At 38.8% G+C, this 115343-nt stretch carries 105 protein-coding genes, 1 other RNA gene, 2 pseudogenes and 1 other annotated feature (2 of these 109 only partly in view); of the genes and pseudogenes, 63 read left to right on the plus strand and 45 right to left on the minus strand.

What is annotated here, in order from left to right:
- The 6 genes in view from I6F43_RS06360 to bcsR are tightly spaced (at most 20 nt apart) and all read right to left on the minus strand, a layout consistent with a single transcriptional unit that may run on beyond the window.
- Positions 1-2089 carry the 5' portion of a cellulose synthase subunit BcsC-related outer membrane protein gene (locus I6F43_RS06360; RefSeq protein WP_197101496.1) on the minus strand. Its footprint begins 1730 nt before the window's first position, so the window shows 2089 of its 3819 coding nt (coding positions 1-2089); the start codon lies at positions 2087-2089; its stop codon lies off the left edge, out of view.
- Positions 2080-3210: a cellulose synthase complex periplasmic endoglucanase BcsZ gene (bcsZ, locus tag I6F43_RS06365; protein WP_197101498.1), complete on the minus strand. Its 1131-nt coding sequence runs from the start codon at positions 3208-3210 to the stop codon at positions 2080-2082. The genes I6F43_RS06360 and bcsZ overlap by 10 nt, the downstream gene beginning before the upstream one ends.
- Positions 3210-5456: a cellulose biosynthesis cyclic di-GMP-binding regulatory protein BcsB gene (bcsB, locus tag I6F43_RS06370; RefSeq protein ID WP_197101500.1), complete on the minus strand. Its 2247-nt coding sequence runs from the start codon at positions 5454-5456 to the stop codon at positions 3210-3212. Before bcsB ends, bcsZ begins: the two co-directional genes overlap by 1 nt.
- Positions 5449-8118, minus strand: a complete 2670-nt coding sequence (bcsA, locus tag I6F43_RS06375; protein WP_007581342.1) for a UDP-forming cellulose synthase catalytic subunit — start codon at positions 8116-8118, stop codon at positions 5449-5451. Before bcsA ends, bcsB begins: the two co-directional genes overlap by 8 nt.
- Before the next feature lies 1 nt (position 8119).
- Complete coding sequence (gene bcsQ, locus I6F43_RS06380; RefSeq protein ID WP_197101504.1) at positions 8120-8836, minus strand: cellulose biosynthesis protein BcsQ; 717 nt, start codon at positions 8834-8836, stop codon at positions 8120-8122.
- 20 nt (positions 8837-8856) lie between these two features.
- On the minus strand, positions 8857-9045 hold the full coding sequence (gene bcsR, locus I6F43_RS06385) for a BcsR/BcsP family cellulose biosynthesis protein (RefSeq protein ID WP_007581346.1): 189 nt from the start codon (positions 9043-9045) through the stop codon (positions 8857-8859).
- A 114-nt stretch (positions 9046-9159) separates the two neighbouring features.
- Between bcsR and bcsE the strand changes: the two genes are divergently transcribed.
- The 3 genes from bcsE (at position 9160) to tyrR (ending at position 14282) form a co-directional block, all read left to right on the plus strand.
- The gene (gene bcsE, locus I6F43_RS06390; RefSeq protein WP_024593571.1) at positions 9160-10782 is read left to right on the plus strand and encodes a cellulose biosynthesis protein BcsE; all 1623 of its coding nucleotides are present in this window, start codon (positions 9160-9162) and stop codon (positions 10780-10782) included.
- Between the two features lie 169 nt (positions 10783-10951).
- Positions 10952-12532 (plus strand): cellulose biosynthesis protein BcsG, encoded by a 1581-nt coding sequence (gene bcsG, locus I6F43_RS06395; RefSeq protein WP_121954444.1) that lies wholly within the window; start codon positions 10952-10954, stop codon positions 12530-12532.
- A 193-nt stretch (positions 12533-12725) separates the two neighbouring features.
- Positions 12726-14282, plus strand: coding sequence for a transcriptional regulator TyrR (gene tyrR, locus I6F43_RS06400; protein ID WP_010555118.1), 1557 nt, complete (start codon positions 12726-12728; stop codon positions 14280-14282).
- A 28-nt stretch (positions 14283-14310) separates the two neighbouring features.
- Here tyrR and I6F43_RS06405 read toward each other — a convergent pair whose 3' ends face one another.
- Entirely contained in the window at positions 14311-14805 is a 495-nt protein-coding gene (locus I6F43_RS06405; RefSeq protein ID WP_007581357.1) for a hypothetical protein, read from the minus strand.
- A gap of 105 nt (positions 14806-14910) precedes the next feature.
- Between I6F43_RS06405 and I6F43_RS06410 the strand changes: the two genes are divergently transcribed.
- Positions 14911-15444 (plus strand): thioesterase family protein, encoded by a 534-nt coding sequence (locus tag I6F43_RS06410; protein ID WP_002958217.1) that lies wholly within the window; start codon positions 14911-14913, stop codon positions 15442-15444.
- An 80-nt stretch (positions 15445-15524) separates the two neighbouring features.
- Here I6F43_RS06410 and I6F43_RS06415 read toward each other — a convergent pair whose 3' ends face one another.
- A complete protein-coding gene (locus I6F43_RS06415; protein WP_002958218.1) occupies positions 15525-16178 on the minus strand; it encodes an OmpW/AlkL family protein in 654 nt (217 codons plus the stop codon).
- Between the two features lie 263 nt (positions 16179-16441).
- Here I6F43_RS06415 and dapE point away from each other — a divergent pair, with 263 nt between their 5' ends.
- Complete coding sequence (gene dapE / locus I6F43_RS06420) at positions 16442-17626, plus strand: succinyl-diaminopimelate desuccinylase (RefSeq protein WP_197101513.1); 1185 nt, start codon at positions 16442-16444, stop codon at positions 17624-17626.
- A 46-nt stretch (positions 17627-17672) separates the two neighbouring features.
- Here dapE and I6F43_RS06425 read toward each other — a convergent pair whose 3' ends face one another.
- Complete coding sequence (locus I6F43_RS06425) at positions 17673-19379, minus strand: GNAT family N-acyltransferase (protein ID WP_197101514.1); 1707 nt, start codon at positions 19377-19379, stop codon at positions 17673-17675.
- A gap of 129 nt (positions 19380-19508) precedes the next feature.
- On the opposite strand from I6F43_RS06425, the gene I6F43_RS06430 reads away from it, so the two are divergent.
- Positions 19509-20429 (plus strand): 2-hydroxyacid dehydrogenase, encoded by a 921-nt coding sequence (locus tag I6F43_RS06430; RefSeq protein ID WP_197101515.1) that lies wholly within the window; start codon positions 19509-19511, stop codon positions 20427-20429.
- Positions 20430-20525: 96 nt separating this feature from the next.
- A complete protein-coding gene (locus I6F43_RS06435) occupies positions 20526-20672 on the plus strand; it encodes a hypothetical protein (RefSeq protein WP_165744528.1) in 147 nt (48 codons plus the stop codon).
- A 203-nt stretch (positions 20673-20875) separates the two neighbouring features.
- On the opposite strand, the gene I6F43_RS06440 is transcribed toward I6F43_RS06435, so the two are convergent.
- Positions 20876-21121: a hypothetical protein gene (locus tag I6F43_RS06440; RefSeq protein ID WP_197101516.1), complete on the minus strand. Its 246-nt coding sequence runs from the start codon at positions 21119-21121 to the stop codon at positions 20876-20878.
- A gap of 106 nt (positions 21122-21227) precedes the next feature.
- Entirely contained in the window at positions 21228-21671 is a 444-nt protein-coding gene (locus I6F43_RS06445) for a hypothetical protein (protein WP_170072081.1), read from the minus strand.
- 113 nt (positions 21672-21784) lie between these two features.
- Between I6F43_RS06445 and I6F43_RS06450 the strand changes: the two genes are divergently transcribed.
- Complete coding sequence (locus I6F43_RS06450) at positions 21785-22168, plus strand: response regulator (RefSeq protein WP_002958224.1); 384 nt, start codon at positions 21785-21787, stop codon at positions 22166-22168.
- 75 nt (positions 22169-22243) lie between these two features.
- Here the strand turns inward: I6F43_RS06450 and rpsT are convergent, their stop codons facing one another.
- Positions 22244-22504: a 30S ribosomal protein S20 gene (rpsT, locus tag I6F43_RS06455; RefSeq protein ID WP_002958225.1), complete on the minus strand. Its 261-nt coding sequence runs from the start codon at positions 22502-22504 to the stop codon at positions 22244-22246.
- 295 nt (positions 22505-22799) lie between these two features.
- Between rpsT and murJ the strand changes: the two genes are divergently transcribed.
- The 13 genes from murJ to I6F43_RS06520 all read left to right on the plus strand — a co-directional run bounded on the left by murJ (position 22800) and on the right by I6F43_RS06520 (position 37700).
- Entirely contained in the window at positions 22800-24338 is a 1539-nt protein-coding gene (gene murJ, locus I6F43_RS06460) for a murein biosynthesis integral membrane protein MurJ (protein ID WP_033012718.1), read from the plus strand.
- Between the two features lie 84 nt (positions 24339-24422).
- Complete coding sequence (ribF, locus tag I6F43_RS06465; protein WP_197101517.1) at positions 24423-25373, plus strand: bifunctional riboflavin kinase/FAD synthetase; 951 nt, start codon at positions 24423-24425, stop codon at positions 25371-25373.
- Between the two features lie 5 nt (positions 25374-25378).
- Positions 25379-28207, plus strand: coding sequence for an isoleucine--tRNA ligase (gene ileS, locus I6F43_RS06470; protein ID WP_197101527.1), 2829 nt, complete (start codon positions 25379-25381; stop codon positions 28205-28207).
- A gap of 12 nt (positions 28208-28219) precedes the next feature.
- Positions 28220-28720: a signal peptidase II gene (gene lspA / locus I6F43_RS06475; protein ID WP_007376920.1), complete on the plus strand. Its 501-nt coding sequence runs from the start codon at positions 28220-28222 to the stop codon at positions 28718-28720.
- Entirely contained in the window at positions 28717-29157 is a 441-nt protein-coding gene (fkpB, locus tag I6F43_RS06480) for an FKBP-type peptidyl-prolyl cis-trans isomerase (protein ID WP_002958231.1), read from the plus strand. Before lspA ends, fkpB begins: the two co-directional genes overlap by 4 nt.
- A complete protein-coding gene (ispH, locus tag I6F43_RS06485; protein WP_007581370.1) occupies positions 29157-30086 on the plus strand; it encodes a 4-hydroxy-3-methylbut-2-enyl diphosphate reductase in 930 nt (309 codons plus the stop codon). The genes fkpB and ispH overlap by 1 nt, the downstream gene beginning before the upstream one ends.
- 39 nt (positions 30087-30125) lie before the next feature.
- Entirely contained in the window at positions 30126-31160 is a 1035-nt protein-coding gene (locus tag I6F43_RS06490) for a sensor histidine kinase (protein ID WP_010555108.1), read from the plus strand.
- Positions 31157-31858, plus strand: a complete 702-nt coding sequence (locus I6F43_RS06495) for a LytR/AlgR family response regulator transcription factor (RefSeq protein ID WP_197101529.1) — start codon at positions 31157-31159, stop codon at positions 31856-31858. Before I6F43_RS06490 ends, I6F43_RS06495 begins: the two co-directional genes overlap by 4 nt.
- 183 nt (positions 31859-32041) lie before the next feature.
- Complete coding sequence (pilV, locus tag I6F43_RS06500; protein ID WP_197101531.1) at positions 32042-32602, plus strand: type IV pilus modification protein PilV; 561 nt, start codon at positions 32042-32044, stop codon at positions 32600-32602.
- Between the two features lies 1 nt (position 32603).
- On the plus strand, positions 32604-33599 hold the full coding sequence (locus tag I6F43_RS06505; RefSeq protein WP_197101533.1) for a PilW family protein: 996 nt from the start codon (positions 32604-32606) through the stop codon (positions 33597-33599).
- On the plus strand, positions 33587-34090 hold the full coding sequence (locus I6F43_RS06510; RefSeq protein WP_024589418.1) for a hypothetical protein: 504 nt from the start codon (positions 33587-33589) through the stop codon (positions 34088-34090). The genes I6F43_RS06505 and I6F43_RS06510 overlap by 13 nt, the downstream gene beginning before the upstream one ends.
- 1 nt (position 34091) lies before the next feature.
- Positions 34092-37274, plus strand: coding sequence for a pilus assembly protein (locus I6F43_RS06515; protein WP_197101535.1), 3183 nt, complete (start codon positions 34092-34094; stop codon positions 37272-37274).
- Between the two features lie 9 nt (positions 37275-37283).
- The gene (locus I6F43_RS06520) at positions 37284-37700 is read left to right on the plus strand and encodes a type IV pilin protein (RefSeq protein ID WP_024607276.1); all 417 of its coding nucleotides are present in this window, start codon (positions 37284-37286) and stop codon (positions 37698-37700) included.
- A 6-nt stretch (positions 37701-37706) separates the two neighbouring features.
- On the opposite strand, the gene I6F43_RS06525 is transcribed toward I6F43_RS06520, so the two are convergent.
- On the minus strand, positions 37707-38237 hold the full coding sequence (locus I6F43_RS06525; RefSeq protein WP_024589415.1) for a GspH/FimT family pseudopilin: 531 nt from the start codon (positions 38235-38237) through the stop codon (positions 37707-37709).
- A gap of 79 nt (positions 38238-38316) precedes the next feature.
- Positions 38317-38868, minus strand: a complete 552-nt coding sequence (locus tag I6F43_RS06530; protein ID WP_121954429.1) for a GspH/FimT family pseudopilin — start codon at positions 38866-38868, stop codon at positions 38317-38319.
- Between the two features lie 160 nt (positions 38869-39028).
- Here I6F43_RS06530 and glnB point away from each other — a divergent pair, with 160 nt between their 5' ends.
- Positions 39029-39367, plus strand: coding sequence for a nitrogen regulatory protein P-II (gene glnB, locus I6F43_RS06535; RefSeq protein WP_002962211.1), 339 nt, complete (start codon positions 39029-39031; stop codon positions 39365-39367).
- Between the two features lie 47 nt (positions 39368-39414).
- Here glnB and I6F43_RS06540 read toward each other — a convergent pair whose 3' ends face one another.
- A complete protein-coding gene (locus tag I6F43_RS06540; protein ID WP_007581382.1) occupies positions 39415-40179 on the minus strand; it encodes an outer membrane protein assembly factor BamD in 765 nt (254 codons plus the stop codon).
- 141 nt (positions 40180-40320) lie between these two features.
- Here I6F43_RS06540 and rluD point away from each other — a divergent pair, with 141 nt between their 5' ends.
- The 3 genes from rluD (at position 40321) to clpB (ending at position 44702) form a co-directional block, all read left to right on the plus strand.
- Complete coding sequence (gene rluD, locus I6F43_RS06545; protein ID WP_007581384.1) at positions 40321-41298, plus strand: 23S rRNA pseudouridine(1911/1915/1917) synthase RluD; 978 nt, start codon at positions 40321-40323, stop codon at positions 41296-41298.
- The gene (pgeF, locus tag I6F43_RS06550) at positions 41298-42029 is read left to right on the plus strand and encodes a peptidoglycan editing factor PgeF (RefSeq protein ID WP_197101537.1); all 732 of its coding nucleotides are present in this window, start codon (positions 41298-41300) and stop codon (positions 42027-42029) included. The genes rluD and pgeF overlap by 1 nt, the downstream gene beginning before the upstream one ends.
- A gap of 96 nt (positions 42030-42125) precedes the next feature.
- Complete coding sequence (gene clpB, locus I6F43_RS06555; RefSeq protein ID WP_101164058.1) at positions 42126-44702, plus strand: ATP-dependent chaperone ClpB; 2577 nt, start codon at positions 42126-42128, stop codon at positions 44700-44702.
- A gap of 52 nt (positions 44703-44754) precedes the next feature.
- Here the strand turns inward: clpB and I6F43_RS06560 are convergent, their stop codons facing one another.
- On the minus strand, positions 44755-46302 hold the full coding sequence (locus tag I6F43_RS06560) for a methyl-accepting chemotaxis protein (protein WP_197101539.1): 1548 nt from the start codon (positions 46300-46302) through the stop codon (positions 44755-44757).
- Between the two features lie 587 nt (positions 46303-46889).
- Between I6F43_RS06560 and gshA the strand changes: the two genes are divergently transcribed.
- Positions 46890-48467: a glutamate--cysteine ligase gene (gene gshA / locus I6F43_RS06565; protein ID WP_010554628.1), complete on the plus strand. Its 1578-nt coding sequence runs from the start codon at positions 46890-46892 to the stop codon at positions 48465-48467.
- A gap of 145 nt (positions 48468-48612) precedes the next feature.
- Entirely contained in the window at positions 48613-49224 is a 612-nt protein-coding gene (locus I6F43_RS06570; RefSeq protein WP_010554629.1) for a transglycosylase SLT domain-containing protein, read from the plus strand.
- Between the two features lie 48 nt (positions 49225-49272).
- On the opposite strand, the gene I6F43_RS06575 is transcribed toward I6F43_RS06570, so the two are convergent.
- Together I6F43_RS06575 and I6F43_RS06580 are read right to left on the minus strand one after the other, a co-directional pair.
- Positions 49273-50541, minus strand: coding sequence for an HlyC/CorC family transporter (locus I6F43_RS06575; protein WP_007581396.1), 1269 nt, complete (start codon positions 50539-50541; stop codon positions 49273-49275).
- A 61-nt stretch (positions 50542-50602) separates the two neighbouring features.
- The gene (locus I6F43_RS06580; protein ID WP_007581398.1) at positions 50603-51409 is read right to left on the minus strand and encodes a cytochrome C assembly family protein; all 807 of its coding nucleotides are present in this window, start codon (positions 51407-51409) and stop codon (positions 50603-50605) included.
- Positions 51410-51662: 253 nt separating this feature from the next.
- Between I6F43_RS06580 and ffh the strand changes: the two genes are divergently transcribed.
- From ffh to tyrA, 6 genes are all read left to right on the plus strand, one after another.
- Complete coding sequence (gene ffh, locus I6F43_RS06585) at positions 51663-53042, plus strand: signal recognition particle protein (RefSeq protein WP_007581399.1); 1380 nt, start codon at positions 51663-51665, stop codon at positions 53040-53042.
- Positions 53043-53302: 260 nt separating this feature from the next.
- On the plus strand, positions 53303-53551 hold the full coding sequence (gene rpsP / locus I6F43_RS06590) for a 30S ribosomal protein S16 (protein WP_002962192.1): 249 nt from the start codon (positions 53303-53305) through the stop codon (positions 53549-53551).
- A gap of 17 nt (positions 53552-53568) precedes the next feature.
- A complete protein-coding gene (rimM, locus tag I6F43_RS06595) occupies positions 53569-54105 on the plus strand; it encodes a ribosome maturation factor RimM (protein ID WP_010554631.1) in 537 nt (178 codons plus the stop codon).
- On the plus strand, positions 54105-54872 hold the full coding sequence (gene trmD, locus I6F43_RS06600; protein WP_007581405.1) for a tRNA (guanosine(37)-N1)-methyltransferase TrmD: 768 nt from the start codon (positions 54105-54107) through the stop codon (positions 54870-54872). Before rimM ends, trmD begins: the two co-directional genes overlap by 1 nt.
- Positions 54873-54905: 33 nt before the next feature.
- The gene (gene rplS, locus I6F43_RS06605) at positions 54906-55265 is read left to right on the plus strand and encodes a 50S ribosomal protein L19 (protein WP_007581406.1); all 360 of its coding nucleotides are present in this window, start codon (positions 54906-54908) and stop codon (positions 55263-55265) included.
- Positions 55266-55528: 263 nt separating this feature from the next.
- Positions 55529-56662 carry a bifunctional chorismate mutase/prephenate dehydrogenase gene (gene tyrA, locus I6F43_RS06610; RefSeq protein ID WP_010554632.1) on the plus strand — a complete coding sequence of 378 codons (1134 nt, stop codon included), beginning with the start codon at positions 55529-55531 and terminating at the stop codon, positions 56660-56662.
- 128 nt (positions 56663-56790) lie between these two features.
- Here the strand turns inward: tyrA and I6F43_RS06615 are convergent, their stop codons facing one another.
- Complete coding sequence (locus I6F43_RS06615) at positions 56791-57948, minus strand: chorismate mutase (protein WP_007581410.1); 1158 nt, start codon at positions 57946-57948, stop codon at positions 56791-56793.
- Positions 57949-57992: 44 nt separating this feature from the next.
- Positions 57993-58110, minus strand: a sequence feature (Phe leader region).
- Between the two features lie 192 nt (positions 58111-58302).
- On the opposite strand from I6F43_RS06615, the gene I6F43_RS06620 reads away from it, so the two are divergent.
- Positions 58303-61317 (plus strand): bifunctional diguanylate cyclase/phosphodiesterase, encoded by a 3015-nt coding sequence (locus I6F43_RS06620; protein WP_197101541.1) that lies wholly within the window; start codon positions 58303-58305, stop codon positions 61315-61317.
- A gap of 12 nt (positions 61318-61329) precedes the next feature.
- On the opposite strand, the gene I6F43_RS06625 is transcribed toward I6F43_RS06620, so the two are convergent.
- The gene (locus tag I6F43_RS06625) at positions 61330-61659 is read right to left on the minus strand and encodes a translation initiation factor (protein ID WP_007581414.1); all 330 of its coding nucleotides are present in this window, start codon (positions 61657-61659) and stop codon (positions 61330-61332) included.
- Positions 61660-61794: 135 nt separating this feature from the next.
- Between I6F43_RS06625 and I6F43_RS06630 the strand changes: the two genes are divergently transcribed.
- From I6F43_RS06630 to I6F43_RS06645, 4 genes are all read left to right on the plus strand, one after another.
- Positions 61795-62100: an STAS domain-containing protein gene (locus I6F43_RS06630; RefSeq protein WP_002962948.1), complete on the plus strand. Its 306-nt coding sequence runs from the start codon at positions 61795-61797 to the stop codon at positions 62098-62100.
- Entirely contained in the window at positions 62100-63749 is a 1650-nt protein-coding gene (locus I6F43_RS06635) for a SpoIIE family protein phosphatase (RefSeq protein WP_197101543.1), read from the plus strand. The genes I6F43_RS06630 and I6F43_RS06635 overlap by 1 nt, the downstream gene beginning before the upstream one ends.
- Before the next feature lie 56 nt (positions 63750-63805).
- Positions 63806-64465, plus strand: a complete 660-nt coding sequence (locus tag I6F43_RS06640) for a GAF domain-containing protein (RefSeq protein WP_024593588.1) — start codon at positions 63806-63808, stop codon at positions 64463-64465.
- A gap of 80 nt (positions 64466-64545) precedes the next feature.
- Positions 64546-65736: an amino acid aminotransferase gene (locus I6F43_RS06645; protein WP_010554636.1), complete on the plus strand. Its 1191-nt coding sequence runs from the start codon at positions 64546-64548 to the stop codon at positions 65734-65736.
- An 84-nt stretch (positions 65737-65820) separates the two neighbouring features.
- Here the strand turns inward: I6F43_RS06645 and I6F43_RS06650 are convergent, their stop codons facing one another.
- On the minus strand, positions 65821-67023 hold the full coding sequence (locus tag I6F43_RS06650) for an aromatic amino acid transport family protein (RefSeq protein ID WP_010554637.1): 1203 nt from the start codon (positions 67021-67023) through the stop codon (positions 65821-65823).
- A 215-nt stretch (positions 67024-67238) separates the two neighbouring features.
- Here I6F43_RS06650 and I6F43_RS06655 point away from each other — a divergent pair, with 215 nt between their 5' ends.
- On the plus strand, positions 67239-68132 hold the full coding sequence (locus I6F43_RS06655) for a DMT family transporter (RefSeq protein WP_165721334.1): 894 nt from the start codon (positions 67239-67241) through the stop codon (positions 68130-68132).
- A 5-nt stretch (positions 68133-68137) separates the two neighbouring features.
- Here the strand turns inward: I6F43_RS06655 and I6F43_RS06660 are convergent, their stop codons facing one another.
- The gene (locus I6F43_RS06660) at positions 68138-69016 is read right to left on the minus strand and encodes a flagellar protein MotY (RefSeq protein WP_024589405.1); all 879 of its coding nucleotides are present in this window, start codon (positions 69014-69016) and stop codon (positions 68138-68140) included.
- Positions 69017-69218: 202 nt separating this feature from the next.
- On the opposite strand from I6F43_RS06660, the gene rnt reads away from it, so the two are divergent.
- Positions 69219-69911: a ribonuclease T gene (gene rnt, locus I6F43_RS06665; protein ID WP_024589404.1), complete on the plus strand. Its 693-nt coding sequence runs from the start codon at positions 69219-69221 to the stop codon at positions 69909-69911.
- Here rnt and I6F43_RS06670 read toward each other — a convergent pair.
- Entirely contained in the window at positions 69895-71520 is a 1626-nt protein-coding gene (locus I6F43_RS06670; protein WP_165734767.1) for a DUF342 domain-containing protein, read from the minus strand. The two genes, rnt and I6F43_RS06670, sit on opposite strands and share 17 nt — an antisense overlap.
- 263 nt (positions 71521-71783) lie before the next feature.
- On the opposite strand from I6F43_RS06670, the gene ssrA reads away from it, so the two are divergent.
- Positions 71784-72140, plus strand: a transfer-messenger RNA (tmRNA) gene (gene ssrA / locus I6F43_RS06675).
- 104 nt (positions 72141-72244) lie between these two features.
- Here the strand turns inward: ssrA and I6F43_RS06680 are convergent.
- From I6F43_RS06680 to I6F43_RS06690, 3 genes are all read right to left on the minus strand, one after another.
- Positions 72245-73339, minus strand: coding sequence for a hypothetical protein (locus I6F43_RS06680; protein ID WP_331460602.1), 1095 nt, complete (start codon positions 73337-73339; stop codon positions 72245-72247).
- Positions 73340-73495: 156 nt separating this feature from the next.
- Positions 73496-73792: a hypothetical protein gene (locus I6F43_RS06685; RefSeq protein ID WP_007581994.1), complete on the minus strand. Its 297-nt coding sequence runs from the start codon at positions 73790-73792 to the stop codon at positions 73496-73498.
- A 35-nt stretch (positions 73793-73827) separates the two neighbouring features.
- Positions 73828-74832 (minus strand): YHYH protein, encoded by a 1005-nt coding sequence (locus I6F43_RS06690; protein ID WP_197101547.1) that lies wholly within the window; start codon positions 74830-74832, stop codon positions 73828-73830.
- Between the two features lie 186 nt (positions 74833-75018).
- Between I6F43_RS06690 and I6F43_RS06695 the strand changes: the two genes are divergently transcribed.
- The gene (locus I6F43_RS06695; RefSeq protein WP_197101549.1) at positions 75019-75777 is read left to right on the plus strand and encodes a sulfite exporter TauE/SafE family protein; all 759 of its coding nucleotides are present in this window, start codon (positions 75019-75021) and stop codon (positions 75775-75777) included.
- Between the two features lie 179 nt (positions 75778-75956).
- Here the strand turns inward: I6F43_RS06695 and I6F43_RS06700 are convergent, their stop codons facing one another.
- From I6F43_RS06700 to mnmC, 3 genes are all read right to left on the minus strand, one after another.
- Positions 75957-76592 carry an NAD(P)-binding oxidoreductase gene (locus I6F43_RS06700; protein WP_007581997.1) on the minus strand — a complete coding sequence of 212 codons (636 nt, stop codon included), beginning with the start codon at positions 76590-76592 and terminating at the stop codon, positions 75957-75959.
- 182 nt (positions 76593-76774) lie between these two features.
- Positions 76775-77098 (minus strand): hypothetical protein, encoded by a 324-nt coding sequence (locus tag I6F43_RS06705; protein WP_165721355.1) that lies wholly within the window; start codon positions 77096-77098, stop codon positions 76775-76777.
- A 67-nt stretch (positions 77099-77165) separates the two neighbouring features.
- Entirely contained in the window at positions 77166-79175 is a 2010-nt protein-coding gene (mnmC, locus tag I6F43_RS06710; protein ID WP_197101551.1) for a bifunctional tRNA (5-methylaminomethyl-2-thiouridine)(34)-methyltransferase MnmD/FAD-dependent 5-carboxymethylaminomethyl-2-thiouridine(34) oxidoreductase MnmC, read from the minus strand.
- A 178-nt stretch (positions 79176-79353) separates the two neighbouring features.
- Between mnmC and fabB the strand changes: the two genes are divergently transcribed.
- Positions 79354-80565 carry a beta-ketoacyl-ACP synthase I gene (fabB, locus tag I6F43_RS06715; RefSeq protein ID WP_197101553.1) on the plus strand — a complete coding sequence of 404 codons (1212 nt, stop codon included), beginning with the start codon at positions 79354-79356 and terminating at the stop codon, positions 80563-80565.
- 103 nt (positions 80566-80668) lie between these two features.
- On the opposite strand, the gene I6F43_RS06720 is transcribed toward fabB, so the two are convergent.
- Entirely contained in the window at positions 80669-81034 is a 366-nt protein-coding gene (locus tag I6F43_RS06720) for a hypothetical protein (RefSeq protein WP_008169794.1), read from the minus strand.
- A gap of 51 nt (positions 81035-81085) precedes the next feature.
- On the opposite strand from I6F43_RS06720, the gene I6F43_RS06725 reads away from it, so the two are divergent.
- Together I6F43_RS06725 and ggt are read left to right on the plus strand one after the other, a co-directional pair.
- Positions 81086-81634, plus strand: a complete 549-nt coding sequence (locus I6F43_RS06725) for a GNAT family N-acetyltransferase (protein WP_197101555.1) — start codon at positions 81086-81088, stop codon at positions 81632-81634.
- A gap of 86 nt (positions 81635-81720) precedes the next feature.
- Complete coding sequence (ggt, locus tag I6F43_RS06730) at positions 81721-83394, plus strand: gamma-glutamyltransferase (protein ID WP_197101557.1); 1674 nt, start codon at positions 81721-81723, stop codon at positions 83392-83394.
- Between the two features lie 48 nt (positions 83395-83442).
- Here ggt and I6F43_RS06735 read toward each other — a convergent pair whose 3' ends face one another.
- The 9 genes from I6F43_RS06735 to I6F43_RS06775 all read right to left on the minus strand — a co-directional run bounded on the left by I6F43_RS06735 (position 83443) and on the right by I6F43_RS06775 (position 92750).
- The gene (locus tag I6F43_RS06735) at positions 83443-84303 is read right to left on the minus strand and encodes a Tim44 domain-containing protein (protein WP_197101559.1); all 861 of its coding nucleotides are present in this window, start codon (positions 84301-84303) and stop codon (positions 83443-83445) included.
- 163 nt (positions 84304-84466) lie between these two features.
- Positions 84467-85219: a DUF3379 family protein gene (locus I6F43_RS06740; RefSeq protein WP_007582005.1), complete on the minus strand. Its 753-nt coding sequence runs from the start codon at positions 85217-85219 to the stop codon at positions 84467-84469.
- A complete protein-coding gene (locus tag I6F43_RS06745; protein ID WP_032827217.1) occupies positions 85219-85776 on the minus strand; it encodes a sigma-70 family RNA polymerase sigma factor in 558 nt (185 codons plus the stop codon). Before I6F43_RS06745 ends, I6F43_RS06740 begins: the two co-directional genes overlap by 1 nt.
- Positions 85777-85837: 61 nt before the next feature.
- Positions 85838-87496 (minus strand): BatD family protein, encoded by a 1659-nt coding sequence (locus tag I6F43_RS06750; RefSeq protein ID WP_197101561.1) that lies wholly within the window; start codon positions 87494-87496, stop codon positions 85838-85840.
- Complete coding sequence (locus I6F43_RS06755; RefSeq protein ID WP_197101563.1) at positions 87490-89430, minus strand: VWA domain-containing protein; 1941 nt, start codon at positions 89428-89430, stop codon at positions 87490-87492. The genes I6F43_RS06750 and I6F43_RS06755 overlap by 7 nt, the downstream gene beginning before the upstream one ends.
- Positions 89430-90416 (minus strand): vWA domain-containing protein, encoded by a 987-nt coding sequence (locus I6F43_RS06760; protein WP_024604469.1) that lies wholly within the window; start codon positions 90414-90416, stop codon positions 89430-89432. Before I6F43_RS06760 ends, I6F43_RS06755 begins: the two co-directional genes overlap by 1 nt.
- Entirely contained in the window at positions 90409-90843 is a 435-nt protein-coding gene (locus tag I6F43_RS06765; protein ID WP_197101565.1) for a DUF4381 domain-containing protein, read from the minus strand. The genes I6F43_RS06760 and I6F43_RS06765 overlap by 8 nt, the downstream gene beginning before the upstream one ends.
- A 2-nt stretch (positions 90844-90845) precedes the next feature.
- The gene (locus tag I6F43_RS06770) at positions 90846-91790 is read right to left on the minus strand and encodes a DUF58 domain-containing protein (protein ID WP_165734788.1); all 945 of its coding nucleotides are present in this window, start codon (positions 91788-91790) and stop codon (positions 90846-90848) included.
- Between the two features lie 3 nt (positions 91791-91793).
- Positions 91794-92750, minus strand: coding sequence for an AAA family ATPase (locus I6F43_RS06775; RefSeq protein WP_197101567.1), 957 nt, complete (start codon positions 92748-92750; stop codon positions 91794-91796).
- Positions 92751-93056: 306 nt separating this feature from the next.
- On the opposite strand from I6F43_RS06775, the gene fadI reads away from it, so the two are divergent.
- The 3 genes from fadI to I6F43_RS06790 all read left to right on the plus strand — a co-directional run bounded on the left by fadI (position 93057) and on the right by I6F43_RS06790 (position 97148).
- Complete coding sequence (fadI, locus tag I6F43_RS06780) at positions 93057-94367, plus strand: acetyl-CoA C-acyltransferase FadI (protein WP_004335629.1); 1311 nt, start codon at positions 93057-93059, stop codon at positions 94365-94367.
- Positions 94367-96574: a fatty acid oxidation complex subunit alpha FadJ gene (gene fadJ / locus I6F43_RS06785; RefSeq protein WP_197101569.1), complete on the plus strand. Its 2208-nt coding sequence runs from the start codon at positions 94367-94369 to the stop codon at positions 96572-96574. The genes fadI and fadJ overlap by 1 nt, the downstream gene beginning before the upstream one ends.
- 64 nt (positions 96575-96638) lie before the next feature.
- The gene (locus tag I6F43_RS06790; RefSeq protein WP_197101571.1) at positions 96639-97148 is read left to right on the plus strand and encodes a GNAT family N-acetyltransferase; all 510 of its coding nucleotides are present in this window, start codon (positions 96639-96641) and stop codon (positions 97146-97148) included.
- A 36-nt stretch (positions 97149-97184) separates the two neighbouring features.
- Here I6F43_RS06790 and I6F43_RS06795 read toward each other — a convergent pair whose 3' ends face one another.
- Positions 97185-97571, minus strand: coding sequence for an MmcQ/YjbR family DNA-binding protein (locus I6F43_RS06795; protein WP_197101573.1), 387 nt, complete (start codon positions 97569-97571; stop codon positions 97185-97187).
- 194 nt (positions 97572-97765) lie between these two features.
- On the opposite strand from I6F43_RS06795, the gene efpL reads away from it, so the two are divergent.
- Together efpL and I6F43_RS06805 are read left to right on the plus strand one after the other, a co-directional pair.
- The gene (efpL, locus tag I6F43_RS06800; RefSeq protein WP_007580599.1) at positions 97766-98338 is read left to right on the plus strand and encodes an elongation factor P-like protein EfpL; all 573 of its coding nucleotides are present in this window, start codon (positions 97766-97768) and stop codon (positions 98336-98338) included.
- A 304-nt stretch (positions 98339-98642) separates the two neighbouring features.
- The gene (locus tag I6F43_RS06805) at positions 98643-98837 is read left to right on the plus strand and encodes a hypothetical protein (protein ID WP_197101653.1); all 195 of its coding nucleotides are present in this window, start codon (positions 98643-98645) and stop codon (positions 98835-98837) included.
- Here I6F43_RS06805 and I6F43_RS06810 read toward each other — a convergent pair.
- Both I6F43_RS06810 and I6F43_RS06815 read right to left on the minus strand, forming a co-directional pair.
- The gene (locus tag I6F43_RS06810; RefSeq protein WP_007580604.1) at positions 98834-101086 is read right to left on the minus strand and encodes a sensor domain-containing protein; all 2253 of its coding nucleotides are present in this window, start codon (positions 101084-101086) and stop codon (positions 98834-98836) included. The two genes, I6F43_RS06805 and I6F43_RS06810, sit on opposite strands and share 4 nt — an antisense overlap.
- A 54-nt stretch (positions 101087-101140) precedes the next feature.
- Positions 101141-103864: an insulinase family protein gene (locus tag I6F43_RS06815; protein ID WP_197101575.1), complete on the minus strand. Its 2724-nt coding sequence runs from the start codon at positions 103862-103864 to the stop codon at positions 101141-101143.
- Positions 103865-104056: 192 nt separating this feature from the next.
- On the opposite strand from I6F43_RS06815, the gene sixA reads away from it, so the two are divergent.
- From sixA to I6F43_RS06835, 4 genes and pseudogenes are all read left to right on the plus strand, one after another.
- A complete protein-coding gene (sixA, locus tag I6F43_RS06820; protein ID WP_024608902.1) occupies positions 104057-104527 on the plus strand; it encodes a phosphohistidine phosphatase SixA in 471 nt (156 codons plus the stop codon).
- 24 nt (positions 104528-104551) lie between these two features.
- Positions 104552-104905, plus strand: a complete 354-nt coding sequence (locus tag I6F43_RS06825) for a RidA family protein (RefSeq protein WP_197101576.1) — start codon at positions 104552-104554, stop codon at positions 104903-104905.
- An 8-nt stretch (positions 104906-104913) separates the two neighbouring features.
- Positions 104914-105243 carry an SDR family NAD(P)-dependent oxidoreductase gene (locus I6F43_RS06830; RefSeq protein ID WP_231614034.1) on the plus strand — a complete coding sequence of 110 codons (330 nt, stop codon included), beginning with the start codon at positions 104914-104916 and terminating at the stop codon, positions 105241-105243.
- Between the two features lie 193 nt (positions 105244-105436).
- Positions 105437-105913 (plus strand): annotated as a pseudogene (locus I6F43_RS06835) (SDR family oxidoreductase); the annotation flags it as partial.
- Position 105914: 1 nt separating this feature from the next.
- On the opposite strand, the gene I6F43_RS06840 reads toward I6F43_RS06835, so the two are convergent.
- Complete coding sequence (locus tag I6F43_RS06840; protein WP_024591640.1) at positions 105915-106844, minus strand: AEC family transporter; 930 nt, start codon at positions 106842-106844, stop codon at positions 105915-105917.
- A 27-nt stretch (positions 106845-106871) separates the two neighbouring features.
- Positions 106872-107429, minus strand: a complete 558-nt coding sequence (gene smrB, locus I6F43_RS06845; protein ID WP_007377742.1) for an endonuclease SmrB — start codon at positions 107427-107429, stop codon at positions 106872-106874.
- Positions 107430-107581: 152 nt separating this feature from the next.
- On the opposite strand from smrB, the gene prmB reads away from it, so the two are divergent.
- The 9 genes and pseudogenes from prmB (at position 107582) to I6F43_RS06890 (ending at position 115249) form a co-directional block, all read left to right on the plus strand.
- Positions 107582-108517 carry a 50S ribosomal protein L3 N(5)-glutamine methyltransferase gene (gene prmB, locus I6F43_RS06850; RefSeq protein ID WP_007580615.1) on the plus strand — a complete coding sequence of 312 codons (936 nt, stop codon included), beginning with the start codon at positions 107582-107584 and terminating at the stop codon, positions 108515-108517.
- A gap of 64 nt (positions 108518-108581) precedes the next feature.
- The gene (gene aroC, locus I6F43_RS06855) at positions 108582-109679 is read left to right on the plus strand and encodes a chorismate synthase (RefSeq protein ID WP_008138551.1); all 1098 of its coding nucleotides are present in this window, start codon (positions 108582-108584) and stop codon (positions 109677-109679) included.
- Between the two features lie 120 nt (positions 109680-109799).
- Positions 109800-110177, plus strand: a complete 378-nt coding sequence (locus I6F43_RS06860) for a DUF4112 domain-containing protein (protein ID WP_007583361.1) — start codon at positions 109800-109802, stop codon at positions 110175-110177.
- Positions 110178-110283: 106 nt separating this feature from the next.
- A complete protein-coding gene (locus I6F43_RS06865) occupies positions 110284-110931 on the plus strand; it encodes a glutathione S-transferase family protein (protein WP_197101578.1) in 648 nt (215 codons plus the stop codon).
- A 277-nt stretch (positions 110932-111208) separates the two neighbouring features.
- A pseudogene (locus tag I6F43_RS20270) lies at positions 111209-111271 on the plus strand (zinc-ribbon domain containing protein); the annotation flags it as partial.
- Between the two features lie 300 nt (positions 111272-111571).
- Positions 111572-112126, plus strand: a complete 555-nt coding sequence (locus I6F43_RS06875) for an elongation factor P hydroxylase (protein WP_010554670.1) — start codon at positions 111572-111574, stop codon at positions 112124-112126.
- The gene (locus tag I6F43_RS06880) at positions 112116-113279 is read left to right on the plus strand and encodes an ATP-NAD kinase family protein (RefSeq protein WP_197101580.1); all 1164 of its coding nucleotides are present in this window, start codon (positions 112116-112118) and stop codon (positions 113277-113279) included. The genes I6F43_RS06875 and I6F43_RS06880 overlap by 11 nt, the downstream gene beginning before the upstream one ends.
- Positions 113276-113551: a YfcL family protein gene (locus I6F43_RS06885; RefSeq protein ID WP_197101582.1), complete on the plus strand. Its 276-nt coding sequence runs from the start codon at positions 113276-113278 to the stop codon at positions 113549-113551. The genes I6F43_RS06880 and I6F43_RS06885 overlap by 4 nt, the downstream gene beginning before the upstream one ends.
- Before the next feature lie 144 nt (positions 113552-113695).
- Entirely contained in the window at positions 113696-115249 is a 1554-nt protein-coding gene (locus I6F43_RS06890) for an AbgT family transporter (protein WP_197101584.1), read from the plus strand.
- Between the two features lie 80 nt (positions 115250-115329).
- On the opposite strand, the gene I6F43_RS20095 is transcribed toward I6F43_RS06890, so the two are convergent.
- Positions 115330-115343: the 3' portion of a hypothetical protein gene (locus I6F43_RS20095; RefSeq protein ID WP_231614035.1), read on the minus strand. 301 nt of this gene lie beyond the right edge of the window; 14 of the gene's 315 nt are visible here — the last part of the coding sequence; the start codon falls outside the window, past its right edge — the gene reads right to left on this strand; it ends in the stop codon at positions 115330-115332.

Below are 115343 nucleotides of genomic sequence, written 5' to 3' on the forward strand. Positions count from 1 at the left end.
TATAGCTATTTTGTAGCTGTACATATTGAGTTGTTTCGTTTTCAGTTGCGCTCTCTGGTAATACGTACTTTTCAAACCATTGCTTCGTTTTATTTTCATCACCTTGCTCTAAAAGCCACTCACCATAAAGTGTATGCCAATAAGCAGAAAGAGAAGGCTCAGCTTCCAGTGCTTTGTTTATAAGTTTTATAGCGTGTTTTTTTTCATTAATTCGATACCAGCTTCGCGATAACTCTGCCTGCATAGCGGGTGTTAAATTTTGTGCCTCTAGGTTGCTTAAATGATAGATTGCAGTGGCTTTATCTTTAGCATCAAGGTGGCGCTCACTTTGTGTTAAAGACTCATTAAGTTGCAGCTGCTGTTCAAGCGCAATAATGTCTTTATCTCTGGATTTAAATGGAATGTACTGCAATGTTTTAATAGCACCTTGATAGTCATCAAGAGAGCGTAAAAAAAGCGCGTGGCTGTAACGAATCTGAGGGTTTAACGGAAATTGCCACAGCACATTATTAAATAAAGCGCGGGCCTCTTCTGTCAGCCCCTTTTGTTGGTATATAAAGGCTAAATCGTAGTATAACCAAGGCTGTTCTGGCGCTATTTCAATAGCGTCTTTTAGTACTTTTTCGGCTTGCTCTAAATCTCCCGACTGTGCAAACGTATTTGCCTTTGCGCGGTACTGACTACTTAAAGATACAGAATAAGATTCTTTAATTAGTTTCTTTTGATTAAACGATAAACTGTTGTAAAAAGAGGTTAGGGCTTTTTCATTCTGCTCTAATTCAGCTATTTCAAGTAGACCTATTAAAGCGCTGCTATTAAGTGGATCACTTCTTAAAACAATTTGATATGTAAGTGCAGCCTGTGAATATTGCCCTTGAGCAAATTGTAATAAACCTTTGTTATATATTACTGTATTAGTTTCTTGTTCTAAGGTGGCTGCTAAATCAAGCTTAAGCTTAGCCGTTTTAAATTCTTTATTATTAATGGCATTTTTAGCTTCGCGTATATAAAGCCAAAGCTTAGCTGTTTTTGCTAATTCTTGTAGTGTTTCACGTTCAGCGAACTCAGTTGTGTACTTTTGTGCACGAGTAAAATATTGATACGACTTTTGGTTTTCACCAAGGCGTAAATAGAGTGTGCCAAGGCTTCGCATTATAGCGCCGTCTTGCGGTCGGCCTCTTAAAGCTTTTAAAAGTAAAGGCTCTGCGGCAGCAAGTTTATTTTTCTCAAGTAATCTATCGCCCCTAACCCAAAGCTGATAGGCGGGGTCGGCAAGAAGTGTTTGACGTTTTTTATAATCTTTTAGAAAATCTTGGTATTGTAATTCACCTTTACTACTAAAGGGATAAAGAGTGAAATAGCGCTGATACTGCTTAACTGTATCATCCGTTAAGGGCATTTCTAGCAAAGCACTAAGCCAAATATATTCTACTTCATTAATAAAAGTAGGGCCTGCGCCATATTTACTTAAAATATCAATCGCTTTTTTATCTGTAAGATTACGCCTAAGTAGGTGACGGGCATAAGCAATTTCTATCTGCGCAATACTTGGGTAGCTTTGAGCTAATTTATTATAGCCTTTTTTAACACTTTCCCATTGGGAGCTATCTTGTCCATACCAGCTTAAATGCTCAAGCTCGTAATCTAATGTAGGGTAGACGTTTTTAAAAATATTATTATAGATTTCGCGAGCTTGTTCATAACGACCCGCGCGAGCCAATAATTTAGCTTGCTGAATTGAAGATTTGTCTTTTCCTTCAGTACGCGAAAGGACTTTTAGCTTTTCAACGCACGGAGCTTGTTTGGTAAGCCCATTATCTATTTTACTTAGTAATTGGTTGGCTTTCGCTGATTCGCCATTGGCAAAATCATAACGCGCTACTGCGCACTGCGTTTCTATTCGGGCAGGGGCAATAGCGACTAGCTTTCGTAAGCTATCTTCAACTAGTTTTTTATTTTGCTGTGCTTCACCAATACCTATTTGGCTTAGTAACCAATCAACAGATTGCGTATCAATATCGTTGACTGTGTTAGCGCTCAATCCAGAGCTAAGCGCTAATGTGCAAGCGAGGGCAAACCTTAACGGCATTCAGTGCTCCATACCGGTTGTAGCGTCCCATCTGCTGTAATTGAAAAACGCTTATTTAAAGCACTTGTACCAAATAAGTTAAGTACGCTGTCGTAATAACGAGTCTGGGTAAATGATTTATCAATCATTAGTTTTTGCTGAATAGCCATTACTGTAGAATTATCGTTATTAGTTGCTAGTAAAGGTAATAAAGCTGAGTTAAAGCCTAGAGGGCCTCTTTTTTCAGATTTTCCAGATTTAGCAAAAGTATTTAAAGGCACGTAACCACGTTTATTAATTGTTTCTATAAAAGGGTTGAATTGCGCTAATAGCTCTTTTTTATAAGGTGCGTTGTCTGCCATCATACTTGCCCATAAATATACTCTAATAGCGTTGTAACTGCCCAAATCGCTCGTTTTTTTATCGTAATAAAAGCCGTTATTTGCATCAAACATTACCCAGTCAGGGGTAACACCTTGCTTTGCTGTATCTAAAATCAACTTTGCTGAGCCTTCGTGCAGTTGATGCCAAGGCGAGTGTGGATAAAGCTTTTTAAACTGCTGATAAATAAATAACGGTGAGTAGCTTGGGTTTAACTTAAAACGCTCATTATCAAATTCAAAACCAGTAGGGGCGGGTAGTAATGATAAACCTAGGCCCGAAATATAGGCGGTTTCTTCACGCATTATTCGCTGTGCAAGTACGGCTGCTAATATGCTGTAGCGGCGGTCATCCCAAAGAATAGCAGCTTGCGATAAACTGTATGCTATCCATAAGTCAGAATCAGACGCTGGATTTGAATCTAAAATTCCGCCAACATTTTGATTGTTAACACCCCATTGCCATGCCGGTAAACGAGTGCTTAAATCACCTTCTGATAAATGTTCTTGCGTCCAATCCAGGACTAGGTCAAACATTGCTTTGTCATTTGCTACGACAGCAAAAAATAAGGCATAAGACTGGCCTTCAGAGGTTGTGACTTTTTGCTCACTCCCCAAATCAATAACGCGACCATCTTGGCTTATAAAGTTACTTTTAAACGTTTGCCATGCATCCCATGGTTGGCATTGCTCTATTTGTGCATTGGCATTAAAGGTAAATAATGCAATCACGGTAAAAAATACATTAATGAGTGACTTCATTACTTATCTCCTTCAGCTAAGCGCTTGTATGTTAATGCTTGTAGTAATCGCCATATAATAAATGAGATCAGCAGTAGTGTTAAAATAGACAAGAGTGCCAGTACAAATGGGTGATCCGATAAATGGAACCAAATTAGGGTATGCACAGGAATGTGACCAACAAAATATTGCTCATCAGTTTTAATTGTTTTAATGCCTTGAGAATTTATGACCGCAGCACTGCCTTTAATTTGCGCAAGAGCTTCTGAACTCATTAACGCATCATCTAGTAGAGTAAAGGCTTTTTGTGATGTTGCACTAAGCGATACAATTGAACGCTCTGAATCAAACGGTGATTGAAAGCCAGTAATAACGGCCATATCACCACTACTTTTTATACTTACTTGGACTTTATCTGTTGTCTGCTCATCGTAAGCACCATTGTATATGGCTTGTTTTATAGCGCGCTGATTATTATCAAGCAGGATATTAGTTTGCGCATCTTCATCTAAGTTATTAGCAATGCTATTAGGTTTTGCGATTACTAAGATGTCTTTATCATCTAAGTTGGCATCTTGATTTAAATGAGCAACACTTATTCTATGAGCTGGGTAGCCTGTAATAGCACCAAAGTGGCCTGTTAAATTAAACAATACAGATAGTGCTTTAGGTGATGGAACTTCATCTATCAATACTAAAGTTTGTTGTAAGTCTGCGTATTTTGTAAATGGGAATCCGCTGTTTGCAAATACATTTAAATCAGGTAAAGCCATGTAATGATCAAACCCACTTACATCAATGTTAGAGTTTCCATCAATTACCCCGTACTCGCCACCAGGTGGAGCAACGGCACATTCGCCTTTTTTAAGTACTGCAAATCTAAAGTCAAAATTTAACTCATTTCGGCTGGCAAGATTAATACCGTCTAATGAAAAGTCTTCAGCGCTTTGCGTTGTGTCTGTATTAGCAATTAAAGGCAGCAACGTTTTAGCGGTAGTTAACGATGAGTCTTTTTTATCAAGTAAAAAACCACTTATAAATTCTTGGTTTATTAACATGTTTAAACGTGAATTTAATGTTTCGCTCTCTGGCGTATTACGGTATTGCAAAGTAATAGGAATACCTTTTTCACGCCAAGTAAATAAATCTGGTGCAAAACGAACATTTAATTTTATAGGGCCGTTGTTAAGACCCTCAGCTTGTAACTGAGTTGGGTAGTCAATAAGCTCGTCAAAGTGCACGGGACGATCGTTTCTTAGCCATCTCGGCGCATCATAAGCTTTACGCAGTGGGAGTTTGTTAATAGCCTCGATGCTTGCACTTCGGCCAGTCATAATTTTATGACCAAATACAAGACCAGTGACCGCTGTTTTTAAGTCTTTTTCGTCACGCCCCAAAATTAACAGCATTTTATTGTATCTGTGAATAGGGCTTGAAATTAGCTCGACGGTTGGCTTTTCAACATCTGGATAATCTTTTAAAAAATCAGGTTTTGAGTCATTAGTAATAAACACCACACTGTGCTGCTCTGGTGCTTTATTTAAAACTACTGGAAAGTTAGCGCCACGCCAGTCAGCTTGTGCGCCAAACCAACTAGATAAAGTGGCTGCAGCTTCGATTGCTTGTGTATTAGGTGTGCTTGCAAATACAAAAGGTAAGTTTAATTTGTTGTAATCTTTAGCATCAAAAAATGGTTCTGGTAAATATTCAAGGCGGCTATCAATTGCTAACTGTTTTTGATCAAGCGTGATGTGGCTTGATTTGTTTATTTCAGTCCAAATTGAGCGGCTAAAGTAATCTTGGCATCGTAAGTCGTAGTAGCCAACTAGTTCAAAGCGAATTTGGTTGTAGTCTTGAATGTATTTAGCATTTAGGTCTAGGCTATGACTTACCGTATTTTTTACAATACTTAATTGCTCATTAATAGGTAAAACAGTAACTAAGTTATCGTTAAAATAAACTTTTAAATGCGATACATTAGCCAGCAATGAAGGTGAGTTGGTGTACGAAAAGTTAAGCTTTAGATTAGTGCTTAATTTATCAATTCTATTTGTGAAATCGACTCGAGAATTATTATTCACGCCGTCGAGTTTATAGTCGTTGAACCCTAACTTTTCAAAGCTAAGACGTAAACTAGAAACCTGAGCGCTCTCAGGGTAGCCATTTACAAACATAGTTTTGTCGTGCATAGGCTCGATAGCGAGCACTTGATATGCGCTACTAATAAGTAACAATGTTAGAAATGTATTAAGTAACTTTTTAATCATAATTATTATGCACTATCGGTTTTTTTGGAGTAAATGAATTTATGTAAATGACAGTATTAGTCATAAACTTAATTATTGGTTGTAACGCTCTTGGGGCATGAAATAATAAATTACTAAAGCCCCGTAAACTGGTTTTTTGCACTTCTTTGAAGCTATACGATGGACGGTCATGTCTAAAGTTATTTTGCCAATCTAGCCAAGCATCTGCTCTGGAGAAAGTACATTGTATAAAAGCTCTTTGCTTTTCGAGAGATAAATCTTTAAGTGTAAGGCCAATTTGTTTTTTACGGGTATTACATACATACGTTGTAAACGAAAATTGCTTGTTACCGCGACTCATTAATAATTCGATTTTATCGTTAACGCGGCATAAATGTGCGTGTTCAGTCTCTATACCTACACCGTTATCTGAATAATCCGTTATTTTTACTTTTAAAGTATGACCATTTGCTAAACGAACGCCGGCAGGAAAGTTTGCCTTTATACGATGCGAGTGCCTCACTTGGCGAGCCTCAGCAGCAACCGCAACCGCAGCACCCAAAATAATAATATTATAAAAAGCCCAACCCATACTTATTATAAGTACGCCAATCTGGCTTGAATCACCTAAAAACAGACGCAATACACCCACTATTATTCCAAGTAAGTTAATAAGTAAGAGAATTAAATACGGTTTAGAAATCCCCCAGTCGTAATGCTCTTCATCATTTAAACCGCCTTTTTCGGTTACGTTAAATTTACCTTTATTAGGATTAAATAAAGCAACGGTAGTTGGTTTTAGTATGTACCAAGCAAGTACTGACTCATACACTTCACCCCAGAAGGAGTAACGGTATTTACCTTGAATACGTGAGTTAGTCGCTTTTATTTGAATTAGTGTCGGTACCACATAGATAAAAATAGCAATAAAAGGAGCATAAATTATGTAGGCATTAAAATATATTAGCGCTAAAGGAGCTGTTAAAAATACAATACGAGGAATACCCGAAAGGAAATGCAACATTGCGTTTATATAGCATAATCGTTGAGGAATGCTTAAACCTTTACCCATCAATGGATTATCAAGCCTAAATATTTGCGCCATACCACGCGCCCAGCGAATACGTTGGCCTATATGCGCTGACAAGCTGTCGGTTGCAAGGCCTGCGGCTTGTGGGATGTTTATATATGCAGTTTTATAACCTGCGCGCTGCATACGAAGGGCCGTGTGAGCATCCTCAGTTACTGTTTCAAATGCAAAACCACCAATATTATCAAGCGCTTCTCGTTTTAATACGGCGCAAGAACCACAAAAGAAGGTTGCATCCCACATGTCGTTACCGTCTTGAATTAGTCCATAAAACAACATGTTTTCGTTAGGGATTTGACTGTGGTTATTAAGATTTCGCTCAAATGGATCGGCAGAAAAAAAGTGATGCGGTGTTTGGACTAAACACACTTTACTGTCTTTTAAAAACTGTCCCATTGTCATTTGTAAGAACGAGCGAGCAGGAACGTGGTCACAATCAAAAATTGCGATATATTCGCCATCGGTATAACGCATAGCGCTATTCATATTACCGGCTTTAGCATGATTGTTATCCGAACGCGCTAAATAACCCACTCCAATCTCGGCTGCAAAATCCTTAAACTCTGAGCGCTTACCATCATCTAATATATAAACATTTAGCTTGTCTGCAGGCCAATCGATACTTAAAGCAGCGAGAGTAGTGGGTCTTACAACGCTTAACGGCTCGTTATAAGTTGGAATATATACATCAACAGTTGGCCATAGGTCAGTGTCTTTAGGTAAAGGCACTGGTTTTCGCTCAAGCGGATTAACTGTTTGAAAAAAACCTAAAATCAGTACAAGCCATGCATATGTTTCAGCAAGTAGTAAGCCGCCACCTAGTGCAAGTGCAAGTGGATCATCCCAGTTTAAAGTCTCAGTGTAACGCCACCATAAGTAACGAGAAGAGGTAGTTACTGACAAGGTGATCATGACAATGGTTGCCATTTGGCCTTTTACTCGTTTAAGTGCATACGCAACTAATAAAATAAAGCTTATAAATACGGCTTGAGCTTCCAAGCTAAAAGGAATTGTAATGAATATTGCTAATAAAAATAAAATAAACGCGAGGATGACGTATTTAACTAATTTATTTTGCCATACACGTGCATCAGCCATGGCTTTAAATGCACTTTTTTTAGGGCCTTTTTTGTTTTTTGATAGTAGGCGTTTTAATAATTTACCTAACTTTAAATCAAACCAACGTAATTGCCTTAAAAGGTAGCTAACGCCATCATAGAAATAATTAACTGCATCTTCTTTTACTGAACTAGATTTAAGCTGGTTTTTGAAAAACACTAAAAAAACACTTTGAATAATAAAGCGTAATATATTTGAGTAAATATAGGTTCGGTAAGGCAACCTTAAATGAGGGTAGTAGTCATAAAGGGTAAACTCAAAGCTGATTTTATGCTGTTTAATGTTTATAAATAGCGAGCTTAAAAGCGTAATAAAAGGCATTAAGAAAGCTTCAATTACATTTACTTTATGTTGATTAAAGTAGCTATGAAACTTAAATAAAATGTACCGAACTAACTTATCAGTAAATAAAATGCTCAGCAGCAAGTATAAAGTGCTGTGAATAGGGCGCTGATAAAATAGTGTAATGCTCATTTTATAAGGCCGCTTTACTAACTAGCCAACCAGCTAGTGTTTCAAAGTCATCGTTTGCGACACTATATGGCGCGCAATTAAGTGCTACATTTCTGTATGCGGTTGACTCTTTAATAACTTCGTCACTATTAATAAAAAAGGGAGCCATAAGGGGAAGTGTTGATTGCCATAGGGAAAATAAGTCAAATTCTAGCGTTGATGCAGAGTTATAGCGGTTAACTAAAAAGTAATGTTTCCAATTGGTATCTGAATATTTAAGTTTTTGCAGGCGTCTGTAAATTAAGCTGTGACAAATAGCGTCGCAATTAACAAGTTCAATTACAATATCGTCTTTCTCTAATGGGTAGTGAGAAAGGTTAATATGTGAAGGGCAGTCAAAAAGTATCCAGGCTTCGTTGTTATAATTTAGGTTTTTGCATTTATTGACCATTTTAGTGATGTTATCGGTGCTAGTGTCGTCGTTATCACCAAATGGTAAAAATATAATGCCATCGTTATCTTGGTGAAAATGCGTAAGTGCATCTTCAAAGCGCACTTCATTACTCCAGCCTTTGGTGTATTTCCACGGTAAACCAAAATGTAAACCTAAGTCACTTTTTGCATCTAAATCGATAGCAACAACGTCAACGTCAGACTTTTTTAGCACGCATGCAAGATTGGCAACTACAGAAGTACTGCCTAAACCGCCTTTGATACCTTTAATGAAAACTCTTTGCAACGGGGTTACCTATCCTTAGTTTAACTAGTGTATGTGTTTAGTTCGTTGTTTATCTCTTTAAGCAATGCATATTTATTAATTGTATTATTATTTTGCTGCTTGTTTACGATTTCTATGTAGTCATCACTCTTTCCACCAAAACGCAGTGTAAGGTTTTCTATATCACTCGATGTTAACGTTTGTGAGTTTTTAGATGTTAAGTTGTTCATCTTTACCTTTACAGTTACTTTAATTATTTTGATTAAAAGTGGACAATATTTGGCTATTATATATAGAATAACGGTTAAAACTAGTAAAAAAGTATTTTTTATAGGGCATTTTAAGTGCATAACTTTAACATAACGGGATTAGAGCCTGCTGCAAAAGAGTTAAAATCGGCTTCAAGTTATGCTGTTTTAGCCCCTTTAGACAATTTTGCAATCGAATTAGCGTTACATTCAATTAACCAAAGTTTGGCTAATGATATATATATAGTTTCTCAAGAGGCTGAATCATTTTTTGATTCTTCTTTTTCTGCATCGTTAAATTATGCTTATGAACATAATCGAGTACATCCTTTTTCGTTGGCCCCAGAAACACAACACTATTCAATTGAGCGAATCAATTCAGGTATTATAAAAGAGATAAGTGCTTATAAACGTCTAAACGAAGCGCTCATTTTTGTTCATTTTAATACAACACAGTTAAACAGTGCTGGCGAAAAAAGCTTAAAACTGATGATGAATGAGTACAACGACTTTGTTCGTCGTACCGGAGCTACATTACTATTTTTAATATCTGGGCCTGATATTGCTAACTACCGTTTTTTAGTTAGGCGATTAAATAATGTATTTGATGGGCTGGTTTTTGTTGATAATGATTCTGCAATGCGAGTTCTTGAATATGATTATTGGCGCCATAGCACGGGTGTTATTGCTGGTGAACATTACCCGTTATTATTAAGTAATAATCAGTTTGTTGTTCAAAAGGGAATAATAAGCGAGAGCAAAGCACCTAAAAGTTCAGACTTTTCCGATGAAGACGATGTTTGGCTTGTGCAAAGTGCGGTGCCCGAAGGTACTAAATTACCAATGCACTATAACAGTGTAAAAGATAATAATGACTTATTTAATAAAGGACCAAAGGTAGAAGCAGCCACCTTAATTTTTGCAGTAACGCGCTACACTGATTTAGCGTTATTAGGTAAGCAGTGTTTTGAACTTAGAAAAAACTGTGGGCGCTGGTTAAAGCTTGTTATTCAAAATGTTGATGGTGTTATTCGCCATCAAGATGAATGTTTATTTTTAACATTGGGTGTAAACCTTATTCTATATAGTTTTTCAGAGCCTTCTCGGCTGCTCTCACAAATTCAATCTATTCAAGGTTTTCAGTTTTCTAGGCCTTTACCTCCCTCAGTTGAGGACGTATTGAAATACACCGAAAACACTTTTTCGAAAGGATATTTACCTTTTATTGAGTTTACAAAACAAGTAGAAATTCATAGTGACTCAGCCGTTAATTTAGGTGTGAGCGGTGTGCTAGTAAAGCTTGAATTACTGCCACGAATTGACCCAATACACCCTTTGCATTTATTTCATATTAAACGCGAAGGTGATGTATTTAGTATTGCAGATAATACAGTTTATTTATATTTGCATGCTTGTAGAGAGAATGACGTTGATAATGCGATTAAGCATTTGTTTAAATTAAAAACAAGCGATTTTTTTGTACAGCAAAATGTAATTTCTGATCACTTTTACATTCAACAAGAATGTAAACAATTAAGGCGTTTTTATAAAGGTAAGAGTGTTGTAGATTTCTCGCAAAAACTTGCCGAGAATGATAGCTATAAATTTGCACCTGATATAGCAAACAGCGTTACTGAAAATATTAACACACCTGAATTTTCTAGCAAAAGCCGCCCAGATGCTAAGCCTTTTATAATGAAATTAAGAGATAACTTATGAGTATGAATCAGCTTTTAATTACCGTGTTTCTTGCAATGGTACTTGGCGCGGTGCTTTGTATGCTAGGCAAATACATTTTATCTCAAATAACAAAATATTATTATAAGCTTACTTTTAAACATGAAGTACTAGAGCCTTATACACCAAATACAGTAAAAAAGGATAAGAAGTGAAATTATCAGGTTTAGGGGTTTGGAACCTTTATTTTTTAGTTAAGTTTGCTCTGTTTTATTATGGTGCAATTGATTTTAACGTATTAACTAATGCGGCTTTTGCTGCGTTGCTTGCGATTAAATTTAAACAGCCATTAATAGAGAAGGCAAAACATATAGTAGGTGCTGTGTTTGCTGTGGTATTACTTTACCAAGACTCATGGTTGCCACCAATAAACAGGTTGACTAAACAAGCGGGTAACGTTCAAGATTTTAGTTTTGGTTACTTTATTGAGTTATTAACCCGTGTTATTAACATTGATATGTTATTGGCTTTGTTCGTAATTAGTGTGTGTTTTTGGTATACATCGCAATGGATACGCTTTACAACAGTCACTATCGTTGGGCTGTTAGTTGTAGGATGGCAAGGGGGTAACTCTCAATCACAATTTGTTAACAATGTGGCTAACCCTGAGCCGGTTACACAGAGTCAAAGTAATCCTCAAACACAAGTGATCACTCAGGCAGCACAATCTCCTGATCAAAAATTAGCTGATTTTTATCAACAACAAAGCTTATTAATGAGTCACTTTCCAAGCCAAGTAAATGGTGAACTGTTTGATGTAATTATTTTGAACATATGCTCAATGGCTGTTGCTGATTTAAATGCTATTGGTGTAAGTGTTACTGATATGTATAAAGACTTTGATGTGGTGTTTTCAGACTTTAATTCGGCTACATCATACAGCGGACCAGCTGCGGTAAGGCTACTGCGCGCTAGTTGTGGCCAAACTAGTCAAACGGCATTATTTAAAGAGGCACCTGAACAATGTCACTTGTTTAAAAACCTAGAGAAACTAGGTTATCAAAATAATGTTGTGATGAATCACGACGGACATTTTGATGAGTTTAAAGGTTTAATAAATAAGTATGGTGGCCTAGATAGCACGCCATTTAATATCGATTCAATGCCAGTGGCGCTTCGAGGTTTTGATAATAGCCCTATTTACTCAGATGAAGCTGTGCTGGATGGTTGGTTAGAGCAAGCTGATGATTGTAAGCCGTGTGCGATGTACTACAACACCACAAGTTTACATGACGGTAATCAGCTAGAGAATCAACCAAGGGTGAATAGTAAAGAGACATACCCAATCAGACATAAAAACTTGTTTGCTGATATTAACCAATTTGTAAAAAAATTAGAAAAGCGTGGTCGCAACGTTATGTTAATGATAGTGCCTGAACACGGCGCTAACTTAAAAGGTGATAAAGTACAATTTGCAGGATTACGTGAAATCCCTAGTCCTGCAATTGTGTCTGTACCTGTAGCGATTAAATTTATAGGCCCAGACGTACAAAACTACTCGCAAATTGTGGTTGATGATTCAACAAGTTACTTTGCGCTTTCAGAGCTGGTAAGTAAGACGCTGCAAACTGATGTGTTTGGTGGGAATAATAGTGTTGCTAATTTACTTGAAAACCTACCTAAAGCACCTAAAGTTGCTGAAAATGAAGGCACAATAATGATGTATGTTAACCAAAGACCATTCATACAATTAGATGGTGGTGATTGGTCAGCTTACCCACAAGGTAAGTAGTCTCATAATAAGATTTAATAAACAGCACTGGTATAGTTAAATATAGATATCAGTGCTGTTTTTCTTCGTTTAATTACATCCCACCCTTTGGCTCTAAAAGCTATTTTGTCCAAAAATGTTTACAATAAACTACCTTCTCAAAGCGACTTAGCGTATTATTCGGCTAATATAGTTTTTCCTTCTTTGAGGATGTATGCGTCTAGATATTCACTGTGCTGATCGAATTGGTATTGCTCAAGAAATCCTTAATATATTAGTTAACTACAGCGTTGATTTGAAAGGAATTGAAGTCGATTCTGTAAATTGTCGTATGTACGTTAGTTTTCCCGAAATTGAATTTGAACAATTCCAAAAAATTATGCCATCGATACGTTTAATCGACGGCGTACATGATGTGCGTACCACTGCATTTTTACCATCTGAGCGTGAACACAACGAATTAAATACTTTACTACGTGCATTGCCTGATGGGGTTATCTCTATTGATGCTAAAGGCTGGGTGCGTTTATGTAACGATGCAGCATGTAAAGACTTACAGCTAATTGAAAAAGACGTGATTGGTGCAAATATTAATAACCTGCTTAAAGGCTTTAACTTTACACGCTGGTTAGAAGGTAAAGAAGTACTCGGACAAACTACTCGCGTTGAAGTTGCTGGTGAGGATTTTATTGCAGACATTTTGCCAATTGCAGTGCCTCAAGGTAGTGAAGGTGATGTGCTTGCTGGTGCGGTTATTAACATTAAATCGCAAAGTCGGTTAGGGCAGCAAGTCAGTGCATTTAGACGTTACGGGCAAGAAAGCTTTGCTACTATTCATAACTTTAGTACGGCAATGCGCCGAGTTGTGCGCGAAGCACGCAAAATGGCGCAACTAGAAGCCCCTATTTTGATTACTGGTGAAACAGGAACAGGTAAAGAGTTATTAGCTAGAGCGTGCCATTACGCATCTAATCGTTCTGTTAAACCTTTTATTGCACTGTCGTGTGCTTCACTTCCTGATGATGTTGCTGAGTCTGAGTTATTTGGTTATGCCGGGTACGAAGAAAATGCAGCGCCAAAGCGCGGTGTATTAGAGCAAGCCGATGGTGGAACTGTATTTTTAGATGAAGTTGGCGAAATGTCGACTCAACTACAAACTAAGTTACTGCGTTTTTTACAAGATGGTACGTTTAGAAAAGTAGGCGATGAGAACGAAGTTAAAGTAAATGTACGTATTGTTGCCGCTACTCAAAAAGACTTACCTGCAATGGTACAAGAAGGGGTTTTTAGAGAAGACTTATATTACCGTATAAACGTGCTTACTTTAGAAATAGCGCCACTAAGAGATAGAAAAGCAGATGTAGGACCACTTGCAGAGCATTTTATTCAAAAATATGCGCAACAAAATGGTCATGCAATTCCTGTTTTATCACAAGAGTGTTTGAGCTTTTTACAAGAGTATCCGTGGCCAGGAAATGTTCGTCAGCTGGAAAATGCAATTTACCGCGCAGTGTCGTTACTAGATGATAGCGAGCTTCGCGTAGAGCATTTGCAGTTACCAACTTTTACCCATGATTTAGGGTATTTAGAGTCTGATTTTGAGGGCTCACTAGATCAAGCTGTTAAGCGCTTTGAAGCGACTTTACTTCGCAAACTCTACCCAGCTTATCCAAGCTCACGTCAGTTAGCTAAGCGATTGGGTCTAAGTCACACCGCGGTAGCTAATAAGTTACGTGATTACGGTATTAACCGAAAAACAGTAAAAGTGTAATTGGCCTAAATAAATTAAAATATGGGGACTAATTTTTAGTGCCCATATTTTTTGTTACCCCGTCAATTGCAATCGTCTCGATACCTTCTTCATTAAAGTTCATTACAATGCTGGCGTTATTACGAGTGAAAAAATAGCTACGGTCATTAAGTTCAATAACATAATCGCCTTTTACGGGGTCGCTAAATTGCTGCTTTTTTAAAGTGATCTTATGTTCGCCAATTTGCCATTCAAACTCTTCAATAAATCCATTATTAAATTCTTGCACCCATATTTGGCTGTCATCTTTTGAAAGCGTTATAGCTACCGAGTAAGAGCTAGGGATCTGCTCCATATTGTAACTTTTAGAGCCAATAGTGAATTTTTCAGCTTTTTGCTGCCATTCAAAACCAAATTTAAATTCTTTAACTACACCAGTAGGGTAAGTAACAGAGCCTTTACCCGGTAATGAAAAATCGGCAAAAGCATTATAACTAGGCACTAATAGAGTTAGCGCAGTAATAATTTTTAGTTTTGACTTCATGAGTTATCTTTTTATTGTAATAGTGATTTAAGATTAAAGTAGAATATTCGTCTTCGCAAGGGGCTATGCTACACTCGAATAAATTTAACAGGTAAGACCTTTTTTGTGAACTTATATATTCGACTTTTATTATTGTTTTTTAAAATTAAACGTAACAAGCAATATCAAAATTTACTTGATACGGTAGATATTGATTACAAAGCTCTACCTACTGATTGTGACATTAATTTACATTTAACAAACTCACGTTACCTCGCGATGATGGATTTATCTCGAACTTGGATGACTGAGCGCGTTGGCTTGCTTAAACAAATAATGAAGCGTCGCTGGTTTCCGATTGTTAACGCAACTGCTATTACTTATATTCGTGATATTAAGCCTATGCAGCGATATACAATAAGTACTAAGTTAGTTGGATGGGATCATAAATACTTTTATATTGAGCAAAAGTTTCACTCAGAACGAGGTTTACATGCTATTGCTTATGTACGCGGTGTATTTAAAAGTAAAAAAGGTATTATAAGTATTGAAGAAATGCTTGAAGTGGCTGGTTTTGATGGCCAAACACCTATATTGCCAAGTGAAGTTATGCACTGGAAAGAAATGCTAGAGCAGAAAAAGTTAAGTAACCTGCCCTAATCTCTACAAATGAAAAAAAGGCCTTTCGGCCTTTTAACACACATTGTAATTGGGTAACTACGTACTACTTTATATATGCTTTAAAAGCTGTATCTAACACCGAACATAGCAACAACGGGGTCAAGCTCAACAGTTGATGTAAGTGCTTTTGCACCATTAGCATAAACAGTGGCATCGGTATCAATATCCATAATTGATACCATGGCGTGTAGACCCCAGTTTGCATCAATTTTATAGTTAGCACCTACCTGAGCCATAAAGCCAAACGAATCATCTAATTTTACTTCTACATCGTCTGTTCCTAGTGTTGCTTTAAGTGCTTGAGAAGGTTGCTCATCAAAAAATGCAGTGTAGTTTATGCCTACGCCTATAAAAGGTCTTAGCGCATAACTTGTGTCTAAAAAGTGGTATTGCGCAACTAAAGAAGGAGGAAGCTGTTTTATATCTGCAATTTTGTTGCCTGCTAAGCCGCCTGCGCCATTTACATCGTGTGAAAACGGTGTTGCTGCTATTAGTTCTAACACCCATTGATCGTTAAATGCATAATCTACGGTGATACCTAGTTGAGTATCTGAATCACCTTTAAGGCCCAGCGTAGGTGCTTCATTAATTGCTGAGCTACTGTTATCAGGGTTTACGTTAATAGCGCCAACATTTACGCTAAAGTTAGCGTGTGCAGCTGGAGAGAGTGCTAATAAAGAGGTTAATAATGCGATGCTAATTTGAGTTTTCATGTTGTTCTCCAAGAACTACTGTTTGATTGGCGCTATTATTACCGAGCAATAAAAATGAAAACCTGTTCTAGATCAAAGTTTAAAAAACATTTTAACCTTGTGGAATGCTTTATTGATTTAGATTAAATTTAGCGTCGTTCTGCTTTTGAAAAGATTGACATATTTATTTCATCAACAGTCATATGAATGTATTAAGGCTGACATCGCTTAGTCATAAACTCACGTTTTAATAAAGGCACATTAAATAATAAAGTGTGTTTAACATGTTTTTAGAAGCATTCGAAAAAAAATCAAAAACAACGGATATTCAAAAAGAAGTTGTAGAGCACTTACAAACACTAATTCGCTTTGAATCAGTAACCCCTAACCAAGCGGGTGCAATTGATTGGCTTGCAGTTAAATTGTTGGGTTTAGGTTTAAGTTGCGAGCAATTTACTATAAATGGTGTGACTAATTTAATTGCCTGCATAAAATTCAAAGAAGGCCCATGTGTTGCTTTCTCAGGGCACATTGATGTAGTACCAGCAACAAGTAGCGGTTGGTTAAGTCCTCCTTTTGAAGGGCGAGTGCGAAATGATGCAATATACGGTAGAGGGGCGGCCGATATGAAAGGGGGTGTTGCCGCCATGCTTAGCGCCACAAAAAAGTTAATTAATAGTAAATCCGCTAAAGTAGGGACTCTTTACTGGCTTATCACGTCAGATGAAGAGGGAGAGGCTGAATTTGGTTCTCAAGAAATAGTTAATAAGCTTGCCAAGCAAGGTGTTGTATTAGATGGCTGTATTGTCGGGGAGCCATCAAGTGTGGCACAAGTTGGCGATACGGTTAAGAATGGCCGTCGTGGTGCGCTTTCAGCTCGGATTTTAGTTACTGGTAAGGCAGGTCATGTAGCTTATCCTCAAAACGCACTCAATGCTGCTCATATTGCTGCAAAAATAGTAAATAGCTTGAGTGATCAGATCTGGTTACTCGATGTGGCTAGCTCAAAAACCACACTGCAAGTGACTGGAATTAACATAAATAATGTGGTCGATAATTTAGTGCCAAGTCATTGTGAGATTACATTTAATGTACGTTATAGCCACGGTTACAGTAGTGCAGCAGTTAAAACGCAATTAATGAAGACCCTAAACAAGTTTGCTGAGCATTTTACGATTGAGTGGGAACGCCCATGCGAGCCTTATTACACAAGCCATAATACGGGATGGAGTTTACTTACTCATATTGAGCAGGCTATTTATAAAAACACATCAAGTCACCCATTACTAAGTACAGATGGAGGGACATCAGATGGACGATTTTTTGCCAGCCCCCATACTCAAGTCATTGAATGTGGTGTACGAAACAATACGATTCATCAAGTTAACGAACATGTATCTATTAGTGATTTACTTAAAATTGAAGCTATTTATACAACTTTACTTGAGCAAGTATTTATTAATAATTAAATATAAATAGAGTACTTTATAGATATAAGGACTCACTTCTTATTGGTTATTCTAAATAACGTTTGGCTTTATTTTCTTTTACATTTTCAAGATCGACCAATACCAATCCATCAATACAATTATTGAAATCGGGATCAATACTAAAGCTTAAAAATTGCACTCCACCGGGTTTACAAAGTTCAGTGTATTGTTTAAATAAAGTAGGGACTTGAGCACCTATATTAGCTAGTACATGTTTTAGCTCTACAAAATCTTCTTTCACGTCATTGCCGCTAAAAAGAGTATTACACTGGGTTAGCTGTAGCTCGGTTAACTTAAACTCATTATTAGGCGTAGCTAATTCAATGCCACTTTTATAATAATGCTGATAATAATAAACGAGCATGGCCTTTGCTTGCTCGGGTAGAGCGTTTGATACACTTACAGCACCAAACAAGTATCTGTACTGTGGATAGTTTTTGATAAAAGCGCCAATGCCATACCATAAATAATCGAGGCTTTTACGTCCCCAATATTTAGGCTGCACAAAGCTGCGACCAAGCTCAATTCCTTGTTGTAGGTAAGGGGCCATATCGTCGGTGTAAGAAAATAAGCTATCAGTATATAAACCTTTGCGGCCGTGCTTTTGTATTATCTCTTGTGCGCAGGCTAATCGATAAGCACCTACCAGTTCTAGTTGCATGGGGTCCCACAGTACAAGGTGCTGGTAATCCATATCGTATTTATCTATATCACGACGTTTACCGCTACCTTCACCTACCGCTCTAAACGCGATTTCTCTCAGGCGCCCTAACTCTCTAAAAATAGGTGAGCTACCTACATACTGGTATAGGTGAATATGCATACCGTCTTGTGTTTTACCAAGTAGTTGGCATTGCTCAATTGCTTTTTTTAGCTCTTTTCTGCACTCGGGAACAGCGATAGGTGTTTGTGTTTTTAGCGGCAGTGCTTTTTTTGTTGTAAGCCTATAAAGCTGTTTACGGATGAGGTTTACAACTTCTTTATCTTTAAGATTTTCTATTAAGTAAGATTCAGGAGGGATAGAGGCGCCAATCTCAAACTCTAAAGATTTTTGGCGCTGCTTAAACATTTCGGCCACTAATAGTAAACTTGCCAAAGGTTTATAAATCATTGATGTGCCATAAAAAAGTGGACTGTTTTTGGCTTTAATATAAATAGGTAAAATAGGGCAGTTAGCTTTTTTTGCCATACGTAAAAAACCACTATTCCATTTGCAGTCTTTAATACCTGTTGGCCCTAATCGCGATACTTCTCCTGCCGGAAATATAAGTAATGCACCTTCGTCTTTTAAATGGTTTTGTATATTACTAAGCTCTTGTTTATTGCTCATGCCTGATAAGTTATCTACGGGGAGTAAAAGTGAGTGCATTGGGGTAACCGACATCAACATGCGGTTTGCCACTACTTTTAAATCTTGTCTTACAGTTGAAAGTACTTTAATAAGTGCTAGAGCATCTAATGAACCAATAGGGTGATTTGCAACGATAACAAGTTTACCCTCGTTAGGAATGTGCTCTATCTGCTTAGGTTTATAGCGGGTATCAAAATTGAGTTCATCAAGCACTTGTTCAACAAATTCTAATCCTTGTAGGTGAGGGTAGGCATCACCAAAAGCAACAAACTCCTGTTCATGCAATAAGTAGCCTAGACCTTTTTTTACTAAACCTTTTACTTTAGGAGAGTTCTCTAGTTGTGGTAAGTTTGCAGCAATTACTTTATCAACACTTATCATATTAACCTCATATTCCGTTTGGCCAATTCGCCATACATGTAAGATTAAAAAAAGGGTGTGACAGTTACTTTGCAGTAGTGTGACTTTTTAAAGTGCAAACTTATAAACAGTGTATTGTTAGGAGAATTTATGTCTGTATTAGTTGCTATTACTGGGCGTGACAACACAAAACTAATGACGAAGTTACAAGAGCGGTTACCAAATACGCTGATAGAGCAATGGCCTGATTGCAAAAACGCACATGATGTGGATTTTGTACTTGCGTGGAAAGCGCCAGAATCTATGTGGCCACAGCTACCTAACTTAAAGGCTGTGTCGTCATTTGGTGCTGGCGTAGACAGTATCGATTTAACATTACTCGACGAAAGTGTTGAAGTAGTCCGCATTGTTGACAATCAACTAGCTGAAGATATGGCGGAATATGTACTGACACATGTGTTAGCTCAAAAGTTACGTTTAAAAGAGTATTACATTAAACAAACACAGCAAACATGGAAGCCAAAGCGGGCACATAGTAATAAACATGTCGGCATACTTGGGATGGGTGAATTAGGTAAAGCATGCGCGCAAAAGCTTATAAATAATGGCTTTAAGGTAAGTGCCTGGGCGCAAAGTAATAAAAGCGCAACTAATGTCGAAATTTTTTATGGCGAGGAAGGCCTTAATTGTATGCTTCCTGAGGTTGACTACCTTGTATGTCTATTACCCCTTACGCAAGCAACGACAGGCATTATTAATCACTCAATGCTCGCAAAGCTACCTAAACATGCTGTTGTTATTAATGTGGCACGTGGTGCTCATGTTGTTGAACAAGACTTACTAAGTGCATTAAATAACGATAGCTTACGCGCAGCTACACTCGACGTATTTGATCAAGAACCTTTAGCGTCGAATCACCCTTACTGGGGGAGCCCCAAAATAACGCTTACACCACATTGCGCGGCGATTTCTGATTTAAATAGTGTTATAGACCAAATAGCCGATAATATTGAACGTTTGAATAAGGGCTTAGCACTCAATAATTCAGTAGATAGAACTAAAGGTTATTAGCTGATAGCTAATTAGTTTAAAAAACAGCTTGTTAACATTTGTAATTTTCATTAGTGTAAAAGGTATTCTCACTAATAAAAATATAAAGAGGGTGTTATGAAATCGAGTCAAAGTGGCGTTAAATTAAGCCTAGTTATTGTTTCAATTATTATACTAGGTGTTTCAGCTTGGTTTAATCAGGCTAACGCTGAAGATAGTCCATCTAAAATACAAACCAAAAGCGAGTTAACAGTAGCGGACTAACTTTACTTACTATGTATTCCTCAGTTTTAGTGTTTCTTCGCATCATTTTTTTTGCAGCCCACTAGCACTACTTTCACAGTAGTGTTGGCGTGTCGCTTGAAGTTCTAATTTTCACCTTGGTTCAAAGTGCTTTTTAATATTTTTGAATTCTTAATAAAAAAGCCCAGCAATGCTGGGCTATTAAATATTCTAGGGAAAAGTTGTTAACTTTGGGTTACATTAAATTGCCCAAATGTATAAACTTTAAACAAGTAAAAAGTATTGATCAACACTAAACTCATATTTGAAATAACACTCGACGACATAAGATCTAAGCTAAATGATAAGAATAATAAACCACACGCACTAATGGCGGCAACGCGCAGCAGTGTTATATGGTTAATAAAGAATGCACCTAAACCTAGTGCAAGTAGTGTAGTATTTAAAAGCCAATCTAGCTCGTTTAGCATGGTCGTTTCAATAGTTCAGTTGTTGAAAAAAGGAGCGCCATTATGTTGATCTTTTGCGCACCTTTCAACCAAGTAATTTTAAATTTTCAGATTAGTTTTTTTAATGCTAAAAGTAGCTGCCGATTGCTGAAAATAAACCATTATCAGCAATTACTTGATACTTTTGGCAGCTCTGCGGTTTCTGCAAGTCACTGCATAAATAAAGGGACTCACGGCTAGAATCATAGGTGGGGTGTAGGTTTGAATCAATTAAAGTAGCCCCCTTGCCAAAGAATCCGGGCCAGTAAACACTCTCACTTACCATCCCTAATTTTTTATAGGTGAGTAAGGTAGGTTTTGGAAAAGCTAAAATTATTACAGCAACGACAGCGAGTGATATAAACAGTCCTTTTTTTTGCGTTGTTTTTTGGCTTGTATCATTCTTTGCACTGGAATTTAACTCTGCCGGTGAAGGGCGCTGAGTAGAACGCTGTGGTTTTCTTTTTTGCGCTGTTTTTTTTCTAGCCGGTGCTTTACCTAGCAACGATTGTTTATTTGGGGTTTTAGACATAAAGCAAATCTGGCCTTTTTTCCGTAGGTCTCTATAATTAAATGAGTAAATTTATATACTAAGCTAATTATTATGATAACTTAAAGTTAGCTTATAGCCTACGAGGAATAAAGATGAATACGCAGCTATCAATTTTAATTGTAGATGACGTTAGCACAGTGCGTAGTTTTTTGAGCCAAACGCTCATGCACTTAGGGATAGATAACGTAAAGGAAGCATCTACTGCCTCACAATGCATTAGTGAGTGCCAAGCTGCAAATTATAATATCATTTTTTTAGACATTGAATTGCCAGACGGTGATGGTAAAGATTTGATTGCACAAATCAATGAATTAAGCCCAGAGACAAATGTGGTTATGGTGTCGGCACATTCAGGTATTGAGAATGTTAAGGATGCAATTGATAAAGGCGCTAAAGGGTTTGTAGTAAAGCCATTTACACCTAAAAAAATAGCGGCAATGCTTAAGAAGTTTTATCCAGATTTAGAAAATGTCTAATAAAGTAAGTACATTTAAAATTTAAACAAAAAAAAACCGGCAAAAGCCGGTTTTTTATATTCTATCAAAAACAAATTATAGAGCTTTAATCTTAGCTGCTATACGGCTCTTATGACGAGCTGCTTTGTTTTTGTGAATTAGACCCTTAGTTGCGTAACGGTCTAGGATAGGTGTAGCAACAGAAAAAGCTTGCTGTGCAGCTTCTTTATCGCCCGCTTCAATAGCAACAATTACTTTTTTGAAGTAAGTGCGCATCATTGAACGACGGCTTGCGTTGTGCTGACGGTTTTTTTCGCTTGTGATAGCGCGTTTTTTTGCAGACTTGATGTTAGCCAAGGTTTGCTCCTAACAATCTTAAAATAAAGCTTAAATTAAAGGCCGTGGAATATGCCTGTTTCTATCATGAATGTCAATTTAAATTTAACAATCCAAGAAAAACTGCACCATATAACGAGCATCAATTTGCCGCTTTAGCAGTTAATACCGACATTGTAACAAAGCACAGACCCCCAGCCTAGTGCTTTAAAGCGATTTATAAAAAAGACTGTGGCATAATCGCCTATCTTGAGGATTTTTGAGTAGGTTTAAGGTGTCAAAAGGTTTATTTCGCTCCGGTATGATTGTTAGTTGTATGACTATGATATCGCGTATTTTAGGGCTCGTTCGAGATGCAGTCGTTGCCAATTTATTAGGCGCAAGTGCGGCGGCTGATGTTTTTTTATTTGCTAACCGTATTCCTAATTTTTTACGTCGTTTATTTGCAGAAGGTGCCTTCGCACAAGCATTTGTACCCGTGCTGAGTGAAATTAAAGAACAGCAAGGCGACGACAAGGTCAGACTTTTTGTTGCACAAGCAGCAGGCACATTAGGAACCATTTTACTGATTGTCACTATTATAGGTGTTGTTGCTTCACCCGTTATTGCAGCATTGTTTGGCACCGGTTGGTTTATAGATTGGTGGCAGGGCGGACCCAATGCCGAAAAGTTTGAACTTGCAAGTTCATTACTTAAATTTACATTCCCTTATTTGTTTTTTGTAAGCTTAGTTGCGCTTAGTGGTGCGGTAATGAACGTGTATAACCGTTTTGCTGTTGCTGCATTTACACCTGTTTTACTCAATGTTTCTATTATTACGTGTGCAATTTTTTTACATGATAAATTTAGTGTCGGGGCTTATTCTCTCGCAATTGGCGTATTTATTGGTGGCGTTGTGCAGTTATTGTTTCAACTTCCATTTTTATACCGTGCAAAAATGTTGGCGCGTCCACGCTGGGCATGGCAAGACGAAAACGTAAAAAAAGTACGTAAACTTATGCTTCCTGCTTTGTTTGGCGTATCTATTAGCCAAATTAATTTGTTGCTTGATACCATGATTGCTTCATTACTGATGACAGGCTCGATTGCATGGCTTTATTATTCAGACCGTTTAATTGAATTTCCGCTGGGCTTATTTGGTATTGGTATTGCGACAGTTATTTTACCGGCGCTCTCTAGGTTACATAGCAGTAAAAAAAGTAGTGACTTTCAGCATACTCTCGACTGGGGGGTGCGTTTTGTTATATTTTTAGGCCTACCAGCAATGATAGGTCTAATGATCATCAGCCCGCTTATTATCACCGTATTGTTCGACCACGGTGCGTTTAAAGAAGACAGTGTTGATCATGTTAAAGCAGTAAGTTTAGGCGTAGTCGCATATTCAGTAGGGCTTGTAAGCTTTATGCTGATTAAAGTACTTGCTCCTGGCTTTTATGCTCGTCAAGACACAAAAACGCCGGTGCGTATTGGTATTATTACCTTAGTGTTGAATATGGTATTTAATATTATGCTGGCTCCTTTTATTGGTTATTTAGGATTAGCACTCGCTACTTCGCTATCGGCTAGTTGTAATGCATTTTTGCTGTATAGGCAGCTTAAAAAAGAAAATGTGTATCAGTTTTCATCAATGAGTATGCGCTTTACACTTAAATGTGTTGTTGCAAGTATGGTTATGGGAGCTGTTACATGGTTTGTGAGCAGTTACTATTACTGGGCTACATGGGCTTTTACACAGCAGGTAGTCTTATTAATAGCACTCGTGGCTTTGGCAGGTATTAGTTACTTTGCAATGCTATTTTTGATGGGCGTTAGACTAAATACGATAAAAAGTGTAGCAATTACTGAATCAAACTAAAAAAAAGATTATAATCGGCAACTCTGCGGCTTTAATTAATTTTTAGTCGTAATTAATAGCTCGCTAAACAAGGCATTAGGTGGCATGGAGTTAATTAGAGGTATACACAATATTCGCCCACACCACTTTGGTTGTGTGTTAACTATTGGTAATTTTGACGGTGTTCATTTAGGCCACGCAGAAGTACTAAAAGGCTTACTTACTGATGCTAAAGCGCATAGTTTGTCTAGCACTGTAATGCTATTTGAACCCCAGCCACAAGAATTTTTTGCTAAAAAAAATGCCCCAGCACGGCTAACGCGCTTACGAGATAAGCTACGTTTGCTTAGTGATTTAGGTATTGAGCGAGTTATTTGCATTAGCTTTAATCAGCAATTTGCAAACATGCATGCTGAGCAATTTGTTAATGATATTTTGATTAAAAAGTTAGGTGTTAAAGCTCTCACTGTTGGCGATGATTTTAAGTTTGGAAAGCAGCGCCAAGGTAACTTTGACTTACTTGCTAGCATGGGCAAGCAAGCGGGCATGGACGTAAAAAGCACCGCGAGTTTTCGTCAATTAAATGCTAGAGTAAGCAGCACTTTAATACGAGATGCTTTGGCATCTGGTGACTTAGCAAGTGCTAAAACAATGCTTGGTCACGATTATGCTATTTCTGGGCGTGTTATACACGGCTGGAAAAGAGGACGTGAACTCGGTTTTAGAACGGCAAATATTGCCCTAAAACGCCAAGTGTGTCCTGTCAACGGGGTGTTTGCAGTGCAAGCAACGATTGCAGGAAAACAGATTTTTGGAGTTGCAAATGTAGGCAATAAGCCGACATTTAATGGAACTCGTGCATTATTAGAAGTTCACCTTTTTGATTTTGCACAGGATATTTACGGACAATTTATGCATGTGGAGTTAATAAAAAAACTTCGCAACGAAAAAAAATTCGAGACATTAACACAATTAACGGCGCAAATAGCAACTGATGTTGCTGCCGCTAAGCAGTGTTTTGGTTTAAATCAGGTAGCCGATAGAGACGGAATGTAGGATAAATGAGCGACTATAAACATACTTTGAACTTACCGGAAACACCGTTTCCAATGCGTGGCAATTTGGCACAACGTGAACCAAAAATGCTTAAAGCATGGTATGAAGACGACCTGTACGGTCAAATTCGCAGCGCTAAGAAAGGTAAAAAGACCTTTATTTTGCATGACGGCCCTCCGTATGCAAATGGCGATATCCATTTAGGCCACTCAGTTAATAAAATATTAAAAGACATTATTGTTAAGTCTAAAACATTATCTGACTTTGATTCACCATTAGTCCCAGGTTGGGATTGTCATGGTTTACCAATCGAGTTAATGGTTGAGAAAAAAGTAGGCAAGCCGGGCGTAAAAGTAACCGCGAGCGAGTTTCGTGAAAAATGCCGTGCATACGCTAAAAAACAAGTTGAAGGTCAAAAAGTTGATTTTAAACGTTTAGGCGTATTTGCAGATTGGGATAAGCCTTACTTAACAATGAACTTTGACTTTGAAGCGAATGCAATTCGTGTACTTGGTCGTATTATTGAAAAAGGTCATTTGCATAAAGGTGCTAAGCCTGTGCATTGGTGTACAGATTGTGGTTCTGCATTAGCAGAAGCTGAAGTTGAGTACCAAGACAAGCAATCACCAGCGATTGATGTACGTTTTACATTTGTTGATCAAGATGCTGTTGTAAGTGCATTTGATTTGGCTGATGGTCATAAAGGTGAAGGCAGTGTTGGTACTGTTATTTGGACAACAACACCGTGGACGCTTCCAGCAAACCGCGCAGTAGCTGTGCATGCCGATTTAGAATATGCATTGGTGCAGGTTGAAGATGAAGGCGTACAACAACGTCTAATTTTAGGCTCTGAGCTTGTTAAAGATGCAATGGACCGCTTTGGTTTTAATCACTTCCACGTATTAGGTTATGTAAAAGGTGCTGCACTTGAAAACTTACAAGTAGCCCATCCTTTTTATGATTTTAATGTACCCGTGATTGTTGCAGAACACGTAACGACTGACTCAGGTACCGGTGTTGTACATACAGCACCAGGGCATGGTCAAGAAGATTTCGTGGCTGGTTTAAATTACAACCTTGAAGTAGCTAACCCTGTTGGCGCTAATGGCGTTTATTTACCAGATACTGAACTTTTTGCAGGTCAGCATGTATTTAAAGCAAATGCGAGCGTAATTGAAGTATTAAAAGAGCACGGTGCATTAATGCATCATCATGCTATAACTCATAGTTACCCACATTGTTGGCGCCATAAAACACCGATTATTTTCCGTGCTACACCACAATGGTTTGTAAGTATGGATCAGGCTAACTTGCGTGAAGATTCTTTAAAAGAAATTAAAAACACGCAGTGGTTGCCAGAGTGGGGCGAAAGCCGTATTTCGAACATGGTTGAAAGCCGCCCAGATTGGTGTATATCTCGCCAACGTACTTGGGGTGTGCCAATTGCATTGTTTGCTGATAAAGATACCGGTGCACTTCATCCAAATACTCAAGAACTCATTGAGCAAGCTGCACAGCTAGTTGAAAAATCTGGTATTCAGGCATGGTACGATTTAGAACCAGCTACATTACTTGGTGAAGAAGATGCCAAGCAATACATGAAAGTGCAAGATACGCTAGATGTATGGTTTGACTCAGGTGTTTCACACGCATGTGTTGTAGACGCACGTGAAGACTTGGTTGGTCCAGCTGATTTATACCTTGAAGGTTCTGATCAACACCGTGGTTGGTTTATGTCATCAATGATGACATCAGTGGCTATTAATGGTCATGCGCCATACCGCCAAGTATTGACTCATGGTTTTACTGTTGATGAAAACGGCCGAAAAATGTCTAAGTCACTAGGCAATGTTATTTCACCACAAAATGTGATGAATAAACTAGGTGCCGACATTCTACGTTTATGGGTTGCCTCTACCGATTACACGGCAGAAATGACTGTGTCGGATGAAATATTTAAGCGCTCTGCCGATCGCTACCGCCGTATTCGTAACACTAGCCGTTACTTACTAGCTAACCTAAATGGTTTTGAGCCAAAAACTGATCAAGTTGCTGTTGATGATATGGTTGAGCTTGATAAGTGGATTGTTGGTCGTGCTGCTCAGTTGCAAGACGAAATTTTAGCCGCATACGATAGCTACCAAATGCTATTAGTAACGCAAAAGCTAATGAACTTCTGTACGGGTGAGCTTGGTTCGTTCTATTTAGACGTTATTAAAGATCGTCAGTACACAGCTAAGAGTGACAGCCATGCACGTCGTTCTTGTCAAACAGCGCTTTATCATATTGCAGAAGCAATGACGCGTTGGATGGCACCTATTATGAGCTTTACCGCACAAGAAATTTGGGAAGCTTTACCGGGTGAGCGTAGTGACTACGTATTTACATCTGTTTGGTATGATGGCTTACAAGCGCCAACAAATAGCCAATTTAGTAACGATGACTGGTTAGAAATTCTAACAGTACGCGACGAAGTAAACCGCTTATTAGAAGCTGCACGTAAAGAAGAAGTCATTGGTGCAACGCTTCAAGCAACGGTTAATTTATTTACTGGTAAAGAGCTTGCCGCTAAATTAAATGCGCTTGGTGATGAACTGCGTTTTGTATTATTAACATCGGCCGTAAATGTTTCTGAAGTTGATAGTCAGCCAGCTGATACACAAACTACCGAAATTGAAGGTTTATTCATTAGTGTTGCTGCAACAGATGCTGCGAAATGTGAGCGTTGTTGGCATTACAGTGAAGATGTAGGTGTTAACCCTGCTCATCCTGAAATTTGTGGTCGTTGTGTAAGTAATGTTGACGGCGAAGGCGAAAAGCGTCAATTCGCTTAGGAGTTATTCTTAGTGAGCAAACTAGCCCAAAAAAGTGGTTTAGTGTGGCTTTGGTTGAGTCTATTACTACTAGTAATAGACTTTGCCAGTAAAACACTTGTTGTAGGGACTATGGCTTATCAAGAGTCGATAAACTTACTCCCTGTTTTTAGTATTACTTATGTGCATAACTATGGTGCTGCTTATAGCTTCTTAAGTGAAGCGGGTGGTTGGCAGCGTTGGTTTTTAAGTGCGATTGCCATTGCTATTAGTGCTTTGCTTGTGTGGTGGCTAAAACGCTTACCTGCAACAAACAAAGTACTATGCGGTGCTTATGCACTGGTACTTGCAGGCGCTATTGGTAATTTATACGATCGTATTGCGTATGGTTATGTAATCGACTTTATTCACGTATTTTATAAAGACTCACATTTTCCTGTATTTAATATTGCTGATTGCGCTATTTGTATTGGCGCAGCATTATTGTTATTTGATGCCTTTACCGGCGAGAGTCCGAAGGAGCATAAAGCATGAGCCAAGCTGTAATTGGTGAAAACTCGCAAGTTATTTTCCATTTTTCTATTAAATTAGAAGATGGCTCTGCCGCCGATTCTACCAAGGTGCACAACAAACCTGCTAAATTAACAATGGGCGATGGCAGTTTAACGGCAAACTTCGAAAAGTGTTTATTAGGTTTAACTGCAGGCGAAAGTAAAACGTTTGAATTAGAACCTGAAGATGCGTTTGGTCAGCCAAATCCAGATAATATTTACTACGTTGACCGTAGTAAATTTGGCCCAGAAACACCAGCTAAGGTAGGTGCAATTATTGCGTTTACTCAACCAGACGGTACTGAGCTTCCTGGATTAGTTCGCGAAGTGCAAGGTGAGTCGGTAACGATTGATTTTAATCACCCTTTATCTGGCCAACGTTTAACGTTTGAAGTTGATATTATTGAGGTGGAAGGTTAATGGAAATATTACTAGCTAATCCACGCGGCTTTTGCGCTGGTGTTGACCGTGCTATTAGTATTGTTGAGCGCGCCCTAGATATTTTTGAAAAGCCAATTTATGTGCGCCACGAAGTAGTACATAACCGCTATGTGGTTGATGGATTAAAAAGTCGTGGTGCGGTATTTGTTGAAGAGCTTGATCAAGTACCTGACGACAGCATTGTTATTTTTAGTGCACATGGTGTTTCGCAAGCTGTTCGCAGCGAAGCTAAACGTCGTGATTTAAAAGTATTTGATGCAACGTGTCCGCTTGTAACTAAAGTACATATGGAAGTTACACGTGCGAGTCGTAAAGGTATTGAGTGTATTTTAATTGGACACCATGGCCACCCTGAAGTAGAGGGAACAATGGGACAATATGATAACTCAGCCGGTGGCATTTATCTTGTTGAAACCGTTGATGATGTTGTTGCGCTTAATGTAAAAAATGCTGAAAATCTTTTTTATTGCAGCCAAACAACACTCTCAGTTGATGACACAGCAGATGTTATTGATGCACTACGCAATAAGTTTCCATCAATTGACGGACCTCGTAAAGATGACATTTGTTATGCAACGCAAAATCGTCAAGACGCTGTTCGTGACTTAGCTGATAAAGTTGATGTGCTATTAGTTGTTGGCGCTAAAAATAGCTCTAACTCTAATCGCTTACGTGAACTTGCAGATAAAATGGGCACAGTTGCTTATTTAATTGATGACGCAACTGATGTACAAGAGCAGTGGGTTTCAGGCTCTAAATCAGTTGGCGTAACTGCGGGAGCATCTGCGCCAGAAGTACTTGTACAACAAGTAATAAGCCGATTAAAAGAGCTTGGTGGCACACAGGTTGTTGAGAACCCAGGTGAAGTAGAAAATATAGTATTTGCTGTTCCTGTAGAGCTACGTTAATTTAAATATATTAAACATTTAGATTAAAGGAGAGTCGTTATGAGCAAGTCACTTCAAAATGATGGTTTGCTTTTTTCGGCTCTTTTTAATGAGCGAGGCGTATTAGCCACGCTTATTGTTTCTCAAGTTATTGCTATTGTTTTAGCTTTTGCACCTAATGTAGAAGGAGATATTTGGCTACGACTTGGGATCATTAGTTTGTTTATGCATTTAATTGTTTTAGTCGGTACCTCTTCTTTATACTTCTGTAGATTTTTCTTACAAAAACGTACTCAAACTTTTCAATTAAGTCTATTTTTTGCCTTTTTTTTATTATCTACCTGTATTTTTAGTATTTTATTTTCTCATTTTGCTTTTGATATAGATGATACAAATAACCTAATTTATTTCACACTTCGCAATTGCATTATAGTGGCTTTACTGGCGGCTTTATTCGTCCAGTTTTTATTAATTCATTTTGAAAAAGAGCAGCAAACTAAAGCGCTTTCTCGTGCTGAGCTTGATGCCCTACAAGCTAGAATACGTCCTCATTTTTTATATAATAGTTTAAACACTGCTGCAGAACTTACTCATCATGATGCCGATGCGGCAGAACAGGCTATTTTAGCATTAGCCGCCTTATCGCAGGCTGCAATGCACTCGGGGAAGAATGTATCTCTTGAAGATGAAATAACGCTGAGTAAGCAATATATCGCACTTGAAACGTGGCGTTTTGGTAATCGCTTAAGAGTTGATTGGCAAATACCTAATGAACTACCCGCATTGAGTATTCCTTGCTTAACCCTGCAGCCATTAATTGAAAATGCGGTATGCCACGGCGTTGAAACAAGTGAGCATGGTGCAGAAATAAAAGTAGAGCTACATATCACTACCGGCTATATAACCATGATTGTTTCTAACCCTATAACAATTTCTAATGCTCAAACTAGGCCTAATAACGGAATGGCGCTTGAAAATATTCGCCAGCGATTAAATATTTATTATAAAAATAAAGCGCAGCTAACAATTACTAATAAAAATGATGTGTTTAGGGTCAAGGTCGTTATCCCTAAGCTAATTGAGGGCAGTGTATGAATGTACTCATTGTTGATGATGAACCTCTTGCGAGATCTCGCTTAATCCGTTTGTTAACACATGATAAAAGTATAGTTGTACAAGGTGAGGCAAGTAATGGTAATGAAGCCCTAGTACTTGCTAAAAAGCAAACGCCGGATTTGATTTTTTTAGATGTTGATATGCCTGGTATGAATGGTTTACAAGTTGCTAATGAGCTCAATAGTTTAACTCTACCTCCTGCTATTGTTTTTATAACTGCTCACCCTGAGCATGCCTTCGATGCTTTACAATTAAGCGCTGCAGGTTATTTAGTTAAACCTATTTCAGAGCAATCATTGCAAAAGGTGCTTAAGCAAGTTGGGCGTTTAAATAAAGTACATATTCAAAAACAACAAAATGTAAAAATCTCTTATCAGCTAGCTGGTACTCTACGTAGTGTTGATATAAATGATGTTTTGTACTTTAGTGCCGAAGAAAAGTATACCAAAATGATATTCTCGGGTGGAGAGGCTTTACTGGAGCAAAGCCTAAAGCAATTAGAGCTGCAATATCCCGCATATGTTTTACGAATTCACCGCAATACTTTAGTGAATAAACAAAAAGTAATAGCCTTGCATTCAAAAGGGAATGGCAATCATATGATTGAGCTACAAGGGTGCAGTGAGTTATTGCCAGTGAGCCGCCGCGAGCTTAAATTAGTTAAAAATACGCTTTAGACTTATTTCGCAATTAAGTTGCCTCTGACTTAAATGCATTTACATTTAATTACTACTGTTTTGTTGAATGAGCCGATTTAATTAACCGTTTATCAACAAATATAACCGCTTGTCTTAGTCCTCATTGATTCCTCAAATAAATAGCATAAACTTATAATCAGATAATTTTTATTTGGTTCTACTATGCAGTCATCTCAAACAAAAGTGCAAAGAGGCTTCACTCTAATTGAAGTGTTAATTGCATTTATTATTCTTAGTTTTGGCCTTTTAGGCGCAGTTGCCCTGCAAGCAAAAGCAAAGCAAGCAAGCTTTGATTCTATGCAGCGCGCTGCTGCAGTTGCACTTGGTAATGATATTGTGCAGCGTATCCGTGCTAACGATACCCCTCAAATAGCCGGGCTGTACACACAAACATTTGATAGTGAAACTGCAACGACAACCTCGCAAACGTGCTTTACAAATACTTGTAGCGCAGCGCAAGTTGCGGCCTTAGATCTTGAGCAGTGGAAAAGAGCTATAAGAGCTCGAGAAAATACGGGGTCTTTAGATGGTGCTACCGTATGTATTGCACCTACAGTAGTTGCTGGCTCGGGTGGTAAGGCATTTAATTTAGAAGTAATTGTTTCGTGGCAAGGTCGACAAGAGTTTAATGCAAATGATGCTACTGGCGCAATAAAGTGTGGAACGGCTGACAAAAAGCGCCGCTTAGTTGTATTAACTAGTTACATTTACCTTAGGAGCTAACATGAAGCAAAAAGGTTTTACACTTGTAGAAATGATGATTTCATTATTTATTGGTGGATTAATACTAGGTGGCGTTATGTTCACCTATATAGGTATGAAAGTAACCACTAAAGATACGATGACTATTGGTGAACTTCAAGAATCAGGGCGCCTTGCAATTAACATAATGCAACGTGATATTGAACAAATTGGCTTTTGGGGAACTTATTATGACGATTCGTTCACTGCAGTAAATACAGATACACTAGCAAACCCTGGAACAGACTGCTTTGAAGGATTAAATAATGGGAGTTTTCCTGACTTTGCTACAGCTAGTAATTTTAGAACTATTTACGCAAAGGTTGCTGGAGAATCAAAAGAGCTTAACTGCCTAAATAATCCGATTAAAAGCACTGACATTATTCAATTAAAATTTTTACAAGGTAAGAGCTTAACAGTTAATACAGTAACTAATGAGACTCAGGCTGATGAAAACTACTTTGTAGCTGAGCAAGAAAAAGCTCAATTTTTCCGTGGAACGGTTAACGCTGCGACTCTTAATGTTAATGCAACCGTTTGGCCTTACAGCCATCATGTTTATTATCTATCAGAACAAACTTATAAAGTTAATAATAAGAATTTAACTGTACCTGCATTAATGAGAAAGCGCCTGGTTGGTGGAAATATCAACACAGAAACTATTATGGAAGGTGTTGAGAACATGCGGTTTGTTTTTGGTCTTGATACTAACAGTGATAATCGTGTAGATACCTACCGAAGTATTCAAGATATGAAGTATACAGATTGGGAAAATCGTAAAGGTATTTTAACTGTTCAGGTTTTTTTATTAATACGCGCATTACAGCCAGACCCAGGAGTTAAAATTAAAAACCAAACTTATACGTTAGGTGAGGATGAAGATAAGCGTGTATTAACATTTACCGATAATTTCAGACGTACTGTGTTCACTACTACTATTCGATTAAATAATGTTGGATCAAATTTATGGCGTATTTAAAACAATCACAAAAAAAACAGCAAGGTGTAGTTCTAATTACAGCTTTAATAATGGTTATTGCAGTGACCGGTATTGCTGTAACACTTATGAGCAGTAGTAGTATTGATATTAAAATTACCAATGCAGCACAAGAGCGCGAAGTGGCCGAAAATGAACTCATTGGTGAAGTGCAGCGCATGATCTCTGATGAGGCAAATCAAGGCGCTAATAATCAGTTCTTCCTGACTCCCGATGAAGTAACTGCAATCGCGGATGGTGATGACAAAGGTATGGTGATTGCAAATCATGCAGATATGCAAAGCAAAATGACTAACCTGAACAAGGGGGCGTTAGATTTAGAATGTCCTCGACGCTTTAATTTTACAGCAGGTATATCGTGCAATATGTTACAGGTCGCCACCACAATAGAATATGGATCTAAAAGTAAGCATGAACTAACTATTGTTACAGGTATAGCACAAGAAATGGCCAGCGTAAGCAAGGGGATTTAAGATGAAATTTAAATTAAACAAAGTGTTAGCCTCTTTGCTTGGCTTAACAATAAGTATGTCGGTATTCGCTGAGGATATTGAGCTTTATGTAAATCATGATGTAGAGACAGACGAAAATCCAAGAGTGTTAATGATATTTGATACCTCTGGGAGTATGGCCTGGGATGTTGTAGATGGAGGCCAGTGTTATCGTCGATATCAAAATGGACAGTTTTATACATCAGATTGTTTTAAAAGTCAGACTTACTTTAGTTACACACAGCAATGTTACAAGTCTGTAAACGGATATGCACAAGCTGTTTGTGAAGATAGCCGCTTATTAGTAGCAAAAAACGCTGTTAGCCAACTTATTACCGATAATGATGATATTGATTTTGGTTTAATGAGATTTAGAGAAAGTTCAGGTGGCTATGTACTAGCAAGGCTTGGTGCTAACAAAAACACTTTACTTAATGAAGTTGACGATTTGCCTGCAAGTGGTGCAACTCCTTTAACTGAAACATTATGGGAGGCGTATAGGTATATTACTGGGCAAAGCCTTTATTATGGGTATGGTATTAACAGCAGAGATAAAGCAGCCGATGCTAATGGAACTTATAAGTCACCATTTAAAAAGGAATCAGGAGATCCTCTCAGGTGCGATAACTCAATTAATATTATTTTGATGACTGATGGAGACCCTACTAACGATGATGGTCGTGATGATCAGATTAAAAGTGTACATAATAATTTATTTAATGATTCAATCCCTTTTGTGAGCGGTGATTATTCTAATAGCTATTTAGTTGCTCTATCAAAAATAATACATGGAACAAATAATACAAAAGTAGATTTATACTCTGATACAAGTGATGTGCTAGATACTGGTAGAGTTTTTACCATTGGCTTTGGCACAGGAATGAGCGAGGGCGGTATCGACTTACTAGAGAAAGCTGCATCAGTTGGTGGAGGCCAGTACTTAGAGGCGCGAACTTCAGAAGCTTTATCTGAAGCATTAAAAAATACTATTTCAAGAATTAGAGAAGTAAATGATAGTTTTTCATCGCCTTCAGTTGCGAGTAATAATGTAGATCAAACTCGTAGCCGGGATGCTGTTTATTTTGCCATGTTTTACCCTGAAACCGGTGCTCGTTGGCGTGGAAACTTAAAAAAACTGAAAGTATCAGGGAATCAAATTGTTGATTCAAAAGGATTGTCGGCACTTGATGAGAATGGCTTAATTGACGAAAATGCAGAAACATTTTGGTTGCCAAGTGGGGAGCCAGCGGATGGTAACTTAGTTGCACAAGGTGGTGTGAACCTTCATTTAACGACATTAGATTCAGATAGCCGTAATTTATACACTGACAATCAGGGAGCTATAGTAAATTTTAATACCTCAGTTGTGAGTGATATTCTCAATTTAGTCGATAACAATCCGCTAAGCTTATCGAGTAATGATATCAAATGGGCAATGGGTATAGACGTTGATGATGAAGATGGCGATGGGTCTAGCGTTGACCAGCGCAAAGATATTTTTGGTGACCCTCTGCATTCTAAACCTGTTGCAATCGATTATGGTAATGATGATATTCGAGTTTTGATAGGAACTAATGCTGGCTTTTTACATATGTTTAAGGATTCAGATGATAGTGTAAGTGAAAGTTGGGCATTTATACCGTCTGCTTTATACAACATTATTGAACCTCTACGTGAAAATCAAGCCGATACGAAAGTATATGGTGTGGACGGTCCTATTAGTATTTATTTTGATAATAAAAACTTAAATAGTGATGGTTTAAATGACGGTATTATTGATGCGAGTGGCGACGATAAAGTGTGGGCTTTTGCGGGGATGCGTCGCGGTGGTAAAAATTACTACGGACTTGATATAACAAATCCGAACATACCGAAAAAATTATGGGACGCTCCAATCGAAGGTGGTAAAGGTGATTTTAAAGAGCTTGCACAAACCTGGTCAAAGCCACAAATAGCCTACATTAAAGCATTTGGGGATAAACCCTTATTAGTTTTTGGTGCTGGTTATGATACTAATAAAGACGCAGCTATCCGTAGTGAAGATAGTACAGGGCGAGGTATCTATATTGTTGAAGCCGAAACAGGTAAAAGAGTATGGGCATTAACACCCGATATTAATGGCTTTAAAGGTAAGCATAGTATTGCTGCAGATATAACCACGCTTGACTCAGATTATGATGGATATATAGACCGAATTTATGCGGCAGATACAGGTGGAGATATTTGGCGTATAGATATGCCTGGTAGTAATACTAGCGAGTTTAGCCACTTTAAATTAGCTGAGCTTGGTAGTAATAAAGCAACTGAGGACCGACGCTTTTTCTATAAACCACTCGTAGCACGTACAATTTATAGTAAAGTAAGCGAGTCAACAGTTAATGGTAGCACCGTTATAACACGCTTAGATACACCGTATGATGCGATAGTTATCGGCAGTGGTAATCGCTCAAAACCAACCGGCACCAATGAAAAAGATCAATTGTTTATGATCAGAGATGAAAATACGGTTACTAAATCGTATAAAACGAATGCACCAGATACTATTCTGCCTGCTGATTTGATGCAAATGAATTCAGACCCATTTGGCAATGCTCTAGATGACGTTGATGATTTTGTTGACTTAGAAGTAGACTTGGCTAAATTTAATGGCTGGAGATATGAGTTAGGAACGGGTGAAAAGTCGCTAGCTGCTGCCACAGTTGTTGGAGGTGTTGCCTATTTTACAAGCTTCACACCTGCATCAGATACATCGACTGAAAATCAATGTTCGCTAAGTGGTGGTGGTGGTTCTTTATACGCTTTTCACTTACATTACGGTACTAAGGTGTATGACGACCTTAAATTTACAACCAGCTATGATGTACCAGACACACCTCAGTTATACTTTGGTGAAAGCCCTTCATGTGTAGATGGTAATGGCGATGGTAAATGTGATGACGACCCAACAGTTGACGTAATACAAGAAAGTCAGTTTTATTTAATTGGGCCTGGTATTAAAGGTGAAAATGCGGAAAATCCAATGAAACCTGTAGAAATAAAAGGTCCTGGTTTAACTGTTGTCGATGGTAAAGTTGTGTTGGTTAATGACAATACAGTAGGGTTTGGCTTTAAAACCCAACAAACATATATCTATAAACGTGAAGAAAATGACGAAGTTAATAATTAAGGAAATTAGATGAAAAAACAACACGGGTTTACCTTAATTGAGCTGATGATAGCCGTTGCTATCGTCGGCATACTCGCTTCAATTGCGCTGCCTAACTATACTGAATATGTAAAGCGTGCTTCGCGCGCTGAAGCTGCTGCAGCATTGTTAGATGCTGCAAACAAGGAAGAGCAATATTTTGTCGATAATAGGGAATATACAGAGACATTTACTGATTTAGGATTGCAAAGTAAAACCGAAAATGGCCATTTTGAGCTATCCATAAAGGTAGTCGATAGCAATACCTTCACTATTACAGCTAAACCTATAGACGGTGCTGTAAAAGGCGATAATGATTGTAAAGAGCTTACAATTACTGACACAGGCCTCAAAGGTGCAAAAGGGTCTAAAGGAGACTCAGATGTTGACTATTGCTGGGGTCGATAGCCTAGATTACTTCTTCTGACACTTATCAGTTGATTTGATGCGAATTCTACCCGTTTGACTTACAGATAAAGCCAATCCTTCGAGATTGGCTTTATCGCTATTGGGGCAATATATAAAAGTCCCATTTTGAAAACCATTTAAAGAACCATCTGGACGAAATGTAATGGCGTTGCGCGGATACTCTAAAGTATCAGCATCATGAACATCCTCGAAAGTGCTTAAGAGTAACTCATCATCATCTAGAGTCGTTGATTTATCTTTGTCGATAAATAGTGACATTTGACCATCCCACTCGTCCTTTGTGCATTGACTGCCTTTTAGTGCGCAAAGCGTGACGTAAGTACCATTTTCAATTGCGTAAAGACGGCCATAATTTATATTTCGGTGTAGTAGATTCACATGGTTATCTAATCGGTTTTTAGCCAAGAAGTCTGGATAAAACCACATCGATAATTGACTGATTACACTGACAACAGCAATTGAAACCATTAATTCAAGAAGTGTCACTCCCTTGTTTTTTGATATTGATAATCTCATCCTTGAAGACCTGAGTTAATAAATGATTAACTCAGTCTAGTAAATGATACAAATATGACAAGATTAATTTGTATGTTTTTTAACCGCAAGTCTGAGCTGTATCACCAGTATAAAAAGAAGTACCAGATTGAGATACTGTTAAAGCTTTGTTATTTTCATTATCACTATTAGGGCAATAGATAAAGTCTCCCGGATTTGTTGTAATACGACCACTGGTATTAAAACGAAGACTTGTCTCGTTACCACTATAACTAAGGCTATCAGTTGCAGGAATATCCTCTATAACTCTCAACAAGGCATCGTTAGCTACGTTATAACTTCCATTGTTATCAGCATCAACAAAAACAACAATGATTTTATTCGTGTCCCATTCTGGTTCACATTCAAACTCATCTTTAGCTTGTTTAATAGCGCCTTCTTGTGCGGGACATAAAATAACTATTTCATCCGTACTTGCCGCTTGAGAGCGTGCATAAGTAATGCTTCTTTTTAATTCCAACAAAAAATTCTCAGCTCTATTTTCTTCTAGCATATCGCTGCTATTCCAGATCGCAATGGATGCAATGATCCCAACGATAGCAACGGTTACCATGAGTTCTAAAAGAGTGAATCCGTTTTGTTTATTTTTCATATTAATCTCATTTACTGCTAGTCATTTAAGTATCGCTATTTTTATACAATAAATTATACCATGATCGGTTGTTTTATCACCGTAATTCAATCGCTTTGTTTGCTATGAGCATCATGATTGTCTAAAATCGAGGCAACTGGAGCTTTCAAAAGTAATTAATATGAAAAAAATAGAAGCAATTATCAAACCTTTTAAGTTAGACGATGTGCGTGAAGCATTGTCTGATGTAGGTATTACAGGTATGACGGTAAGCGAAGTTAAAGGCTTTGGACGTCAAAAAGGTCACACTGAGTTATATCGTGGCGCAGAGTATATGGTTGATTTTTTACCTAAAGTAAAACTTGATATTGTATTGACTGATGAAGATGTAGACCGTGCAATTGAAGTTATTGTAAAAACGGCACAAACAGGAAAAATCGGTGACGGTAAAATATTTGTCACTGATGTTGAGCGTGTAATACGTATTCGTACTGCTGAGGAAGATGAAGAGGCGATTTAAGATTTTCTTCTACGCAGTAAAAAGGCGCTTACTAAGCGCCTTTTTGTTTATTTAGTTCTTTTATTTAGTCTTCGTGTTTGCTTTGCGTGCTCACTAAGCTCAGTTAAACCTAATTGGTCGTAACTTTTTTCCATCATTTCAAGCGCGGGATCTAAGTAACTGCTTTGTGAGTAGTGTTCAACAACAAACTTACCTCTATTAGCAGCAGCTAAATAAGCTTCACGCTCATAATAGTAAGTGGCTACTTTTAATTCATAACGTGCCATACGGTTTAAAAGCCATACTAAACGACGCTTAGCTTCAGGCGCGTAATCACTTTTCGGAAAGCGTTTTACTAGTGTCGATAAATCGGTAAATGCAACACGTGTACGGTTAGCATCACGGTCGGCTCTATCTACACCAAAGTACTCTTGGAACGCATTTTTATCTGCTTTAATGTTTACTAAACCACGCATGTAATACATGTAATCTAGGTCTTTATGGTTTGGATTTAAGCGGATAAAGCGGTCAATGGTTGCAAGTGCTTGTTCAGTATTACCTGATTGGTAATGTGCATACACTAAGTCCATTTGTACTTGTTTAGAGAATGGGCCAAACGGGTAGCGAGAATCTATTGCACTCAAAAGTTCAATTGCGCGAGCATATAAACCAGAATCTAGTGTTTCTTTTGCATCTTCATATAAAGCGTGTGCAGATTTATTCGGTACACGTTGAATGTCTTCTTGGTCTGGAGCAGACGAACAAGCGCCTAAACTAAGTACAGAAACTGAAAAAACAATGGCAAATGCACGTTTCCCTATTTTATTTATCATTTTATTTGTTACCTTCGATGTCTTCGGCTAGGCCAAGTCGGTAAAACCGAGTAAACTATGCGTATTATATTATGCTTTTATTAAAAGCGATTCTAACCCAGTCGAGCAAAGCTTGCACTGGTAAATTGGGTAAAGTTACTAATGTCAGAGCAAATTTCTCTTCAAGCCGACGTTCCAACCGAATTAGGTGGTAAACGTCTAGACCAAGTATTAGCACAATTGTTCCCTGATTATTCACGTTCTCGTATAAAAACGTGGATATTGGATGATAAAATCACCGTAGACGGTGAAATTTTCAACACTCCACGCGAAAAGCTACTAGGTGGTGAAGTTGTAAGTGTTGAAACAACAATTGAAGCACCACGCGAATACGAAGCACAAGATATCAAATTAAACATTGTTTATGAAGACGATGATATTTTGGTAATTAATAAACCAATGGGCCTAGTGGTTCACCCTGGTGCGGGTAACCCTAATGGAACAGTGCTAAACGCATTACTACATTACTACCCTGAAATAATTAACGTACCACGCGCGGGTATTGTGCATCGTTTAGATAAAGACACGACCGGTTTAATGGTTGTAGCTAAAACGATTCCAGCACAAACGCATTTAGTAACAGCGCTACAAAAGCGTGAAAACTTCACGCGTGAATATGAAGCACTGTGTAATGGTACTATGACCGCAGGTGGTATGGTTGAAAAAGCGATTGGCCGCCATCCGACTCAGCGTACGCATATGGCAGTACATGAACTGGGTAAACCGGCAATTACACATTACCGTGTTGCTGAGAAATTCCGTGCTCATACTCGTTTACGTTTGCGCTTAGAAACAGGTCGTACTCACCAGATTCGTGTGCATATGGCACATTTAAATCACCCGCTAATTGGCGATCAATCTTATGGCGGCCGTCCGCGTCCACCTAAAGGCGCAACACCTGAGTTGTTTGAGTTACTTCGTAGCTTTAGACGCCAAGCACTACATGCTGTAAAATTGAGTATTGCGCACCCAATCACGGGTGAAATGATGACATGGCAAGCACCTATCCCAGATGATATGGTTGCTATGACACTCGCATTACGTGAAGATACCAAAGCTAATCCTGATATCGATAGATAATGCACTTATTGTCAGCGACATGGCAAAACCTTCATAAAGTGGGAACGTTAAGTACTACTTGTGGAGGTGGTGTTTCAAAAATCCCATTTAAAAGTTTTAATTTGGGATTCCATGTTGGTGATAATCAAAATCATGTATCAAAAAATCGCTCATTATTAACAAATCTCCTACCTAAACCTGCCGTGTGGCTAAATCAAGTTCATAGCTCTAATGTTGTTATTGTTGATGAACATTTTGATTTTGATGAGTTACACGATGCTGATGCGCTTTATACTCAGTTATTAAATCAGCCTTTGGCTATAATGACCGCCGATTGTTTACCTATTTTATTAGTCAGTGATGATGAAAAGGAAGTTGCAGCTATACATGGCGGCTGGCGAGGGCTTGAGCAGGGAATTATTAAAAATACTTTGGAATGTTTTAGCTCAAAGTGTGAAAATATAAATGCGTGGCTAGGGCCTGCAATTGGGCCAACTCGATTTGAGGTTGGGGCTGAAGTGTTTGAGTTATTTCAAAAAAGGTCCCCTTTATTTATTCACGCATTTACACTACAAACTAATGGTAAATATCTTGCTGATATCTATGGTATCGCGCGTACTTTACTTACCCAGCAAGGCGTTAAAAATATTACGGGTGGCGACTACTGCACAGTCTCTCAAAGTGACTTATTTTTTTCTTATCGACGAGATGGACAAACTGGACGTATGGCTAGTTTGATCTGGCGCAAGTAATTCACATCTTTAATCATTATATTTCCCCCTACACCTTGAACAAACACCTAAACATACCCATTAATTAAGCAATTAGATTATTTAATAGGTAACACCATGCGTTTAGATAGATTTACAAGTAAATTTCAATCTGCGCTTTCTGATGCGCAATCGCTAGCCCTTGGTCGCGATCATCAATTTATTGAACCCGTACATTTAATGTATTCATTGCTAAAGCAAAGTGGCTCTAGTGTACGTGCATTATTTGCACAAACGGGTGTCAGCGCTGACGAACTCAACACCAAGCTTTCACAAGAAATAGAAAAATTATTTAAAGTAGAAGGTGTAGGTGGCGACGTCCAGCTATCAAACAATATGGCATCACTTATTAATCTATGTGATAAGTACGCGCAAAAACGCAAAGACAAATATATTTCAAGTGAATTATTTGTACTGGCGGCATGCGATGATAAAGGTCCACTTGGCGATATATTTAGGTCGTTAAATATTACCGCAACTAAAATTGAAACTGCAATTAAAGCGATTCGCGGCGGTCAAAAAGTTGATGACCCAAATGCCGAAGAAACACGTCAAGCGCTTGAAAAATTCACGATTGATCTAACTGAGCGAGCAGAGCAAGGTAAGCTTGACCCCGTTATTGGTCGCGATGACGAAATTCGCCGCACGATTCAGGTACTACAACGTCGTACTAAAAATAATCCTGTATTAATCGGTGAACCAGGTGTTGGTAAAACAGCAATTGCCGAGGGGTTAGCACAGCGTATTATTAATGGTGAAGTACCTGAAGGATTAAAAAATAAACGCGTACTATCACTTGATTTAGGGGCGTTAGTTGCGGGTGCTAAATACCGTGGCGAATTTGAAGAACGTTTAAAATCAGTATTAAACGAATTGGCTAAAGAAGAAGGCCAAGTCATTTTATTTATTGATGAAATACATACTATTGTAGGTGCAGGAAAAAGTGACGGCGCCATGGATGCAGGTAATATGTTAAAGCCAGCATTAGCACGCGGTGAATTACACTGTGTTGGCGCAACCACGCTTGATGAATACCGTAAATATATAGAAAAAGACGCAGCTCTTGAGCGTCGATTCCAAAAGGTACTTATTGAAGAGCCATCTGTTGAAGATACCATTGCAATATTACGTGGCTTAAAAGAGCGATATGAGTTACATCATTCAGTAGAAATTACTGATCCCGCGATTGTTGCTGCGGCGCAGTTATCTCATCGTTACATTAGCGATCGTCAGTTACCCGATAAAGCGATTGATTTAATAGATGAAGCGGGTTCTTCAATTCGATTACAAATTGATTCAAAACCAGAGTCATTAGATAAACTCGAACGTCGTATTATTCAATTAAAACTTGAAGATAACGCACTAGCGAAAGAAAAAGACGAAGCCAGTCAAAAACGTCGAGCTGAAATGCAAGAATTGATCACCGACCTTGACGGCCAATACCGCGAGCTAGACGAGATATGGAATGCTGAAAAAGCATCACTTCAAGGCACGCAAGTAATTAAAGCCGAGCTTGAACAAGCAAGATTAGATTTAGATGTAGCGCGAAGAGCAAGTGATTTACAGCGTATGTCAGAGCTGCAATATGGGCGAATTCCAGAACTTGAACGAAAACTTGATTTAGCCTCACAAGCCGAAATGCAAGAAATGACTCTGCTTAAAAACCAAGTAGGTGAGGATGAAATTGCTGAAATACTGTCTCGCTGGACAGGAATTCCTGTTGCAAGAATGCTACAAGGTGAGCGTGAAAAGCTGCTGCAAATGGAAGATAAGTTACACAGTAAAGTAATAGGGCAAGATGAAGCGGTTGTTGCTGTTTCTAACGCAATACGACGCTCACGTGCCGGGCTTGCAGATCCTAATCGTCCTATTGGTTCTTTCTTATTTTTAGGTCCAACTGGTGTGGGTAAAACCGAGCTGACAAAAGCACTGGCTGGTTTTATGTTTGATACCGAAGATGCCATGGTGCGTATCGACATGTCTGAGTTTATGGAAAAACATTCAGTTGCACGTCTAGTAGGGGCTCCTCCAGGTTACGTGGGTTACGAAGAGGGCGGTTATTTAACAGAAGCTGTTCGTCGTAAACCTTACTCAGTGATATTGCTTGATGAAATAGAAAAGGCACATCCGGATGTGTTTAATATTTTACTGCAAGTATTAGATGATGGCCGATTAACTGACGGGCAGGGTAGAACCGTTGATTTTAAAAATACCGTTATTATCATGACCTCAAATCTAGGCTCAGATATTATCCAAGAGCAAGCGGGTAATAATGATTACACGACCCTTAAAGCTAAAGTAATGGAAGTATTAATTAATGAGTTTAGGCCTGAATTTATTAACCGTATAGACGAGACTGTCGTGTTCCACCCGTTAGCAAACGAGCATATAAAAGAAATAGCTGATATTCAGTTAATGAAATTACGTGAGCGTTTAACTGAGATGGGATATCTGCTTGAAATAAGCGATGCTGCTCTTGAGCGAATTGCAGAAAGTGGGTTTGATCCTGTGTACGGTGCACGTCCGCTTAAGCGTGCTATTCAACAAACGATTGAAAACCCGCTGGCACAAAAGTTACTCAATGGAGACTACTTACCAGGTTGCGTGATCGTTATTGATGCAAATGACGACTCTCTGGTATTTTCCAAGCGTTAATTGTAAATAATTAAACTCAAAAGCCGCTAAAATAGCGGCTTTTTTATGTTTGTTAAACTTTAAAAGTTAGTAATAAATCGTTCACCCTACGTGAACCTTCAACAAGTTCAGCTGCTCCTTTTGCCACATTAAAGCTTAAGCTTAAGTTGTTATCTCCAAAGTCTTTAATTTGCGAAACATTATTACTAATATCATTACTAACCATTTGTTGCTCTTCTGCAGCAGATGATATTTGTATTGCTAAATGAGATATTTCACTGATTTGGATAAAAATCCCCTCTAATTCAACTTGAGTTTTATCGGTTGTCAGCACACAATTATCGGCTTGTGCTTTAGTGCTTTGCATTACTTTAGACCAGCTAAATAAAGTATCTTGTATTTCTTTAATAGAACTGTGGATTTGTGTTGTAGCATTTTGAGTACGTGACGAAAGGGTCCTTACCTCGTCGGCTACTACAGCAAAGCCTCGACCATGCTCTCCCGCTCTAGCTGCTTCAATCGCTGCATTAAGGGCAAGTAAGTTAGTTTGATCGGCAATTCCCTCTATTTCACTCATTACTTTACCAATCTTATCTGCTTCAGAGGCTAAGCTGGTGGCTGTGGTTGCAGCCTTTTCTACTTGAAAAGCTAAATCAGATACCATTTTACTATTATCTGCAATATGGTCTTTTATTTCAGAGCAACTTTGATGGGTGTTATTCACTTTATCAGCTGTTTGAGCGGTATTTACTGATATTTCACCAATGGTAGAGCTCATTTGAGTCATCGCTGATGCAATTTGTTCTAAACGCTCACCTTGCGAAGAAATGCCTTTTTCAGTAAGCGTTGATTGTTTATCTAGATCAGTCGCGATCCCATTAAAGCTTAATGTGGAATCTTTCATACGGCCAAGAACCGTGCGCAATTTTGCGCTTAGCATTTGCTCTCTATAATCACTTACGCTATGCGGTGTGTGGCCGCTGTAAATATAGCGAGAGATTGAATCGGCTTTTGCTTTTTGTTCGCGTAATATTTTAGGGGTAACAAGCAGTTCGTCATAATTTAGCCCAATAACCAAAGCGCAAATAAATAGGCTAATTGCAGCTATAGAGATTGATCCCGTAACAGCAATAAAAATCAGCCAAAGTAATAGGCATACAAAAGTAATACTTTGTCTTATCCCAGTGTGCTCCCGCAGATTAAATAATGACTTATTGGTATTTATTTTGTCGTAAAGGTTTTGTGCGCGTTGTTTAAGTTGAGAGCTCGCTTTGGTTCTTACTGATTGATAACCAACAAGTCGGTTATGCTCAAAAATAGGAGTTACAAAGGCATCTACCCAATAATAACGGCCATCTTTACAGCGGTTTTTAACCATACCGCGCCACGAGTGTTCTTGTTTTAATGTTGCCCACATTTCTTTAAAGGCCGCTTTTGGCATATCAGGGTGACGAACAATATTATGATGCTGACCGATAAGCTCTTGTGCGCTATAACCTGCTACAGAGCAAAACTCTTGATTGACGTATGTTATTACACCTTTGAGGTCGGTAGTAGAAACAAGCTCTTGTGACTCATCAAAGTATACTTCTTCATTTTTTAAGCTTTTATCATTGTGCATTATGTTTATTATCATCCTTTATTGTTGCTGTCATTATATTGGTTACACACTACAAAGCAAAAAATAGCGTCTTTCCTTTTATGCTCATAAGGCAAATAATTGTTTTTATTGATCTAGATCAAATTTAAATATCGAGTAGCTAAATTGAACTCATTTTAAATAAGTTCCGGTCTATTATTTTAGGCTTATATTTTGCGTATTTAATTTATACTTAAATACGCATTTAAAGCATTTGTATAATGCCCAGAGCAATGGCAATATTACGACTTAATATAATGATGTTGGTCATATCAAACGCATGTATAGAGTGGGTAAATAATTATTAACTTAGAAAAATTATATTGTTCTAGCAATTTATACCAGTTGCATTAAATAAGTGATCAATTATAGCGCTAAGAAAATAGCACAATAACAAGGCGAAAATTATGACATATAGTTGTTCTATATGAATAATTTTTAACGCAGTGAGTGCGCTATTTAATGCGATAGAATGATCATATTTTCAATAAAATTGGTATTAATCTTGAGTCTAAGTAATTAGCCCCCATAACCTTATGATTAAGCCACGTGGCCCGAGGAAAGATTTTTTGACAACACATGATTTAGCTAACGCACTTGAAGCGTTATCAGTAAATGAGCACCAACATGCAGTTAAAGGCATTAAACGTGGCATAGAGCGAGAGTCGCTAAGAATACAAGATAATGGTGCAATATCACCTCAAGGTCACCCAAAAGGTGTGGGCAGTGCGTTAACTAACGGCCATATCACAACTGATTTTTCTGAGTCTTTACTTGAATTTATTACTCCAGTTAGTGAATCGTCAACGCAAACGCTTAAGCAATTAAAAGACCTTCAAAAGTTCACTCTAGAAAAAATGGGCGATGAACTACTTTGGCCCATTAGCATGCCGTGTTTTATTGAGCACCAAGACGATATAGTGCTAGCTCAGTTTGGTAGTTCAAATACTGGTCAAATGAAAACACTATACCGTGAAGGATTAAAAAATCGCTACGGTAGTATGATGCAAGCAATTGCAGGTGTTCACTTTAATATTTCATTCCCAGATACGCTTTGGCAGTCACTTCATTCGTTACAAAAAAGCAATGCAAGCCTTCAAGATTTTATTTCAGAAGGCTACTTATCGCTTATTCGTAACTTTAAACGCGAACTATGGCTAATAAGTTACATGTTTGGCGCATCGCCAGCATTGTGTAACTCATTTTTGCAAGGTCGAAAAACTGACTTACCATTTAAAAAACTAGGTAAAGGCACGCTTTACTTAGAAGTTGGTACAGCACTGCGTTTAGGTAATTTAGGCTATACAAATAGCGCTCAGTCGTCACTACGCGTAATGTATAACTCGTTAGATGAATATGTAGCGGGCCTTAAAAAAGCAATCAACACACCATCAGAAATTTATGGTGATCTTGATGACTACAAGAGTGAAAACCCTAAGCAGTTAAATAAAAATATTCTGCAGATTGAAAACGAATTTTACTCGCCAATTCGTCCTAAGCGCAATGCGAAAAGTGGCGAAACGCCAACGGATGCATTGCTTCGAGCAGGCATTGAATACGTAGAAATTCGCGCATTAGACGTTAACCCGTTTAGCGAAGTTGGTATTGATATTGAGCAAATTCACTTTTTAGATGTGTTTTTAACGTATTGTTTATTAAAAGATTCAGCTCCAATGGATTGGAAAGAACAAGCACGTAGTACTGAAAATCTCGACACAGTAGTAAACCAAGGTCGAGAAGAAGGGCTAATGCTTAACTTTAATAACACACAGCGTAGCCTTCAGTCGTGGGGCGATGAAATATTTACCCAGCTTACAGATGTCGCTAAATGGATGGATAATGCTTATGGTGTTAACTATTACTCAGATACTATAAAGCGCATGGCAACGTGGATACATAATCCAGAGCTTACTTACTCTGGACGTTACGTGTCACAATTAAAAGAGTCTGGTTTAGACAACGGCCACTTTGCACTAGCATTGGCTAGTAAATATAAGCAAAGCCACGCAGATACTGACTACAGCGAGTTTTTAAAGCCTTGGCTGGAACAACAAGTTGTAGAGTCTAACGAAGCACAAGCTGCAATTGAGCAAGCAGATACCCAGTCATTTACCGCGTTTTTAGATGCGTATTTTGACGGTAAATAACCTTGGTATTTAGCAACATTTAAGCAAAAAAAACGCAGCCTAAGTTGGCTGCGTAAATATATTCAGGGATGAATTAATGCTGTACTGCTGCATTCATTGAGTCAGACCCACACTTTATAAAAAAGTTCTGTGAGATCTTAGAAAAATGAAAAAAAATGCAATTATCCTATCTCTCGCCATTACTTTAGCCGGTTGTGCTACAGCACCTCCAAAGCAACCTAACGATTTATGTAAAATCTTTGAAGAAAAGCCAGATTGGTATTTCGACGCAAAAGATGCACAAGAAAAATGGGGTTCTCCCAAGCATGTACTCATGAGTATGATGTACCAAGAAAGCTCATTTAAGCATGATGCCGCTCCGCCTATGGAGTACTTCTTATGGATAATTCCTACCGGTCGCGCAAGTGATGCCTATGGTTACTCGCAAGCTAAAACACCAACATGGTCTGATTATATTCGTGAAACAGGCAACAACGGTGCTGATAGAGACGACTTTGACGATGCAATCGACTTTATGGCGTGGTTTGTTTATAAAACGCATAAAGTAAATAAAATATCTAAATGGGATGCTTACGCACAATACCTTAATTATCATGAAGGTTGGGGTGGGTATAAGCGTGGCACGTACAAAAAGAAAAAGTGGCTAATGGGTGTTGCGAACAAAGTTAAGCACAGAGCGAGCCGTTATGGTGCGCAATTAAAACACTGCGAAGAAGAGCTTGATAAAGGTTGGTTTGAACGTCTTATATTTGGCTAGATAGTTATTAATGGATATAAAAAAGGAGCCAATTGGCTCCTTTTTTATTTAGCGAGAACGCTTATTCGGCAGTATCTTCACTTGTTTTATCATATTTTCTTTAACTTCGAGTACTTCAATAGGATATCCCGCGATACGCAAACTAATATTTGCATCAGGAATATTCTCCAAGTATTCAACAATTAAACCACTCAAAGTTTTAGGTCCATCGAGCGGGAAATCCCAACCCATTTCTTTATTTAAATCGCGTACGTTAGCGCCGCCATCCACAATACATGAGCCATCAGTTTGTGTTTCTACTTCTTCGCTCGGCGTACGAGTTTGCGTAGTTGTGAAATCGCCAACAACTTCTTCTAAAATATCTTCTAGGGTCACTAGGCCTTGGATGTCGCCATACTCATCTACCACTAAGCCTATGCGTTCTTTAGATTGCTGAAACTTTAATAGCTGAGTATTTAGTGAGGTTCCTTCAGGGATAAAGTAAATTTCACGTACAGCTCGTAGCAAAGATGGTTTATCAAATTGCTCTTTTGTAAGTAGACGAAGCGCATCACGTGAGTGAATAAAACCTACTGCATCATCTATATTATCGCGATACAACAACACACGAGTATGTTGTGCATGGGTAAGTTGGCGACTAATTAGCTTCCAATCGTCATTAATATCAATGGCCACAATTTCGTTTCGTGGGATCATAATATCTTCAACGGTTACTTGTTCTAAATCTAAAATTGAAGTCAGCATACTTTGATGACGAGCAGGAATAAGTGCGCCTGACTCATTGAGTACTGTTTTTAATTCTTCTTTACTCATGCTGTGTTCGTCGATTTGTGCGGCACTAATACCAAATAATCGCAATATTCCGTTGGTCATCCAGTTAATAACAACCACAAAAGGGAACATTATTTTAAGTAGCCCTTTTAAAATAATAGAGCTTGGAAAGGCAACTTTTTCAGGATAAAGAGCAGCAAGGGTTTTAGGGGTTACTTCAGCAAATATAAGCACGACTAAAGTTAACACACCTGTAGCTATTGCAATACCGAGGTCACCGTAAAGGCGAATACCTATAATGGTTGCAACTTGGGCTGCTGCAATATTAACAAGGTTATTACCGATTAAGATTAAACCGATGAGCCTATCTGGACGGCTAAGTAATTTACTGACTCGTTTAGCTGCACGATGATCCTCTTTAGCAAGGTGTCGCAGGCGTATACGATTGATTGACATAATTCCGGTTTCTGAACCAGAAAAATAAGCAGAAAAAAGCACCAAAAAACCTAAAATGATAAATAGGGTACTTGTCGATATGTCGTCCAACGATGGATCCTTTTCTTATAAATCAATGCGTATTAAGCTAGAGTGAGCAAGCAGAGTCAAGTTAAAACTTATTTAGTATCACTTCTTGTATGAAACGGCTGCCAAAATAAGCGAGTGTGAGGACAAATGCAGCGACCATGATTGTAATAACCACCGGTTTACCGCGCCAACCCTTTTTCATATGCCCGATAGCTACAACGGCAAAAATAGCCCACGCAACTAACGATAATATTGTTTTATGAATGAACTCTTTAGCGAACATTCCATCAAGAAATACGAACCCTGAAAGTAATGCAAATGTGAGTAATATAGTGCCTAAATTAAGAAGTTGGTAAAGCTGGCGCTCCACAACCATTAAAGGCGGAAGATGGCTATGCACAATTGCTAAATCTTTACGTTTTAAACGTTTATCAATAAAGTAAAACTGTACACCATATAAAGTAGCGATAATTAAAATACAGTAGGCTAACAAAGATAAAGAGATGTGCGTTACTAAACCCACCTCAATATTAATACTTTGCAATAAAATATGATGAGGTATAAATAAACTGGCAATGGTTAGTAAGGCACCAAAACCATAAACAACGGGCAACAATAAAGTAGCAGGGAATTTTAGCGAGACAGTCGTCACCGAGACCACAATCACCCAGCACGTCAAAAGAGCGACGTTTACGATACTTAAATCTTGACCGTCGGCTCTAAAAACAGAGTTAACTAACAGCAGCATGTGCGCCACTATAGCAACCGTGCTTAAAATAACGGTTACTTTTTGGCTTGGGCCTTGTTGATGAAACAGGCGTGAAAGCACGTGAGACGTTGCTAACACATAAAATAAACTGGCAATAATAGTTAAACTAATAATCAGCATTGTGCTTGGGCCACTTAATTTGAGACAAAATAATCCTTGTTGTTATATAGCCATTGTATTTTATAGCAAAGCAAATGCATAGACCTTAAAAAAAGAAACTCATCAAGGTACACTTGAACACTATATTGTAAGACGCCATATACGGTATACTACTTTTAATTGAAACTTAATAAGTCAATCTAGGTTAATTGAAAAATCAAATTAATCGTAAAATTTAAATGGATTGATATAAACGTCTTATCGGAACCGTTACATGTTTGAGAACCTCCAAGAACGATTAGGTAAAACCTTAAAAAATATCAGTGGCCGTGGCCGTCTGACGGAAGACAACATAAAAGACACACTTCGCGAAGTGCGTATGGCATTTTTAGAAGCCGATGTGGCATTGCCTGTTGTTCGCGACTTTGTAAAACAAGTTAAAGAACGTGCAGTTGGGGTTGAAGTTACAAAAAGCTTAAGCCCAGGCCAAGTATTTATAAAAATAGTGCGTGAAGAACTAGAAAAAGCAATGGGCGAGGCTAATGAAGAGCTAAGTCTAAATGCGCAACCGCCAGCCGTTGTAATGGTAGCGGGTCTACAAGGTGCGGGTAAAACCACCAGTGTAGCTAAGCTTGCTAAGTTTTTAAAAGAGCGAAAAAAGAAATCAGTACTTGTAGTAAGTGCCGATGTTTATCGCCCTGCGGCTATTAAACAGCTAGAAACGCTTGCAGCAGAAGTTGATGTTGATTTCTTCCCAAGTGATATTTCACAAAAGCCAGTTGATATTGCAACCGCTGCAATTTCTCATGCTAAAAAGAAATTTATAGATGTAGTACTTGTTGATACTGCAGGTCGTCTACATGTTGATAGCAACATGATGGATGAAATTAAAGATCTTCATAAAGCAATCAATCCAATTGAAACCTTGTTCGTTGTTGATGCAATGACAGGTCAAGATGCGGCGAATACAGCTAAAGCATTCGACGAAGCATTACCACTTACCGGTGTTATATTAACAAAAACCGATGGTGATGCGCGTGGTGGTGCTGCTTTATCTATTCGTCACATCACTGGCAAGCCTATTAAGTTTATGGGTGTGGGTGAGCGCACTGACGCACTTGAACCTTTCCACCCAGACCGTATAGCGTCGCGTATTTTAGGTATGGGTGACGTACTTTCATTAATCGAAGAAGTCGAGATGAAAGTAGATAAAGAGCAAGCTGCTAGAGTTGCTGAAAAAGTATTTAAAGGCGCAGGTTTTACTCTTGATGATTTTGCTGACCAATTAAAGCAAATGAAAAGCATGGGTGGCATGATGTCAATGCTTGATAAGCTCCCTGGTATGTCTAACTTACCAGATGCTGTTAAAGGTCAAATGGGTGATAAAACATTTATCCAAATGGAAGCTATTATTAGCTCTATGACTAAAAAAGAGCGTGCGCGCCCAGAAATCATTAAAGGTTCGCGTAAAAAACGCATAGCAGCTGGCTCTGGTACACAAGTGCAAGAGATTAATAAGTTGCTTAAGCAGTTTACGCAAATGCAAAAAATGATGAAAAAAATGAAAGGTAAAGGCGGCATGACTAAAATGATGCGCGGTATGAAAGGCATGTTACCACCTGGAATGATGGGCGGCGGCGGTCCTAAATTTTAAAAAGTACCATTAAGTTACTTTTTAAAATAATAGCGAATCATATTTAAAGGAGCAAATAGCTCCTTTTTTGTTGAATAAATTATGCATGTAATACACCTTTAACTCTTATTTGTCGTTGAGATCACGGTTTAACCTACTAAACTGCCTTTTTGGTTCACTTCTTACTTGCGTTATTGCCAAAAACTCGTACAATTCCCCAGCTCCCCATTCTGGGGAGTAAATCTTATTAATGAAAACAGTCAATCTTTATAGAGGACGGTATGGTAACTATTCGTTTGCAACGTGGTGGCGCTAAAAAACGCCCTTTCTATCAAATTGTGGTTGCGGATAGCCGTTTCTCGCGTGACGGTCGCTTCATCGAGAAAGTAGGCTTTTTTAACCCAATTGCTTCAGGTCAAGAAGAAAAAATTCGTTTAGATTTACCACGTGTTGAACACTGGGTAGGTCAGGGCGCATCTCTTTCAGATCGCGTAGCTAAGTTAGTAAAAGACGCTCGTAAAGCGGCTTAATAGGCGTAAGTGTAACCATGAGTCAAGAGAACACCTCATCAATAATTGTCGTAGGAAAGCTCGGTGCCCCATATGGTATAAAGGGCTGGCTTAAGGTACATTCATTTACTGATGATCCCGTAGGGATCTTCGATTTCAGCCCGTGGTTGATAGGGCAGCAAGGTAAATGGCAGTCCTTAGAAGTGGTCGACTGGCGTCGCCACAACAAAGGCTTTATCGCTAAATTTGCGCAGGTAAACGACCGAGACGAAGCAATGGCTTATACCCATGCAGAAATCTCAATGGATGCAGCGCATTTACCAGAACTCCCGCAAGGTGAGTTCTATTGGCGAGATCTCATTGGCATGTCTGTTGTAACCGATAAAGGTTATAGCTTAGGCATTGTTGATGACCTGATGGAGACAGGGTCAAATGACGTACTGGTTGTTAAAGCAAACAGTAAAGACGCATTTGGTCAAGCTGAGCGTTTGATTCCTTTTTTAACTGATTCAGTTATTAAAGAAGTTAAATACGACGCAAGAGAAATTACCGTAGACTGGGATCCTGGTTTTTAATGACGCAAACTAGTTCATTATGGGTAGGGGTGATAAGCCTTTTTCCAGACATGTTTGACGCTATTACAGACCAAGGTGTTACCGGTCGCGCAGTAAAAAATGGCTTAATTGATTTTAACTGCTGGAATCCGCGAGACTACGCTTTAGATAAGCATAGAACCGTAGATGACCGTCCTTACGGGGGCGGACCTGGTATGTTAATGATGGTTGAGCCATTAAAAAAAGCGATTGCCGAAGCTAAAAAAGCAGCTGGTGATGGTGCTAAAGTAATTTATATGTCCCCGCAAGGGCGCAAACTTGATCAGCAAGGTGCTAGCGAACTCGCTAACTCTAAAAAACTGATTTTGATTGCCGGTCGCTATGAAGGTATAGATGAGAGAATAATAGAATCATATGTTGACGAAGAATGGTCAATTGGTGATTTTATTTTGAGTGGTGGTGAACTACCTGCCATGACATTAATTGACGCAGTAGCGCGATTAGTGCCAGGTGTGTTAGGTCATAATCAGTCAGCAGAACAAGATTCGTTTTCGGATGGCTTGTTAGATTGTCCACACTATACACGACCAGAAACATTGGACGACAAACAGGTTCCTGCTGTATTACTCAGTGGTAACCACCAAGAGATAGCAAAATGGCGGCTTATGCAGTCATTAGGCAGAACTTGGTTACGACGTCCTGACTTGTTGCATAACCTAGCTCTGACTGAGGAGCAAGCGGTATTACTCGCGAAATTTCAGCAAGAGTACCAAAAAGCTTGTGGCTAGAAGACAGTTACACCTAGGAAAGTGAGAAACATAATGGCAAAAGTAAACCAAAATATTATTAAAGCGCTTGAAGATGAGCAGCTTAAAACAGACGTACCTGCATTTGGCCCTGGTGATACAGTGGTTGTACAGGTAAAAGTAAAAGAAGGTGCTAAAGAGCGTCTACAGGCCTTTGAAGGTGTTGTAATCGCTAAGCGTAATCGTGGTCTTCACTCAGCATTCACAGTTCGTAAAATCTCGAACGGTGAAGGCGTTGAGCGTGTATTCCAAACGCACAGCCCTCTTATTGATAGCGTAACAGTTAAGCGTCGCGGTGCAGTTCGCCGTGCTAAGCTTTACTATCTACGTGAGCGTTCTGGTAAATCTGCACGTATTAGAGAAAAACTTAACTAATACGCGCTGTTTATCAACGCAAAAAAACGGGTTGCATCCTTCGGGTTGCAACCCGTTTTGGTTTTAGAATATTATTTTCTCAATTCTCAATTCTCAATTCTCAATTCTCAATTCTCAATTCTTAATTCTCAATTCCTCATTAGTAAAATTTCCGCTTTAGCCTTTTCTCAGTTAGCTGATCCTGTTAGTATTTATCGTATTGATTAGTTTACTTTTATGTAAATTTATATTTACGTTATTTGGTTTTTTAAGGTGGGACGAACGTGGCTGACATAAGTGATTTAGCACAGCTAAGAGAAGGTATAGATGAATGCGATGCACAACTTGTTGCCTTACTCGCTAAACGTAATGGTATTACGCAAAAAATTGGTGAGATAAAACAACAAACAGGCGCACCTTTACATGCACCTGCCCGTGAAGCAGAGCTATTAGCGGCAAGACGACAAGAAGCAATAAATCAAAATGTAAGCCCAGATCTCGTTGAAGATATACTAAGACGTATGATGCGAGAAGCCTATCAAAACCAACAAGCAAAACTTGCATGCGCAGCGCCAGAGCTTTCGCCAATTGTAATTGTGGGTGGTCAAGGCGCCATGGGCCAGTTATTTGCACAGCAGTTTATTCGCTCAGGTTACGAAGTTAAAATCTTAGATAAAGATCAGCAAAACGATGCTAAAAGTATTTTAAAAGGTGCCAAGCTGGTAATGATTAGCGTACCTATTAATGCATTGGACGCTGTCGTTGCTAAGTTACCTAAACTAGATGAAGACTGTTTACTAGTTGATATTACATCGGTAAAGCAATCGCCTATTAAAGCACTAAAAGCTGCGCACAGTGGCCCTGTGGTTGGTTTACATCCTATGTTTGGGCCTGATATATCACACTGGGTAAAACAAACAGTTGTTGTATGTGAAGGGCGAGAACACCAAGCGGCAAAAGGTTTGTTACAGCAGTTACAAGTATGGGGTTGTCAGCTTGTTGAGCTTGATGCTAAAAAGCATGATGAAGCAATGCAAATTATTCAGGTAATGCGCCATTTAACGACATTTGTGTACGGACAATTTTTAGCAAAACAAAGTCATACACTAGAAGAATTACGTAGCTGCTCGTCACCTATATATCAATTAGAACTGATGATGGTAGGGCGTTTATTTGCGCAGTCGCCTGAGCTTTACTCAGATATTATGCTAGCACAATTCGATGATGTAGAAACCTTACTTGCACAGTACCAAGATACTTTTGCAAGTACATTAGCAAAATTAAAAGCGGGAGATAAAGCCGCGCTTATTGATTCTTTTGCTGAGGCGAAAGTTTACTTTTCTGACTCGACAGAACACTTTTTAACGCAAAGCAGAAGCTTATTAAATAAAGCGAATGATTCAAAAGTTTTAGATTAATATTTGTTATACCGTTTGCTTAAGTATGGGGATTTAATTCGTTAAATTGCTAAAATATTTATGCAGACTGGTACTAGTTAACGAAAAAGGGCCGATATCGGCCCTTTTTTGATTTGTAAAATTGCTTATTAAGTATTAACGCTTACTGCCTGTAGTGACTCGCTTTGGTAGCATCCTAAAATACGTACATATTGGGTGTGCTCTTTAAGTTCTTCTAGCGCTTCTTTTACTTGGCTTTCAGCTAAGTTTGCTTCTAGGTCAACATAAAAAACTTCTTCCCACGGATTGCCCGGAGTAGGGCGAGATTCAAGTTTTACTAAATTAATCTTATGCTGCTTGAAAATCATTAACGCATCGGCTAGTGAGCCCGCTTGTTGTTTTGTCGACATGATCAAACTAGTTTTAGTTGGAATTTGGTTAGACACTTGTAGAGGCTTACGTGCAACAACAATAAAGCGACTATGGTTTTCGCTTTGATTAGCTAGGTTTGATTTAATAACCTCAAGCCCGACATTTTTCCCCGCTTGTGCAGAGCCAATTGCAGCACTGTATGGAGTGTTCAGAGCTGATTGTAGCGCGCTTGATGTTGAGTCACATGTTTCGTGTTGTAAATCACCTAAGCCCTGTAAAAAACGGCTGCACTGCGCAAATGGTTGTGGGTGTGCAAATATTTTTGTTAGTTGGCTAAGTTCAGTATCAGGGTTGGCGAGTAAGCAATGCTCTACACTGTGAGTTACTTCTCCAACAATAGATACTTGCGCGTGCTGTAATAAGTCAAACACCTCGTTAATACTGCCAGAGCTTGTGTTTTCAATGGGTAATAAACCAAAATCAGCTTGTCCGTTTTCTACTTTACCTGTTATTTCGTCAAACGATGTACAGCCAATTTCAACTAATTTACCCGGGCGGCGGCTAAAATATTTATGGCATGCTAGTTGGCTATAAGAACCCTGACCACCTAAGTAAGTTACACGGTGTGTTTCACTAAGGGCATCTGGATTCAGGTTTTTTTGTAGCATTGCTTGTTGGTGTAAAACTGAGTCTTCCAAAATAGTTTGAAAAACATTATTCACGTAGTAAGCATCCAAACCTAGTGATTTACCATAACCAATCAGTTTCTCTAAAAGTGCGAGTTCACGTGCTTCATCGCGAATTGGCTTGTTGTTAGCAATTTTATACTCAACCACACCGTGGCTAATACGACGACGTTTAGCTAATAACACGAGTAAATCGGAGTCTATTTCATTTATATCGTGTCTTAGTGCATTTAATACATCATTTGTCATTTTGGTATCCTCATTCCAAAAGTAGGCTGTTATTACACAGCAAAAACAAAAAAGCCTCCCGGTTGGGAGGCTTTACTATTCGATTGATTTTATCTCACAAACAGGGAAGCCTCTTCTATATAAAGAAGCTAAAAAACGAAAAAAAAGTGCGAGAGATAAATATGTTCATGCAGTTAATGTATGGAGAGTTGCTACCAATGTCAATAAAGATCTAAATAAGCTTAGAGTACTATTTATTTCCCTATATTAGTTTTTATAGAAAGTTTACAAATAATTTATAAATATGAATGCGGATCTGGTATATTTCGTTAACTGGTTCAAATAATAACAATTATTAATAATTAAGGTTGACCCGTGGTTTACAGACGCCCTCCATCGCGTTTTGGATTGAATTCTTTAAGTGTAAAACTATCGCTACTCATATCTGCTATTTGCTTAATAGCTGGGGTATGTGCGGCTGCCTTAATGCTTAAATCTGAAGAGAAACAACTCGTTTTTGAAGAACACGAAGTTTTAAAAAGCTCGACAGATTTATTAGTGAAGCAATTTAATGAGCGCATTAAAACAAAAGTAAATATTGCTCAGCAAGCTAATAACGTAGTAACACAACAACTTTTTCAACCCAATTCACCAATTAATTTAAGCAATAAATCACAGTTACAATTTAATAGTGACGGTACGATTCGAAGTGCCTCTGCTGATGGTTTATCAGCAGCATTTTTACCACAGCAAAATTACTCTCCTTTTTATAAACGCCTATTTAATGATTCTGAGATGCTGTGGCGCATAATTTCTCCTACACTGGTACACGACTTTTTTAACTTTTATTTAATAACAGATGATGATTTTATTCGTGTTTCTCCCCCTAATTGGGCATTAAACGCACCTGCCGACTTTAGAGCAACGAATGGCTCAACTTATAAATCGATTAAAAGCACGCTTGAAACAGTAAGAGAGCCTGCATGGTCAAAAGTCTATTACGATACAGTATGGCGTAAATGGGTTATTAGCTTACTAGTGCCAGTTTATGTCGATAATGAGTTTTTAGGTGTGACGGGGAGCGATATTTCCCTCAACAAACTTATTTCGTTTTTACCTGTTGGTGATAAAGAAAAACACCTACTTGTGTTTGATAGTAAAGGGCAATTGTTAGCACACCCAGATTTAAATCCGACCTTACTAGCCGACTATGGTAGCGATAATAAAGCACTCGCTACTAACGAATTTGTAAACCCAGCGCTGCAGTCGATTATTGATGATGTAATTGCGGTGAAATTACCTGAATACGCAAATTCGTTTGAAAAAAATGACGAAGCTCATATTATCAATATTCGTAAGATTGATGACTTAGATTGGTACATAGGGGTATATAAAAAGCGTTCATCGACGTTATCTGCATTACAAGATTTAAAACTGAAGTTTTTTGGTCTCTTTATTTTATACGCAATATTAGTTGCTTTATTGCTGCATCAAGCGCTTTATCAACTAGTCCTTCGCCGTTTACATACTTTGGTTTATGCAGTTACAAGTTTTGGCAAAGGTCAATTAACTACAGAATTTCCACCAGAAAACAAAGATGAAATTGGCACGCTTAATGGCTCATTTAGAGACATGACGGTAGAAATTCGCAAACTTATCGATGGCTTAAACCAGAGAATTACAGAAAAAGAAATTGCTGAAAAAGCAGCTAACCGTTTATCTAAAGCGGTAGCATTCTCGGGCACTGGCGTTGTGATCACCGATGAGAATTTTGTAATTGAATACGTAAATCCAAAAATGCTCGAAATGACAGGCTACCCAGAAAGTCATTTTAATAGAGCACCATTACTTAATATTATTGCCTCAGAAATGTCTATTTTAGTTGAAGATATAGACATAGATTTACGCAGCCGTAATTACTGGCGCGGTGATACATTAATTCAAGGCTTGAATAAAGAGCCAATTTGGGTGTCTTTAAGTGTTTCGCCAATTCGTGAAGAGGGCGGTGAAATAACCAGCTATGTAGCATCTGCACAAGATATTTCGTTTGTCAAAGAAAGCCAGCGTAAAATGGAGCAGCTTGCTTACTTTGACACCCTTACTGGTCTTGCCAACAGAACGTTTTTTAGAATGCAATTACGTAAATCAATGGCATTAGCAGAACGCGGGCATTATGCATTTGCTTTGTTTTACTTTGATTTAGACGAATTTAAACGTATTAACGATACATTAGGCCACGATGCCGGCGATCAATTATTAATTGAAGTGGCAAACAGACTTAAAAAACGTTTACGAGCCGAGGACACCATAGCGCGCTTAGGTGGTGATGAATTTGCAGTGTTGCTCAGTGGTATAGAAAGCCAAGCTCACGCGACTGATGTTGCCAATACAATTCAAAAAACACTGAATGTGCCTATAAAACTAGGTAGTAATGAAGTTATTGTGAGCGCTAGTATTGGTATTACAATGGCTCCGTACGATAGCCTAGAAGAAGATCAGTTATTAAAACATGCTGACTTAGCAATGTATGAAGCAAAAGCAAAAGGGCGTAATACATTCCATTTTTATAGCCAAGAATTGAACGCAGCCGCTAATGAGCGTTTATTTATTGAAAATGAGCTACGTATAGGTCTAAAAGAAAAACAGTTTGTAGTTTACTACCAACCTCAAGTTGATAGTCGTACTCATCAGGTCATTGGCTATGAAGCGTTATTAAGATGGTTCCACCCAACTGAAGGCGCAATCCCTCCAGATAAATTTATTCCTATTGCAGAAGCAACAGGCCTTATAGTTGAATTAGGCGAATGGGTGCTTCAAGAGTCTTGTGATTTTGCCGTAAGATTAACAAAGCAAGGCTTAGAAAATAATATATCGATAAACTTATCGGCTCGCCAGTTCAAAGACTCAAGCTTAGTCTCAACACTGAGTAAAATGATAATTAGAACGGGTGTTTCGGCTAAGCGCCTTCACTTAGAGCTTACCGAAAGTATGCTAATGGGAAATGTAGAAGCTGCAATTACACAACTCCACGAGCTTAAAGCCTTAGGTATATCTATTTCTATTGATGATTTTGGTACTGGCTATTCGTCACTCAGTTACTTAAAACGATTCCCGGTTGATATATTGAAAATTGACCGTTCATTTGTAAAAGATATCCCTGAGGATACAAATGATATGGAAATCACTGCCGCTATTATTGCCATGGCGCAAAAGTTAAAGCTAGACGTGGTCGCAGAAGGGGTTGAGACAATAGAGCAGATGCAGTTTTTACAAAATAATAACTGCTTCATTGTACAAGGCTATTATTTTAGTAAACCAATTGCTGAGCACGAACTGCCAAAATTGTATGAAAAGTTAAATGAACTCTCAAATAGCGAAGTAAGTAGTTAATAAAATTGCGGGTTAACCACCCGCAATTTTAACTTTAAATTTTAACGCTTCTAAAATGGCTTTTAGTTTATCGCGGTCATCACCTTGCACTTCAATAATGCCTTCTTTTACTGCGCCGCCTTGGCCCATTTTGCTTTTTATAGTTTTAGCTAACTTTTTTAAATCATGATCTTTTGGATCAATGCCTACAACTAACATTACGCCTTTGCCTTTACGTCCTTTTGTTTGACGCTCAATGCGAATAAAACCATCTTTAAAAAGCTTAGCTTCTAACTCTTTTTCTGGTTTTGGCTGGTCAATGCGACCCGTACTTGTTGAATATACTAAGTGACTATCACTCATACATTACCTTTATGGATAAAAATTAATTAAATGTTGGCGTAAATGATAGCAAATTTGAAGTTGTGTGTTTTTCTTTTTGCTAAATACTTTTAACAGGTTATATTTAGTTCAAAGGAAATATTATTGGAGTTTAATATGAGTTTAACTAAGAATGAATCAGTCGATGGCACTACATTAACAATACAAATCAAAGGTAAATTTGACTTTAATTTAGTGCAATCTTTTCGCCAAGCTTATGCCCAAATGAGCGAAAAAACAGTAAAGGTTATTATCGATTTAAGAGAGACTGACTACATGGATAGCTCAGCACTTGGCATGTTACTTAACATGAAAAAAACCATTGATAGCCAAGTGAAAACTATTGAAATAAGCAATTGCCAACCACAGCTTAGAAAAATTCTACAAATTTCACGTTTTGATAAAAAGTTTGATATTAGCTAATGATACATGTGTTAATTGTGGATGATCAGGCGCTCAATCGCATTTTACTAAGTAAAATGCTTGAGCAAGAGGGTTATAAAATATCAGTGGCTTATAACGGGCTAGATGCGCTTAATGTACTTAAAAGAGAGCAAATAGACGTTGTTTTACTTGATGTTTTAATGCCTGTAATGGATGGTTTTGAAGCTGCTGAAAAAATAAAGCAGCAGTATAGTGAAGTTTACTTACCGATTATTTTTATAACCTCCTTAGAAGATCAAGCAAGTTTTGAGCGCTGCCTCGAAGTGGGTGGCGATGACTTTATTCATAAACCATTTGAAAAAGTTATTCTGCATGCAAAAATTAAAGCACATATTCGCACCAGAGAGCTGAGTAAAAAAGCAAACCAACAAAAGAAATTGCTTGAATATCATCATAATCAAATTGAACGTGAACACGAAATAATTGAGCATATTTTTAATAACTCATTAGAAAACCAAGGTAAGTTTAGAGAGTATTTAGATTTTAATTTATCACCGGCCTCTATGTTTAACGGCGATATGTTTTTAGTAGCGCAAAGCCCAATCGGTAATTTGTATTGCATGTTGGGAGATTTTACGGGCCATGGCCTTGCAGCAGCTATTGGTGCATTACCAACTTCTCGTGTGTTTTATACTATGGTACAAAAAGGCATGGCGGTTAACGATATTGCCTGTGAGCTAAATACACTACTGTACAACCTACTACCTGGGCATATGTTTTGTGCTGCAACCATTATAGAGCTTAGTGCATCAGGTAAAAGTGTTTCTGCATGGATGGGCGGCTTACCCGATGCCTACCTAATAGATAAAGACGGTAATGTAAAACAAACATTAGAATCGCAGCATATGGCGCTGGGGATTTTAGATGAACAAGAATTTGAATATGAAGTTATTCATTTTGAAACAAATAGTAATACACGCCTAGTATTAGCAACCGACGGTATTATAGAAACGGCAAACAAAGAGGATATATTTTTTGGGGAAGAGCGTTTTTTACAAACCTTAAAAAGTAAATCGATGATTAGTAGTGAAGACATAGTTGCTAATGTTACTAAGTTTGCTGATGGTACTAAGCAGCAAGATGATTTAAGCATTGTTTTACTAAACTGCCTGCCTTTAATTCCTGAGGAACAAGAGCGAGAAGCATTTTCTACTTTAGCTTTTAATTTGTCTTTGAGCTTAAACTCAGAGCAAATAAAAAAAACAGACCCCGTTTACGACGTCGTTAATATTTTAAGCAGTGTTGAGGGTCTAAATACTCATCGTTCTAATATATTTTTACTGTTGTCTGAGGCTTACAACAATGCGCTTGATCATGGTGTATTAGGACTTAACTCAGAAATTAAAAAACAAGAGGACGGCTTTTTTCGATATTACGAGTTGAGAGAGGCAGCCCTTGCTAAACTTACAGATGCCATGATTATTATTGATATGCGCTATTGCCCCGACACGCTCAGTTTATATTTTATTATTTGTGATTCAGGCCGAGGGTTTAGTAGTAAGCACGATGAGTTGGCAAAGGCTAATAACGAATTTGGCAGAGGGGTGTCTTTATTAGAAGAAATAGCCGAAAAAGTCACTTATAACGCCAGTGGTAACCAAGTTGAAATGTGCTACAAGTTGAGCTAGCTCTGTAAAAATATCCATGCTATTATTCTCGAAACTTTAGATGTATGGATGGCCAAATGATTTCTTCTTACTTAAAACAAGCACAACTTAGTGCTAATCCAGCTTTGATTTCAACAGAGCTTGAAAAGCTTGATCTACATTTAGCAAACACTGCTTTGCCTGATGTGTGTTGGGAGTATCAAATACCTGAGCTTGGCGAGGGCGGTGCATGTAGTTTATTTGGTTACTTACAAGATGAGCCATTCAAATTAACTGACTATATTAAAAATGATGAGCAAACACAGTTTAAGCTGGCTACTTTACAAAGTATTGTAAGCTACATTGAGCAGCAAACGGGCGTTGATTGGTATGGTATTTATCAATCAACTAATACCCCTGAAGGTAATCAACTATTAAAATTGGCTTATCATGGTGCGCCTAGTCGTCCGTTGTTTCCTTTAACGCAAGCATTTGCGGCTGGCAGTAACAACGTACAGGTTGCGCTATCTCACAAGGGCCGCATTATTAATAACGTTGAGGCGTATTTATCACAAGGTGGTGAATACTATACATGCGATCCTAAAGTTAAATCAGAAACCTGCCTACCTTTATTTAATGCACAAAATGAATGCGTTGGTATTGTAGATGCAGAAGCCTTTAAAAATGATTTTTTTGATGAAAAGACGCTTGCCGTTTTAATTGCATGTTGTATTAAAATTCCTCACTTTCTAGTGTAAATAACGCTAGTCAATATGATGTGCTTTTATGTTAAGCTTAGCTTAACAGCTAACCCCTAAATAACGATAAGAGATAGCCAATGTTCTCAGTATTAAAACCATTACCAACAGATCCTATTCTTGGCCTTATGGCGGCCTATAAACAAGATACAAACCCTAATAAAATTGATTTAGGTGTAGGTGTCTACAAAGATGAGCAAGGCAATACACCGGTTCTTAAAGCGGTTAAAAAAGCTGAAGCGTTTCGTCTTGAAAACGAAATGAGCAAATCTTACATTGGTTTAGCGGGTAATTTAGATTACTGCCAAAAAATGGAGCAGTTACTATTAGGTGAGCATCAAGTATTACTAGCTAACCGCGTACGTACTGCGCAAGCTCCTGGTGGTACGGGGGCACTTCGTGTTGCAGCTGAATTTATTAAGCGTTGTAATACAGACGCGACTGTTTGGGTAACTAACCCAACATGGGCTAACCATATTAGCTTGTTTGAAGCTGCAGGCTTAACAGTAAAAGAATACCCATATTACGATTACGAAAATAAAGATTTATTGTTTGATGAAATGATCAACACACTTAAACAAGTGCCTAAAGGTGATGTGGTTTTACTGCATGCATGTTGTCATAACCCAAGCGGTATGGATTTAAACGAAACACAGTGGAACACAGTTGCCGAACTTGCAAAAGAAGTTGGCTTTACACCACTTGTTGATATTGCGTACCAAGGCTTTGGTGCCTCACTTGAAGAAGATGCACGTGGCTTACGTATTTTAGCTGATGCAGTAGAAGAGCTAATTATTTGTTCTTCATGTTCTAAAAACTTTGGCTTATACCGCGAGCGAATTGGTGCATGTTCACTAATTGCAAAAGACAGCGCAACAGCAGATATTTCAAACTCTGTAATGCTAAGCGTTGTACGTAGTATTTACTCAATGCCGCCAGCGCATGGTGCTGACATTGTTAATACTATTTTAAGCAGTACAGAGCTTACACAATTGTGGCACTCTGAGCTTGATGAAATGCGTAGTCGTATAAATGGCTTACGTAGCTTAATTAAAGAAAGCTTAGCAACTAAAGATATTGCTCAAGACTTCTCATTTATTGAACGCCAAAACGGTATGTTTTCTTTCTTAGGTATTAATAAAGAGCAAATTGCTCGCCTACAAAAAGAATACGGCATTTACATTGTTGGCTCTAGCCGCGTAAATGTTGCAGGTGTTAGTCATTCAAATATTGAATACTTTTCAAATGCTGTAGCTGACGTTTGTAAATAAACGCAGTTAATATAAAAAACCGCACATCATTACTAATGATGTGCGGTTTTTTATTATCTAAATTTAAACAAAAAGCAGCAATCTTTAACCGATAGCAGGAATAAGCCCCGCCATTTGCATAAACTGCGCAGCAATAATAGTTATGCCACATATAGCTGCTATACCAAGCCCAACATTCCCACTTTTAACTTGGTAGCCTGTTTTATTTGATGTTGTACGCTGTTTATAAACCATTGCTACAGGCAAAAATATTGCCAGTACAACAAGTGCTATTGCAGCGTACCCTAAGGCCATAATAAAGCCTTGAGGATAAAACAATGCAAAGCCAAGTGGCGGAATAAACGTAATTAAGGCCGTTTTAATTCGGTCTGTTTTATTGTCACCCTTTTTAAATGCATCAGCAAAAAAATCAAATAACCCTAAACTTACCCCTAAAAATGATGTCGCAAGTGCTAAATCAGCAAATAACTTAACGGCCGTTGCCACACTTGGGTTATGCGCAATACTTGCCACGCTAGATACAAACCCATTAAGACCTTGGCTGTTGAGTAAATCAGCTTGACTCATAATACCTTGGCTAAGTAGTTGCCAAAAAATATAAATGACTAAAGGTAGGGCGGCTCCAGCAATCATTACTTTGCGCAGTACTTTTATTTCAACACCAACATATTTAACAATAGAGGGGATAGAACCATGAAAGCCAAACGAAGTAAATATAACCGGTATAGCTGAAAGGATTAATCCTTGCTCTACGGGCATTTCTAATAAGTGCTTACCTTGTACATAAGGGGTAAGCATGTAAAACAAACTAGCTAACACAATAATTTTTATTGTAAATAACACTCTATTTAGTTTATCTACCTTGCTAGTGCCTAGCGTTACTACACTTGCAATAATAACAGCAAGGATTACAGAGCCAAACTGTGGGGCTATATTTACATCAAAGCCTATATTTATACGCGCTTGGAGTTGTGCACCACCACCTGCAATATAAGCAGCGCATAAAGCGTAAAATAAAAAAACCATCGAAAAATTCGCAATATATTGTCCGCGTTTTCCAAGCCATAACTTAGCCAATGTATTTAATGTAGCATCGCGTGGTGCATATTGGTGTAGCTCTAACATGAGTAGTGCGGTGTAGGTCATTAGTAACCAGCTAGCAATTATTAATGCAAGTGCAGTACTAAACCCAAGCCCGGCAGATGCAATTGGCAATGCCAACATACCCGCACCAATAGTGGTGCCTGCAACAATTAACATGCTTCCAGTTGTTTTATTTTTAAGCACTTAATTACCTTAATTATTATTAATATTGATGCACCATATAACTAGTTGCTCAAATCTCAAATAGTTTTGTAATAAAAGAGCGGTATTAAAATGTAACTTACAATTTACAACTGTATTTATTAAGGACTTTAGTGTTTAAAAAGTACTAAAACACAGTAGTGAGCGTATAATTTATTCTTTGTTTTATTGATTCATATAAAGCGTAGGGATGGCACGTGCCAGTTAAAGTATCGTATTTTTTAATGGTTCTTATATGGTCCACTACACCACTGGGTATCGTGTGGAGTAGTGAAACTGTATCGCCAACACTTGCTGTGTTAATGCGGATGCTGGTGGGACTATTGTTAGGTGGCTTAATTGTTGCCATTACAAATATTAGAGTGCCTTGGAGCAAAAATGCATGCTTACTTTATTTTTATTCGAGTATAGGTATTTTTGGCGGTATGTTGTTGAGCTATATGGCAGCTAAAACAGTCCCTTCTGGTATTATTTCGCTTATGTTTGGCCTTGCACCTATTTTGTCGGGGTTGCTTGCTCAGCAATTATTAAATGAACCTAAATTTAGCCCGATTAAATTAGTTGCGTTAGCGTGCGCCTTAATTGGCTTATATTTTGTTAGTTATAACCAAGTACAAAACTCGCAAACTCAAGGGCTCGGGTTGCTTTATGTGTTTATGGCTGTCTGCTTTTTTAGTTTAAGTGGTGTGATGATCAAACGTGTACAGATTGCGATTCATCCTATGGCAACAACATTTGGTGCCTTAGTTTTTGTAACCCCACTCTTTTTTATTGCTTGGTGGTTATTAGATGGTGAGTTGCATATACAAAACTGGAGTGCAAAATCATTGTGGGCTATTGGTTATCTAGGAATATTTGGATCTTTAGTAGGGGCTTTGGCGTATTTTCATGTGCTGCAAAACCTAAATGCAAGCACGGTATCACTTACTACACTTATAACTCCTAGCTTTGCGTTAGCCTTGGGAGCTTGGCTAAATAATGAGTCATTAAGCCAAGAACTAATAATTGGTGCGGTTATTATTTTAATTAGTCTAGGTTTTTTCCAATTTGGTGATAAGTTTTTAAAGCGAAAGAAAGTAAACACAAATTAGCTTTACTACATTTTTTCTATTTGAATAATTAAACGACGGTTTTTGTCTCGGCTTAAAATGTTATCGTTATTATCAACAAAGCGTTTTTCGCCCAAACCGGTTGTTTGTACTTTTGTTTCATCAACACCCAAGCTCACCATATAATCTTTTATAGTTTTGGCGCGCTTGCGCGATAAATCTAAGTTATTCCAGCGTCCGCCATAACTATCTGTGTATGAGTCAATACTAATGGACTCTATGCTTGCATCATTTTTTAAATACTCAGCAATCTTATCAAGACGTTGTTGCGAGGATTTAGTTAATTTACTGCTGTTAGATTGATAGTTCATTACAGTAAACGAAATATCTTCAAAGCTGTAAGGGAGTAGCTCATCACGGCATTGTAAAAAAGCCCAGTAAGCTTGTTTAAAGTTTACGCTCGATATACCAACGGCAATTTTATCGGCACTGTTTTGCCAGTCTTGATAATAAAAAGTAGGGTAGTAGCCTTTTTCAAGCTCGGTAAGCATTTCCCATGCGGTTTTATTGCCTAGCTCGCCATCAAACTTTTTAAGTAATTTCATATTTGCAATATCGCGAGCGGGCAACCCTGCACGCCATGTAGGTGGCACTGCTTTTAAACCTGCAATTGCGTAGTTATCTGGGCGTACAACCATATCTAAATTAAATGTTAAGTTTTTATTTTTACTTGCTGAAGCTTTAAATATAGCTTCACCGTAATAAGGAACCTCATGATTTAACTGGCATTGTAAGCGCGTTGTTTTAACGACTTCCCAGTTGGAGTTGTCTTGGGTTGCTGTGTATTGGCGCATAGCAGCTTGCGAGTGAGTACTGCAAAGCACCGCACTTATACTAAGGCTAATAAATAACAACTTATACTTCATGGTGCTCTCCAGCTATCCGGGAATGCCAATAATTTGGCAAATTAACGACTGCAATGATTAGTTTGTTCTCTGTATAACTAACTTATAAGTTAAAGCAAGTTATGTGCCTACAATTTTAAAGCAATAAATACTTAAATACCCTAGCCTAGGGGGCATCAATTTTGACATAATAGTCAGCTTACACGTATAAACAAAGAAGACTATGGCAAATACTGAGCAAACACCTTTCGCAAAACGCTTTCGTGGATTTTTTCCTGTTGTTATTGATGTTGAAACTGCAGGTTTTAACAAAGAAACAGATGCCTTGTTAGAAATAGCAGCCTCTGTTTTAAAAATGGATGACGAAGGACTGCTCAGCATAGATCATACTGTTCATTTTCATGTTCAGCCATTCGAAGGCGCTAATATAGAACAAGCAGCCATCGACTTTAACGGTATAGACCCGTTTTCACCATTACGTGGCGCAGTACCTGAAGATGAAGTAATTAAAGAAATATGTAAAGTAGTACGCAAAGCGCAAAAGGCTGCTGGGTGTCAACGCTCAGTTATTGTGGCGCATAATGCCGCATTCGATCATGGCTTTTTAAATGCAGCAATAGAGCGTAATAACATTAAGCGTACGCCATTTCACCCGTTCGTAAGCTTTGATACAACATCTTTAGCGGGTTTAGCGTTAGGGCAAACTGTATTAGCAAAAGCATGTAGAGCGGCTGGTATAGAGTTTGATAACAGCCAAGCGCACTCAGCACTTTACGACACAGAACGTACAGCTGAGCTTTATTGTTTAATAGTAAACCGCTGGCAGCAATTAGGTGGTTGGCCATTAGCGCCAACCGACGACGCTGATGCTGAAGTTGAAACTGAAAATGACGAAGAAACTAAAACGTCTGAGTAATTTTACCCTCAGTTAGCTTAACTAGGTGGGGCGGGTAAATACGCGAAAATTGTTTAGAATCTTTCGCTATTTTAAGCTCCACACCAGGGTGCATTAATTCATTTACTTTTAAGCGGCTACTGGCAAGTAATTGCACTATTTTTTGCTTAATAAGTAGTTTTTGACGATGAATATGCGCAGAGCGTATTTTTATATGCTTTTCATTTTCAGTTATTTTATTCATGAATTGCTGGCGCTGAGCAGCCCCCGCAATTTTACTCGCTTTTTCGCGAGCTTGTTGTAAAGCGGTTACTTTAGTCGCAAGTACTTTTTCAAAATCGGTGATTTGCATTTGCTTTTGGCGAAGCTCAAACCAGAGCTGCGCTAAAAATACGCGTGTTTTAGTACCGGCTGGCGCGCCGAGCTCACCCGTTTCAATGCGCATAGCATCTAAAATATTACCGCCAATAATTTTACCTCGCGGGTCATTTGCTTTGCCTACACGTATTAATCGCCTAGCACTTAAATCACAATGCAGAGCTTGGCGTTCAATAAATAAATCTTGTTCGGATTTAATGTTGCAGTACTGGGCATAACCAATAGAAATAGTTCGTTGAGCGGTTATACAGCACGTAAATGCTTCCTCGCCTTCACGTTTTCGGCCAATTGCGCCAAGCATAATGGTTACCGCACTTTTACTTTCAACAGTTCCTGATTCTACAAAACCAAGTACCGTAATATCACCGTTAGCTTTTACACGCATGCCGTCTTTAATATCGCCAGTAATAATTACGCTACCATCAAAATCAACGTGGCCGGTGCTTACATCTACGTTATCAAAGCATAAAACATCATCTACACGCATACCACGGGGTAGGGCAACGGGCACACCTTTGCAGTCGGCAATAAGCATATTAGGATTATTAGGATCTACTTTTGTACCTTCGAAAGGCTGGAGTTGGTGATCTTTACCTGGTTTTGCACTAATTGAATCGCCAAATACCGTATAGCCTTCTTCTCCAGGGGTAGCTGCAATACGCTGCATTAAGGGAGTGCCAGGTTTTACGGTGATAATAGCGCCAAGGTTTTTCATATCAACCTTACCGCCTTCTTTAGCTTGTGGGCTAAGTACTCGGTCTTGAGCTGTTGAGCATAAACGCACAAATTTGGCATCGCTGCCTTCTTTTGGATTGCGCCCATGTGCAATTATGGCACTGTAAGAGCTTCCTGCTGGTTGCTCAAACTGCTGGCCCAAAAAGGTATCAAGCGCACGAGGACTTATTCCTTTTTTAACACCTGCATCAGCAAGTGCTTTTTGCGCGCCTTCCATAGACAAAAGTGCGCCACCTTTAGCGGTAGTTAATGTTGCTTCTGCGACCATGTTTTTTTCATCAATATTAATGATAAGCGACGCATCTACAGCTCTAGCAACGACAAGCGATACTTCCTGATAATTTTTAGTGGGCGCAAAAAGCTTTCCAATATTGGCAATGACAGCTTCGTACTCACTAAACTCAGATTGCTCTAGCATTTGCGTTAACTGAGTACTTGTAACAGGAAAACCACTATCAATAGGGTGACTTTCTAAAGAGACAAACCCTGTACTTTTATCAAATGAAAAAACCGACATTTATTAATTCCCTACTCTATGCCTGTTATTATTTTTATTTTTTACAACTAAAGGTTTAGAAATAGCAAAAACCTTAACTCCTCATTTGAACACAGGTTAAACACATTGTTAAGTAAATGTTTATATAGGCTTGCATAAACTAAATTTTGGTTACTTAACACGCGATTGGCACATACAATTAAAATAAAGCGTTACTAGGCCTTGAGTATCAGTACTTTACTCAGTTATACTGTTTGCACGCTCTGAATTGAGTTACTAATTCAGGGGCTGATTAGGATTCGACGGAATTCAAGAAGCCCAAGGTGCATGTCGAGGTGCGGTTTGCCTCGTTAAACAGCCGCAACCTAAAGTAATCGCAAACGACGATAACTACTCTCTAGCAGCTTAGGCTGGCTAGCGCTCCTTCCATGTATTCTTGTGGACTGGATTTTGGAGTGTCACCCTAACACCTGATCGCGACGGAAACCCTGGCCGGGGTTGAAGCGCTAAAACTAAGCGGCCTCGCCTTTATTTACCGTGTTTGTCCGGGACTTAAAGGTTAATTAAATGACAATACTAAACATGTAGTACCGACGGTCGAGGCTTTTCGGACGGGGGTTCAAATCCCCCCAGCTCCACCAATAAAGGTTTTTGAACTCGTTATTCGAAAACCATAAGAAACCCGCAAATTTGTTAATCCAAATTTGCGGGTTTTTTTATGGAATTTATAAAGTAAAAGTAAAGTTTAAAAATGTCTTATAGCGCGTAGCTTCATTTTTATTGCAATCACAAGCAGGCTAAATAATGACAGCATACTTATTAACAACGTTAGATTAAGTATTGGGTTGCTGCTTTGCTCATCCGCATTAGCTGGGGAGGTGTTGGTAGCTTGTGTGTTTTGATGTTGCCTAATATAGCTTTGGCTGATCCAATCTACTGCGTTTATCCATTGTACTTTGGCGGGGTCAGTATTGTTTAGCATCCCTATTGCGTGCTTATCGTTATCTAAGCTTTTTGAAAGTTGTATCAGTTGCTGCCAAAATTCATTTTTAGGGCCTAGGTCGTCTATTTCTTGTAGGTGCTGTTGTAATTTATCACCCCCCATCGTTTTTATATCAGCTTGTCCTGTACTTTGCGCGTAGCTATTTATTAGTGATGAAAAGCGACTAAAGTACTCATTACTTTTTTGCTGTGTAGGGGTAGCTGTTCGCTCGTTTGTTACTTTTTGTGTTGGTTGATTTAGGCTATTTTGATCAATCAAATATTGTTTATAGTTTTGGTAACTTAAGTTGTTTGTAGTTACGTTATTTTGGGGGGCAAAGTTGTTTTTAAGTGCATTAACACTGATCACTACGCCTATTATGGTAATAATACAAAGTGCGCTATAGCAAAAGTACAATGCGCTTTTTAAAGTGTTACGCAGTAGTTTATATTTATTATAACTTTGCTTAATAGCTGCAGCTGTATTTGGGGCTTCGTCTGTATCTAGGCGTTCGTTTTGTATTGAAATACTTTTGCCGTCAGTACTTTCACTAATGTGTTTATCTGTATTTTTACTGTGCTCAGTGAGTGCTATTTGATTATTTTGAGATTGAGAGATTACAGTAATGAGTTGAGGTTCTACTTTAGTAATCAAACCTAGCTTTTTAAGTGAGGATTCTGTTTTAACAGCATCAATACTCGATAAGTCTTTTTTTAAAGCGTAAGCTTTTCCATCAAATAACTGAATAACAATATTATGAGGAATATTAAGAAGTTGGCTGAGTTGTTCTTGGGCAGAGGTAAGGTCAGTATTTTGATATAACTGACCATTAAAAACAATTTTAAATGTAGCGCTCACGTTAGTACCTTGCTTGTGTAATTCCATTTTTGGAATTTTATTTTTATTATTTGATACACCAAGCTAACTTAACAGATAAAGGGTATGCTTTCTAATGATTTGCGATTAAAAAAGCCCTAACAAACAGCGTTAAGGCTTTGGCGTGTAGCTGTTACTTTATCGTTTAGCGAGTGATTTTACAGATTGCTTTTGATCACTTGCTGGTTGGGTTGCTTTGTCTATTAATGTTTCAAGTGGTTTATTTCGAACGCACATAAGTACTTTGTTCATTGCTTGGCATGTGCCTGTCGCTTTTTTATCATGGCTTGTGTAGCTGCAATCTTCATTAATGGCTTTTGCTTCACATGCTTCCCAAGGCGCATTTGAGCCGTGGCCTGCATGACTTAGCGCTGAGCATGAGGCAGCAAGTAAAAAGCCAGTGGTTAGTGCTTTTATCACGTTAAATATTTTCATTAGTATCTCAGTTAATTATTTGGCCAGAATGCGAGTTATCTTGCGGTAGCACCTTTAAAACAACCAATAAACATGTTTTCAGATACATCGGCTGCATGGTAGTGGTATCCGCGTGTATCGTCGGTGTGGCCTCTACATTCGTCTAAATCAGTGGGTTCTAATCCATCTTCGTTAAGCATGCCAAATATACCAAATCCATCGAGTGCATAACCCATCATGGCGGCATGACCGTCTGATTGAATTTGTGTTTGGCTACAACCTGCTTCACCGTGGTAGTGATAGCCTGCTACTAAGTTAATATGGCCAGCGCAATCATCAAAGGCTGCAATAGTGTATGCGCCTAAAATAGCCTCAACAGGGGCGGGTGCAGCAAGTACAACACCATTGAGAGCAACACCTACATTAGCGTTACCAATACTGCTATTTTGAGTGGTTGCAACAGGCGTTATTGGAATTAAAAATGATTCTGATATACCGCCATCAACATAATCAATAGAGCATTCTACGCAGTGGTTTTGGTATTGTTCTTCTACGTTTGGGCGTGCAGCGCCATCACACGATTCTTGTGTGTCGGTTACATTTACAAGGCCTGTACCTTCGTCGTATAGCTGCCAATGACTATCGTTATATAATGTAGGTAGATTTAAAATAAAGTCTCCGGTTATATCGTAAACCTCACCGGTGCCATCAAACCAAATACCGGCTTCGTCAGCTGTTGAGGTGATATTTTGAGGGCAAAATACACCAATCTCGTAATTTGAAGGCGCACCTGCAATATCAATTTTGTAGCATGAGGCTTCATCACCATTACTTAGCGTACATGTTTGAGTGGTAATTGATGAAATGAGCGCATCGCTTTCAAAGTTAAAAGGGTCGACTTCTACAACAAAATCGGTTGAAGTATCTGTTGTAGTTCCCTCATCGGTGGTTGTTTCAGTTACGACGGTACTTTCAGCATCGCTACCGTTACAGGCAGTTAAACCCAGTGCAAGTATACACACTGCAAGCGGTGTCAAAATTGGTGTGTTAAATCTTCTCATCAAAAATATCCGGTAATGAAGTTGAATGTATAATATTTGTTAAATGTGCAAACAAAGTGCAAAAACAACGCAACATAGTACATAGCACAAGATAGAAGCTGATAAAGTTGCTATAAATGTGTTTAGTACCTTTTTTACTATTTAAATACTGCGACTTAAAAGTACTTAAATAGGCAGTGGAGTTTTATGGATTTTTTATTTCCCGACAGCATGTCTTTATTTTTGTTTTTATTGTTAATGATCACCGCTGGCTTTACTTCTTTTATATCTGCTGCATTTGGTGCTGGTGGCGGATTAATGCTGCTTGTTGTTATGGCGTCGTTTATGCCAATGGCAGTTGTTGTGCCTGTGCATGGTTTAGTACAGCTTGGCTCTAATGCAAATAGGTTTTTACTCAGTTTTAAGCATATTGATAAAAGCATGTTTGTATATTTTGCGTTAGGCGGCTTAGTAGGGGCGGGGTTATCAAGTTTTGTTATTGATGATATATCGCTTGATGCAATGAAGTTAGTGGTCGCTATTTTTGTTATTTATTTACTGTGGGGTAAAACGCCACCTATAAAATTAACCTCTAAGGTGTGGCGTATGGTTGCCGGTGGAATAACTACTTTTATTTCTATGTTTGTGGGGGCAAGTGGCCCATTAGTTGGTAGCTGTTTATATATAAATAATTACGAAAAGTTAAAATTTACGGCAACGTTTTCGAGCGTTATGAGTGTGCAGCATTTATTAAAAGCGATAATTTATGGCGCTGTTGGCTTTAGTTTTTGGCAATGGATACCGCTTGTAATTGCCATGGTAATAAGTGGCGCTGTAGGAACTTGGTTCGGAATTAAATTACTTAAAAGGATGTCTGGGGATAAATTTAAGCGTATTTTTAGAGTCGTTTTAACGTTATTAACGCTACAACTTGGTTGGCAAGGTATAAAAATATTACTCCACTAATTTGCTTAGTGGAGTAAATTTAATTTTATTAAACATAAATTATTTAAGAGGATTAAATAATTCATTGCGCCAAAAAGTTACTGATATAGAGCGACTATACTGTAATTTTTTGCCTTATCGATGAATTACATATTCTTTGTAATAATTGTTCATACGTTTAATTAAATTGGTATTAAAGCCTATTTAACAGCGGCTTTAATTGGCTTATCGCCATCAAACAACTTAAAAATGCGGTTACTAATAAATGAGTTGGTCGCAATATGTAATAATGCATTGGCTACGTTTTCGCGGCTAATTTTAGCTTCTGAACGATCACTTGGTTGCTGCGTAGTTACTTGCATTGAAGCACTATCGTCAGTCAATGTACCAGGGCGAACAATGGTATAATTTAAACCACTGTTTATTAGGTGCTCGTCAGCCATATGCTTAGCAACTAAGTAAGGTTTTAAATCACCTTGAATCGAATCTGGATCGTCAGCACCAATTGAACTGACCATAATAAAGTGATTAACGCCGTGCTCTTTAGCGAATGTAGCTGCTTTTGTTGCAGCCCATAAATCAATGAGTACAGTTTTATCATCGCCTGTACTTCCACCAGAACCAGCAGCAAAAATCACTTGGTCACAGCCTTTCATTGCATCACCAAAATCGCCTTCAAGATCTTGCTCAACAATAGTTAAAAAAGAGCTGTTTAAATCGCTTAACTTATTTTTGTCACGCACTAATGCCACAACATTTTGCTCATTTTCTAAAAGTAGCTCAGTTGTCATTTTACCTATTTGTCCGCTTGCGCCAATAATTAGGGTCTTACTCATAATTAACTCCTTCCAATAAATAGTAAAAGTAATGTGCTTACAAACAGACCTTGGGGTAGGGGATTATTTTTAAAGGGTAAAAAAGAGTTTAAATGAGCTAATTTCAAAAAATACTTTAATTAAAATTCAATACTTAACTGAGCATTAAAATTAGCTGCTTTTGGCGTGTTTTTTAGAACTTTTTATTCAACCATTATACTCACTTCGGTCACATAACTACGGCGGTATAGACTAATACGGACTTTATGTTCTTGGTAATTATAAAACAAAGTGCGATATGTACTATTGCCATTTGTTTTTGAAGGTTCACCTAATTTTTGCTGATAAAAGCGAGTGATATCAGAAATTGAATCGGTTAAATAACCAGTACGTACCATTGGGTATTCGCTTGCTACGTCCATCGTTGTAACAAACTCTTCAGGAAGTGGGATTTCAGTGACGTTTTGGCTAAGTGCGTTAAACGATAGAGTGCATAGCAACATTATTAAAAATGCTAAAGTTTTCATTAGAGTCCTTTGAGTAATAAATTCCTTTTATTGGTACTTATTTTACCTCAATAAGCACCAATGTCATTTAAATTTTATTACGAATTAAATCTCGCACTATAAACCGGGCAGGGTGAATAGCTTGGCTTACACGTTCGCTTAATGGGCGGGGTTCGTTATTTAAACAACTTACGAGGTGGTCTGCACTTAGCGGTGCGCTACACAATGCGCGTGCACCAAAACCGGTAAAAATATGCAGGCCTTGTTGTGGTTTATTAAGTTGCTCATATTGGTAGCGTTTACCTAAACGTAGATTAGCAAAGGCCATTATGTAATCACTTTGCTCGCACCATTGCCCTGCCATCGGCAGGTGATCTATAAATGTGCAGCGAACAGCCGCTTTTGCCGAGGTTATATTGCCAAGGGTGGAGGCAAATTCACTTTGCTGATAAAAGCTAAGTAGTTGCTCTTGGTTTAATTGGTTGTCGAGCGCTTTAACTTGGCGGCTTTTAGTGTTTTTTTCAAATGTGGCACCCATGCAGTGATGATCTAAATAAGCTGGGGTAAAATACCCTTTATGGCATAGCACTGTTTTAAGTTTGCGTGATTGCTCACTTGCCTCAATATGTGAAACCTGACCGCGCACGCCTACTATAGGTAGCGCTTTTGTTTGCTCAAATGCATCGCTGTGCTCACCTGCACAAATAATTACATCGCTAAAAGGGCCTAGCTGCTCATCATTCGTTAATAAAAACCAACCGTTGTCAGTTTTTTTAAGCTGCTTTATATTGCAGTTAAATAGGCTTTTAAATGGGCTTATGCTATTTGCAGCGCTTAGCATAGCGTTTACTAATTGTGGCGGGTTAACCCAGCCGCCTTGTTCAAAAAACACGCCTGAATAACCTGTCGTTACGCCGGCTATTTCATCGCCTTGCTCTGCGGTTACGTTACGCATTAGCTGGGTTGGCCACAGTTGCTTTTGTGCTAAGTTTTCGTGCTTATCAGCGAGAGGTTTTTTCACTGCGTGTTGTAATACGCCGCACCAATCGTAATCAAAGCTAAAGCCGTTTTTGAGTAACTGGTTATACAAACGTTTTGCGTATAAAAAGCTATGTGCAAACAATTCACTGTGTGGCGAGTTTTTAGCTTGTAGGTGAGGGTAAATAGCGCCTTGCACATTGTGCGATGCCCCCATTGCAGGCTTTTCATCTTGGCAGAATAATTGGCTGGTTATGCCTCGTTTAGCCAAGCTGTATAAAATACAGCTACTGGCAATACCACCGCCAATGACTGCTACATTTTTTAAAGTACTACTATCTTGATTAAAATAAGCGGGGGTTGATTGAGCGTTATTAACATGTTTAAGTTGGCCAGTAAGCATATCTTCTTTTTGATTAAAATTTTTGGCTTTTTTAGTACTAAAGCCAGCCTCTATTAATCCTCGTTGAACAAAGTCAGCGGAAGTAAAAGTCGATAAGGTTGCATTAGCCCTTGATATATCAGCCATGGAGTTAAATAAACTTTGCTGCCACATATCAGGATTTTTACTTGGCTCAGGCCCATTTAAATACCAAGCATCAACAATTCCTGTTTGCGGATAGCTCATTGCTTGTATTGATTCAAGCGCATCACCAAAGTATAAATCGAGAACAACACTGCCACTATTAAATTCGAGCCGGTGGCATCCTTCTAAATTAATTGGGTAGTTTACTGTTAATTGCTCACTAAAATAACTTAAGGTAGGCCAAGCGGTTAATGCTTGTTTTAAGTCTGTTAATGTTAAGGGATTCTTTTCAAACGAAATATAGTGTAGGCGTTTTACGCTTTTTTCACATTCATTTTGAACTTGCATCCGCTCAAGGTGGTCTTTAAAGCGTTGCCACGTATTTAAAAAGTTTAAACCGGTGCCAAAACCGGTTTCGGCAATAACAAAATGTGATTGGTCATGATTTTGTAATCGTACATCTATATTATTTTGCTCATAGTACACATAATGCGATTGAGCTAAGCCATCGTCATTAGAAAAATAAATATCACCGGAGTCATTAGTCAAAGGTGTACCTAAATTATTAATGTGACTATGTGCGTTCTTAATCATAATTTTTTAAATTTATAGATATATTTTTAATTATTTTACGGGTTTTCTTTGTAATAGTCTGGCGTTATTTATAAGCTAGCAGTTCAGAGTACAAGTGTACGCTAGAAAGCTGACCACTTAGGTGATTAAATTCGCGTAAAATAGAATGCAATTAAGTATTAAGCTAAGGGAATTACCCATGAGAAGAGCTGTAATTACAGGTATCGGTGTTGTATCAAGCATTGGTAACAACAAAGAAGAAGTATTAGAATCGTTAAAAACGGGCAAAAGCGGTATCGCTTTTAACCAAGAATTTGCCGATTATAAGTTACGTAGTAACGTATCGGGTAAAATTGATATTGACGTTAAAGCACATGTTGACCGCAAAGCAATGCGCTTTATGGGTGATGCTGCTGCATATTCTTATATTTCGATGACTCAAGCAATTGAAGACTCAGGTTTGTCTGACGACCAAGTATCAAATGAGCGCACGGGTATTATTGTTGGCTCTGGCGGTGGTTCGTCTAAATGGCAGGTAGAAGCTGCTGATATTTTACGTGAAAAAGGCGTAAAACGTGTAGGGCCTTATATGGTTCCACGTACTATGGCGAGCACTACATCTGCTTGTTTAGCAACACCTTTTAAAATTAAAGGTGTTAACTACTCAATTAGCTCTGCATGTGCAACATCTGCGCATTGTATTGGTAATGCAGTAGAACAAATTCAATTAGGTAAGCAAGATGTTGTTTTTGCTGGTGGCGGTGAAGAACTACACTGGACATTGGCAATGGAATTTGACGCTATGGGCGCACTTTCTACTAAGTACAACGAAACACCAGAAAAAGCGTCTCGTACATACGATGCAAACCGCGATGGTTTTGTTATATCTGGCGGCGGCGGTATTGTTGTAGTTGAAGAACTTGAACATGCACTTGCACGTGGCGCGCACATTTACGCTGAAATTGTTGGCTACGGTGCAACATCAGATGGCTACGACATGGTTGCTCCATCTGGCGAAGGTGCAGCACGTTGTATGCGCCAAGCTATGCAAGATGTAGACAGCATTGATTACCTAAACACGCATGGTACATCTACACCTGTAGGCGACGTTAAAGAGCTTGGTGCGATTCAAGAAGTGTTTGGTGGTAAGTCACCAATGATCAGCGCAACTAAAGCAATGACGGGTCATGCCCTCGGTGCTGCAGGTGTTCACGAAGCTATCTTCTCATTATTGATGCTAGAGCACAGCTTTGTAGCGCCTTCAATTAATATTGATGAGCTAGATGAGCAAGCGGCAGGTTTAGATATTATTACTGCACGTCGTGATGTTGAGTTAAATACTGTAATGTCTAATAGCTTTGGCTTTGGTGGCACAAACGCGACTTTAGTTATGAGTAAGTACAAAGGTTAATTTGAGCTTATAAGCCCTAAATATGTAAACACATGTCAGGGCTAAACTGCTTAAAACAAAAAAGGAAAGCCGAGGCTTTCCTTTTTTATTATCGAAAGTTAAATTAACCTTCGTTATGTTCTTTACGCGCTTGCTCAATTTCGTCAGCAATTTCTTGCGCTTTCTGCTTAGTTTTTTCAGTTAACTCGCCAGCAGCTTCTTTGCTTTTAATCCATGCATCAACCGCAATCTCTTTGCCGTCGTCGTACATGTCTAAGCCCATTGTTTTACTTTGCTCTAATAGCTCGTTTAAAGACTCATCATTTTTAAGATCGTTAGTTGTCTCTTTAACGTCGTTCCATGCATCACCAAGCTTTTCTTGCATTTGTGCGCTTTTATCTTTTGCATCTTCTTTTACTTCGTTGGCATCTTCACAACCAGTTAATGTAATTAAAGTGCCTAATAAAGCTAAACCTGCTAATTTATTCATGTGCTATCTCCTTTAGAGACTGATAATTAATTCGAGGCAGACTATACAACAATGAAAATGAACGCCCCCGTAACAAAACGATTAAATTTTAAATTAATGAGTGAGCATTATTGGCCTCAATTATTTGAACTCGACCAAGACCCCGCCGTAATGCAGTATTTAACGCGAGGTGTACCTACCTCTTTAGAGCAAATAAAAAATGAGGGAGTGCCTCGTATGCTCGCATATAGAAATGAGCTAAAAGGCTGGGGGCTGTGGAGTATCTCTATAAAGCAAACCAATACATTTATTGGCTGGGTATTAATAAGACCTATGAATTTCTTTAGTGATGCACCAAATTACAGCGATATTGAAATAGGTTGGCGCTTTAAACAAGCGAGTTGGGGGCATGGTTATGCAACCGAGGCGGCTTTAGCATTATGTGATGAACTCATTAAGCAAGATGACGTTAAGGCGATAAGCGCAACTGCACTAAAAGATAATACGGCCTCTATAACAATAATGAAAAAGTTAGGCCTGCAATTTATAAAAAATTATACACATACAGATGAGCAAGGCGACTTACCCGCAGTACTTTATTCAAAAAACGTTTTAAGATGATTAAATATCAACAGTATAAAGATTGACCTGCCCTTAAATGACGTGCATTAATATGGGCAACAAAAATAATAAATTAAGGATGTTGTATGGGATTGTTTTTTTCACCACGTAAATTAATCGTCAAAAGTGTACTGGTTTTACAGTTCACTACTTTTAGTGTTTTGGCGCAGCCTTTAGCGCAAAGCGCGGTCGCAATGCCTGACTCGTTCAGTGCCGATGCTGCTAAAAGTATATTAGAGCAAGGCGGTAATGCTGTTGATGCGGCTATTACGGCACAATTTGTACTTGCAGTGACGCTTCCTGAAGCCGGAAATATTGGCGGCGGGGGATTTATGCTTATTCAAAAAGATGGCAAAGGCGATTTTATAGATTATCGCGAAACAGCGCCAACAGCGGCTCATCGTGATATGTATTTAGATGAGCAAGGTAATGTTATTGCAAACAAATCAATATATGGCATTCACGCAAGCGGTGTACCTGGCAGTGTAGCGGGTATGTGGCTTGCCCATCAAAAGCATGGCACTTTAAAGTGGGAAACACTAGTACAGCCTGCTGTAACGTTGGCTGAGCAAGGGTTTGTTGTTCCGCCTAAGTTAGCAAAAGGTGTTAGCCATTATATAGCCCATCTAAAAGAGCAAAAAATAAATGTAAACTTTGAAAAATATTTTGCTGATGTAAAAGCCAATAAAGTCTTTAAGCAACCCGAGTTAGCGGCAACGCTAAAGCGTATTCGTGATAACGGTCAAGATGGATTTTATAAAGGCGAGACTGCAAATATTATTGCTAAATTTATGCATCTACATGGTGGTATTATTAATCAAGATGATTTAAAAAATTATACCGCTAAATCACGTACACCCATTAAAGCGAGTTGGAATGGTTATGAAGTACTTACTTCGCCACCGCCAAGTTCAGGTGGTATTGCTATTTTACAGTGGCTCAAAATGTATGAGTTACAAAAACCAGATACAGGCTTAGCGCATAACTCGACTCAGTATGTGCACTTACTTTCTGAAATAGGTAAACGTGTATTTGCAGATAGAGCAGAGTATTTAGGCGATCCTGATTTTTTTGATGTACCAGTAAATGCGTTAACTAATATTAACTACCTCAAAGAGCGCAGTAATGGCATTTCGTTAACCGCTATCTCGACTACCGAAAATATTAAACCGGGCCTTAAAGAAAGTGAGCAAACTACGCACTTTTCAATCGTTGATAAAATGGGTAACGCTGTAGCAAATACCACCACAATAAACTTAGGGTTTGGTAGCGGTGTCGTTGTTGAAGGTGCGGGATTTATTTTAAATGATGAAATGGACGACTTTAGCGCCAAACCAGGCGTTATGAATGTGTTTGGCGCAATAGGCGGTAAAGCTAATGAAATACAGCCACACAAGCGTATGTTGAGTTCGATGACACCTACAATACTACTTAAAGACAACACCGTTAAAATGGTGACAGGTTCGCCTGGTGGCACAACCATTATTAGCTCTGTGTACGAATCTATCTTAAATGCGATAGAGTTTGATATGAGTGCAGAGCAGGTTGTAAATAGTCCTCGTTTTCATCATCAATTGTGGCCTAAAAATATAATTAGAACGCACATAGGTTTAACCGATAGCGTAAAAGCAGAGCTTATAAAAATGGGTTACACCATAGACGAGAGACACTTTGGTGACTTACACGTTATTATTAATAAAGAGGGCCAATTAGATGCCGCTTCTGAAGCATCAGGGCGCGGTAAATCAATTGTTTTTTAAATAAAAAAACACCGCGCTAAAAAGCGCGGTGTTTAAAATAATAAAAGCTTATTGAGTATCAATTAAATCTTCAACACCCACTATTAGCCATGGAGCATCGTCTGAAATTAGACGCTCTAAGTGCCAAATTTCTAAAATAGGCTGTTCTTTTTTATCGCCTAAATCACGGTACTTACCTTTAAAGCGAACACTAACCTGCCACGATTGCGCATTTGTATCTGCACGCACAAGTTCGGCATCAATAAACATTACTTCAGTGTCTACACTCTGTATAGCTTCACGCTCAGCTTTAAATTCGGCAACAAGTGCAGGGCTTAAGTATTCAGCCATTGTGGTGTAATCGGCATTATTCCATGCAGTTTGTAGCGTATGGTAATGACTACGGGCACCTTGCAAAAAGCCATTAACGTCAAAGTTAGGTGGTAAATTAAAAGGGACACTTTCACCTTGTGGGGCGCTGTTAGCAAAGCCTGTACTCATTGGCTGCTCGATTGGTGCTTGTTTAAAAGCATTTTGCTGAGCACTTGTATCTGCACTGGCATTTGCAAGTTGTGGGGCACGATTAGTACGTAAAAAGCCTGTTACTAGCTTAAATAAAATAAATAGTCCGCCAGCTAATAAAATCATTTCTAATAGCTGAAAACCTTCAAAATCGTCGCCTAACATTGCTGCAATTAAGCCACCAGCTAAAAGACCACCCAAAACGCCAGCCATAATGCCTTTTTTATTTGATGCGGCTTTAGGTGCTGCTGTTGGGGTTGTTGTATCTGCTTTTTGTTTTTGTGCTGTTTGTTGTGTTGCAGGAGTTTGTCCACGTTTACTACTGCCAAACTTTTTACGTGCGTGTGCATCAAAACTGGCAGTACATAATAATGCCAATAATGAAAAAATAACGATTATGTTCTTCATGAAATTCCCTAATTAAAATCGAGCCGCGATTATAATTTACTTTCTTAAGGAATTTAATTAATTACTTTAAAAATCAGAGGTTTTGAGTATAAAAGAAAAGGTTTATGGTGGGTACATAATCAAAAAACCGCTTAGTAGGGACTAAGCGGTAAATTTGTTTATTTTAAAGCCAACGAATAGCGCCAGTAACACGTTCGTTATAAGTATTTAGAGGTGCTCCAACACTTGCCACTAAAATAGTATCTGCTTGTGAGCCTCGGTTAATATGACCTTCAAAGCGCTCGTCTTTGAAATTATCATCGCCAAAACCAAATGATTTATTTTCAGAAGGCACTATAAATACCGTCATAGGACCAAAGTCAGACTCAAATATCAAATGTAGCCCTTTTTCGCCTTTAAAATCACAAAACATAGCGTAAGTTACATCACCAGGAAGCTCATCAAGATGACCACCTAATACTGCAAGCTTGTCGTTAACGCTTTGTAGGCTAATGGGCTCTTTTTTATCAAGCGCACTAATTTCGTAGTACACATGGGCAAGCGCATGCTCACCCGCTTCGTGTGCAATATTTTGCTCTGTACTAAAAAAGAAGGCACTAATAGCCACTACAAAAGATGCTGCTAATGCAAGATGCACGCGGTCAAGCTTAAAACGCGAGCGGGCATCAACTACATTTTTTCCTGTTGCTTGCTCTTCTTGCAGTGCTTTTTCTTTTAACGATGTGTTTAAAAGAATGCGGTCTGCAAGGTTTTCAGGCACAGGTATATCTAAAGAGTCTTGAATAAATTTATCAAAATCTTTCATATCGTTAATAAAACTTTGTCGCTCTGGGTTATTGTTAGCAAACTCCATGAGCTCCTTGTCAATGTCGTTTGGCTGCGCAATAGTGCGGCGACGAAACTCAAGTTCATCCATTATTTTGATGCCCCTTTAAGTTGTTCATCATCACGGCTTAAAGCCTCTTTAAGTTGATTTCGGGCACGGTATAAACGAGTCATTACCGTGTTTTTATTTAAATTAAGTATGCCTGCGATCTCTTCGCCAGAGCAGCCCATTACAACTTGTAGTAATAATGGCTCTCGGTATTCATCAGATAACAGGGCAATCTGGCGTTGGATAACCGTTTGCTCCATTTCATCATCTAATGAGTGGCTGGTTTCATCAACAAGCGTATCGTTTTCTACGTCGCTGTAATCAAACTGTTTACGTTCAAATCGGCGCGCATTTTCTCTTCGTAATATAGTAAGCAGCCAGGGTTTAGCTGCCTTTTGATCAAGTAAAGAGTCGAGAGAACGCCACGCGCGTAAAAACGTTTCTTGTACTAAATCATCTGCTATGTGCGGATCACGGCATAACCAATAAGCAAAGCGATAAAGCTCTTTATTGTAAACGTGGACCAAGGCTTCATAACGCTTTTGTTTCTCTGCCATATCGATTAAGACCTGATTGTTTGATTTTTTCTTTCCAAGCATAAGCACTTTTTTAATTAAAAATTATTATTTATTGCAAAAAAAGACCTGAGTATCGTAGTTATTAATCATAAAGGTCTTTTAATACAGCTTGTTGCGACTTTGATGCTTGAGTTTGATAGTTCTCAAGAATTTTAATAATAGCATTAAGATCCGTGTTTGCGCCTTTATTACTATAAAGTTGTGCCTGCAATTGGCTAATGAGGCCATTAAGCTCGCTGCTGTTTACGCGGATGCAAAGCTCATCAATAGCGCCAACATTTTTGTGAGTCACCTTTACAGAAAAACTATTTAATGCGGTGTAAAAAGCTTTCACATCGTGTGTTTTAGCGAGCGTTTTAAGCTCATTTAAGCTCGGCTGAGAAATATCACGGTTGTTTGGTTGTAATTTCTCAGTCGTATTTTTAGTAGAACGGGTCATTAAGTAAAAAATTACAGTACCAACCCATAAAATATACCCTAAAGCGGCAACAACTATTAACCAAAGAGGAGTATCACTTTTAGTTTCAATACGTTGTGTGCCTGTCGCTTCATTCGAAATATTTTCAATAGCAGGTAAATTGTTTGGGTTTGATTGTGGGTTTGCCACGGCGGTATTAGGTGCGGTACTACTTGGCGTTACCGTTATAGTGCGCTTTGGCAATGTAGCTAAGCTAATACGGTTCATTTTAGTATTAAACCAAGGTAGCTGTATTTCAGGTAAAGTGTAAGTACCTGGTTTTTGCGGCAGTAATGCATACGATGCAGTTTGCTGCGATACAACGCGTCCGTCACGTACTGCATTGTTATTTTCTTTTTTATCAGGGTAGCTGCGTATGCCATCAATGGTAGGCATAGAGATTTCAGGTAATTGCTCTTTTGTAACCCCAAGCGCTGTAAGTGTAATAGTACGTGTTATAGGCGTACCTACTTCTACGGTGCTGTCGTTAGGTTGCCATTCTTCATCAAGACTAACCAGCTCGCTTGGTAACCATGCACCTTTATAGTCACTCGGAATTGGTTTGATTTCTACTTGCTGATCGTCGCCAAGAGCTGATACTTCTAATTGACGATAATTTTGTTGTACTCGCCCTTGAAAAGCGGGGCCTGCAATAGTGTACGCACCACTTTTTTGTGGCTGAATCAAATACTCGCGAGTAATAACAAGGTAGCGTTTACCATCAACAAGCTCATAGCTTTCAGTTTGTTTACCCAATTGGGTTAGCTGAGCATCTTCCATACTTGGTGTGCTTAAGCTGCCATCAAGCAGTTCTTTGGCAAGGTAAAGCTTAATAGTGTAAACGCCGGCTTCTTGGACAAACAATGAATTACTCGAGAGCGACGTTTTTAAAAATATTTTGTTATTTTTATCTGCATCAACTGAGCGTTTTGCCACTTTTAATTTAATAGGCTGTGAGGTTAACCCTGCAACGCTAAATGCCGGAATAGTGTAATCGCCCTCTGAACGGGTCATTAATTTAACTGACCACGTGGTTTGTTTATTAATGCTGCCATTAATAATGTTGGTACGAGAACTTAAGCTTGTTGGGCCTACCACAAAGTCTTTTAACAGCGATGAGGTGTCTGGTTGCTCGCCTTTAACTGTATCGTCTACGGATATATTAAGCATAAAAAATTCACCCGCTAAAACAGGGTTTTTATCTACGCTGGCTTCTAATTTGGTGGCAGCCCACGAAGGCATCGCACTTAATAGCAATAAACAGCAAAATAATCGCATTACCATGATTTTTCGACTCCTGTAGGGCGACGTTTATATTGTCTTTTTTGGGCTTCTAATTGCATTTTATTCCGTAATAAAATAGCCGGATCGTCCGGGACTTTTCTAAGTAGTTGATTAAGCTGTTGTGCTTTTTCTTTTTCTTCATTAGTGAGCTCACTTGCTTGGGCTTGCATAGCTTGTTGCTGAGCATTTTGTTTTTGCTCATCAGTAGCAGGTTGCTCACTCATTGTTTGTGGCTTACTTTGTTGCTGCTCGTCTTGAGGCTGGTCAGCGTCTTTATTTTGCCCTTGCTCACTTTGTGGCTGAGCTTGCATATCAGGTTCATTTTGCTTGTCTGATTGCTCGCCAGGCTCACCTTGTTGATCTTTTGATTGTTCAGACTCTTTATCTGATTCTTTATCAGATTTTTCATCGCTTGAGCTTTGACTTTCGTTTTCGCCTTTTTCAGAATCGCTTTTATCACCATTTTGTTGCTGATCCTGTTTTGACTCATCAGAATTTTGCCCTTGGTTTTGCTCATCTTTTTTCTGGCTATCATCTTGGCCTTGAGAGTCGTCGCCGTCGCTTTGTTGATCTTGCTGGTTTTGTTGCTCTTGTTGATTGAGTAATTGTTCAACTAAGGCTTGGTTATCAGCTGCTCGTGTAAAGTCATCTTGTAAGGTTTGGGCTTGTTTGTAGGCTTCAATGGCGTCCTCAAGTTTGCCAGCTTTGGCAAGGGCATTACCGTAGTTGTATAAACCGGTAGCCGACTTATCATTACTAAACTCATTAAGTGCAGCATCAAAATTACCTTGCTGGTAAAGCGCAGCGCCTTTTAACTCACTCGATTGCGCCTGTGTTGCTGCATCGTATTCTTTATTTTTGTAAGCCTCTAATGCACGTTGATCTGCATTTTGCAAAAGAGTAGGGAGCTCTACGGCATACGCATTTTGCTGCGGTAAAAAGCTAAAGGCTAAAAATGCCCCCAGCAAGGCAGCGCGTCTAAATAAATACAAGCCAAATGGCAGTAATAGCAAGAGTCCATATATACCTGCATCTATTCGCCAAAGTGCGTGGCTTTGTTTTTCGTCTTTCAATAATTCACTCTGTGCATTTGGGGCAAACGTATTAATGTCGTTATTACTAGGCTGGTAACTAGCAAATTTACCACCACTGCTCGATGCTAAATTTTTAAGCTGACTGGCATTGAGAGTAGGTACTACAATTTGGCCGTATCTGTCTTTCAAAAAACCACCTTCAGGTAACTTAATTGGAGCGCCTTGAGCGGTACCTACGCCATATATATTTAATCTATATTGGGTGTTACTGGTAAAGCTACTCACGTCGCTTTGTTCTTGTTGGTCAATACCGTCGGTCACTAAAATAATGTCGCCATCAATATAACCCGCTTGCGTTAATAGCTCTTTGGCCATATCAAGACCCGCTAAAACGTTTGAGCCTTTGTCTGGCATTATTTCAGGGCTTAAGCTTGGAATTAAATTACTAAGTGTTGTGGCGTCGTTTGTTAGTGGTGAAATTATATAGGCCGTGCCTGCGTAAGCTACAAGCGCGGTATCTCCTTCTTTAAACAGCTCAATCATATCAAGCGCTTTAAAGCGTGATTGCATTAAACGATTTGGTAAAATATCGGTGCTGTACATTGAGTACGACATATCCATAACAATTACACGGGCACTTTTACTTTGAAATACAGGAACTTGTTTTTTCTCAAAGCTAGGCCCAGCACTAAATAAAATGCCAAGGCTGCAAAACAAAGCAACTAACCAAAGTGGCTGGCTGGCTTTAGTGTTTGCTTCGCTCATTATAAATTGTGCTAAATGCGGTGCAATTAGCTGCTCACTAGTCGTTTTTTTATGCTTAATTAAGGCGACAAAAAATAATGCCACAGCAGGTATGAGTAACCATAAAAGAGCGGGGCGAATAAATTCAAAATCCATTAGTTTGGCTCCTTTAATGCACGCAGTGTACTCAGCATTACTTTTAAGCTAATAAGTAAAATAGCGATAAGTAACGGGTAGTAAAATAATGAGCTTTGTGGGCGGAATGTTTGTTCATCAGCGCTAATAGGTTCAAGTTTATCAAGCTCTGCGTAAATTTGTTGAAGGCCTGCTACATCTTTGGCCCTAAAGTATAATCCGCCAGTTTGCTCGGCAATCTTTTTAAGTAAGCTTTCATCTAAACTACTGCCACTAGAGCCACCCATGTTAAAGAGGCTAAAGCCGCGCGGATTATCTGAGCCAACGCCAATGGTGTACACTTTAATACCTTCCTCGCGAGCTAGCAGCAGAGCATCTTCTGGGTTTAAATTACCAGCGGTATTTTGTCCGTCGGTTAATAGCACCACAATACGGTTACTCTCATCTTTATTGGCAAAGCGTTTTACCGAAAGACCCAATGCATCACCAATGGCTGTAGCGCGTCCCACTAAACCAATTTGCGCTTCACTGAGCATTTTACTTACTGTTTTAACGTCGCGCGTGAGGGGGGTTTGTAAAAATGCGGTGTCGCCAAATAATATCAGCCCAAGCCTGTCGCCTTGACGCTGCTCTATAAAATCACTGAGTACGGCTTTTACCATGGTAAGGCGGTCAACATATTGGCCATTGTAAGCCATGTCTTGTTCGGTCATCGAGCCTGATAAGTCAACTGCTAACATTATATCGCGCCCTTCATTTGGTAATGAGATTGGCTCATCTAACCATGTTGGATTGGCAGCGGCAGTAACAAGTAATAACCAAATTATCCATTCGAAAGGATTTAAACGTCGTGCGTGTGGCTCAATGCTTTGGCTGGTTAAATTGTGCTTTGCAAAACTGGGTATACGTAAACGCGTACTGGCATTACTTGCCGCGGGTTTTAATAGTAAAAGTAATAAAGGCAAGGGCAGTAATAAAAATAACCATGGCCAGCTAAATTCAAACATTTACTGACTCCTTTATTTTAAATTGCTTAATACCTTGGCGAAATTTTTCGCACAGTGTTGTATCTTTTTGGCTGGGGTTATACAAGCTTAGTATTTCTTGTTCGCTAAAGCTCAAACCGGTAAGCGTAGTAAGTGTTGTGCACCATTTAGAGGTAGATTGCGCAGCAAGGCGCTTGTCGTAATATTCAATCACTAAACGTTTTAAAATAATATGCAGTTGCTGAGGGCTTTGCTCACTTTGGCTTAATTCTATTGCGTAGCGTTTAGGCTTTTTAAATTTATGTTTTTTGTAAAATATATAAATAGCTGCGCACAGTGCTAAAAACAGCAGTGCAATAATAACCCACCAAGCAGGGGCGAGTGGCCACCAATTAACTTGGCTTGGCGCTATTATATCGTGCAGGCCATCGAGTGGATTGGTTTGCATGGTTATTTTCTCACTAATTGCAGCTCAAGCGGTGTTGCTGCATTGAATGATATTAAATTAAGACCCGATTTAGTTAAGCGATTAAAGCGCGTACTAAATGCTTGCTCAGCATTTTTAGCAAAGCGTTCTCTAAAGCTGTTATCCATTAATGGTAGGGCAAAGTCTTGACCATTTGCATTAACGGTGACAGCTTGCTTAAACGCAGGTAACTGATGCTCAAACGGATCGCTTATGTGGCAACCAATAAGCTCGCAGTGACGGCTTAATATTTCGAGTTGCTTAAAGCTGGCATCATCCAGAGCATTAAAATCAGACACCAAATACACTAAGCTGCCTGGTTTTGCTAAATGATTAAGGCGCTTTAGGTTATCGCTAAAGTTGTTAGTGGCTGTTTTATCAATATTGTTGAGCGCTTGCTGGTGGTTGTCGCATAAATTATGACAAAGCTTAAGCACGGCTTTTTCACGAGCGCTGGGCTTTAGCTCCAAATGCGAGTGCTGATTAAACACTATACCGCCAATTCTATCGCCGCGCTGACACGCCGACCATGCAACAAGGGCGCTTATGTGCGCCGCTTGCACCGACTTTAATAGTAACTTTGAACCAAACAGCATTGAGTTAGAAAAATCAGTAAATACAAACACAGGGCGCTCTTTTTCTTCTTGAAAGAGCTTTGTGTGAGTCTCGCCGGTACGCGCAGTAACTCGCCAATCAATAGAGCGAATATCGTCACCTTGCTGATAATGTCGCACTTCGGCAAATTCCATTCCTCGACCTTTGTGCGGTGCAAGGTATTGCCCTGTTAAGGTATTTTTTATTTTTACCTTAGGGGCAAGTTCGAGCAATTGCGCTTTGGCTTTGTAATACATCAGCTCTTTGAGTGCTAAATTAACACCGTGGCTATGGCTCTGTTTGAGCCATGCTTGGGATTCTAATTGTTTTTGCATAACTTATGGTACGGCTACAAGTTCAACTATACGGCTTATTACTTGATCTTTAGTAATGCCATCGGCTTGGGCTTCGTAACTTAAAATAATGCGATGACGCAGTACGTTATGCACAACAGCTTGAATATCATCAGGTGCTACAAAGTCACGGCCTTGAAGCCATGCATGAGCACGAGCACATTTATCAAGTGCTATTGTTGCACGCGGACTTGCACCAAACTCAATCCAGCTACCTAGTTGCACATCTAATTTAGCGCCTTCACGGGTGGCAATAATAAGTTGTACTAAATATTGCTCAAGCGGCTCTGCTAAATAAAGGCCTAATATTTCTTTACGAGCTGCAAATAAATCGCTTTGACTAATTTTTTGCATTACTGGTTGTTGCTCGTTAAGCGCTTCGCCACGTGTTAAACGTAGTATATCAAGCTCATGCTCTGCGCCAGGGTAGCCAATACTTAGGTGCAGTAAAAAGCGATCCAGCTGGGCTTCTGGTAACGGGTAAGTCCCTTCTTGCTCTAGCGGGTTTTGTGTTGCCATAACTAAAAATAGTTCGCTAAGCGGATAAGTGTTTTTACCCACGGTCACTTGGCGCTCTGCCATGGCTTCTAATAGTGCTGATTGTACTTTGGCTGGTGCACGGTTAATTTCGTCAGCTAAAATTAGGTTGTGAAAAAGAGGACCTTTTTCAAATACAAACTCGCTAGTTTGTTGGCGGTAAATATCGGTGCCTGTTACATCAGCCGGTAATAAGTCTGGCGTAAACTGTACGCGCTGAAACGATCCTTCAATACCTTTAGCAAGTGCATTAACTGCACGTGTTTTTGCAAGCCCAGGAGGGCCTTCTACTAATAAGTGACCATCAGCTAAAATAGCAATAAGTAGCGCTTGTGTAAGCTCTGGCTGGCCAATGATTTGTGTATCTAAGTACGTTTTTAATTGTGAAAATGCGTTAGCTGCCATAATAAGTGGACTGTCCTCGTCAGCTGGGTTTGTACCTAATAGTGTTAGGTGATAAATACTGACCTATTTATAAGGTTTATAATTGGGTAACTCAAGAGTTAGACTGTATTTTTTAAAATAGTTCGTTATTTTTTAACGATTTTTAGCGTACCACAAAACTTTGTAAATGCGTCTAAAAAAGCCTATTGTGATAGTCGTAATTAAACACTATTTATATAAATTTGTGTTTATCTATTGGCTTTAGTACACGGGTTGTTTAGAATCGAGGAAAACAAACAGGTCAGACCTGTCAGCGGGAGAGCATAAATGTCTGAGCAAAACATACTAAAAACACCAAAGGGCGACCGTATTGCCATAGTTAGCGGCTTACGTACACCTTTTGCAAAGCAAGCAACAGCGTTTCACCATGTACCTGCACTTGATATGGGTAAATTGGTGGTTAACGAAATGCTTGAACGATTAAATTTCAACAAGTCAGAAATTGATCAACTTGTATTTGGTCAAGTAGTACAAATGCCAGAAGCGCCAAATATTGCACGTGAAATTGTATTGGGCACAGGTATGCCGGTATCGGTCGATGCATATTCTGTATCGCGCGCATGTGCTACCAGCTTTCAGGCTATTGCTAATGTAGCTGAGTCTATTATGGCGGGATCTGTAAGTGTAGGTATTGCAGGCGGCGCAGATTCGTCATCAGTACTGCCAATTGGTGTTAGTAAAAAGCTAGCAGGCAGCTTAGTTGATTTAAATAAAGCGCGTACGCTTGGTCAACGCTTAAAAATATTTTCAAAACTGCGTTTAAAAGATTTATTACCAGTGCCTCCTGCAGTTGCAGAGTACTCAACAGGCCTTTCAATGGGGCAAACTGCTGAGCAAATGGCTAAAACACATAATATTAGCCGTGAAGATCAAGATGCGTTAGCGCATCGTTCTCACTCACTTGCAACGCAAGCATGGGCTGATGGAAAGTTAAAAGATGAAGTAATGACGGCGCATTTACCGCCATATAAAAGCTTTATTTCAGAAGATAACAACATTCGTAAAAACTCAACGGTTGAAGGCTACGCCAAGCTTAAACCTGTTTTTGACCGTCAGCACGGTACTGTTACCGCGGCAAATGCAACACCATTAACTGATGGTGCAGCGGCCGTACTTATGATGAGCGAAAGCAAAGCAAAAGCACTGGGCTACGAAATACTAGGTTACGTACGTAGCTTTGCATTTTCGGCAATTGGTGTAGAAAAAGACATGTTAATGGGCCCAGCTCATTCAACGCCTATTGCACTGGATAGAGCGGGTATTACGCTTGCTGATTTAGATTTAATTGAAATGCACGAAGCGTTTGCATCGCAAACACTTGCCAATATGAAAATGTTTGCTTCAGACAAATTTGCACAAGAGCATTTAGGTCGCAGCAAAGCAATTGGCGAAATTAACATGGATAAGTTTAACGTTAACGGCGGCTCTTTAGCATATGGTCACCCATTTGCAGCGACAGGTGCACGCTTAATTACGCAAAGCTTACACGAGCTTAAACGTCGTGGTGGCGGTTTAGCATTAACAACAGCGTGTGCTGCTGGTGGTTTAGGTGCAGCCTTTGTATTGGAGAGCGCGTAATGACAGATTCAGTATTTAATTTAGCGGTAGATGAAAACAAAATCGCCGTGGTAACGATTGATGTGCCGGGTGAGAAAATGAATACCCTGCGCAGCAGTTTTGCCGATGATTTAAAAGCATTACTAGAAGACGCTAAGTCGCAAAATGTAAAAGGCATGGTATTTATAAGCGGAAAAAGCGATAACTTTATTGCTGGCGCCGATGTGAAAATGCTCGATAGCGTTCAAAAGCGTGAAGATGCTTTAGCTATTAGCGAGCTATGTCATCAAGCGTTTTTTGATATGACAAAACTGCCATACACAACAGTAAGTGCGATTCATGGCGCTGCATTAGGGGGTGGTTTAGAGTTTGCTTTAGCATGTGATTACCGTGTTGGTACCGACAGTGATTTAACAAAAATTGGCTTACCAGAAGTACAACTTGGTTTACTTCCTGGTGGCGGTGGCACCCAGCGCTTAACTAAAATTGTTGGTATTCAAAAAGCACTAGAGTGGATGCTAACAGGTAAACAAATTCGTCCTACGCAAGCTAAAAAAGCAGGCGTGCTTGATGATTGTGTACCGCACAGTGTGCTGCTAAAAGTTGCAAAAGAATTTGCGACTAAGAAAAAGCCACAAGCAAAAGAGCCAAAGCTCGACAATATTAGTAAATTACTAGAGTCAAACCCGTTTGGTCGTAACTTTATCTTTAAAAAAGCAAAAGAAAACGTACTTAAAAAAACGGGCGGGCACTACCCAGCACCACTCGCTATTATTAAAGCAGTGCGAGCTAGTGTAGAGCTTGATGAGCTAAAAGCGTATAAAACAGAAGCTGAAAGCTTTGCAACACTTGTAATGAGTGACGAATCTAAAGCGCTTCGCGGTATTTTCTTTGCAACCACTGAAATGAAAAAAGAGTGGCGCAATGATGACGCACCCGCAATAAGCAAAACTGCTGTTTTAGGTGGTGGACTAATGGGCGCAGGCATTGCGCACGTAAGTGCTGTTAAAGCTAAAGTACCGGTACGTATTAAAGATGTAGCAGAGCAGGGCATTAGTAATGCAATGAGCTACACCTATAAAATTTTAGATAAGCGCCTTAAGCGTCGTATTATGTCTAAAGCTGATGTGCAGTTAACAATGAACCGTATTACAGGTACAACTGACTACAGTGGCTTTAAACACATTGATTTAGTAATAGAAGCGGTGTTTGAAGATCTTGCGCTTAAGCAAGGTATGGTTGCAGACGTAGAGCAGCAATGCCAAGCAAATACAATTTTTGCAAGTAACACGTCATCATTACCAATATCGCAAATTGCAGCGCAGGCAGCACGTCCTGAAAATGTAATTGGCTTGCATTACTTTTCACCAGTGGAAAAAATGCCATTAGTGGAAATTATTCCACACGAAGGTACATCTCAAGAGACCATTGCCCGCGTTGTTAACTTTGCACGTAAGCAAGGCAAAACGCCAATTGTTGTAAAAGACATGGCCGGTTTTTACGTCAACCGTATTTTAGCGCCTTACTTAAACGAAGCTGCTAATTTGATGCTTGCAGGCGAGCCAATTGAAAAGATTGATGCAGCGCTTGTTGAGTTTGGTTTTCCGGTAGGCCCGCTGGCTCTACTTGATGAAGTAGGTATTGATATTGGCTCTAAAATTGCCCCAATTCTTGAAAAAGAATTAGGTGAGCGTTTTAAAGGCCCTGATGCATTTATGCGTATGATTGATTCAAAACGCCTTGGCCGTAAATCGGGTCGTGGTTTTTATGAATACGATAAAAAAGGCAAAAAGGTTGATGAGTCAGTTTACGAACTATTGGGTGTTACCCCGGCTCCACGTTTAAACAAGAGCGAAATTGCTAAGCGTTGTGTATCGCAAATGCTTAACGAAGCAGTACGCTGTTTAGATGATGGCATTATTGCCAGCCCACGTGATGGCGACATCGGTGCAATATTTGGTATTGGTTTTCCACCATTTTTAGGTGGCCCGTTTAGCTATATGGATAAATTAGGCGCAAGTAAAATAAGCTCTGATATGTCTACATTAGCTAACAGCGATGCAAACTTTGCACTATGTGAATCACTGGTAACAATGGCAAGCTCTGGTGCTACTTTTTATAACGCAACACATGTTGAGGTTGTAGCTCCTGAAGTACAAAGCACTGAGTCACAAGAGCAAAGTGTAACTGAGCCTGAAGTTACTAAAGAGATTGAAACGAAAGAATAAAGTTTCTGCTATCTAAAAAAACCGCATTTAAATGCGGTTTTTTTATAAATAAATGAGGAGCTTAATGACATTATTTACACAAAGATTGAGCATGTGCCAAATGGAAGAATCTGATTGGCCTCTTTTTCTAGCGCTTCATCGCGATCCTCAAGTCCTTAAGTATTGTTTTGATATGCCAATGGAGTCACTGGTAAGAAACCGCTTTGAGATACGCTTGCCTAAGTGGAATGCTAAATCACGTCATCCCCTGTGTTTACTCATTATTAATAATCAAACAAAACAACCTGTGGGTGTTACAGGCTTTGCCTATGACGGAAAAACCGCAGAGCTTGGTTATTTATTATTGCCAGAGTATTTTAATAAAGGCTACGCGACAGAATCCCTAAGAGCTGTGATTGACTGGGCTTGGAAAGAATGTGGTATTAGGCAGTTTAAAGCTGTCGTAACGCGTGGCAATATTGGTTCTGAAAAGGTGCTTGGTAAGTGCGGTTTAACCCATACCGATACACTTTTTAAAGTGCATACAATAGGCGATAAATTATATGACGATTTAATTTATACGCTTAAGGTGTAGGGTTTTAATGGGCTAGTAGCCTAGCCCAAAAAGTGTTTACAAGTGAAGTGAAATAGCTTTTCGGTCTTTTTCTGGCATGTTTTCTACGACTAAATTAAATGAGTTATCAATCATTCTCTCAATTTCACCTTGTGGAATTGTGCCGTCTAAAATTACTGTATTCCATAAGCGTTTATTCATATGGTAACCAGGGATCACTGCCGGGAAAGTATCACGCAATGATATAGCTTCGTCAGGATCGCACTTTAAGTTAAGCCACCAAATAACCTCACCATCATCATTAGTTTGACCGTCATTGCCAATAGCAAGAGTCGCAAACATTTTATGATTCACTTTATATACATCAACCTCTTGCGCAAATGGTTTTGTAACCTGAACAAGTGGTTTTTTAACTAAATACTCATGTACTTTTTTCTGGTCCATGATCCATTCCTTGAAGTCATACTCGGTAAAGCTACCATAGCAGTTTTTTTCACATTTGATTATATGTATTTTAGTATAAATTAAAATTTTACAAGCTAATACAACATGTAGCGTAAAACCAACGTAATTTTAGTTGAACAAAATCCAGTTCGTGGTATGTTTCTGGCAATCAAAAAAATAATAGGAATTCACACATGCCAAAGGCGAGTGATGTTAAAAAAGGTACTGCTATTGACTTCAATGGCCGCGTTTTAGTTGTAAAAGATATTGTGCGCTCTGTGCCGCAAGGTCGTGCTGGTGGTAGTTTATACCGTATGCGTTTATACGATGTGGTAACCGGTGGTAAAGTTGACGAAACATTCAAAGACAGTGACATGCTAACGCTGGCTGATTTAACACGCCGTGAAGTAATGCTATCGTACATTGATGGTGACGAGTATGTGTTCATGGATAATGAAGATTACACGCCTTATAACTTAAGCAAAGATGCTATTAGCGAAGAGATTTTATTTGTTAATGAAGAAACACAAGGCGTACACGTAATTGTTATTGATGGCGCGCCAGTAGGGCTTGATTTACCGTCAAGTGTTGAACTTGTTGTTGAAGAAACAGACCCATCTATTAAAGGTGCATCTGCGAGTGCTCGTTCAAAACCTGCACGTATGTCTACTGGCTTAAATATTTCTGTGCCAGAGCATATTTCAACAGGTGACCGTATCCGTATTAATACTGTTGAACACAAATTTATGGGTCGTGCTGAAAAATAACTTGTAATACCAACCTGCATAAATCTTTGATCAATTTAACGAATTAAATTGCACTATAACGTCGTTAAAAGTTTTTTATTTAGAACAACTAGATATAAAAACTTTTGCCTAGTTCTAGCGTGATTTTCTTAACGTTAAATAGACCCCATATATAAGCAGATTGGTATAAATTATAATTTTAAAAGCCGAATCTGTGTTTAGCAGGTTCGGCTTTTTTGTGCGCGCGGGGGATTTGTTGCTTTAAATTTAATCACGTTAGCGTTAGAATAAGTGCCGTATTTTTGAGCAACTTTAAAGGGTAATTTTGTTTATAGTTTTACTAAGCAGTGCATTTATAGCTTTAATGTATTTAGAAGGCATTAAAAAAGGTATGCCAATTAAGCGATGGCTTATTTTAGGCGGTTTACTTGGGCCTGTGGCCTGGTGCTTATTTAATCTACATTATCGTCGTGCTTTAGTAAGAAATGTAGGTATAAATGCGTGTATATGGCGCCCTTAATTTATCGACGCCACATTTTTATTTTTTCTAATTAAGCTTGGGGCTGCTTTAGTTTGTTGCTGCTTTAAAAATTCAGTAAATTCACTTTTTGATAGTGGCTTAGAATAGTAATAACCTTGTACTGTTTCGCAATTAAGCTTTTTAAGTATATCAATTTGATGAGCTTGTTCTACACCTTCAGCAACTACATGCAAATCAAGGTTATGCGCAATAGTGACTATTGAGTCGACCATATTACGCCCACGTTCGTTGGTCATGTCATCTATAAATGCTTTATCTACTTTAAGTGTATTAAGCGGAAATTGCTTTAAATACGCTAATGATGAATAACCAGTACCAAAATCATCCATTGCTAAATGAATACCTCGGGCACTTAACGAACGCATAATTGCAATGGCTTCTTTAGGGTCGTCCATTACAGTACCTTCTGTTATTTCAAGCTCTAAAAAGTAAGAAGGTAATTCGTTTTTTTGCAAAATAACGTCAATACGAGAAGTTAAATCGGGGAGGCTAAATTGCTTTGCTGATAAGTTGACAGCTACTCGGCCGCTAAATAAACCACTATCTAGCCATTCTTTTACGTCTCTGCAGGCTTTGTTTAATACCACTTCACCAATTTCAATTATTTGGCCCGTTTCCTCGGCTATGGGTATAAACACGCCTGGGCTAATAATGCCTTTTTTGGGTGTAATAAAGCGCACTAATGCTTCCATTCCGGTTAGCTTGCCTGTGCGAATATTCATTTTTGGTTGGTAGTACACTTCAAAATGATCTTCTTTTAAACCAAAGCGCATAAGGTTTTCTATTTGCAGACGTTTAACGGCTTGGCGGTTCATCGTGTCGTTAAAAAATAGGTAGCTATTACCTTTCTTTTTAGCATGATACATCGCGGTATCTGCATTTTTTAGGAGCAGTTCAGGCGTATTACCGTCTTCTGGGAATAATACAATGCCTACACTTGAGGTGATTGCCAGTTCGTGGCCAGCCATTTTAAATGGTGTAGCAATGGCTGCTAAAAACTGTTTTGCCATACGTGTGATTACATGTATGTCGTTAGTGTCAGACATTACAAGAGCAAACTCATCGCCGCCTAAACGATAAAACACATCATTTTCGCGGGTTAGTTTATTTAAGCGCATCGCTAATTTAGCTAATAAGCTGTCACCTAGTTGATGCCCTAACGAGTCATTTATTTTTTTAAAGTTATCTAAATCGAATACAAGCAAGGCGTGATGCGAGTTGAGCTTTACTAGCTTTTGCAAATCAGTAAAAAATAAATTTCGGTTAGGCAGACTAGTTGTGCGATCTCGATTCGATAAGTTATGTAACTGCGACTCGGCTTTTTTACGCTCTGTTAAATCTGAATAAACAACGACATAATTAGTTATTTGATTTTGATCGTTTTTAATTTCATCTATCGATATTTCTATAGGCAATAAAACACGCTCACTATTACGAAGTTTTACTTCTTGTTGGATATGTTCGCGCTCTTTTACTATTTCAATAATTCTGTTTGTGTAGCTTGGCTCATACCCAGATAGGTTGAAATCTTTTCCTAAGTATTGCTCGCGTACGCCACCAAACAAGGTTAAAAAACTCGGGTTTATATCAACCAGTTTAAAGTTTTTATCGTAAATTGCTAAGGCGTCAGTGAGTGATTCAACACATTTAGCAAAAAGGTTTAAGCGCTCTTCCGTTGATTTTAACTGTGATATATCGCGAACGGTACCTGTCATTCTAAGGGGTGATAAGTTGGCGTCTTTTTCAATTATTTTTCCGCGATCGAGTACCCAATGCCAACGACCAAATGTATCTTTGATTCGGTAGGTTGCTTCAAAAAAAGCAGACTGCTCTGCAAAGTGTACTTTTAACAAGTGCTCAACGTTATTAATATCGTGAGGATGAATAAGGCCTTTGTTTGGCGGAAACCCCATTAAGGTAGTCGAATCCATTAAGTACTTATCGTTAATACGAATAACTTCGCCTGTTTTTATGTTCCAGTCCCAAAGTGTATCGCCGCTACCTTCTACAGTACTTTTAAGGCGTTTTTCCGAAAGGCGGAGTTGGCGGCGTGAGCGTCTAAGTTTGTGGATTACAAATAACAGGTAGGGCAAAGCAAGCGCTATAATGGCGCTTGCTAGTATAAGTATATTGTCGGAGTTGTAATTAAATGATGACTCAAAGGCAAAAAGCTCAAATGAGTAAGCAAGTACTACAAGCATGCTTAGTTTTATTATTATTTTTATCATTTTTTTATTACTTCTAATTTACAAATGATAATTTAAAACAAGCTAAACCTAGTGTCAAAGAGATTGAGAGTAAACGGGCATATTTTGAGATTTACTGACTTTTGCCGAGCTTAAAAGCTCATATCTTGGTCTATTATCATCAAATAGGCTTAGTGCATAAACTTTCAGTTCTTTTAGTGTTAGCGAATTTAAGGCATCTAAAAGTCGTTGTTGCATATGAAATTCATGATCTCTATTGCCTATAGCAAGCCATAACCTTTGTGAGCGCAGGCGCAGGTTTTTATCTTTTTCTGCAATATGAGTACTAAGGCCGTGTTTTTGCTGTTGCCAATCGTTTTCATCAAGTGCATCAATATTATCAAGGTAGTTTTTAATAAAGCTGTTATGACGATGCAATAAAGTTTTTGCATCAAACTTAGGTGACTGCACATAAAATGCTATACCAGCACGCGTGTTAAATGGTGCATAACCTGCGCCTACTAAGTAGCCAAGTTGCTGTGTAGTTCGTAATTCATTAAAGTAATCTTGATTAATTAAATGATTTAACGCCATCATTTTTACTTTTTCGGCCACGCAATCCGTTTGCGCTTGATAGTAAATAACCATTGCATGGTCGCTACAAGGAAGCTCTAACTCGTAGCGAGTTACTTTTTTAATTTCAAAAAGAGGGCGTCTTAAATCTTCAATTATGGTTGCGTTTTTTAAGTGATTTGCGACCTTTTTTTGAAAGGCTATTGCATCACTTTGCTGCCAGTTACCATGTAAAAATGATTCAACATGTAGTGCTTTAAAAAAGTCTGTTCTGAACTCATTAAATTGCTGAAAACAGGTGTTTTTTAATGCCGATGCAAGCTCCCCAGGTTGTGGGTTCCAAGGCATTATTTTTGCGCCTAAAATGCTAAATAACTCACTGACTGGTTTGTTTTGGTTGCTATTGCGCCAATGCCTTACAAGCTGTTTTTTATATTCAGCAAAGCGTTTTGCACAGATTTCTACATTAAATAAAGCATCTATTAATTGATCAACAAGCTCTAACTGGCTAGACGAAAGCCCCGCGGTATGTAGAGTTAATCCACCTTGATGCGAGGTTAAGTGGTAGCTAAGTCCCGCAAGTTCTGCTGGATAAAATTGCTCGCCCACACTATCCATAAATAAATCTGTAAATAAGCGGGTGAGTGCCATATGTTTTACATCTTTTACAGCAAAATCAGAATCCATGGCCAAATAAAAATGACCTTTAGCAACACGAAATGTATTGTCTTGTTTAAACCAAAAATCAAAACCGGGTTCTTTTACTAATAATTCGGGTTTTGTTTGTGGTTTTACGACATCAAATAACACCACTTCTTTTGTTAAATAAGGATTAGCTGTAGGTAGCAGCATTTCGCTCAACGGTTTATTTATCTCGCTAAGGGCATCAAGCCAACTAGGTGAAATATGTTCTACTTTATATGGTGTGTTGTACCATGCCGTTTTATGTTCAGGCTCTACATCTGGATGTATAAGTACGATGCGCATATTATGTGGCGTTAACCACTGCATGGCCATTTCGTGGGTCGCTTTTTTAAAGCCTTCCATTAAATAGTCGCCTTGCACGTAATTTGCTTCGTCGTAATGCTGCATATTAATGCTTAAATTACTGACCCAATCAATTAAGCGTGATTTTTCTTGGTTATCGAATGCTATTTGTAATAGATTTTTTTTATCTTGGTATAAGCGCGGCAATTTTTCGGTGTTATCGTTAATTAAACAAATGTATTCAAACACCATTTCAATAATGTCTTCAAAGTATTCAATACCCTCATCGGTAAGCGCTAAGCTAATATTAAAATCTTTGAAGTTGCTGCCGTTTATACCACCGCCAGCAGAAAGTGCATTGATCCAGCCTTGTTCTTTTAAAATAGAATAAAGAGAACCCGCGCCTTCATAGCCAAGTAAATGAGCAATAAAACTTACTGTTTTATGGCGATAAAAGTCGTCAATATTAGGCATAGCAAAACTTATAATAAGTTTTTGCATATGCTTATGGGGCTCAATATGGAGTATTTTTCCTATGTCTTGTTTGCGATAAAGTGGCTCACTGATCTCTGGCTTTTTAAGGTTTTTGTTGCCGTTAATTGTGCCAAAGTAAGTTTGAGTCCAGCTTTGTAGTGTGTCTAGTGTTTCGTTTGCGCAAATAACTAAAGTCATCCACTGAGCTTGGTACTGGCTATTAAAAAAGTCACGAAGCTCATCACTAATACAGCGCTCTCTGTCAGCTAAGGTTTGTAGGTTTCCTACAGAAAATTTAGCAAATGGATGAGCTGGATTTACCGTTTCTTTATGGGCTTGATAAATACGGCGACCGTCGTCTTTTATTTTTAGTTTAAACTCGGCTTCAATTGCGTTACGTTCTTTTTCTGTTTCGGCTGAATTTAAAAGAGGCGCAATAAAAAAGCGGCTAAATTGGGTAAGTGCTTGTTCAAATTCTTGATTGTTAATATCAAAAAAGTAACAGGTATGCTCAGTGCCGGTCCACGCATTGGTGTTGCCGCCAGCTTGCGAAACAAAATTATTAAAACTGCCTGAATCTGGGTATTGGTCAGTACCTAAAAAAAGCATGTGCTCTAAAAAGTGTGCTAGGCCTTGCCTATCAAGAGGGTCGTCAAAATGTCCGGCGTTAACTGCCATTGATGCTGCCGCTTTTGTAGAATCTTTATCTTGCACTAATAGTACTTTTAGACCATTGTCCAGTGTAAAGGCGCGGTATGCTCTGTTATCATTGCGGCTGATATTCAAATGATGCTCCTGAAACTAAACGTTTACTTGTTAACAACAGATGATGGCTTCAGGAAAGCGAAGTACAGCTTAAAGATTTACCTGAATCTCATGAAAGAACTATTTTAGAAATAAATAGATTTATATTGTTAATATAGCTGACAAACGGGCAAACTGGCTACTGTTTTATATTCTTTAATCGGTTGATTTTTTATGAAAACAATCCTAATAATGCGCCACGGCGAAGCAACACCCATGCAGGCTGATGATGCAGGTAGAAATTTAACCCAAGCAGGGCACGATGAAGCTGAAAAAATGGGCCTTTGGCTCAGTAAAGCACATTACCCTGATGCACTGTTAGTTAGTCCTTACATTCGAGCACAGCAAACAGCTGCAGGTGTGGCTAAAAATAACGTATTTAAATTTAGCGAAACCACGTCTGATATAATTCCCGAAGGCAAACCTCAAATTGCTGCTGACTACATCGAAACACTTATTGCTACTCACCCCCAATGCAATACATGGCTTGTTGTATCACATATGCCTATTGTAAGTTATTTAGTGGACCAATTAAGCCCTGGCAATATGCCCATTTTTAATACGGGTGCTGTTGCTGTTATTAGTTACGATGAGCAAACCCAGCGTAGTAGTTATTTAAGTATAAATGCCCCAGAAAACGTTTAAATATAAATAATTGAGTAAAGTAAAATGACAATAGAACGTTTACAAACAGGTGCGCGCATGAGCCGCATTGTAAAACATAACGGCACTGTGTATTTATGTGGGCAGGTATGCGCCGACGCGCAAAAAGGTATTAAAGAACAAACTCAAACTATGCTTGATAAAGTAGAGGCCTTGCTTGATGAAGCAGGGAGTTCAAAAGAACATATGCTTAGCGCGACTATTTATGTAAAGAGCATGGAATACTTTGCTGATATGAATGCAGTATGGGATGCATGGGTAACCGAGGGTTATGCACCAGCACGTGCCTGCGTAGAAGCTGAAATGGCACGTGATGCACTGCTTGTTGAAATTTCAGTAGTTGCAGCTTTAAAAGAATAATAGCTTTAATGACTCGCTCCCCCGTTGTACTTATCACTGGCTCTAGCCGAGGTATTGGCGCTGCTACGGCATTATATTTTGCTAAGCATGGTTATAATGTTTGCATTAATTATAAAGCAGATTTAGCTAATGCAATGTTGGTTGCAGAAAAAGTAAAGCGATTAGGTGTTGAGGCTGAAGTAATTCAAGGTGACGTATCACTAGAGGCTGACGTTTTAGCTTTATTTATGCATATAGATAAAGTCTTTGGTCAACTTGATGTACTAGGGCGTGTTGATCTTTGGTGGTTGAATTTGCAGCAGTGTGTTTGGTTTTTAGGCAAGGCAGAGCTTATGTAGTGTGGTTACTCCCCATAAATAGGCGATAACGCAGCATAAATACCAAACATGCGCTGCCCTTTGGGTTCTTTCTAGGGACGATTAACTCTTTGTTGCTCGGTTTTTACTTAGCCCACTAGGTTACAAACCTCGCGCCGCGATTTAATCACCCCTAGATTGAACAAATCTCAATCCACAAAGGTTAACACGCCCTAATAACGCCGGTATTTTAAAACCACAAATGCCTTTGTTAGAAATGAGTGCTGAGCGCATAAACGAAGTTTTGACTACAAATATTACCAGTGCTTTTTTATGTAGTCGTGAAGCAATAAAGCGAATGGGAAATGGCGGTAGTATTGTTAATGTTTCATCGGGGGCCGCTAAAACGGGCTCTCCTAATGAGTACATTGATTATGCAGCATCTAAAGGTGCAATGGACACATTTACTATTGGCTTAGCCAAAGAGGTGGCAAGTAAAGGTATTCGTGTTAACTCGGTTAGACCTGGGCTTATTTACACTGATATGCATAGTGATGGCGGCGAAAAAAATCGAGTCGATCGTCTTAAAAGTAAATTACCCCTTGGTAGAGGCGGTACACCCGAAGAGGTTGCTGCAGCAATTTACTTTTTAGCTTCAGAGCACGCTTCTTTTACAACGGGTAGTTTTGTTGATGTAGCCGGCGGTTTGTAAGCTAAAGTAGTAAAGCTAGCCAAAACGTAAAGCTAATAACACTTAAGATAGTAGAAAGTACGACAGCCCCAGCAAGAGTAGCTTCATGCTGCTTTATTTGACTCGCAATAAGATAAGCATTTACGCCAACAGGGGACGCACTTAAAAGTACTAATACATTGAGTATTTGCGTGTCTAGTTTAAATACATAAGTGCCTACCAATAAAACTAGCGCAGGCAATAAAAATATTTTTAAAATTGATGCTATTAACGCGGGTTGCCAATTTGCTGCTATTTTATAAAAAGCTAAATTAGCACCAAGTACAAATAGCGCACAGGCAATTGCTGGTTTAGCTAATAGCTCCAAACTATTTGCTAAGTCGGTGAACAGTGTTACTCCTAATATGTTTAATATAAGCCCGCATCCAATACTCAGTACTATTGGGTTTAACACCATACTTTTTCCAAAGTGCGACCACGAAAATTTATCGCTACTGCCTTTAGCCCCTATTAAAAAAGTAAGTGCAAATAACAATGTGCTATGAAAAGTAATGATCATAAATGCAATGGCTATCATCTCTTTGCCAAGCGATGCAATAACAATAGGAATACCCACTAACACCATATTTGAATAGCTAGAAGCAAGTCCAAAGACGCCGTGTTGTTGGTAATTTTTTAAATACTTTTTATTTAAATAAAAGCGATCAATTAAAATACCCACCCCAAACACGCTCAGAACGGGTATGTAAAAACTCAAAAATGCAAAAAGGCTAATGCTTTGCTGTAAGTTAATTTGCGACATATTTAACAATAAAAAAGCAGGCAAACTAATATAAAAAGTAAATTTACTTAAGCCTGCAATATGCTGCTTTTCGAAAAATTTTAATCGGCAACAGCTGTAACCAAACGCAACAATAAAAATGAGCGGAAAAATAATTGAAAAAATATGCACGTAGTTACATCCTAGTAATAGCTAAAGTTAGCGTCTAAATTCATCACTTTGCGGTAAATTAATTAGTATGAGTACAGCGCCTCTACCACCATATTCGAGAGGGGCTTGGTGCATCGCTATTACGTCAGGGTGCTGTACTAGGTACTGGGGCACTTTATGCTTTAATACGCCGCCGCCAATACCGTGCACTACACATGCACAATAGTAATGCTGCTTTTTACATTCGTGAATGAGTCCAGCGAGTTCATCTTTAGCAAGTTCTTTATTTAAGCCATGTAAATCTAGCGTCAAATCGGGTGCAAAGTCACCACGGCGAAGCTGTTTAGCTAGGAAGGTATCTTGGCCTGGTTTTACATATTTAACCGTGCCGTGGGTGTCTATATCGGGAATATAAACGTCAGAGAAGAAAAATTCAGATTGAGCCTGCTTTTTTTGCTGGGCAAATTGCTTAGCTTGTGACACCTTAGGCTTTGTATCAAAACGATGAGTATCTTGTTTAAATACTTTGGCGCCTGTGATCGTTTGACGAAATAAGCTTATGTCGTCATTGCTTAGGGACGAATGTGATGGAGTGTCTTTTTTCATAACTATTACCTAAACAAAAAAACGTAAAAACGCAGCGCAAAAGGCGGTACAATACTTAAATGAGGGGCAATTGTAATTTGCCCAGCGCAGATAGGCAATGCAATCGTCTTAAAGACTCAAAACAGTCAGTAAGCTAATACAGGTAAAAATATATGAGCGATTTACAAATAGAAGAAGCAACACTCGAAGAAGCCGTTGCAGAACTGTCAACTTTACATGACTGGTTACGTTGGACTACAAGCCAATTTGCAAGTAGTAGTATATTTTTTGGACACGGTACAGATAACGCATGGGATGAAGCTGTAAGCTTATTACTGCCTGCGCTTAGCTTGCCTGTTGATGCGCCAAAAGAATTAATGCACGCGCGTTTAACAAGCACAGAAAAAAACCGACTTGCGGGTCTTATTGCAGAACGTATTAACGACTGCACACCAGTACCTTACTTAACAAACATTGCATGGTTTGCGGGTATGCCATTTTATGTGGATGAACGTGTACTTATACCTCGCTCACCGTTTGCTGAGCTTATCAGCAACCGCTTTACACCCTGGCTTGAAGAGCCACAATCGGTTAACCGCATATTAGATTTATGTACGGGGTCGGGTTGTATCGCAATTGCACTTGCTCAAGCTTTTGAGGAAGCACAAGTTGATGCGGTAGATATATCGTATGAAGCGCTTGAAGTGACAGACATTAACATTAACGATTACATGTTAAGTGATCGTGTGTTACCCATTCAGTCTGATGTATTTAGCGGTGTACCAGGTCAAAAATACGACCTAATAGTAGCAAACCCACCGTATGTTGATGCAGAAGATATGGCTGACCTGCCACGTGAGTTTCATCATGAACCAGAGCTTGGACTTGCATCAGGCCACGATGGTTTAGATGTAACCCGTACTATTTTAAGTGAAGCGAGTGAACACCTAACTGATAACGGTTTGTTATTTGTAGAAGTTGGTAACTCTATGGTACATATGGATGCACTGTATCCGGGCGCGCCGTTTGAATGGATTGAATTTGAACAAGGCGGCTTAGGTGTATTTGTAATTAGCAAAAAGCAGCTAGATGAGTATTTTGCAAAATAAGTAAAAAATGAATAGCCAAGCCCTGTGCTTGGCTATTGGTAGTCATTAGGAATGAGGAAAGTTAATGGCAGGTAATAGCATTGGACAGTTATTTAAAGTGTCCACCTTTGGTGAGAGCCACGGCGTTGCATTAGGCGGCGTTGTTGATGGTACTCCCGCAGGTCTTGAAATCACAGAGGCCGACTTACAAATTGATTTAGATCGCCGAAAACCAGGCCAAAGCCGTTACACAACGCAGCGCCGCGAAAGCGATCAAATAAAAATATTAGCAGGCGTTTTTGAAGGTAAAACCACAGGTACCAGCATTGGTTTATTAATTGAAAACACCGATCAACGTTCGCAAGATTACGGCAAAATTAAAGATGTATTTCGCCCAGGTCATGGCGATTACACGTATTGGCATAAGTACGGCCTGCGCGATTATCGTGGTGGCGGTCGTTCGTCTGCACGCGAAACCGCAATACGCGTAGCGGCAGGCGCTATCGCTAAAAAATACTTAAAGCAATTTCATGGTATTGAAGTTAAAGCATGCTTAAGCCAGCTAGGTCCTATTAAGGCGGAAACGTTTGATTGGGATGAAGTTGAAAATAACTTATTCTTCTTCCCTGATGCAAGTAAGCTTGAAGCGCTTGACGAATATATGCGTGACCTTAAAAAGCAAGGTGACTCAGTTGGCGCTAAAGTAAAAGTAGTGGCAAGCAACGTACCAGTAGGTCTTGGTGAGCCAGTATTTGACCGCCTTGACGCTGAACTTGCACACTCATTAATGAGTATTAATGCAGTTAAAGGCGTGGAAATTGGTGATGGCTTTGATGTAGTTGAGCAAAAAGGCTCTGAGCATCGTGACGAGTTAACCCCTGAAGGTTTTACATCAAACCATGCGGGTGGCGTACTTGCCGGTATTTCGACAGGGCAAGACATTATTGCTTCTATTGCGCTAAAACCAACGTCGAGTATTACCATCCCAGGTAACAGCATTAATACAAGCAACGAAGCGGTAGAGATGATCACTAAAGGTCGTCACGATCCGTGTGTTGGCATTCGTGCAATCCCGATTGCTGAGGCAATGATGGCTATTACATTAATGGATCACTTACTGCGTCAACGCGGACAAAATCCACATGTAAACCACGAACACGGGCCAATTAACGGCTCTGTGTAAGTATTTATAATTATAAAAAAAACGCGGATTACCGCGTTTTTTTGTGCCTGTAATTTATTTAATGCCTTTCAGGAGTTGTTCAAGTAAGCCCTATATACTGCAAGAAGGAGGGTAGTAATCATGAACGATAATATTAATGAACACTCACAAATGAAAGCCCAAGCTGCAATAGCCCGCTTAGAGCGATTCAGTAAGTTAACTGATAGCAGCATTGGCATTCCTTTTACTAAATTTAATATAGGTTTGGAGGCTGTGATTGGTTTAATTCCCGTTATAGGTGATGCCGCAGGGCTAATTTTATCAAGTTATGTGCTGATAGAAGCCCAGCGTTTAGGTGTGAGTAAACGTATAAAGACTAAGATGATTATCAATATGCTCATAGACTTTGTGGGCGGTTTAGTGCCATTTTTTGGCGATATTTTTGATGCCTTTTTTAAAGCTAACACGCGTAATACACAACTATTAAAAAAGCATTTAAACAAGCAGTTGAGTGAGTAATTAATAGCTTTAAGTAACAGTTAGCAAAGAGACTTTAAACAAAATGTTGTTGGTTGTTAAATCACCTAGTATGGTAGGAGCGTCTATTCACTTTGGTATCTACAATATGCAATTATTTATCGGTAATAAAAACTACTCTAGCTGGTCATTACGCGCATGGTATTTAATGAGTAAATTTGATGTTGAGTTTAGTGAAACCCAGCTGGTACTCGACACCCCCGACTTTTACAATGAACTAAAAAAGACCTTTGCTGTGCAAAAAGTTCCAGCGTTAATTGATGGCGATTTACAGGTATGGGATTCGCTAGCAATTTGTGAATATATTAACGATGCTTACTTATCAGGCGCTGCATGGCCAAAATATATTACCCAAAGAGCTAAAGCGCGTGCACTAAGCGCTGAAATGCATTCAGGCTTTATGGCACTGCGCAGCGAAATGCCAATGAATATGAGAGCAACCCGTAAAGTAGACCTATCGAGCGAAGCACTAAAAGACATAGCCCGTATAGACGAGATATTTGCCCAGCAACAAGATGTGTTTCCAAATGAGTGGTTTTTTGGTGACTTTAGTATTGCTGATGCCATGTATGTGCCTGTTGTACTGCGCTTAAAAACCTATCAAATTACGTTATCGCCAGAGGCACAGCAATATTGTGACTTTGTTATGCGCTGCCCAGTATTGCAAGCATGGATCACTCAGGCATTAATCGAGACCGATATTGTAGAGTGTGATGAAGCAGGAACGCCTGTATAATTATTGTTTTTTTATATGGCATGTTTTATGCCTTAAAATCATAAGTTTAAACTAGGCAGCTCATGTATCTAAATCACCCAAGGTATGGCAATACACCAATAACTACCAATACCCCAGTGACAATAGAGGCGATAGAGAATGCGCACTGGCGTTACTCGAGCCTTAAATACTTCCCTAATACGGTAATATTGGCTGATATAAAAAAGCAAAACTATGCCATTTATCCTCGGGCACTTTATGTTGATATTGAAGAGAAGTGCGGGACTTGCTCTAAGGCATTTATTTTTTTGCTCAAGAGCAGCAATATTGGTTTGAAACATTAAGATTTTGGGTCGATTCACACTGTACTCATTGCTTTGAATGCCGTAGACATGCCAGATATATACTAACTCTACGTAAACGGTACGATATGTTAACTAGCTTAGCCAATAAAACCTCAGGTGAAAAAACACAGCGTAAAGAACTTGGTAATACTCTTTACTGTTTAGGTATTATTAAAAATATCAATAAAGTGAAAGATTAGTCCGCTTATATTTTACTATCACGCCTTATTTTTACTTTAGTTGTAAAAGCCCGTACAATTCGTCTCGTTTTTACTGCGCAAAATAGCGCTGCAACCGAGAAAAATTAGCCTAATTTTATGCATCAAATAGCTGATCTAATTTCAATTTTTGAACGCACTTTTTATCAAAGTCATAATACATGTCTGATAAAAGGCGATTTTGAACCTGTGTACTTACCAGCAACAGAGCACGTGCCATATCACCAAGTTGTATTTGCGCATGGTTTTTATGCTAGTGCATTACATGAGGTTGCACACTGGTTGGTTGCAGGCGATGAACGTCGTTTATTAGAAGATTACGGCTATTGGTATTGTCCTGATGGGCGCGACAAACAAAAACAAGCTGAGTTTGAAAACGTAGAAGTAAAGCCTCAAGCTATAGAGTGGTTATTAAGCACCGCAGCAGGGTTTAATTTTAATGTGTCGGTGGATAACTTAAACGGCGAGCAAACATGTCGGTTTGATTTTCAGCAGCGAGTACATGCACGTGTATTATCGTTAATCGAAAATGGCTTTAACTCTCGTACAGAGTCACTTTTAAAAGCACTCTCTGATTTTTATAATACACAGTGGCCATTAACAGCGCAGCAATTTAATTGGCAACACCCAAAGGAGCTTTGTAATGGCGTTTAAATTAGGTTTAATTGTAAACCCAGTAGCGGGTTTAGGCGGCACAGTTGCCTTAAAAGGTAGTGATGGCGCACACACAGCCGCTAAAGCAATCGAATTAGGTGCAGAACCAAAAGCAAATAGCCGTACAAAAGCAGCGCTTGAAGTGCTATTGCCTTATAAAGAGCGCTTAACCATTTACACCGTTAACGGTGACATGGGTGAGCAAACAGCAAAAGCCTTGGGCTTTAATGTAGAGGTTGTATACAACTCTGAAGTAATAACAACCCCAGATGACACAGAACAAGCAGCAAAAGTACTTAAAGACTTTGGTGTTGATTTAGTTTTATTTGCTGGAGGCGATGGTACAGCGCGTAATATTTGCCATGCAATAGAGGATACCATTCCCGTACTTGGTATTCCTGCAGGCTGTAAAATTCATTCTGGTGTATACGCCATTACACCCAAAGCAGCAGGGCGCGTAGTCGAAATGCTGGTTAAAGGTGAGTTAGTTACCTTAGCTGACGCAGATGTAATGGATATAGATGAAGATGCCTTTAGACAAGGCACAGTAAAAGCAAAGCGCTACGGCGAAATGCAAACACCTAGCGAAGTACGCTATATGCAAGCGGTTAAAAATGGCGGCAAAGAAACCGATGAACTCGTACTTGCCGACATTGCTGCGCATGTTGTATCGCAAATGGATGAAGACACATTTTATATAATGGGTAGCGGCTCAACGGTTGAGGCCATAATGGAAGAAATGGGACTTGAGAATACGTTGCTTGGCGTTGATTTAATAAAAGATCAAACCTTAGTTGCTCAAGATTTAACGGCTAAGCAATTACTTGAGCTTACACATGAGCAAAGTACTAAGTTAGTCATTACGCTCATTGGCGGGCAAGGGCATATATTTGGCCGTGGTAATCAGCAATTGAGCCCTGCGCTTATACGTGCAATTGGCAAAGAAAACATTATTGTAGTAGCAACAAAAACAAAACTACAAGCGCTTAATAGCCGCCCCCTTATTTGTGACACCGGCGATGGCGAATTAGATGATGAATTAACGGGTTATATTAAAGTAACCACCGGATTTAACGACCATATTATGTATGCAGTAGGGCACCAAAACCTTGAAAATACAGGTGCTTTGCAAAACCAGGAGATTAATAAATGAGTTTAGTGAACTATATCGATGCAGCCCAGCAGTACTTCGATGATTTAGTAATAAAAGCAACTGACGATGAGTTATTTGCAGGCGGCTATTTACGAGGTCATTTTGATCTTGCAGTTGGTTATGCCGAAGTAGAAAAGCTGGCAATCAGTATAGATGAACTAAACGAAACTGTAGAGCAGAGCTTAGTTAAAGCGTATCGTAATGGTGAGCTTAACGAAGAAGACAAGACATTAGTTGCACGCTTGTGGGAAGAAGTTAAAGCCCTCGCTTAAAAGTAAGTGATACAAAAAACACGATTTGTTTATCACTATCGTGTTTTTTTGTGCTCAAAACTTTTAAAGCAGATTTTTATGTTAATTTACTGTTTTGTTTTTATGCGATATTGTTACTAAAAATAAATTTTAGGAACAATAAAAATGAATAATAATCAAGACGCTTTACCTTCAGGGGTTGTTGCGCGTTTTTTAAATTTTGTTGAGCGGGTTGGCAATAAGCTTCCAGATCCAGCCGTAATATTTCTGTTTGCAATGTTATTAATTTGGTTTTTGTCGTGGTGGTTTTCAGGTGTAAGCTTTGATGCAATAGACCCACGTACCGGTGAAGCGATTATTATTAATAATATGCTGGCAAGTGATTCGCTCGCTACTTTTTTATCCTCTATGGTAAAAACCTTTACTGGCTTTGCTCCCTTAGGTGTCGTTTTAGTAGCTATGTTAGGTGTCGGTGTTGCAGAGCATTCGGGCTTTATTAATACCGGTCTTAAGTTAATGCTTAAAGTTACTCCTAAAAAGCTATTAACGCCTTCAATCATTTTAGTGGCTATTGTGAGCCATACCGCTACTGACGCAGGTTATGTATTAGTTATTCCACTTGCCGGTGTTATATTTTATGCTGCAGGACGCCATCCGCTTGCGGGTATTGCAGCTGCATTTGCAGGAGTCAGTGGTGGTTTTGGGGCTAACTTTATTCCATCAGGGATTGATCCATTACTACAAAGCTTTACCCAAAGTGCGGCGCAAATAATTAATCCTGCAATAACAATTAACCCGTTAAATAACTGGGCATTTGCTTCAGCATCTAGCTTATTTATTGTGGCATTAGGCTGGTACATTACCGATAAAATTATTGAACCACGTTTACAAAAAACAGCAGTTGATGGTGCTAAAGAGGATTTACCTGTATTTGAAGATGCACGTAGTGATGAAAAACGTGCCTTTTATATAGCCAGTACCGTGATGATTGCAGGACTTGCGTTATTAGCATTTGTCTCTGCTCCAGACGATTCTGCAATGCGCAGTAGTGACGGATCCCTTACTAATTTTAGCTCCCCTTTAATGCAATCAATTGTACCACTAATATTTTTACTTTTTTGGCTACCTGGCACAGTATATGGTTTTACGGTAGGTACCTTTAAAACTTCAAAAGATATGATTGATGCAATGAGTAAAGCGATGAGCGGCATGGCATATTATATCGTCATGGCGTTTTTCTGTTCGCTATTTATTGCTGCATTTAGTAAATCAAATTTAGGTGCATTACTCGCAATCGAAGGTGCGCAGTTATTAAAGGCGATGGAATTGCCAAGTGCAGTAACGGTTGTGGGCATTATCTTTTTAACTGGCTTTGTTAACTTGTTTGTAGGTTCAAGTTCAGCAAAATGGGCATTACTTGGCCCTATTTTTGTACCGATGTTAATGCAACTTGGCATTTCACCAGACTTAACTCAAGCCGCTTATCGTGTAGGTGACTCAAGTTCTAATATTATTACACCGTTAATGCCTTATTTCCCATTAGTGGTGGTGTACTGTCAAAAGTATGTGAAAGGCACCGGTATAGGTACTTTAATTGCTATTATGCTACCGTACTCAATCGCCTTTATGATTGGCTGGAGTATCTTTTTATTAGGTTACTGGGCGCTTGGTATTCCACTAGGTTTAGATGCAAGCTACATTTATCCAGCATTGCCTTAACCTAAACCTTGATTTATGAACCTCACTCACTTGAGTGAGGTTTTTAAATAAAAGTCCTGTAATTTAAAAGTAAGTCTAAGTTACTTTTCTAAAT

Source organism: Pseudoalteromonas sp. NZS71_1 (assembly GCF_015864305.1).
Classification (GTDB): Bacteria; Pseudomonadota; Gammaproteobacteria; order Enterobacterales; family Alteromonadaceae; genus Pseudoalteromonas; species Pseudoalteromonas arctica.

Bases quoted from the DNA above. Each gene is read 5' to 3' on its own strand.
- bcsZ (WP_197101498.1), bottom strand. From the start codon at position 3,210: ATGAAGTCACTCATTAATGTATTTTTTACCGTGATTGCATTATTTACC.
- bcsB (WP_197101500.1), bottom strand. From the start codon at position 5,456: ATGATTAAAAAGTTACTTAATACATTTCTAACATTGTTACTTATTAGT.
- bcsA (WP_007581342.1), bottom strand. From the start codon at position 8,118: ATGAGCATTACACTATTTTATCAGCGCCCTATTCACAGCACTTTATAC.
- bcsR (WP_007581346.1), bottom strand. From the start codon at position 9,045: ATGAACAACTTAACATCTAAAAACTCACAAACGTTAACATCGAGTGAT.
- tyrR (WP_010555118.1), top strand. From the start codon at position 12,726: ATGCGTCTAGATATTCACTGTGCTGATCGAATTGGTATTGCTCAAGAA.
- I6F43_RS06405 (WP_007581357.1), bottom strand. From the start codon at position 14,805: ATGAAGTCAAAACTAAAAATTATTACTGCGCTAACTCTATTAGTGCCT.
- I6F43_RS06415 (WP_002958218.1), bottom strand. From the start codon at position 16,178: ATGAAAACTCAAATTAGCATCGCATTATTAACCTCTTTATTAGCACTC.
- dapE (WP_197101513.1), top strand. From the start codon at position 16,442: ATGTTTTTAGAAGCATTCGAAAAAAAATCAAAAACAACGGATATTCAA.
- I6F43_RS06425 (WP_197101514.1), bottom strand. From the start codon at position 19,379: ATGATAAGTGTTGATAAAGTAATTGCTGCAAACTTACCACAACTAGAG.
- I6F43_RS06430 (WP_197101515.1), top strand. From the start codon at position 19,509: ATGTCTGTATTAGTTGCTATTACTGGGCGTGACAACACAAAACTAATG.
- I6F43_RS06435 (WP_165744528.1), top strand. From the start codon at position 20,526: ATGAAATCGAGTCAAAGTGGCGTTAAATTAAGCCTAGTTATTGTTTCA.
- I6F43_RS06440 (WP_197101516.1), bottom strand. From the start codon at position 21,121: ATGCTAAACGAGCTAGATTGGCTTTTAAATACTACACTACTTGCACTA.
- I6F43_RS06445 (WP_170072081.1), bottom strand. From the start codon at position 21,671: ATGTCTAAAACCCCAAATAAACAATCGTTGCTAGGTAAAGCACCGGCT.
- I6F43_RS06450 (WP_002958224.1), top strand. From the start codon at position 21,785: ATGAATACGCAGCTATCAATTTTAATTGTAGATGACGTTAGCACAGTG.
- murJ (WP_033012718.1), top strand. From the start codon at position 22,800: ATGACTATGATATCGCGTATTTTAGGGCTCGTTCGAGATGCAGTCGTT.
- ribF (WP_197101517.1), top strand. From the start codon at position 24,423: ATGGAGTTAATTAGAGGTATACACAATATTCGCCCACACCACTTTGGT.
- ileS (WP_197101527.1), top strand. From the start codon at position 25,379: ATGAGCGACTATAAACATACTTTGAACTTACCGGAAACACCGTTTCCA.
- fkpB (WP_002958231.1), top strand. From the start codon at position 28,717: ATGAGCCAAGCTGTAATTGGTGAAAACTCGCAAGTTATTTTCCATTTT.
- ispH (WP_007581370.1), top strand. From the start codon at position 29,157: ATGGAAATATTACTAGCTAATCCACGCGGCTTTTGCGCTGGTGTTGAC.
- I6F43_RS06490 (WP_010555108.1), top strand. From the start codon at position 30,126: ATGAGCAAGTCACTTCAAAATGATGGTTTGCTTTTTTCGGCTCTTTTT.
- I6F43_RS06495 (WP_197101529.1), top strand. From the start codon at position 31,157: ATGAATGTACTCATTGTTGATGATGAACCTCTTGCGAGATCTCGCTTA.
- pilV (WP_197101531.1), top strand. From the start codon at position 32,042: ATGCAGTCATCTCAAACAAAAGTGCAAAGAGGCTTCACTCTAATTGAA.
- I6F43_RS06505 (WP_197101533.1), top strand. From the start codon at position 32,604: ATGAAGCAAAAAGGTTTTACACTTGTAGAAATGATGATTTCATTATTT.
- I6F43_RS06510 (WP_024589418.1), top strand. From the start codon at position 33,587: ATGGCGTATTTAAAACAATCACAAAAAAAACAGCAAGGTGTAGTTCTA.
- I6F43_RS06515 (WP_197101535.1), top strand. From the start codon at position 34,092: ATGAAATTTAAATTAAACAAAGTGTTAGCCTCTTTGCTTGGCTTAACA.
- I6F43_RS06520 (WP_024607276.1), top strand. From the start codon at position 37,284: ATGAAAAAACAACACGGGTTTACCTTAATTGAGCTGATGATAGCCGTT.
- I6F43_RS06525 (WP_024589415.1), bottom strand. From the start codon at position 38,237: ATGAGATTATCAATATCAAAAAACAAGGGAGTGACACTTCTTGAATTA.
- I6F43_RS06530 (WP_121954429.1), bottom strand. From the start codon at position 38,868: ATGAAAAATAAACAAAACGGATTCACTCTTTTAGAACTCATGGTAACC.
- glnB (WP_002962211.1), top strand. From the start codon at position 39,029: ATGAAAAAAATAGAAGCAATTATCAAACCTTTTAAGTTAGACGATGTG.
- I6F43_RS06540 (WP_007581382.1), bottom strand. From the start codon at position 40,179: ATGATAAATAAAATAGGGAAACGTGCATTTGCCATTGTTTTTTCAGTT.
- rluD (WP_007581384.1), top strand. From the start codon at position 40,321: ATGTCAGAGCAAATTTCTCTTCAAGCCGACGTTCCAACCGAATTAGGT.
- pgeF (WP_197101537.1), top strand. From the start codon at position 41,298: ATGCACTTATTGTCAGCGACATGGCAAAACCTTCATAAAGTGGGAACG.
- clpB (WP_101164058.1), top strand. From the start codon at position 42,126: ATGCGTTTAGATAGATTTACAAGTAAATTTCAATCTGCGCTTTCTGAT.
- I6F43_RS06560 (WP_197101539.1), bottom strand. From the start codon at position 46,302: ATGCACAATGATAAAAGCTTAAAAAATGAAGAAGTATACTTTGATGAG.
- I6F43_RS06570 (WP_010554629.1), top strand. From the start codon at position 48,613: ATGAAAAAAAATGCAATTATCCTATCTCTCGCCATTACTTTAGCCGGT.
- I6F43_RS06580 (WP_007581398.1), bottom strand. From the start codon at position 51,409: ATGCTGATTATTAGTTTAACTATTATTGCCAGTTTATTTTATGTGTTA.
- ffh (WP_007581399.1), top strand. From the start codon at position 51,663: ATGTTTGAGAACCTCCAAGAACGATTAGGTAAAACCTTAAAAAATATC.
- rpsP (WP_002962192.1), top strand. From the start codon at position 53,303: ATGGTAACTATTCGTTTGCAACGTGGTGGCGCTAAAAAACGCCCTTTC.
- rimM (WP_010554631.1), top strand. From the start codon at position 53,569: ATGAGTCAAGAGAACACCTCATCAATAATTGTCGTAGGAAAGCTCGGT.
- trmD (WP_007581405.1), top strand. From the start codon at position 54,105: ATGACGCAAACTAGTTCATTATGGGTAGGGGTGATAAGCCTTTTTCCA.
- rplS (WP_007581406.1), top strand. From the start codon at position 54,906: ATGGCAAAAGTAAACCAAAATATTATTAAAGCGCTTGAAGATGAGCAG.
- I6F43_RS06615 (WP_007581410.1), bottom strand. From the start codon at position 57,948: ATGACAAATGATGTATTAAATGCACTAAGACACGATATAAATGAAATA.
- I6F43_RS06625 (WP_007581414.1), bottom strand. From the start codon at position 61,659: ATGAGTGATAGTCACTTAGTATATTCAACAAGTACGGGTCGCATTGAC.
- I6F43_RS06630 (WP_002962948.1), top strand. From the start codon at position 61,795: ATGAGTTTAACTAAGAATGAATCAGTCGATGGCACTACATTAACAATA.
- I6F43_RS06635 (WP_197101543.1), top strand. From the start codon at position 62,100: ATGATACATGTGTTAATTGTGGATGATCAGGCGCTCAATCGCATTTTA.
- I6F43_RS06640 (WP_024593588.1), top strand. From the start codon at position 63,806: ATGATTTCTTCTTACTTAAAACAAGCACAACTTAGTGCTAATCCAGCT.
- I6F43_RS06645 (WP_010554636.1), top strand. From the start codon at position 64,546: ATGTTCTCAGTATTAAAACCATTACCAACAGATCCTATTCTTGGCCTT.
- I6F43_RS06660 (WP_024589405.1), bottom strand. From the start codon at position 69,016: ATGAAGTATAAGTTGTTATTTATTAGCCTTAGTATAAGTGCGGTGCTT.
- rnt (WP_024589404.1), top strand. From the start codon at position 69,219: ATGGCAAATACTGAGCAAACACCTTTCGCAAAACGCTTTCGTGGATTT.
- I6F43_RS06670 (WP_165734767.1), bottom strand. From the start codon at position 71,520: ATGTCGGTTTTTTCATTTGATAAAAGTACAGGGTTTGTCTCTTTAGAA.
- I6F43_RS06685 (WP_007581994.1), bottom strand. From the start codon at position 73,792: ATGAAAATATTTAACGTGATAAAAGCACTAACCACTGGCTTTTTACTT.
- I6F43_RS06690 (WP_197101547.1), bottom strand. From the start codon at position 74,832: ATGAGAAGATTTAACACACCAATTTTGACACCGCTTGCAGTGTGTATA.
- I6F43_RS06695 (WP_197101549.1), top strand. From the start codon at position 75,019: ATGGATTTTTTATTTCCCGACAGCATGTCTTTATTTTTGTTTTTATTG.
- I6F43_RS06700 (WP_007581997.1), bottom strand. From the start codon at position 76,592: ATGAGTAAGACCCTAATTATTGGCGCAAGCGGACAAATAGGTAAAATG.
- I6F43_RS06705 (WP_165721355.1), bottom strand. From the start codon at position 77,098: ATGAAAACTTTAGCATTTTTAATAATGTTGCTATGCACTCTATCGTTT.
- mnmC (WP_197101551.1), bottom strand. From the start codon at position 79,175: ATGATTAAGAACGCACATAGTCACATTAATAATTTAGGTACACCTTTG.
- fabB (WP_197101553.1), top strand. From the start codon at position 79,354: ATGAGAAGAGCTGTAATTACAGGTATCGGTGTTGTATCAAGCATTGGT.
- I6F43_RS06720 (WP_008169794.1), bottom strand. From the start codon at position 81,034: ATGAATAAATTAGCAGGTTTAGCTTTATTAGGCACTTTAATTACATTA.
- I6F43_RS06725 (WP_197101555.1), top strand. From the start codon at position 81,086: ATGAAAATGAACGCCCCCGTAACAAAACGATTAAATTTTAAATTAATG.
- ggt (WP_197101557.1), top strand. From the start codon at position 81,721: ATGGGATTGTTTTTTTCACCACGTAAATTAATCGTCAAAAGTGTACTG.
- I6F43_RS06735 (WP_197101559.1), bottom strand. From the start codon at position 84,303: ATGAAGAACATAATCGTTATTTTTTCATTATTGGCATTATTATGTACT.
- I6F43_RS06740 (WP_007582005.1), bottom strand. From the start codon at position 85,219: ATGGATGAACTTGAGTTTCGTCGCCGCACTATTGCGCAGCCAAACGAC.
- I6F43_RS06745 (WP_032827217.1), bottom strand. From the start codon at position 85,776: ATGCTTGGAAAGAAAAAATCAAACAATCAGGTCTTAATCGATATGGCA.
- I6F43_RS06750 (WP_197101561.1), bottom strand. From the start codon at position 87,496: ATGGTAATGCGATTATTTTGCTGTTTATTGCTATTAAGTGCGATGCCT.
- I6F43_RS06755 (WP_197101563.1), bottom strand. From the start codon at position 89,430: ATGGATTTTGAATTTATTCGCCCCGCTCTTTTATGGTTACTCATACCT.
- I6F43_RS06760 (WP_024604469.1), bottom strand. From the start codon at position 90,416: ATGTTTGAATTTAGCTGGCCATGGTTATTTTTATTACTGCCCTTGCCT.
- I6F43_RS06765 (WP_197101565.1), bottom strand. From the start codon at position 90,843: ATGCAAACCAATCCACTCGATGGCCTGCACGATATAATAGCGCCAAGC.
- I6F43_RS06770 (WP_165734788.1), bottom strand. From the start codon at position 91,790: ATGCAAAAACAATTAGAATCCCAAGCATGGCTCAAACAGAGCCATAGC.
- I6F43_RS06775 (WP_197101567.1), bottom strand. From the start codon at position 92,750: ATGGCAGCTAACGCATTTTCACAATTAAAAACGTACTTAGATACACAA.
- fadI (WP_004335629.1), top strand. From the start codon at position 93,057: ATGTCTGAGCAAAACATACTAAAAACACCAAAGGGCGACCGTATTGCC.
- fadJ (WP_197101569.1), top strand. From the start codon at position 94,367: ATGACAGATTCAGTATTTAATTTAGCGGTAGATGAAAACAAAATCGCC.
- I6F43_RS06790 (WP_197101571.1), top strand. From the start codon at position 96,639: ATGACATTATTTACACAAAGATTGAGCATGTGCCAAATGGAAGAATCT.
- I6F43_RS06795 (WP_197101573.1), bottom strand. From the start codon at position 97,571: ATGGACCAGAAAAAAGTACATGAGTATTTAGTTAAAAAACCACTTGTT.
- efpL (WP_007580599.1), top strand. From the start codon at position 97,766: ATGCCAAAGGCGAGTGATGTTAAAAAAGGTACTGCTATTGACTTCAAT.
- I6F43_RS06810 (WP_007580604.1), bottom strand. From the start codon at position 101,086: ATGATAAAAATAATAATAAAACTAAGCATGCTTGTAGTACTTGCTTAC.
- sixA (WP_024608902.1), top strand. From the start codon at position 104,057: ATGAAAACAATCCTAATAATGCGCCACGGCGAAGCAACACCCATGCAG.
- I6F43_RS06825 (WP_197101576.1), top strand. From the start codon at position 104,552: ATGACAATAGAACGTTTACAAACAGGTGCGCGCATGAGCCGCATTGTA.
- I6F43_RS06830 (WP_231614034.1), top strand. From the start codon at position 104,914: ATGACTCGCTCCCCCGTTGTACTTATCACTGGCTCTAGCCGAGGTATT.
- smrB (WP_007377742.1), bottom strand. From the start codon at position 107,429: ATGAAAAAAGACACTCCATCACATTCGTCCCTAAGCAATGACGACATA.
- prmB (WP_007580615.1), top strand. From the start codon at position 107,582: ATGAGCGATTTACAAATAGAAGAAGCAACACTCGAAGAAGCCGTTGCA.
- aroC (WP_008138551.1), top strand. From the start codon at position 108,582: ATGGCAGGTAATAGCATTGGACAGTTATTTAAAGTGTCCACCTTTGGT.
- I6F43_RS06860 (WP_007583361.1), top strand. From the start codon at position 109,800: ATGAACGATAATATTAATGAACACTCACAAATGAAAGCCCAAGCTGCA.
- I6F43_RS06865 (WP_197101578.1), top strand. From the start codon at position 110,284: ATGCAATTATTTATCGGTAATAAAAACTACTCTAGCTGGTCATTACGC.
- I6F43_RS06875 (WP_010554670.1), top strand. From the start codon at position 111,572: ATGCATCAAATAGCTGATCTAATTTCAATTTTTGAACGCACTTTTTAT.
- I6F43_RS06880 (WP_197101580.1), top strand. From the start codon at position 112,116: ATGGCGTTTAAATTAGGTTTAATTGTAAACCCAGTAGCGGGTTTAGGC.
- I6F43_RS06885 (WP_197101582.1), top strand. From the start codon at position 113,276: ATGAGTTTAGTGAACTATATCGATGCAGCCCAGCAGTACTTCGATGAT.
- I6F43_RS06890 (WP_197101584.1), top strand. From the start codon at position 113,696: ATGAATAATAATCAAGACGCTTTACCTTCAGGGGTTGTTGCGCGTTTT.